This window comes from Streptosporangium carneum (assembly GCF_027922005.1).
In the GTDB taxonomy this organism is placed as follows: Bacteria; Actinomycetota; Actinomycetes; order Streptosporangiales; family Streptosporangiaceae; genus Streptosporangium; species Streptosporangium carneum.
Window position 1 is genome coordinate 25,638 of the sequence record NZ_BSEV01000001.1, and the last position, 112,942, is coordinate 138,579.

Here is a 112,942-nt window from a genome sequence, read left to right on the forward strand (position 1 = left end):
GGCGGCCTGCTGACCGTACCCCTGCTGCTGGCCGTAGCCCGGCTGCGCCGCCTGCTGACCGTAGTCGGCCTGCTGCCCGTAGCCCTGCTGCTGGCCGTACGCCCCGGTGCCGCCCTGCTGGCCGTAACCCTGCTGCTGACCGTAGTCAGACTGGGCGGCCTGCTGACCGTACCCCTGCTGCTGGCCGTAGCCCGGCTGCGCCGCCTGCTGACCGTAGTCGGCCTGCTGCCCGTAGCCCTGCTGCTGGCCGTAACCCTGCTGTCCGTATCCGGGCTGGGTCTGCCCCGGCCCGGTGTGGGACTGTGAGGCCTCCGATCGATATCCCACGACTGTCACATCGGGATCGAGTTCACCAGGGGCTCGACCCGCATTCTGTCCGTATTGCGGATGCCCCGACGGTGTGCGGTCGCGGTCGGGATCATCCTGCGGATACGGTGGCTGTCCGGTGCTCACCGCGTCACCTCACTTCGACTGCGCATGTGGCACATGTCAGACTCACATGCTTGCTGGTGCACAAGGTATCGACATAGGTGTCAACAGTCACCTTTCCGATCAGTCAGCACTCAGGTCAAGTCAGTCGGACCGCGGTGTCAGATGGAGAAGCATCCGGGTGTTTCCCAAGGTGTTCGGCTTGACGTGCTCCAGGTCGAGGAACTCGGCGACGCCCTCGTCATAGGAGGCGAGAAGTTCCGCGTAGACCTCCGGCGAGACAGGCGTTCCCTGGATCTCCCTGAATCCGTGCCTGGCGAAGAAATCGATCTCGAAGGTCAGGCAGAAGACCCGGCGCAGACCGAGGTCGCCCGCGGTGCGAATGAGCGAGGAGACGATCCGGTGCCCGATGCCCAGCCCCCGGCACCCGGGGTCGACGGCGACCGTGCGGATCTCGGCGAGGTCCTCCCAGAGGACGTGCAGCGCCCCGCAGCCCACGACGACCCCGTCCATGTCGGCCACCCAGAACTCCTGGACGTCCTCGTACAGGGTGACCGTGGCCTTCTCCAGCAGGCGCGGGCCGGCTCCGGCGTAGGTGTCGACCAGGCGCCGGATGGCGCGCACGTCCGGAGTCCGGGCGCGGCGGACCGTGATCGCCGCCGGATCCGCCTCGGACCCCTGCCCGCTCACCGGCCGCTTCTCCGCGTCCGCGCCCTCGCCCTCGGCCCGCCGTGCCGCGCCCTCGGCGTCGATTCCGGCATCGCGTACGGCCCGCGCCGAGAACTGCTCCGCAACCTGCTCCATGACCGATCAGCGTACGTCCTCGCCACCGCTTATTTACGGTTCGCCCCTAACCCTCACCCCAGGCTCACCAGATGACACACAGCGCCCCGGTGGCCACTCCGGAGCGCGCCTGACAGGGGCTCGCGGGATCCGATCTTTCACAGAAGCGCAGACCTGCGACGACCCCGCCATATGCGCCCCGGAAAGATCGAGAGCCAGCGTGACGCATATGTCGATCATGAAATGGCGTGACCTTACCGTGACATTTCAGTTGTGAAAGCTCTACCAGCTTTGCAGTTCTGGTTGAGCATGAACCTCCAATTGCACTAATGTCCGTGCTCGATGTCAGCACCGTAAAGTGCTGGACCGCCGAATCCCCGACTGGGGAACCGGGGACCCACCCTCCGCAACGTCCCCCGGGGTGAATCCGAAGTGCCACCGGCGCCTCGGTAGGGCTGCCTCCGGCCCGAACCCGTCAGCTAACCCGGTAGGCGGCCGAGAGAGGAGCCTGTTGGTGAAGCGCATGCGCAACCGTGGGAGAGAGCGCGCGGGCAGACACGCCCGCCATCGAGAACACGCGGCGCGTGGGCTCTCACGCAAGATGGCGGTCATCGGGCTGGCGTTCGCCTCCCTGACCCTCGGCACCCCCCTGGTGGCGACCGCGGATCCGCGGCCCAGCCTGCAGCAGCTCGCCAAGCAGGCCGAGAAGCTGCACACCGAGATCGAGACTCTCAGCGAGCAGTACAACGGTGAGCGGGTCAAGCTCAAGCAGGCGCAGCGCGCCGCGGAGAGCGCCAAGAAGACCCTCTCCGTCAGCCAGTCCGACCTGGCCACCCGGCGCGCCAAGGCCACCCTCCTCGCGCAGAGCACCTACATGGCGGGCGGTCTGGCCTCAGGGCTCGCCTTCACCCAGTCGTCCAACCCCGACACCTTCCTCGACCAGGCGACCGCGAACTACGCGCTCCAGCAGCAGCAGAGCGAGGAGGTCGCCCAGCTCAGCAAGTCGATCGAGGCCGCGGAACGCGCGAAGGAGAGCGCCAACGCCCGCACCGCCGAGGTCAAGGGGCTCCTGACGGAGCTCGGCGACAGGCGCACCAAGATCGAACGCCTGGTGACCAAGGTCGAGAGCAGCCTGTTCAGCGAGGTGCGGTCGCGCGCGGAGCGCAACCGGGGCAGCCGGGTCAAGATCAACGTGCCGATCGTCGGCAGCGGCAAGGCGGCCGAAGCCGCCCGTTGGGCTCTCACCCAGCAGCTCAAGCCATACGTGTGGGGAGCGGAGGGACCCAACTCCTTCGACTGCTCGGGGCTGGTGATGTGGGCCTACCAGAAGGTCGGCATCAGCCTTCCCCACTACACGGGCGACCAGTGGACGGCGGGAACCCGCGTCTCCAGGAACGAGCTCCGTCCCGGAGACCTGGTCTTCTTCTACAGTGACCTGCACCACGTCGGGATCTACATCGGCGCGGGCCTCATGGTCCACGCCCCCCAGACCGGCGACGTCATCCACATCACCACGATCGACAACCGGCCCTTCGTCGGCGGCGTGCGCATCGCCGACTGAGGCGGGCCGGGGAGCCGACCGGAGACGGGCCGAGGTCCCGAACGGCCCGCTCCGGCCCAGCGATGCCCGCCGGCCGCTCCGAGACCGCCTCCGCCGCCCGGGGAAGCGCCCCCTGCGGCCCTCAGAGGGCGCGTGACCGCGCCATGGGCCCGGGAGGGATCCCGGGGCGGGCATGGGCCGGGATCATCGGAGTCAGAGGTTCAGCCCCTCTGGGCCCCAGGAACGAAAACTCGGGACCGGAGCCGTTCGAGGACCAGGAGCCAGAGGTTCAACCGCTCCGGAGTCTGGCCGGGGCCGTTCGGAGGCTCGGGGCCGGGGACTCGGGGCCGGGGTGGTTCGGGGGCTGGTCGTGTTGGCCTGGCAGGCGGGTGACCGTTGCCCTGACAGCCGGGGACCGCGTGCCTCCACCGGGTTCGTGGTGTTCCGGGCGCCGGTACGGCGAGTGCCGGCACGGACGCGCTCGGGGCCTTCGAACGGCGCGCGCCCCGGTGAACGTCGCCGGCCGCCGCAGCGCCAGGAGCTAGATGAGCCGTCTGCGGGCGGCCCAGGCCACGGCCTCGATCGCCGTGGCCACGCCGATGCGGTCGCAGATCCCGCGAAGCCTGCGCCTGACCGTCCTGCCGCTGATGTCGAGGCGACGCCCCACCCTGTCCACGGTGACGCCTTTGGCCAGCTCCGCCAGCAACACGAGGTCCTCGTCGCTGAGACCGATCTCACCCACGCTCAGGAGGCCATCGCCGCGACGGGAATCCACTTCGGGATATGCCATCTGGAGTCGCTCCCCCCGCACCTGACTGAGGCGTGAGTTGTCTGGAATCAATGCCGCCCGTCAGGAACGGTAAACGGCTTGTTCAAAGGTCGTCAAGTTCCACTCTTCACTTAGGGAGCACGTGCCGTTGACATAGCGGGCGCTACGTGAAGTACTCATGATATGTCGGTGCCTTTACGGTTAAGCCGCAGACAAGCCAAGGCACACACCCGCAGGCGCCTGCTGGCCGCCGCGGCCGAAGTCTTCGCAGAACAAGGTTTCGCCGGGGCCTCGGTGGACGAGATCGCCTCCAGGGCCGGCCGCACGGTCGGCGCCCTCTACTCGAGTTTCACCGGAAAAGACGACCTCTTCCGTACGCTCCTCGACGAGCACGTCGCCCACCCCCTTGACGGGGACGGGGGAAACCCCCCGCAATGGGAGGACGGCGTCCCGGGATTTGCGGCATTCGGCGCATCTATGGCGGAACTAGCTGATCAACACACGATATCGAGCACGCTCGAATTGGAGTTTCTGCGCTATGCCCTGACCAGGCCCGAATTACTCGACCGACTGGCCGAACGCTGGCTGGCCCCCCGTACGGCCGTCGCCCGCATGGTGGCCCCGCACTTCGCCTCCCACGACGCGGCGGCGGTGGCGACCGTGGTCGTCGGCCTCTTCGAGGGACTGGCGATCCAGCGTCGCGCCGATCCCTCGGCTGTGCCGTCCGAGTTGTTCGCCACGGCGCTCGGCTGGCTGATGACCGGGATCGAACATGCCTCGGAGGACGGCACGGCCGAAAACCTCTCCCTCGAGAACAGGCCGCCCGAAAACCTCTCCCCCGAGGAGCCCGGCCCGGAGAACGACACACGGAGAGATGACATGTGCGGGCCCCGCGCGCCGAAGAACCGGGCACCCGGGCAGTCCGGTTGAACGGCTGCCGCCGCGTCTCGGAACGTCCGCCGGGAGCGCGCTCGCGACGCCACCCCGGCTCACACCGGAAACGCCCAGGCCCCGCACCGCCCACAGGCACCGCACAGCCCACAGGCCCCGTGCCGCCCACAGGCGCCGACCCGCCCGACGCCACGACCCGCCGCACCGCGCCGTGCACACCCCTGTGCGCGCCGGCGGACCGGTGAGGGCGCGGGCGCCGCCGACAGGTTCAGCCCTCGAGAACAGGCTCACAGACCCGGCCATGGAAAACCGACGGCCCGCGACCCGACCCGCCGAAACGGGTCAAGCCGCGGGCTCGACGGGTGAAACCGGTCAGCTTGTGGGCTTGACCAGGGGGAACAGAATCGTCTCGCGGATGTTCTTGCCAGTGAAGGCCATGATGAGGCGGTCCACGCCGACGCCCACGCCACCGGTGGGCGGCATGGCGTACTCCAGCGCGGTGAGGAAGTCCTCGTCGAGCTGCATGGCCTCGGGGTCGCCGCCCGCGGCGAGCAGGGACTGCTCGGTGAGGCGGCGGCGCTGCTCGATCGGGTCGCTCAGCTCCGAGTAGCCGGTGCCGAGCTCGGTCCCGAAGCCGATCAGGTCCCACTTCTCGGTCAGCAGCGGGTTGTCGCGGTGCGTCCGGGCCAGCGGGGAGGTCTCCAGCGGGTAGTCCATGACGAACGTCGGCTGGATGAGGGTGTGCTCGACGAGCTCCTCGAAGATCTCCTGCACGAGCTTGCCCTGACCCCACTTGGCGTCCCAGTGGATGTCGTGGGCGTCGGCGTGCTTGCGGACCTGCTCCAGCGGCGTCTCGGTGGTGATCTCCTCGCCCAGCGCCTCCGAGACCGACCCGTAGACGGTGACCCTCGGCCACTCGGGCAGGCCCAGGTCGATCTCCTGCCCCTCGTAGGTCACCACGGAGTGACCCAGCGCGGCCACGACCGCCTTCTGGATCATCCGCTGGGTCAGGTCGGCTATCCCGTTGTAGTCGAGATAGGTGCCGTAGGCCTCCATCATCGTGAACTCGGGGTTGTGGGTTGCGTCCGCGCCCTCGTTGCGGAAGTTGCGGTTGATCTCGAAGACCTTCTCGATGCCGCCGACCACGAGCCGCTTGAGGTACAGCTCGATCGCGATGCGGAGATAAAGCTCCATGTCGTAGGCGTTGATGTGGGTCTTGAACGGCCGGGCCGCCGCGCCGCCGTGGATCGGCTGGAGCATCGGCGTCTCGACCTCGAGGTAGCCCTCGTCGTGCCAGAAGTCGCGGATGGCGCGCACGACGGCGCTGCGGGTGTACGCCATCTTGCGGGCCTCGTCGTTGACGACGAGGTCCACGTAGCGCTGGCGGACGCGCGCCTCCGGGTCGGTGAGACCGGCGTGCTTCTCCGGAAGCGGGCGCAGGCACTTGGAGGTGATCGCCCAGCGGTCGGCGAGGATGGACAGCTCGCCCCTGCGGGAGGTGATCACCTCGCCCTCGATGCCGATGTGGTCGCCGAGGTCCACATCACGCTTCCACGCGGCCAGGGACTCCTCCCCCACCCTGTCCAGGGAGATCATGACCTGGAGGTCGGCGGAGCCGTCGCGGATCGTGGCGAAGCAGAGCTTGCCGCCGGTCCGCGACAGCATGACCCGTCCAGCGACGCCCACTTTGTCGCCGGTCGCGATGTCAGCGGCGAGATCGGCGTACTTTTCGCGGATCTCGGCGTTGGTCGCGGTGCGCGGGAAGCTCACCGGGTAGGGGTCGACGCCCTCTGAGCGGAGGCGGTCGAGCTTCTCCCGGCGCACGCGCATCTGCTCGGGCAGATCCTCGGCGGGGCTGGTCACTTCATCGGTCACAGGAACAAGGTTACCGATGTCCGGCTACGGGGTGTTGCGGTTATAGATCAGGCGAAGGCCGATCAGCGTGAGCCACGGCTCGTGCACGTCGATCGAGCGCGCCTCGCTGACGACGAGGGGCGCCGCGCTGCCGGTGGCGACCACGGTGACGTCGTCGGGGTCGTCGGCCAGTTCGGCCGCCATGCGCTCGACGATTCCGTCGACCTGACCGGCGAAGCCGTAGATGATGCCCGCCTGGAGCGCCTCGACGGTGTTCTTGGCGATCACCGAGCGGGGCCGGATCAGCTCGACCTTGTGCAGCTGCGCCCCGGCCGCGGCCAGGGCGTCGACCGAGATCTCGATGCCGGGGGCCGTCACCGCGCCGACGTACTCCCCCTTGGCGGAGACCGCGTCGAAGGAGGTCGCGGTGCCGAAGTCGACGATGACGCACGGCCCGCCGTACAGCTGGATGGCCGCGAGCGCGTTGACGATCCGGTCGCTGCCGACCTCCTTCGGGTTGTCCATCCTGACCGGCACCCCGGTGCGGATGCCCGGCTCGACGATCACCGCGGTGACGTCGCCGTAGTAGCGGCGGCACATCTCGCGCATCTCGTTGAGCACGGAGGGCACGGTCGAGCAGAGGACGATGCCGTCGACGTCGGTGCCCTTGAGCAGCGGCGACTGCCCCAGCAGTCCCTGGAGCACCACGGCGATCTCGTCGGCGGTGCGCCTGGCGTCGGTGGCGATCCGCCAGTGCTCGATGACCTCCTCACCCTCGAACAGGCCGAGAACGGTGTGAGTGTTACCGACATCGATGGCGAGCAGCATCAATTCCCCCGAAGGTCCAAGGCGATGTCAAGGGCGGGCGCGGAGTGGGTGAGCGCGCCCACGGCAAGATAGTCAACCCCGGTCGCGGCTACGTCACGAGCCGATTCCAAGGTCAACCCGCCGCTGGACTCGAGCCGCGCCCTGCCCGCGACCAGCCGTACGGCCTCCGCCAGCTGCTCCACCGTGAAGTTGTCCAGCAGGATCTCCTCCGCGCCCTCGGCGAGCACCGGCTCGATCTGGTCGATGCGGTCGACCTCGACCTCGATCGGCAGGCCGGGGTACGCGTCCCGGACCGCCCGGAACGCCTCGGCCACCCCACCCGCGGCCACCACGTGATTGTCCTTGATCAGCGCGGCGTCCGAAAGCGACATGCGGTGGTTGACCCCGCCGCCGCACCGCACCGCGTACTTCTCCAGGGCTCGCAGGCCGGGCAGCGTCTTGCGGCTGTCCCTGATCCGCGCCCCGGTTCCCTCGACGGCCCGCACCCAGCGGTCGGTGAGGGTGGCGACGCCGGACAGGTGGGTGAGCAGGTTGAGCGCCGTCCGCTCCGCGGTCAGCAGGTCGCGGGTCGGGCCGGTGACGGTCATCAGCACGTCGCCGCGCGCGACGCGCTCGCCGTCCTTGACCCGGCGCTCCGCCGTGAGGCGGCCCTGGCCGAAGAGGGCGAACACGCCCTCCGCCACGGCCAGCCCCGCGACGACGCCGTCCACGCGGGCCACCACGTCCGCGGTCGCGATCTGCTCCGCGGGGATGGTGGCGAGGCTGGTGACGTCACCGGCCTCCTGGACGTCCTCGGCCCTGGCGACCTCCAGCAGCGCCGCCACCTCGGCGGGGACCAGGCCCGCCTCGACCAGGTCCGCCTCCACCTGCGGCGGCAGCGCGTCTGCGCCGCGCCCGTGCGGCACGTATGTCATGGTCGTTCCCTCCGCTGTCAGGGTCACGTCGAGGTGACCGAGCCACCACTCATCGTTTCGTTCGGCGAAGTCCTCGCGCCAGTGCGACCCGCGGGTCTCCTCCCGATCGCGGGCGGCGGCCACCAGCGCGGAGGCGACCGTCAGCAGGTTCGTGGTCTCCCACGACTCCGTGCACGGCTCGACCGCGACCGGGGTCCACCTGACGTTCAGCAGGGCCTTGGCGACCTCGGTCAGGGACTCCCTGCTGCGCAGCACGCTCGCGCCCCTGCTCATGTGCCCCTGGATCCTGGTTCTGGCCCTGGGGTCGAGCAGGCCGGCGGGCCTGTCGTCGGCGACCGGCTCGCCCGGGGCGTGCCGTACGGCGCCGGAGGGCGCGGCCGTCCCCTCCTCGCGAGGCGTGGACCCCGCCGACCAGGCCTGCCGCTCGGCGTGAATGTCCTCGGCGATCCGCCGGGCGAACACCAGGCCCTCGAGGAGCGAGTTCGAGGCCAGCCTGTTGGCGCCGTGCACGCCGGTGCAGGCCACCTCCCCGCAGGCGTACAGGCCCGGCACGCTGGTACGGCCGCGCAGGTCGGTCCTGACGCCTCCGCTGGCGTAGTGGGCGGCCGGGGCGACGGGGATGGGCTGGGTGACCGGGTCGATCCCGTGCTCCAGGCAGACCGCGTGGATCGTCGGGAACCGGGTGCGCCACTTCTCCTCGCCGAAGTGACGGGCGTCGAGGTACATGTGCTCGGCGCCGGTCTCGCGCATCCTCTGCATGATCGCCTTGGCCACGACGTCGCGGGGGGCGAGGTCGGCGAGCTCGTGGACGTCCTTCATGAAGCGGACGCCCTCGGCGTCGACGAGCACCGCGCCCTCTCCCCTGACGGCCTCGGAGATCAACGGCTGCTGGCCCGTCGCGTCCTCGCCGAGCCAGAGCACGGTCGGGTGGAACTGGACGAACTCGAGGTCCCTGACGACGGCTCCCGCCCGCAGCGCGAGCGCGACCCCGTCACCGGTGGAGACGACGGGGTTGGTGGTCGCGGAGTAGACCTGGCCCATGCCGCCGGTGGCCAGCACCACGGCCCCCGCCCTGACCGCGCCGACCCCGTCGCGCTCGCCTTCGCCCATGACGTGCAGGGTCACCCCCGCCGTCCTGCCTTCCGCGTCCTTGAGCAGGTCGAGCACGAGGGCGTGCTCGATCACCTGGATGGCCGACTCGCCGACGGCCTGGACGAGCGCCCGCTGCACCTCGGCCCCCGTGGCGTCGCCGCCCGCGTGCACGATGCGGTTGCGGCGGTGACCGCCCTCCCTGGTGAGCTGGAGTTCGCCGGAGGCGTCGGTGTCGAACCGGGCGCCGGTCGCGATCAGCTCGCGCAACGCCCCCGGCCCCTCGGTGACCAGGACCCGCACCGCCTCCTCGTCACAGAGGCCGACCCCCGCGACGAGGGTGTCGGACAGGTGCTCGGCCGGTGTGTCGGCGGGGTCGAGCACGGCGGCGATGCCGCCCTGCGCCCAGCGCGTCGACCCGGAGGAGAGCACGTCCTTGGTGACGACCAGGATCTTCGCCTCCGGGTCGAGCCCGGCGTACCGCAGCGCCAGGGTCAGACCGGCGACCCCCGAGCCGACCACGACGACGTCGGCCTCGACCGTCCAACCTGGAGGGGGTGCGGTCAACCTCTGGGGAATGGCCGGGATCGTCACTGCCGCCTCCTCAAGGGGATCGTTAGAGGCACTTCAATTTCGTCAATGTGACGATAACGCCCCCGCCGCAGCGACTGTTCCCCGGGGTCCCCATCGTTTCCCCCGGCGCCCATCGCCTTCCTCGCCTCCCGCCCCGGGCATGCCCGCCTGCACCCTCGCGGTCAAAGGAAGATCTGGTCGACGCGGACGGCGCGATCTCCCGGAATGACGATCGGGTCGGCCACTTCGACCACACGTCCTCGGGAGAGCATGCGGCGGGTGATCGCAAACACTGGGACCCCGCTGCCGATGTTGAGGATCGCGCTTTCTTCGGCGTCGGGCATCCGGACAGCCGTCTCCTCGGCGATCTCGTCCACCTCGACGCCCAAGCTTCCGAGCTGTCCTATGTTGCCTCCGGGCCATGGCTCGTTTTTCGGGTCGGCCACGGCGGTGCCTTCGACGTCAGCAGCCAGCAGGCATGATCGCGACATCTGGGACGGGAGGCCTTTGGCGTAGAAAACAAATCTGCGCTCCAGCACCCTGACGCCGAGATCGACGGCGAACAAGGCGGCCAGGCGCGAGTCGGCGATGATCCATTGATAGGCCTTGTCGAGGCGGTATTCCGACCACGTGACGCCCGCATCCCTGGTGAAGGAGGTCTGAGGCACGCTCTGCGGACCGGCGTCGGCACGGTAGCGGTCCATCGAGATCCGACGGACCGGCGGGCGTTCACGAACGGTGGTGCCGCCCCGACCGCGCGTCTCGACGAGTCCTCGGTTCTTCAGGTCGTCGACGGCCTTGCGGATGACGATCTCAGAGACGTCGTACCGCTGAGCGAGGTCGGCATGCTTGGGTAGCCGCGTTCCCGGAGGGTAGTCGCCTCGCAGGATCGCCTCGCGCAGCTCGGCCGCGACGTGCTCGTAGGCATGACCCCGCACCGGCCTCCTCCTTTTCACCAGGGAGATCTTCGCCGAACGGCTTGACAGGCACGATACCGGCCTCCCATTCTCGTATACGTCAATGAATTAGCGTATACTAGAATGGGGGTTGAGTGACAATCCCGCATGATCCGGCACATCTCGCACACCTGACCTTTCGATGGCGCGATAAGCACTGGCACCTCATCGAGGAACCAGAGCCTGTCGTGGTCCTCGTCAGCGATCACCTGTCGAAAGGGGACCGCCACCCGACCAAGGAGAGCGCCGAGACAGCCTTCTGGGTCCCCGTGACGGACGCCCTCCTCTCCCATCCTGAACGTCTGGCCAGCGCGAAGTGGCCGGACACCGAACTCGCCGTAGTGAGCGATCACGATGATCACGTTCACCTGGCGGAGAAAACCCACCGGAGCGGTTCCTCGCCAACATGCCAGGCGTGGACGCTCGCCGACGCGGAGACAGGCGTCACCGCTTTTCTCAACCGGCTGCGCCTGCTGACAGGAGCACCCCCTTCCGACGAAGCCATCCATCCGACGAATCCTTGACCAAGAAGGTGCTCACTCGCTCGGTATCGCCCCAAGCGCGCCACCACACGGGCGGCCATCGCTGGCCAGATGCAGTCACCCGCATCACGCGAAGAGCCCGAACTTTCCCGAACAGAGCGGACCTGCCGGACGCACCATCGCCGGACGGGTTCTCAAACGGACTCAGGAGGTCCGATCCATGGAGAATGCCAGAGCCATCCTGCCTGGTCAGACGATTCCGGGTTGGCGACTGATCATCAGTGACGCCGGGCGCTTCTGGGCGAGGCGGCAGAGCCCGTTCCCGGTCGAGGCACTGTGGGCCGGGGCGGATCCGGCGGTGGACGCCGACACCTTCGCGGAGGTCCAGGTCGCCGTGGAGCGACAGGAAGAGATCGCCCGGCAGGCGGCCTCGTGATCTGGCGGCGTTCCTCGCGCACGGCGGGCCGTCACCGCACCGGCCTGCCTCACACCACCGTCCACCGCCGCCTGTGGGAGGGCCCCGCCCGTGCCGAAGCCGAGCGATTGGAACGTTCCTGGCCTGCCTGGACGGTCCTGTACAGCCTGGGCCGCCGCCGTTTCTACGCCCTGAGCTCCTGGCCGACCCCGCAGCCGGTGATCGTCGAAAGCGACACCGCCGAGGGCCTGGAGGAACGGATGCGCGAAATCGAGAGGACCCTGACCTGGCAGACGCCGTACCTGAGCGCGACGTCCACCGACAAGCACCCGAACCTCCCGGACAGGCACAGCGACCCGGACGGACACAGAGGTTTGGGCGGGTACGGCGACGCCGCTTCCCTGCCGCCCCCGATTTCCTCGGCTTTCGTGGTCCCCCTGGCGTCCACCGCCGGAGCCCGCCATCCGCTCGCCGTCCAGAGGGCCGCGTGATCCCGCGCGCCGACCTCCAGGTCGAGGTCTGACCACCCAGGCCGCTCCCGAGCCACCGCTGCAGGCACCCGGCCGGATCCACATCCGGCCAGGCCCTTCCCGCCCCGGCGCATCCCCCTGTCCCCGGAACGCGTGCCCCCACCACGTACTAACCTGACCTCACCGTCACACCCACACTGACCAACCAAGCCAGAAATGTCCGAATCAGCGATAGTGATGTTTTTCAACCTCTCGCGCCGATAAACCCGCAGGTCAGTAAGGTGCTCCCCGCGCACGCGGGGATGGTTTGGTCGGTGGGGTTGTGTGCGGCTTCTCGTGAACCGTCCCTCTGGGGACGTCCTACTGGAGGACGCTGTGAAGTTCGTCACCCCTCAGGAGGCCGGGAGGGGCGGCGGCGGGGTCGGGGCCGAGGTCGACGATGCGGTTGTCCGCGTCGACGTGCACGACCTTGGGCTCGAAGGTCCGGGCCTCGGCGTCCTCGAGCTGGCCGTACGCGATGATGATCACCAGGTCGCCCGCGTGGACTAGCCGGGCGGCCGCGCCGTTGATGCCGATGACGCCCGAGCCCCTGGGGCCCGCGATCGTGTAGGTCACCAGCCTGGCGCCGTTGTCGATGTCCACCACGTGGACCTGCTCGCCGGGGAGCAGGCCCGCCGCGTCCAGCAGGTCCTCGTCGATGGTCAGCGATCCCACGTAGTGCAGGTCGGCCTGGGTGACGGTGGCACGATGGATCTTGGACGTGAGCATGGTGCGGAGCATGCGTCGATCACCTCTCGCTCGGTCGCGCCGTCCGGTGACGTGCGCGCCTGCGCGGAATATATCCGAGCGTTCGGAGAGGCGGTTGCGAGGTCCCGCTCCCCCGTCCCGGGCGTCACAGCACGTCACACGCGCCCCGGGGAAAGCCCGAAGACGTGTCAGAGGGCGACCGTCACGTTGTCGATCAGCCTGGTCGTCCCGACCTTGGCGGCCAGGGCCAGGATCGCCTCGCCCTCGTGGTCCTCCTCGACCTCGGCGAAGGTCGCCGGGTTCACCAGGACCAGGTAGTCGAGCGCCACCTCGGGCTCGGCGTCGAGCACGGCGCGCGCGGCCCCGAGGACCTCCCCGGGCGTCCGCCGCTCCGCGCCGGCGAACAGCGCCCTGGACAGGGTCAGCGCCACGTGGCGCTCGTGTGAGGACAGGTAGCGGTTCCGGCTGGACAGCGCCAGGCCGTCCGCCTCGCGCATCGTGGGCGCCCCGAGGACGGAGATGGGCAGGTCGAGGTCGGCGACCATCCTGCGGATCATCGCCAGCTGCTGGGCGTCCTTCTGCCCGAACACCGCCATGTCCGGCTGGACCAGGTTGAACAGCTTGAGCACCACGGTCAGCACGCCGTCGAAGTGTCCCGGTCTGAACGCCCCCTCGACGATCGTGCCCATCCTCCCCGAGGAGACCGCGACCTGCCGGTCCGGCGCGTACATGTCCTCGGCGGACGGGGCGAACACCACGCTCACGCCCTCGTCCGCGCAGATCTCCAGGTCGGTGTCGAACGTCCGGGGGTAGCGGGAGAAGTCCTCGTTCGGCCCGAACTGCAGTGGATTGACGAAGATGCTCACCGCCACGTGGTCGGCCTGCTCACGGGCGAGGCGCATGAGCGAGCGGTGCCCCTCGTGCAGCGCGCCCATGGTCGGCACCAGCGCGAGTGTCCCCCCGGAGGGGGCCCCGACCCCCAGGGTCCGCTTCGCCTTGACCAGCCCGGCGCGGTCGCCGGCCACGATCACGTCCATATGTTTCCTCCCAGGGCGTCGAGGAGGCGCTCGGCGGCCTCGGGCTTGAGCAGCCCGGCCGCCAGCGCGCGGTCCGCCGTGAGCCTAGCGAGGGCGACGTAGGCGTCCGCCGCCTCGGGTGCCGCGAGGATCAGCGCGTCCACGTGCTTGCGGACCGTCCCCGCGTCGCCGCGCACCACGGGACCGGTCAGCCCGGCGATGCCCAGACGCAGCACGTTCTCCAGCGCCGCCCCGAGCAGCGGGCCGAGCATTCGCCCTGGATGCTCGACCCCGATCTTCTCCAGCAGTTCGGACGACTCCGCGACGAGCGTCACCATGTGGTTCGCCGCGCCCGCCAGGGCGGCGTGGTAGAGCGGCCGGTCGGCGTCGGCGATCCAGACGGGTTCGCCCTCCATCTCGATGACCAGCGCCTCGGCCACGGGCCTGAGCAGGTCGGGCGCGGTGACGCCGTACGAGATGCCGGTGAGGCGTCTCAGGTCGTCGTCCTTCCCGGTGAAGGTCATCACCGGATGGAGCGCCAGCGGGAGCGCTCCCGCCTTGGTCGCGGGGTTCAGCACCGCCAGGCCGTACGCGCCGCTGGTGTGCGCCACGAGCTTGCCGCGCAGCTCCGCTCCGGTGCCGGCCAGGCCGGAGACCAGGTCGGGCAGCACGTCGTCAGGGACCGTGATGAGGATGAGGTCCGACTTGGCCACCACGTCCTCGGGCCGGGTCGGCGTGACGCGGAGCCGCTCGACGGCTCGCTCCCTGGAGGAGTCGGAGACTCCGCTCGCCGCGACGACCCTGTGTCCCGCCCGCGCCAGCGCGGCGCCGAGCGCCGAGCCGACCCGGCCTGCTCCAACCACTCCGACGGCCAGCCGCGCCGGGCGATCGACTGCGTCCATGACGTCCCGTCCTTTGACCAGATGGGGGCTCCATGCCCAGTTGACCAGCGTAACGGGCACGGCCCTCCGGACCGCGTGAAGCCACGTGTCCGAAAGCGGCGACGCCCGCCCTCCCCGGTGGAGGTCCGGCGGAGGGCGGGACCCCCTGGCGGGGGCCGCCCTCCGCGCGGAGATCCGGTCTCCTCCAAGTGGATCACAGCGGGCCACGGCGGATCCGCCGCCCCCTGTCATGACCGCCTTCATGACCGCCTTGGCGCGATCACGTGTCGCGCGCGCCGCCGCACGTGTAGCGTCGGTTGGCGTGTGGCTCACCTGGCGTGCCGCGACGGAGCGGGCACTCTACGGCGAGAACGGCTTCTACCTGCGCGAGCGCCCCTCCGCCCATTTCAGGACGTCGGTCGGCGCCTCGGCCGTCCTCGCCGGGGCCGTGCTGCGAGAGCTGATCGCCGTCGACGCCGAGCTGAACGGCCGGTACGCGACCGGCCCGGCGGGGACCCTCGCGGACGAGCGGTCCGCCCTTGCCCGCCGGGGAGACACCCGGACCGGCGAACGGCCCGCGCCGCCTGTCCCGGGAGACGTCCGGCCGGGCGAACCGCTCGGGCCGCCTGTCCCGGGAGACGTCCGGCCGGGCGAACCGCTCGGGCCGCTCGACCTGGTCGACGTGGGCGCGGGAGAGGGCGCCCTGGCTGCCGGGGTGCTCGCCGCCGCGCCGCCCGAGCTGCGCTCCCGCCTCAGGGTCACCTGCGTGGACCTGGCCCCCAGACCCGCGGAGCTGCCGGAGGAGATCGTCTGGACGGCCGCGGTGCCCGAGGGCGTCCGCGGGCTGGTGATGGCCAACGAGTGGCTGGACAACGTTCCCGTGGACGTCGCCGAGCAGACACGGGAAGGCCCCCGGCTCGTCATGGTCGACCCCTCGAGCGGCGCGGAACGGCTCGGCGACAGGCCGGAGGAGGCCGACCTGGCCTGGCTGGACCGCTGGTGGCCGATGTCGGCCGTGGGCGGGCGGGCCGAGATCGGCAGGCCGCGCGACGAGGCCTGGGTCTCGGTGATCGCACGGCTGGCACGTGGCCGTGCGATCACCGCCGACTACGCCCACCGGTCGGACGCCCGCCCGCCGTACGGCACGCTGATCGGTTACCGCGACGGAGGGCTCGTCGCGCCCGTGCCCGACGGATCGTGCGACATCACCTCGCACGTCGCCCTGGACGCCTGCGCGGCGGCGGGAGTGCGGGCGGGGGCGACCTCGACGGTCCTGACCACCCAGCGGGACGCCCTACGCGTCCTCGGCGTCACCGGAGCCCGCCCGTCTCTCGACCTGGCCCGCAGCGACCCCGCGGGCTACCTGCGCGCCCTGGCGAGAGCCTCGCAGGAGGCGGAGCTGATCGCTCCCGAGGGGCTGGGCGGCTTCGGCTGGCTGTCCCAGACCCGCGCCTGACCGGGCGGGACCGCCCCGGCCCACGTCCGCACCCACGTCCGCGCCCGCCTCATGCCCGCCTCATGCCCGCCTCATGCCCGACGCGCGTCTGACCGTCGAGGCCCGTACGGCGGGCGTCCGAAACGGGAACGGGCGTCTCGGCCACCCCCCGTGCGGGCGACGACCGTCGGCGCGGCCGGGGAGCGCTCTCTCAGACCCGCGCCTCAAGGGCCGTCAGCCCCCGGATGACATAGCCCGGTTTCCATGAGGGCTCGATGACGAGCTCCAGCTTGGGGGCTCTGCGGAGGAGGGCGCCGAACGACTCCGCCAGTTCGATCCTGGCCAGCGGGGCGCCCAGGCAGAAGTGGATGCCCGCGCCGAAGGAGATGTGCGGGTTGTCGGCCCGGCCCACGTCGAGGCGGTCGGGGTCGGCGAACACCTCGGGATCGCGGTTGGCCGAGCCGAACAGCAGTGCCACCTCGGCGCCGCGCGGGATGTCGACTCCGCGGACCGTGACGTCCTCGAGCACCCAGCGCTCGAACATCTGCAGCGGGGTGTCCCAGCGCATCAGCTCCTCGATCGCCGTGGGCAGCAGGCCGTGGTCGGCGCGGAGCCGTTCCAGCTCGGCCGGGTTGCGGAACAGCGACCACCAGCCGTTGCCGGTGACGTTCACGGTCGCCTCGTGCCCGGCGTTGAGCAGCAGCACGCAGGTGCCCACCAACTCCTCCTCGGTGAGCCTGTCGCCCTCGTCCGCGACCAGGGCCAGCGCGCTGACCAGGTCGTCGCCGGGGTCCGCTCTGCGGGCGCGGGCCAGCCCGACGAGGTAGGCGGAGAACTCCTCCGCGGCCCGTACGGCGGCGCGCTGGACCTCGGCCGACGGGTTGAGCTCGTACATCCCGCAGATGTCGGCCGACCAGGGACGCAGCAGGCGGTGGTCCTCCTCCGGCACGCCGAGCATCTCGGCGATCACGGTCACCGGGAGCGGCTCGGCCACCTCGGCGATGAGATCCCCTCCGCCGCGCTCGACGAAGGCGTCCACGAGCTCCCCGGCGATCCTGGCGACCCTGGGACGGAGCGCCTCGACCATGCGCGGGGTGAACGCCTTGGAGACGAGGCGGCGCAGCCGGGTGTGGACCGGCGGTTCGACGTCCAGCATCCCGGCCCTGATCACCCGCCAGAACGGGTCCTGGAACCCGGGGTCGTCCGGCCTGCCGAACTCGGCGTGCGTGGCCACGTGCAGGTAGGAGCGGCCGAGCCGGCGATCGCGCAGCAGCGCGTTGACGTCGGCGTGCCGGGCGACCAGCCACTGGCCGGTCGGCTCGAAGAGGCTGACCGGCCTGCGCCGTCTCAGCTCGGCGTAGACGTCATAGGGATGGGCGACGAACTGCGGATCCCACGGGTCGAACTCCACCGGGCCATCGTAAGCGCCTACCGCTCCTGCGCCTCGGGCCCGCGCGGCCCGGCCTGCGGCCCGGGTTCCCCCTCCGCCGCCCCGTGCGCCTCCACCGGCTGCCCGCCGGCCGACCCGCGGCGCGCCCGGATGTTCAGCAGCTCGACCACCAGCGAGAACGCCATCGCGAAGTAGATGTAGCCCTTGGAGATGTGCTGCTCGAGGCCCTCCGCGATGAGCACCACGCCGATCAGCACCAGGAAGGACAGCGCGAGCATCTTGATCGACGGGTGCTTGTCCACGAAGCGGCTGATCGGCCCCGAGGCGAAGAGCATCACGACGACCGCGACGATGACCGCGATGACCATGACGGCGAGCTCGTCGACCATGCCGACCGCGGTGATCACCGAGTCGAGGGAGAACACGATGTCCAGCACCATGATCTGGAGGATGACCGACGTGAAGGAGGGGACCACCGTCCTGCCGCCGCCCGAGTGGCCGGAACCGCCCTCGGTGTGGCCGTGGATCTCGTGGACGCTCTTGGCCAGCAGGAACAGGCCGCCGAGGATCAGGATCAGATCTCGCCCCGATATCTCCTGACCGAGGACCTCGAACAGCGGGTCGGTGAGCCGCACCACCCACGACAGCGCCAGCAGCAGCGCGAGGCGGCTGACGAGGGCGGCCAGCAGGCCCAGCCTGCGGGCGTTGTCGCGCTGTTCGGGGGGGAGTTTCCCCGCCAGGATCGAGATGAAGATGATGTTGTCGATGCCCAGCACGATCTCCAGCGCGATCAGGGTGAGCAGCCCTATCCAACTCGCCGGGTCGGTCACCCAGTCCATCGTGCCTCCAGTCCTCGGATCCTCGTCAGGGCGACCGCGCGCCGTCACCGTGCCCGCCGCTCACGGCGACGCCGTCACCGTCTTCACCGTCCACGGCGACTCCTGCACCGCGCCCGCCGCTCAGCCGCCGGTACGGCGAGCGGTGGCACCGGGCCGGCCTGCGCCCGCGAGCGGTGCGTGACCTGGTGAACGTTCCCGGTCACAGCACCAGACGATCCGGCACGGCCGGAAGTTCCTCCGGATCACCACCGAAACCCCTCTTTTCGGCCTGTCCTGACCTCTTCCCGGACCTTCCCCGCCCCCGCCCCCTCTTCCACCCCCTCTTTTGAACCTCTCCTCCGAGCCTCTCGCCCCTTCTCTCCGGTCCTGTTCACCCTGGCTTCTCCGACTCGGTTCGCCGCGTTCTCTCCCGCCCGGCGCACCCGTGGCCCACGTCGCCCTGTCTCTCCCCACACGACCGCCGTGCCGGTTCCCGGGACTTGCCAAGCACGGCCCGAGTGTGGGTATAGTCCGATTCGTAGGTCATGAGTGCCAGTGACAAGCCCCGGCTCGCTGGCCGGCAACCCTCGCGTCCGCGGCGGGGTGCCCCGGGTGAGGACCTGGTCCGGCACGAGGTGTGTCGGGCAAGCGCGGGCTCCATGCACCAACGCCGATGGCTTGGGGTCCGATGACCTCCAAGGAGAGCCGGCGTGTCCGCACTGACGATCTTCACCTCCACCGCTTCCGCCACCGGAGCCCCTCTCGCCTCGGCGGACGCCGCCGCGACCGTGACCGTCCCCGCGAGCCGCGTCTGCGACGACCGGCGGATCCCCTCGGTGCTCGGCGCGGACCTGGAGGTCCCGGTGAAGGGCGGCAGGCTCGTCTCCTACGCCAACCTCGACTACGCCGCCAGCGCCCCCTGTCTCGAGCCGGTGAGCGCCGCCGTCGCCGCCGCGCTCCCGGCATACTCCAGCGTCCACCGCGGCGCCGGGTACGCGTCCCAGCTGACCACCGCCCGTTACGAGCAGGCCAGGCACACCGTGCGCGCCTTCGTCGGGGCACGCGCCGACGACTCGGTGATCTTCACGAGGAACACGACCGACGCCACCAACCTGCTGGCCCGCAGCCTGCCCTCGGGGACCACCACCGTGGTCTTCGACACCGAGCACCACGCCTCGCTGCTGCCGTGGGCCGACGTCGTGCGGCTGCCCGCCCCCGCCTTCCCCGGTGAGGCGGTGCGCGCGGTCGACGACGCGCTGGCCGGGATCGAGGGGCCCAAGCTGCTGGTCGTGACCGCCGCCTCCAACGTGACCGGCGAGCTGTGGCCGATCGCCGCCCTGGCCCACATCGCCCACCGTCACGGCGCCCGCATCCTCGTCGACGCCGCCCAGCTCGTCCCGCACCGCCGCCTCAACCTGACCGCGCTCGACCTGGACTACGTGGTCTTCTCCGGTCACAAGCTCTACGCCCCGTTCGGCACGGGCGCGCTGATCGGCCGTTCCGACTGGCTCTCCGCGGCGGAGCCGTACCTCAGGGGCGGCGGCGCGGTGCGGGCCGTGAACGACGACGAGACCGAGTGGCACTCCGACCCCGAGGCGCGCCACGAGGCGGGCACGCCGAACGTGCTGGGCGCGATCGCGCTGGCCGCCGCCTGCGACGCCCTGAGCGCGACCGGCTGGGACGTGCTGGTGCGTGAGGAGGAGCGGCTCCTCGGCCGTCTGCGCGCCGGAATCGCGGGCATCGAGGGCGTCCACGAGCTGTCCCTGTGGGGTCCCGACCACGCCCGCGTCGGCATCGTCTCCTTCGTGGTCGACGGGTTCACCGCCCGCGAGGTCGCCGAGGCCCTGTCCGGCGAGTACGGCATCGGCGTCCGCGACGGCAAGTTCTGCGCCCACCCCTTCGTCCGCCACCTCCTGGGGGCCAAGGACGGCGGCTGCGAGGACGTCACCGCCTCCGCGGTGCGCGCCTCCATCGGCATCGGGAGCACCACCGAGCACGTCGACCGCCTGATCACGGCTCTGCGGGATCTTGTCTCGCGTCGATGACGTGGCAGCATGGGGCCTATGAGTGAGCCTCGTGCCCAGGGCGCGTCCCGGGAAGTGAACGTCGGGATCGGGGCCGGAGCGGACGCCGTCGCGGGAGCCCGCGGCAAGGAGCTCGCGACCGAGGACATGGTCCTGAACATCGGTCCGCAGCACCCGTCGACCCACGGGGTGCTGCGGCTGCGGCTCACGCTGGACGGGGAGCGGATCAGCTCGGCCGAGCCGGTCGTCGGCTACATGCACCGGGGCGCGGAGAAGCTTTTCGAGGTCAGGGACTACCGGCAGATCATCGTGCTGGCCAACCGGCACGACTGGCTGTCGGCGTTCGCCAACGAGCTGGGGGTGGTGCTCGCGGTCGAGCGGATGCTCGGCATGGAGACGCCGGTCAGGGCGGTCTGGACGCGCACGCTGATGGCCGAGCTCAACCGGGTGCTCAGCCACCTGATGTTCCTCGGCTCCTATCCTCTGGAGCTCGGCGCGATCACCCCGGTCTTCTACGCGTTCCGGGAGCGCGAGACCCTCCAGGCCGTGATGGAGGAGATCTCCGGTGGCCGGATGCACTACATGTTCAACAGGGTCGGCGGCCTCAAGGAGGACCTGCCGCTCGGCTGGCTCGACCGGGTCTCCGTGGCCGTGGCGGACGTGCGGCGACGGCTGCCCGACATCGAGGGCCTGATCGCGGGCAACGAGATCTTCCTGGCCCGCACGGTCGGGGTCGGCGTGCTGGACCGCGAGACGATCATGCAGTACGGCGTGAGCGGCCCCATCGCCCGCGCCTCCGGCGTCGACCTCGACCTGCGCAGGGACGACCCCTACCTCGCCTACGACGAGTTGCCGCTCAGGGTCGTGACCCGCACGGCCGGAGACTGCAACGCCAGGTTCGAGGTGCTGCTCGAACAGGTGAAGGTCTCCCTGGACCTGGCCGACTCCTGTGTGGAACGGCTCCGCGAGCTGCCCCAGGGGCCGATCAACCAGCGCCTGCCGAAGGTCCTCAAGGTCCCCGAGGGGCACACCTACGCCTGGACGGAGAACCCGCTCGGCATCAACGGCTACTACCTGGTCTCCCGGGGTGAGAAGACCCCGTGGCGGCTGAAGCTTCGCTCGGCTTCGTATAACAACGTCCAGGTGTTGCGGGAAATGTTGCCCGGACACCTGGTTTCCGACATGGTGGCCATTCTGGGGTCGATGTTCTTCGTGGTCGGCGACATCGACAAGTGACCGTGGAGACATCGACGGGTGACCGTGGAGGACATCGGCGGGTGACCCGTGAGCGGCGTCGGCGGACGACCAGGAGGACATCGGAGGGCGGGCGTGAGCGGCACGGCGGATGACCGTGGACGACAGCGGCGAGTGAGCCACGGGAGGGCCGCATGAGCGAGCGCGCGGACACCGCGTCCCGTGCCGGAGACGGGCAGCGGGACAAGTACATCGACTGGCTCCGCGCGCTCAGCCTGATCGTCGTGGTGGTCTGGCACTGGGCGTTCACGATCCTGCAGTGGGGCCCCGAAGGTCCCTCGCCGACGAGTCCGCTCGGCTTCACCTCGGGGCTGTGGATCCTCACGTGGCTGCTGCAGGTGCTGCCGCTCTTCTTCTACGTGGGCGGGTACGTCCACCTGCTGTCGTGGAAGCGCGCCCGCGAGCGCGGCGTCGGCATCGGCACCTTCGTCTGGCGGCGCATCCGGGCCCTGGCGATCCCGGCGCTGGTGCTGGCGGGCTCCTGGATCGCGGTCGGCGCGGTCATCAGATGGGTCTTCGGGATCACCTGGATCGACCGGGTGGTGCTGCTCGTGCTGAGCCCGCTGTGGTTCATCGGCGTCTACCTCATGCTGATCGCCCTGCTGCCCGTCATGCTCTGGCTCCACCGGCGCTTCGACGTGCTGGTCCTCATCTGGCTCGGCGGCGCGGCGCTGGCCGTCGACGTGCTGCGGCTGCGCTACGGATTCGAGGCGGCCGGTTGGCTCAACATGGTCATCGTCTGGGGGCTGGCGCACCAGGCGGGCTTCTTCTACGACCGGATGGTGGCCCTGCCCCGCAGGCTGGACGTCGCCACCCTGTGGACGGGGCTGTTCGCCCTCTTCGGCCTGGTCTACTCGGGCATCTACCCTGGCTCGATGGTCGGGGTGCCCGGCGACAAGCTGTCCAACATGGCGCCGCCGACCTTCGTCATCGTGGCCCTGCTGATCTTCCAGGTCGGCCTGGTCGAGGTGCTGCGCCCCGCCATGGAACGCCTGCTCGAACGTCCCAGGTGGCGGTGGACCAACGAGACGATCAACAGGTACGCGCTGCCGCTGTTCCTGTTCCACACCACCGGAATGGCGATCCTGATGGGCCTGTTCTGGGCGCTGACCGGCGAACCGCCCGGTGAGCAGGTCCCGCCCAACCTGCTGTGGTGGCTGGAACGCCCCCTGGCCGTCGCGGGCCCGCTGCTGTGCACGATCCCGTTCCTGCTGCTGTTCGGCCGCAGACGCGCCACGGGCGGGGCCGGCGGGTGACGGGCCGGACGGCCGGACGCGGTCGCCCGTCCGAACTCGTACGTCAGGGGTGACGACTCGGAGACGGACGCGCCGCCGGGGATGGGAGCGTCAGAGTTCCTGGCGTGACCCGGGCCGGCCGGACCGGCGAAAGAACAATCTGGACCAGGGGACGCCGCACACGGAAAGTGCGAACAGGATGCTGACGACGATCAATCCCAGTATCAAAGCGAGCATGCCGAAATACAGCACCAGCACGGGGACGCCGACGCCCGCCTCAAGGCTGAACACGCTCGGCCTGTCCGCGTCATAGACGATCGGAATCTCCGTTCCCGCGGCCTGGTTGCCCGTGAACCACTCAATGTGCCGGTTCGCGTCCCCGCCGGAGCCGGTCTTGGTGAGGTACTCGATGTATCTGTGTTCACGGTCGCCGGAGACCTGTTCCCCGTCCCGCACGACGCCGACGGTCCGGATGCCGTGATCACGCAGTTCGAGCTTCGTCGTGGTCTCCGACAGCATCAGGGGGAACGTGAAGATCAAAACGCCCGCGAAGCCCAGGAATGACACGACGGCCATGGCGGTCGTGAGCTTGTCCGTCAGGGCGTCGGACGGCCTGAGACGCCGGACTGACCACCGGGCCATCAGCCCCGGCCTCCCTGTGCCGCACGGTGACGGGATCGCCTCCGGCGAACCGTCCTCGCTCGCGCCCCCTTCGGGGGAAGGCGGTCGATCAGCATGCACACCAGTCTGCGGCCGGAACAAAAGAAATGCCATGTTCCCGAGCGCCACGGGAAAAGTTTCATTGACCGCACACGGCGCGGACACCGGGCATTTTTTCGGACCGAGAAATTCCATTAAGGACCGCGTCCGCGCCGTCACAATGGCAGCCGTGCCGTGGAATGGAATCCTCGGCCGTCCCCTGCTGAAGGATGCTCTGTGAGACACCGTTTCTCCTTCGTCGCCGCCGCGCTGGCCCTGACGGCGCTCGGCTGCGACGTCGGCCCCGTTTCTCCGAACGGAGCCGGAGGCGCCCGACAGGATTCCGCGGCACACGAAGGGAAAGAAGGCGCGAAGCCGTATCCCGTGGAGCGGCTGCGCCGCCCGTGGGCGGTCGAGCGTCTTCAGCCGGGAGCCCCCTGTCCGGTCACCACCACGACCACGCGCCCCGACCAGGCCCTCGGGCCGGTTCAGGGCGGATGGCTGGCCGGACCGGTGGGGCTCGGGGCCGACGGCCGCCTGGAGTACACCGCCCCCGGCTCCGGAAGCCGGTTGGCGGATCCCACCTGGGCCGCCCAGAAAGTGATGTGGGCGGTGAACCCCACGCTGACCACACCGGTTCTGGTCCGAGGCCGACGACTCGACGGGCCCGGCGTCCTCGGATTCGACGACCCCGCCGTCGAAGAACTCCTGCTCGACCCCGCCGAGGACGCGCTGCCCGGAGGCTGGCGGGACCGTCCGTCTCTCACCCGGTTACGAGCCCCCGGCTGTTACGCCTACCAGGTCGACGCGGCGGCGGGTTCCTTCACGATCGTCTTCCGCGCCGCAGGCCCGGCGATGCGCCTGGCGCATGACTGAACCGCACACCTCCAGCACTCGCCCCCGCCGGCGAGCACCCCGGGCAGCCGCTCCGGCCGGGGCCCGTGTCAGTGGGCGGTGGCGACCCGCTCGTCCGCCTCGGAGGTCGCCGGCAGGTCCACGCTGTCGCGGAGCCTGACCGGCTTGAGGAACAGCGCGGCGACGACGCCGACGACGGCGACCGCGGCGGACACGAGGAAGATGTGCCCGGTGGCGTCACCGTAGGCCGCGCGCACGATCTCCTTGATCGGCTCGGGCAGCGCCTGGATGTTGAGGGTGCTGCGTCCCCCGCCGGTGCCGGAGGCCGGGATGCCCGCCTTGGCCAGGCCTTCGGCGATGCCGGTCGCGACCCGGTTGGCCAGGACCGCGCCGAGGACCGAGACGCCGATGGTGCCGCCGAGAGAGCGGAAGAACGTGATCGCGCCGCTGGCGGCGCCCAGTTCGCGCAGCGGGACGGTGTTCTGGATGGCCAGCACCAGGTTCTGCATCGACATGCCGACCCCCGCGCCGACGAGCAGCATCGCGGCGGCGATGAGGAGCAGCGAGGTCTGGTGGTCGATCGTGGACAGCACGAGGAAACCGACGGTGAGCACGACGGAGCCGGTGACGATGTACGGCTTGACCCTGCCGCTCCTGGAGATCATGCGTCCGGAGACGGTGGAGGAGATCAGCACTCCGAGCATCATGGGGATGGTGAGCAGGCCCGCCTGGGTGGGAGTGTAGCCGCGGCCGATCTGGAAGTACTGGCCGAGGAACACCGAGCCGCCGAACATGGCCATGCCGACCGCGAGGCTGGCCAGGATGGCCAGGGCCGGGGTGCGACGACGGATGATCTTCAACGGCACCACCGGCTCGGCGACCCGCGACTCGACCCAGGTCGCCAGCGCCAGGAGCAGGACGCCGCCGCCGGCCATGGCCGCGGTCTGCCAGGACAGCCAGTCGAAGGAGTTGCCGACGAAGGTGACCCAGATGAGCAGGACGCTGACGCCCGCGGCGATCAGCACGGCGCCCGCGTAGTCGATCCTGACGTCGTCGCGGCGCACGACGGCCACGCGCAACGTCTTGTGCAGCAGGGCGAAGGCGACCACGGTGAAGGGCGCCGCGACGAAGAAGCACCAGCGCCAGCCCAGCCAGGAGGTGTCGGCGATCAGTCCGCCGAGCAGCGGCCCGGCCACCGTCGCCACGGCCATGACGCCGCCGAGGTAGCCGTTGTAGCGCCCGCGTTCCTTGGGGCTGATCATCGCGGCGATGATGACCTGCACCAGGACCTGCAGGGCGCCCATGCCCAGGCCCTGCACCGCCCGGAAGGCGATCAGCTGGGCGGTGTTCTGCGCGAAGCCGCAGGCCAGCGAGCTGACCATGAAGATGACGATGGATATCTGGAGCAGCAGCTTCTTGCTGAACAGGTCCGCCAGCTTGCCCCAGATCGGCGTGGAGGCCGTGGAGGCGAGCAGCGAGGCGGTGATCACCCAGGTGTACTGCGACTGGGTGCCGTTGAGCGCGCCGATGATCTGCGGAAGCGCCACGGACACGATCGTGCTGCTGATCATCGCGACGAACAGGACGAGCAGCAGACCGCTCAGCGCCTCGAGGATCTGACGGTGACTCATCGGCTCGGCTCTGTGAGCCGTGCCTGTGTGGGCGCCCACGCGCAACCTCCAGCTGGGAGAACAGAACGAACCGTGACACCATACATGCCCAATGAGAAAGTTTGCGCACTGGGCATGTTTTCTCGAAGAGTAAGATGCCCGGGTAATGGAGACCACAGTGGGGTTGCGCGAGCGCAAGAAGGCCGAGACTCGGCAGGCGGTCCACGAGGCCGCGCTACGTCTGTGCGTGGAGCACGGCCTGGATCACGTCACCGTCGAGGCCATCGCCGACGCGGCCAACATCTCCCGGCGCACCTTCTCCAACTACTTCGACAGCAAGGAGGACGCGATCCTCTACGGCGACGAGCAGCGCATCCGGCTGCTCGTCGACCGGATCCACGCCCGCCCTGCGAACGAGACGGCGTGGCAGGCGTTGCGCGGGGCCGCACGCGACCTCCACCGCGAACTGGGCGACCCCGAGGTGGCCTGGGCGGTTCGCACGAGGCTCGCGAAGAGGCACCCCTCCCTCCTGGCCCGGCAGCTCGCCAACCACGCCGGCCTGGAACGCGAGCTCATCCAGGCCATCGCCGAACGGAGCGGCGACTCCGTCGGGGCGGTAAGGCCCCGCGTGATGGCGGCCGCCTTCCTGGTCGCGCTGCGCATCGCCACCCACACGTGGACCGACGAGGACGAGCCCCGCCCCCTCCTGGAGGTCGTGGAGGAGGCCCTCGACCAGATGGCCCGCCCCTTCGACGGCGGGTGAGCCACGCCACCCGCCAGCCCCGATCAGCTCCGGCCAACCCTGGTCAGCTCCGATCAGCCCTGGTCAGCTCCGATCAGCCATGGTCAGCCATGGTCAGCCATGGTCAGCCCTGATTCAACCACTGCGCGGACCGTCCGCCGCGCGTCCCGGCGGAACGCTCTCGCGGGCTTCGCGCCAGGCGCGCTGGAGTCCGGCGACCCGCTGGAGCGAACGCTTGAAGTCGGCGTAGACCTCCTCCCCCAGGGCTTCGGCGTGCCGTCGTTCCATGGCGGCCACGATGGCGTCCGACCTGGCCATCTGGTCGAGGCCGAGATCCGTGGGGCAGACGAGCTTGGCCCGGCGGTCCTGGGGGTCGGGGCGGCGCTCCACGTAGCCGAGGGCGACCAGTTCGTCGACGAGGGTGCCGATGACCTGCTTGTGCTGGCCGGACTGCCGGGCCAGCTCCGTCGCCCTGCTGCCTTCCGCGTCCAGGTATGCCATCACCGCCCCGTGCCTCGGCCTGAGCCGGGGGTGCCCCTCTTCGGCGAGGGTCTCGAACAGCTCCCTCTGCACGGCGAACAGCACGTTGCCGGCCAGAATCCCCAGGTCAGGGGCGGCCTCCTTACGTTCGCTACGTCGCACGACCGTCCCTCCGCGAAAAATTAAGTCACTAACTTTGACTATCACCAATCATTACTATATCGTGATCTTCGCCTGATCGCCGCAGCCGCTCACCACGGCCGCCCACCAGGAAGAAGACAGAGATGACGATCACCGTCGAACTCACCCGTTTCCGCGTCGCGCCTGAACACGCCCAGGCGCTTGTCGACGCGCGGCCCGCGATGCTGGAGGACTTCCGCGCCGACCGCACCGGTTTCCTCGGGGCCAGGCTCATCCGCGTGACCGACGACGAATGGCTCGACATCGTCGACTGGCGCTCCCCCGAGGACTTCGCGGCCTCGCGGGCCAAGGGGGCGAACCTGCCGGGGGTCGCCGCCTTCTTCGCCGTGATCGACGAGCTGGTCAGCGCCGAGGAAGGACAGGAGGGATGATGCGCGCCGCCTGACGCGAACGGCGGTGCCCCAGCCGTCTCCTGACCGTCCTCGACCGGATGAGAGGCCCAGAGGTCAGCGGCCTTCTTCCGAGTCCTTGGGAATCTTGCAGCAGTGTTCGAGATACAAGGCCGCGCAGACCAGCACCACACAGGCCACGAACGATCCGCCCGCGATCAGGAAGTCCTCGCGGGGCGCCTCCCGGTCCAGCAGGCTCGCGGTGTAGAGGGTGAATCCGCCGAAGACGCCGGCGAAGACCGCGCCGGCGTAGGCGGAGGCCTTGGCGAGGGCCGCCAGGCGGGCGACGGCCAGGGGCTCGACGGGTTTGGTGTCGAACCTGCGCTCGATCCTGGCCTTGGTCATCCAGCCGCTGTACGCCTCGCCGAGAGCCAGCAGGAGCACCGTCGGGATCGCCGTCCACGGCACCCTCGGCAGCGACGAGTAGAGCGGCTTCAGAAGCGCCCACGACAGGAGTGCGACCACGACGAGAACACCGGCGAGCACGCCGGGACGACTCGGCTTCACTCGGGGTCCTGCAGCGTCAGGTCAGGGCGCGGCCGTACGTAGTCCTGGTCGAGCCCGGCCAGCAGGTCGGCGACCCTGCGGCCGGCCAGGACCGCGTCCGGGTCGGCTCGCACCCAGGGAACCAGCACGAACGCGCGCTCGTGCGCCCTGGGGTGCGGCAGCGTCAGCTCGGGGTCGTCGGCGACGACGTCCCCCACGGTGATCAGGTCGACGTCCAGGGTGCGCGCTCCCCAGCGCTCGGCCCGGACTCTGCCGAAGGCGTTCTCCACACTCTGTGCACGATCGAGGAGCGTCCTGGGTTCCAGGCCGCTGTTCGCGATCACCACCGCGTTGAGGTACGGCCCCTGCTCGGGGCCGCCGACCGGGTCCGTCTCGTAGACCGGCGAGACCGCGACGAACTCCAGCTCCGGGGTGTCGAAGAGCGAGTCGAGCGCGCCCTGCAGCGTCTCGAAACGGTCGCCCAGATTGCTGCCGAGCGCCAGCACGACTCTCATGTCCGGCTCCGGGTGATCGTCACGACCACGTCGTCGAACGGAAGCGGGATGGGAGCCGAGGGCTTGTGCACGCTCACCTCCGCCGAGAACACGAGCTCGCGGGACAGGCAGACGTCCGCCAGGCGCTGGGCCAGGGTCTCGATCAGGTCGACCGGCTCGCCCTCGACGACCTTCACCAGGTCCTGGGCGAGCTCCCCGTAGTCCACGGTCATGGACAGGTCGTCCCGCGCCGCCGCCACCGCGGTGTCCAGGAAGAGGGTGACGTCCACGACGAACTCCTGGCCGAGCTCCCGTTCGGCGGCCAGCACGCCGTGCCGTCCCCGGGCCCGCAGACCCCTGACGCTGATCCGGTCCGTCACGCGGCCTCCTCTTCCTCGTCGTCGTCGCCCTGCAGCACGGGGGAGCCGTGGTGCAGCCAGAGCCGCCACCCCTCGGAGGTCCTGACGAAGGTGTTGCTCGCCACCACCTTGCCCGCGGCGAAGCTGGAATCACCTTCGTCGCCCGCGGTGAGGATGTTCTCCTCACAGGTGAGGATCGCCACGTCGCCCAGCACGCTGACGCGCACGTCGGTCAGCACGAACTGGATGTAGGGGGTGTTGGCCATGATCAGCGCCCAGGAGCGCAGCACCTCCTGGCGGCCGTTGACGATCGGCCATCCCGGGTGCACACAGCTCACCTGCTCGCCGTCGAGATCATCTGCCCAGATCTCGGTCATGCGGTCGAGGTCGGCGTTCTCGATCGCGGTGTAGAACGCCTGGTTGACCGTCTCGACGGCGGTGGTGTCGACGCTCATGATCTCGCTCTCTGGACTGCTGCGGCCACACGGACGGCGTCCGCGTTCGGGCGTACGTCGTGCACTCGCACACACCAGGCCCCCGCGCTCGCGGCGAGGGCGGTCACGGCGAGCGTGGCGTCGTCGCTGCGGCTGAAGGGGCGGGGGGTTCCGTCGGGATCCGCCAGCAGGCGGCCCAGGAAGCGCTTGCGTGAGGCTCCGACGAGCAGGGGGTAGCCCAGCGTGGCGAGCTGGTCGACGCCCGCCAGCAGCGCCCAGTTGTGCTCGGGGTTCTTGGAGAAGCCGAGCCCGGGGTCCAGCACGATCTGGTTCTCCGCGACCCCCTCGGCCAGAACCGAGGCGACCCGCTTCGACAGCTCCTCGCGCACCTCGGTCACGACGTCGCCGTATATCGCCCGGCTGTCCATCGCATGGCTGTGGCCCCGCCAGTGCATCACCACGTACGGCACCCCCGAGGCGGCCACGACCCTCGGCATCTCCGGGTCGGCCAGCCCGCCGCTGACGTCGTTGACCAGCTTCGCCCCCGCGGCCACCGCCGCCTGAGCGACCTCGGCCCGCATGGTGTCGACGCTGACCGCGACGCCCTCCCGGCTCAGCTCCCTGATGACCGGCACGACCCTGGCCAGTTCCTCCTCCAACGACACCCGCGCCGCTCCCGGCCTGGTCGACTCTCCTCCGACGTCGACGATGTCGGCGCCCTGCTCGACCAGGTCGAGGCCGTGCCGTACGGCCGCCGCCGGGTCGAACCACCGGCCTCCGTCGGAGAAGGAGTCGGGGGTGACGTTGACCACGCCCATCACCAGGCAGCGGCCCTCTGCGGGCAGCCCCGGCACACTCCACGTAGTCATGCGGACAAGCCTAGGCGTTGTCCGCCCTTCGCCCATATCGCGGGTCCGGCTTGCGCCATGACGAACGACCCCGTTCGTTGTGAGATCACAGGTCCGGCTCACGCCGTGACGGACGGGCCCGTCCATCACGAGGCGGGCGGCCGTCGATCGACGGACCGCTCGGGACGTCTGCCGGCCATGCCTTCCTCCGCCCGGGGACCCTGACGCTCCACCGGAGCCTCCACCCGGAGGTCCCGGAGCATGCCGGACCTCGGCAAGTGTGGCGATATTAGCCCGAGCGCGGGAGGGCGGGAGGGGTTTCGAGCCGGGCCCGACGCGAAAAAGCCCCGCCCGGCGCCGCAGGGCGGCCGGGCAGGGCTCTGGAGGGGCTCAGGAAGCCCCTGTGAGGCTTCGGAGGGCTTCTTCCGGCGGGGGAGTCGGAATCCCCCGCAGGATCAGCGCAGGATGAGCGACATCGCCTCCGCGCGGGTCTTGTCGCTGTTGCGGAAGTCACCGCGGACGGCCGAGGTGATGGTCTTGGCGCCGGGCTTGCGGACACCGCGCATGGTCATGCACAGGTGCTCGCACTCGATGACGACGATGACTCCCCTGGGTTCCAGCACGTTCATGAGCGCGTCGGCGATCTGGGAGGTCATCCGCTCCTGGACCTGCGGCCGCCTGGCGTAGACGTCGACGAGCCTGGCGAGCTTGGACAGGCCGGTGACCTGCCCCTTCTCGTTCGGGATGTAGCCGACGTGGGCGACGCCGTGGAACGGGACCAGGTGGTGCTCGCAGGTCGAGTAGACCTCGATGTCCCTGACGAGCACCATCTCGTCGTGGTCGACGTCGAAGACCGTGGTCAGGACGTCCTCAGGCGTCTGTCCCAGCCCGGCGAACTGCTCCGCGTAGGCGCGGGCGACGCGGGCCGGGGTGTCCTGCAGGCCGTCCCGGTCGGGATCCTCACCGATGGCGATGAGGATCTCGCGGACGGCCTTCTCCAACCTGTCGGAGTCGACTTTGAGGGGATTGACGCTCACACTCAGTTCCCGTCCCTGGGCACGGAGTCGGTGTGTCCCGCACCCGCGGGAAGCGCACCGTTGCCCGACTGCTCCTTCGGCGTCAGGATCGGCGGCCGGTTGGACGGCAGCCGCTTGCCGTAGCCGGAGTAGGAGGGGCGCTTCTCCTTGACGACGACCGGCGCGAAGATCTGCAGCACCTGCTCGCGGGAGAGCGTCTCCTTCTCCATGAGCTCGAGCACCAGGTTGTCGAGCACGTCGCGGTACTCGACGAGGATCTCCCAGGCCTGGTCGTGCCCGGTCTCGATGAGGCGACGCACCTCCTCGTCGATCGTGGAGGCGATCTTCTCGGAGTAGTCGCGTTCGTGACCCATCTCACGGCCGAGGAAGACCTCGGCGTTGCCGGTGCCGAACTTGCGGGCGCCGAGCTGCTCGCTCATGCCGTACTCGGTGACCATGCGGCGGGCGATGGAGGTGGCCTTCTCGATGTCGTTGGAGGCGCCGGTGGTCGGCTCGTGGAAGACGAGCTCCTCCGCCGTGCGGCCGCCGAGCAGCATCGCCAGCTGGTCCATCATCTCGGAGCGGGTCGCGAGGAACTTGTCCTCCATCGGCAGCGTCATCGTGTAACCGAGGGCGCGACCGCGGGACAGGATCGTGATCTTGTGGACCGGGTCGGAGTTGGGCAGCGCGTGCGCGACCAGGGCGTGACCGCCCTCGTGGTACGCGATGATCTTCTTCTCCTGGTCCGACATGACGCGGGTCTTGCGCTCGGGACCGGCCATCACGCGGTCGATGGACTCCTCGAGCATCTCCATCGTGATCAGCTTCTGGTCGGCGCGCGCGGTGAGCAGCGCCGCCTCGTTGATCACATTGGCCAGGTCGGCGCCGGTGAACCCGGGCGTCCTGCGGGCGATGACGTCGAGGTCGACCCCCTCGGCGAAGGGCTTGCCCCTGCCGTGCACCCTGAGGATGCCCTTGCGGCCCTCGAGGTCGGGGCGGTCGACGGTGACCTGGCGGTCGAAGCGTCCGGGACGCAGCAGCGCCGGGTCCAGGATGTCGGGCCGGTTGGTCGCCGCGATCAGGATCACGCCGCCCTTGACGTCGAAGCCGTCCATCTCGACGAGGAGCTGGTTCAGCGTCTGCTCGCGCTCGTCGTGACCGCCGCCGAGACCGGCGCCGCGGTGACGGCCGACCGCGTCGATCTCGTCGATGAAGATGATCGCCGGGGCGTTCGCCTTGGCCTGCTCGAACAGGTCGCGCACTCGCGAGGCGCCGACGCCGACGAACATCTCGACGAAGTCGGAGCCGGAGATGGAGTAGAACGGGACCCCCGCCTCACCGGCGACCGCCCTGGCGAGCAGGGTCTTGCCGGTTCCCGGCGGGCCGTACAGCAGGACGCCCTTGGGGATCTTCGCGCCGATCGCCTGGAACTTGGCCGGGGCCTGCAGGAACTCCTTGATCTCCTGGAGCTCCTCGATGGCCTCGTCGGCGCCCGCGACGTCGGCGAAGGTGGTCTTGGGGGTGTCCTTGGTGATGAGCTTGGCCTTCGACTTGCCGAAGTTCATCACCCGGGAGCCGCCGCCCTGCATCTGGTTCATGATGAACAGGAAGATCAGCACGATGATGACGATCGGCAGGAAGCTCACCAGGAGGCCGAGGAGGAAGTTCTCCTTCGGCACGTCGACGGTGTAACCGCCCGCGAGCTTGCCGTTCTTCGAGGCGGTTTCGAGCTGGTCTGCGAGCTGGACACCCTGGCCGGTCACCCACGAGGAGTAGTAGCGCTTCTTGTCGGTCAGCGTGACCTCGATGCGCTGGTCCTTGTCGATGATCTTCGCGTTCGAGATCTTGCCCTCGTCGATCCAGGTAATGATCTTCGAGGTGTCGGCCTTCTCGTAGTTGCCCTCGCTGTTCCACATCGTGGTGACGAGCAGGAGCAGCACGACGATGCCCAGGATCCACAGCAGTGGCCCACGTGTAAATCGCTTGAGATCCATCCGATGCGGAACCCCGGCGGGCCCGTCCCTTCCTGACCATGGCCTGGCAACCCCGGGCGAGCCCGGGGTTCGCGGTCTCCCTAACCGCTCCAACTGACGAACCAAGGAGGACGCGTGAGGCCATCCCCTCGGTCGTCCGAAGGTACACCGGCGTGCCGCGCAGAGTAACTGCCCGGGCAGCACCGGCTTTGCCCTACCAACGTACGTCAGGTGGGCGCGTGTTCCCCTCCCCTATGGCCAATGTCGCATGGGTGGAGGGCGCACTTCGCCCAGGGCGTACTTTTTCAGCTTGCTCCATACACATGCGGCGCAAGAGTCCCGATGAAGGGAAGATTGCGATATCGCTCTGCGTAGTCGAGGCCATAACCGATCACGAACTCGTTCGGAATGTCGAAACCGATGTATTTCACATCGAGCGGCACCTTGACCGCGTCCGGCTTGCGCAGCGCCGCGCAGATCTCCACCGAGGCGGGATTGCGCGACTTCAGGTTGTGCACCAGCCACGACAGGGTCAGGCCCGAGTCGATGATGTCCTCGACGACCAGCACGTGACGTCCGGCGATGTCGGTGTCCAGGTCCTTGAGCACCCGGACGACGCCGGAGGACTTGGTGCCCGCCCCGTAGGAGGAGACGGCCATCCAGTCCATCTGGACCGGCACGTGGAGCGCTCTCGCCAGGTCCGCCATGACCATGACCGCGCCCTTCAGCACGCCCACGATCAGCAGGTCCTTGCCCGCGTAGTCCTCGTCGATCCGGCCCGCGAGCTCCTTGATCTTGGCCTGGAGCTCTTCTTCCGCAATCAGGACCCTCGCGAGGTCCTTGCCCATGTCGGCTGCGTCCACCTGGGATTTTCCTTACGAGACGGGGCTTGCTGGCTGTCTGGCGAACACCAGGGTGCCATACCGCCGGACCACCCCCACCCCCCCGGGGACCTCCACGCGCCGCTGCCCGCGCCACCCCGTGACCAGACGGTCCGCCTGCAGGACGTGCGCGGCGGAGAGCGCTCCCGGCGGGGCCCCCGCCGCGATCGCCGCCCGGCGCAGCACCCGCAGGCGAACCGCCCTCGGCAGCTCCGCCAGCCCCTGTACGGCCAGCGTCACCGCCCCCGCGCCACCGCCGATATCGCTAAGAGCTGAATCGCCGGCCGAGTCACGATCCGAGTCGCGATCCGGGTCGTGAGCCGGGTCCCGGACCACGGCCTCCGCGTAGGCCGCGTCGGCCCAGCCGTCGAGGGCGTCCGCGTCGTCCCTGCACAGGTCGGCGGTCCTGGCGAGCGCCTCCGCGACGCCGGGACCGAGCTCCTCCTCCAGGGCCGGCAGCAGCCGCTCACGGACCCTGACCCTGGTGTAGCGGGGGTCGAGGTTGTGCGGGTCGTCCCACGGGCTCAGCCCGAGCCCCTCGCACGCCGCCACGGTCGTCCGCCTGCCGAGGCCGAGCAGGGGCCGCCGGTAGAGCCCCGCCCTCGCAGGCATCCCCGCCAGCGAGCGCGTCCCGCTCCCCCTGGCCAGCCTCAGCAGCACGGTCTCCGCCTGGTCGTCCCTGGTGTGCCCGAGGAGCACGGCCGCCGCCCCGAGCCGCCCCGCGGCCTCCGACAGCGCGGCGTATCTGGCGTCCCTCGCCGCCGCCTCAGGGCCTCCGCCGCCGCCCACGCGGACGCGCAGCGCCTCGGCGGGGACGAGGCCGAGGGCGGGCGCGAGCCGTACGACCTCGGCGGCCCGCTCGTCCGAGCCCTCCTGCAGGCCGTGGTCGACGGTGAGCAGTCCCGCGTCGAGTCCCGCCCGGGAGGCGACGAAGCCGGTGGCGGCGGCCAACGCCAGGGAGTCGGCCCCGCCGCTGCAGGCGACCAGCACGAGGGAGCCCGGCGCCAGGTCGTCCAGCGCGAGCCGTACGGCGCGGCGGACGTCGGCGACGGCGGGAGGCGGACCCATGCCCGCCATTGTCGGGCCTCGGACGGCCCGCTCGCGTGCCCGCCCCTCGGGGAGGGGCGGACTCCCCCCGGATTCCCCTCGGATTTTCCGAGGGCGCCCCGGCGGGACCCGCCCCCTCAGGGAGCGGGCCAGGCCGTCGGAAGGGGGCGGCCCGCCGGGGTCAGCCGGCCGTGCCGTCGGCCTCGGGGAGGGCGGGCGCGCCGACCACCCTGGCGATCCAGCGCTCGGGACGACTGATCTCCTCCTGGGTCGGAAGGGTCTCCGGGGAGGTCCAGACCTTGTTGAAGCCGTCCATGCCCACCTGGTCGACGACCGTGCGGACGAAGGTCGACCCCTCGGCGTACTGCTTCATCTTGAGGTCGACGCCGAGCAGCTTGCGGACTGTGCGGTCGACGCGTGAGCCGCCCTCGCGGCGGCGGTGGAACTTCGCGCGGATGTCGGCGACGGAGGGGACGACCGAGGGGCCGACCGCGTCCATCACGTAGTCGCCGTGGCCCTCGACCAGGGTCATCACCGCGGTGAGGCGGTCGAGGATCTCCTTCTGCTCCGGAGTCTGGATCGCGTCGATCAGGTTGCCCTCGCCTCCCCTGACGGCGTCCGCGACCGCGTCGGCGGCCGAGCGGAGCCGGTCGAGGAGCGTGCTCAGGTCCATGTCGGAGACGAGCAGGAACTCCGTCATCTGGGCGCGGACGTACTCCCTGAGCCAGGGGACGCCGGTGAACTGCACCCGGTGGGTCTCCTCGTGCAGGCAGACCCACAGGCGGAAGTCGCGCGGGTCGACCTCGAGCTCCTGCTCGGCGTGCACGATGTTGGGCGCGACCAGCGTCAGACGCCCCGTGGCCGCCCTGCCCGAGGGGTCGGGGGGCAGGAACAGCTCGTACTGGCCGAGGACGCGGGAGGCGAGGAAGGCCAGCACCGCGCCGACCTCGACCCCGGTGACCCGCGAGCCGACGGCGCTCACGATCGCGGGCGTCTGGTCCTTGCGCGCCGCCATCCGCTGGGTCAGCGGCTCCAGCACCACCCGGAAGCCCTCGACGTTGGCCTTGATCCAGCCCGGTCTGTCGACGATGGTCGCGGGCTCGGGCGCGGTGTCGGTGTCGATCCGGGTGAACTCACGGACGTGCCCCTCGGCCACCCGGGACAACCGCCGAAGCTCGGCGACCGCCCTGCGGGCCTCCTCTCGGCTCACTTGCGGTCCGGGGCGCACCAGGCGCGTTCCGGTCGCGACGGCAAGGTCCCAGTCGATCACCTGCATACCGTCCACCGTACGTGGTATCCGTCCCGCCCGCGCGGTTCGCGCCCCGAATCAGCTGGCCGCGACGATCGCGGCGAGCCTGTCGAGGGCCGCCTCCGCCTTGCCCCAGCCGGGCGGGACCTTGTCCGCCATGAAGGCGAAGGTGACCAGCCGCCCGCTTCGCGTGGTGGTCAGGCCCGCCAGCGTGTTCACCCCGTCGAGCGTCCCGGTCTTGGCGCGGACCAGCCCGTGGACGGAGCCGTTCTTGACGAACCTGTGGCCCAGGGTGCCGGTGAAACCGGCGACGGGCATGCCGCTGACGATCGGGTGCAGGCGGGGGTTCGCCGGGGAGGCCGCCGCCGCGACGAGCCTGGCCAGGGCCACGGGCGCGATGCGGTTCTTCGGCGAGAGGCCGCAGCCGTCGAAGACGCGCACGCCCTCGGCCGCCTTCAGCCGGGCCAGCACCCGCACGACGGCCGCCGCCGCGCCCTCGAAGGAGGCGGGTTCGCCCTCCTTGATCGCCACCTGCCTGGCCAGGGCCTCGGTCAGGTCGTTGTCGCTGAGCGTGAGAGCCCGCTCGACCAGCGCGTACATCGGCGCGGAGTCGACCCTGGCGATCTCCTGGGCCCCCGCGGAGGCCTTCGCGCGGACGGCCTTGGCGGCGGGCTTGGCGACCGCGACGCCGTACTTCGGCAGCAGCGAGACGAACGCGGTGTACGCCGCGCGGGAGGGGTCGGGAACCCGCTGGTGGCTGCCGGGGGCGACCTTCCCCTCGTCGACCATGAGCGCGGTGACCGGGGCGACGCTGCCCTCGGGGACGTAGCCCGGCTTCCACGTCGAGGCGGTGCGCGACCCGCTGTAGAGGCTGTCGTCGTAGGCGACCGTCACCCTGGTCGCCCCCGCCGCCTTGAGCGCCTTCGCGGTGCGCATGGCGAGCGCGGCGAGCGAGGCGGGCCGCGGGTAGACGGGCACGGAGGACGACCTGGCCGTCAGCGTGGGGTCGCCCCCGCCGACCAGGACGATCGAGTTCGGCGCGGAGCCGCGCACCACGCGGGTGCTGATCCTGGCGTCGGGCCCCAGGGAGGCCAGCGCGGCGACCGAGGTGGCGACCTTGGTGGTCGAGGCCGGGGTGATGCCCCTCTCCGCGCCGCTGCCGTACAGGACGGCGCCCGTCTCGGCGTCGACGACCGCGGCGCCGACGCTGTCGCCCAGCGCGGGGTCCCCCAGCGCCTCGGTGAGCCGCCCGGCCAAAGTACCCTTGGCAGGGAGAGGTCCGTTCCCCCCCGCGGCCAGCACCGGACCCGCGGTGATGACCGGGACGGGAGGCGGCTCAGCCGAAGCGACCGGTGCGGGCGCCTTCTCGGTCAGCACATCGCTGGTGAGCAGGTGGGCGCCGGCCGCGACGACGAACAGTTGCAGCAAGACGAGAGTGACCAAGGCCACCCCCCGCTCGCGCCGCATTATGTCGCCGACCTTTCATGAATCTGTACCCAACAGCCATTACGCCTACGAGACACTAACGCCCATCCGGGGGTGCCCGGGGGCTTGAGCGGAGGAACAGCGGTGGAGTTCGACGTTCTCGTTGAGATTCCCAAGGGGCAACGGAACAAGTACGAGGTGGACCACGAGTCCGGGCGGATCAGGCTCGACAGAATGCTCTTCACCTCCACGCAGTACCCCGCCGACTACGGCTTCATCGAGGACACCCTCGGCGAGGACGGAGACCCCCTCGACGCTCTGGTGCTGCTTCAGGAGCCGACTTTCCCCGGTTGTCTGATCAAGTGCCGTGCGGTCGGGATGTTCCGCATGACGGACGAGAAGGGCGGCGACGACAAGGTCCTGTGCGTCCCGGCGACCGACCCGCGGATGGAGCACATCCGCGACATCCACCACGTGGCCGAGTTCGACCGCCTGGAGATCCAGCACTTCTTCGAGGTCTACAAGGACCTGGAGCCCGGCAAGTCCGTCGAGGGCGCCAACTGGGTCGGGCGCGTCGAGGCCGAGGAGGAGATCAGCCGCTCCATCAAGCGCGCCGAGGAGGCCGAGGGCCACGGGCACTGATCCTGCCGTCACGCGGGACTGAGCCCCGGTCACCGGGCGGGGCCGCGCCCTGACCGTCACACCGGGCGGGGCCGTGGCCGTCAGGCGGGACGGGTCGCGCCGATGAGGTCCTTGCGCCACATCGGCGCGACCCGGACGACGTCCCCGGTCTGCGGGGCGTGCACCATCATGCCCCTGCCGATGTAGATCCCCACGTGCCGGATGTCGGCGGGCTTGCGGGTGCGGCGGCCGAAGAACAGCAGGTCGCCCCGGTGCAGCTGGTCGAGTGGCACGTGCTGGCCCGAGGTCCACTGGGTGCCCGTCCAGTGGTCCATCTTGACCCCGACCCGCGCCCACGCCTGCATGGTCAGCCCCGAGCAGTCGTAACCCGCGGGCCCCGCGCTGGCCCACACGTACGGCTTGTCGATCTGGGTCAGCGCCCAGTCCGCGACGATGTCGCCTCGCGCCGCCGTCGAGGGGCTCGTGACCGTCTGGGGCAGGCTCGGCTCCTGCCCGTCGCGGGCCGCGGCGTCACGCGCGCCGGGCCGCGCCGTCGCGGCGGCCTTGCGTTTTCCGTGCCTCGCGCGCGCCCTGACGCCCCTGGTCTTCCCACTGACCGCCTCCCGCTCCCGGGCCAGCCGGTCCGCGGTGGCCCTCGCCGCGTCCGCCTCCTGCCTGAGCTGGGCGTGCTCCCTTTCGAGCCGCCGGACCTCGGCGACCTGCCTGACCACGACCCGGTCCGCCCTCGCCGCGACCGCCCCTCTCAGGTCGCCGTAAGCGCTCAGGTCGGCGTAGGGGCCGGGGACGCGGTGGGCGTCCGCGGAGTCGTACGGCCTCGGGTCGTCGTACGGGCTCAGGACGTCGTAGGTGTTCAGGGCGTCGTAGGTGTCCAGATCCGCGTACGGGCCGGGGGCGTCGTACGCGCCCGGATCCGCGTACGGGTTCGGGGCCTCGTAAGGGTCCAGGTCCGCGTACGAGCTCGAATCCCCGTAGGGCCCCGGGTCGCCGTAGAGGCTCGAATCGCCGTAGGGGCTCGGGTCGCCGTACGAGACGGTCCTCGTCGTGACGCCGTCCGCCTGCCCGGAGGTCAGTCCCCGCAGCTGGATCCGCGCCATGGTGAGCAGGGTCGCCACGACGCCCAGCTGTTTACTTCGTTCCACGGCTTTGGAACGCGCCTCCGCGACCTCACGGGCCGACGGCCCGTTGCGGGGCTGGGCCTGGGCGGGAAGGCCGACGCCCACGACCAGACAACAGGCCAGCCCCGACACCAGGGCGACGGCGCGGCCGTGCTTTCCGTTCACGAAGTGCATATGTCCACCTCTTCAATCAGTGCGTACTGAATCGGCGCGTATCACTATGTGTCACTGCATGACAACCCGCTTAGCCCAAGATTCCCACTAGTCACTCTTCGCACACATGAACCTCACATAATGTGATCAGGGCTGTTCGGGGTGGGTTTCAGGGCGCGGGCGACCGCGACGGGGCCCGCGAGGAGCCCAACAAAGGGAAAAGGTGTTTTCGGGTCGGGTGCGCCTGGAGTTTCCCGGGGGAAGCATTCGTCCGCACGCCGGACCGCGGCCGTCGACACGCCTCGGCCCACCGGTCGACCGCGCTTCGAATCGCGCGCGCCCACGTCACGGAAAAGCCTGGAAAAGGCATGGAGAAATTCAGGTAAAAGGTCGTTCGAAACGCCGGAGTCGATCTCGAAGAATGGCCGTCCGCCGCCCTGTCGCATCGGACGGTTCGCCGTCGGACTCCGGGGGAAACCGGCCGGGTGAATGCCGGACGGACGCGACCCCGCGGGAGGGGCGGGGCTCCCGCGAAGAGCGCGGCTCGCCGGAGAGCGAGGGGTCAGGTCACGGCCGGGCGTCCCCCGCGGTCATCCCCTGCCTGCCCCTGTCCTTGGCGAACGAGGCCGTCGTCGGCTTGACCGTGTGCGTCGGGACGCTGCCGCCCATGGCCAGCTGCTCGTAGGGGCGGCTGCTGGAACCCCAGGTGCGCGCCGCCAGCTCGGTCTTCGCGATCTTCCTGGTGTCCGCGACGCTCTCGATGTGCATGACGAAACGGCGGGCGGCGGCCGGGCCGACGTCGTCGACGAACGTGCTGCTGCCGCCGAGCAGCCTGCCGTCCTTGTCGCGCAGGAGCGCGGTGACCGCCAGGCTGCCCGCGGGCAGCCGGTAGGGCGTGCCGACGTACCCGACGACCAGGTAGCCGTCCTCCCTGCGCGCGGTCATCACGTCGGAGATGGGGAACGGCTTGAAGGCCGAGACGATCCGGCCCGCCAGCCGCCACTCGGCCGGACGGTAGTCGATGCTCACCCGGGAGGGCTTCTCCGCGGCGACCACCTCACCGCTGAAGGGCAGCGAGCCCGCGGGCGGCACGGCGTCCAGCGGCTGTTCGAGGCGGACGACCTCCTTGCCCGCGGCGTCCTTGGCGATCACTGTGGCCACCACGTTCTCGCCGAAGTGCCACGGGTTGCTGTTGGTGAGCACCCCGGCCCAGTTCACCACGTACCCCCCGTCCTTCTTGACGACGGACGAGACCTGCTCCTTGACCGTGAGCGGCCGGAGCGAAGTTGCCTGCGGCTCCTCGGAGGAGGAGCATCCGGCCAGGAGCAGCAGGGCGAGAGCGCCGACGATTCGGGTACTGTGCGTCACCTAGTCGTCATAACCCGTGAAGATGTCGTTCTCCACCAGACGCGCGCCACTTGGGCGAATTCTTTAACTCCATGCTCCACGGCGGGTTCCGCACTCCGCTTCCCCCGCCGCTCCTTCACCGCCTGCGGACCACCCGCGTCTCGTCCCACACGGGTTCGGGCGACTCGTACACCATGCCGTCGGAACCGAAGACCAGGTAGCGGTCGAAGTCGTCGGCGAACCAGCGGTCGTGGGTGACCGCGACCACGGTCCCGTCGAAGGCGTTCAGTCCCTCCTGGAGCGCCTCCGCGCTGGCCAGGTCGAGGTTGTCCGTCGGCTCGTCCAGCAGGAGCAGGGTGGTGCCGGACAGTTCGAGCAGCAGGATCTGCAGGCGCGCCTGCTGCCCGCCGGACAGCGTCTCGAACCGCTGCTCGGCGATGCTCCCGGCCAGCTCGTAGCGCGACAGCGCCTTCATCGCCTCGTTCTTCAGCCTGGCGTGCTCGGTCATGACGATCTCGCAGGGCGTCCTGCCGACGAGTTCGGGGCGCGCGTGGGTCTGCGCGAAGTGGCCGGGGACGACGCGGGAGCCGAGCCTGGCCACGCCGGTGTGCCGGACGTCCTCCCCGGCGACCAGGCGCAGGAAGTGTGACTTTCCCGAGCCGTTCGAGCCGAGCACCGCGATCCGCTCGCCGTACCAGATCTCCAGGTCGAACGGCTTCATCAGCCCGGTCAGCTCCAGCCCCTCGCAGATCACCGCGCGTTTGGCGGTCCTGCCGCCGCGCAGGCGCATGCTGATGAGCTGGTCCCTCGGCGCCGCCTCCGGCGGCCCCGCCTCCTCGAACCTGCGCAGTCGTGTCTGGGCCGAGTGGTAGGCGGCGGCCATGGTGTCCATGTACTTCGCCTTCTGGCCGAGCATGACGACCAGGCGCTTGAGCTTGGCGTGCTCCTCGTCCCAGCGTTTCCTCAGCTCGTCGAGGCGCTCGTTGCGTTCCTTGCGGGCCTGGGCGTAGGTGCCGAACCCGCCGCCGTGGACCCAGACGTTGCCGGACTCGACGGTGACGATCCGGTCGGCCGCGTTGGCCAGGAGCCGCCGGTCGTGGCTGACCAGCACCACCGTCTTCGGCGTCTCGCGGAGCGCCTGCTCGAGCCAGATCTTGCCGGGCACGTCCAGGTAGTTGTCCGGCTCGTCGAGCAGCAGCGTCTGGTCGGGGCCGCGCAGCAGCGCCTCGAGCACCAGCCGTTTCTGCTCGCCGCCCGACAGCGTGTTGACCTCGCGGTACTTGCACCTGTCGTACGGCACGCCGAGGGCCGCCATCGTGCAGGTGTCCCAGAGGACCTCGATGTCGTAGCCGCCCGCGTCGCTGTAGTCCGTGATGGCCTGCGCGTAGCGCATCTGGGCCTTCTCGTCCTCGCGCTCCATCATCACGAGCTCGGCCGTCTCCAGCCGCTCCGCCGCCTCCCGCACCCGCTGGGGGGCGACGCTGACCAGCAGGTCGTGCACGGTCCGCCCGTCACGGATGCTGCCGATGAACTGGCGCATGATCCCCAGGCCGCCGGAGCTGGCGACGCTTCCCTCGACCGGCTGCAGGTCTCCCGCGATCAGCCGCATCAGCGTCGTCTTGCCCGCGCCGTTCGGGCCGACGAGCGCCGCCTTGACCCCTTCGCCGACGCGGAAGGAGACGTCGTCCAGCAACGGCCGTCCGTCCGGCAGAACGTACGTCAGATGGCCGACCTCGACGTGCCCCACGCAAACCCCTCCTCAGGTACTCGCGCAGGGTATCCGCAGGGGCGAGCCGGGCGCATGTCATTAACCGGCCGGCCGGCCCGCACGGGCGGTCGGGCGATCGGCGGATCAGGCCCTCAGAGGTCCTCGTCCCGGATGACGTCGAGGTCCATGAACCGGGGAGGTCCGTCGCACAGGTCCCGCATGCGCCGGGCCAGCGCGTCGGTCTCCGGCATGCTGCTGTTGCGCATCGCCTCCTCGTACGACGGGAACTCGACAATGGCGACGTAGTGGTTGGGGCGTGTGTGGTCGCGAGTGAGGGTGGTGTGCGTGACCGTGCGGTCGTTCTCGGTCGAGTCACGCCAGTCGTCCATCACTCGCTGGATGTCCTGCTCGTGGGTGGTGTCGAACTCGATGACCTGTACGAAGCTCATGGGATCCTCCCCTCCTCGTACTCGCTACTCATCGACTCCATCTCCCGTCCGCGGGCCCGGGCAAGCACGGTTGGGTCAAAACGCATCCGTCTTTCCATGACCCGCCCTCGCGGCGCCCGGCTCGGCCCCCGCGGTGACGATCGACCCGCCGAGCCGGACGCCCGCCGCCCCGGGCGGTCAGGGTCCGGCCGGCGCGGTGCCCGGCGGACGCCGGCGGTCACCCCACCGGCGGTTCGCGACGGGACCGGCGACCGGCGGCGGGTTCAGTAACCGGTGGTGAAGCGCTCCCTGACGAAGGAGCCGTTCTCCAGGACGTCGATCAGCGCGGCGGCGTAGTCCGGGACGCTGATGCGGGTCTCGATGCCGTTGATCGGGCTGTTGCCGCCCTTGACCTGGTAGACGCCGGTGCGCTCGCCGTCGACCAGGTAGGCGGGAGGCGGGCTGGCGTAGGACCACTCCAGCGCGTCGCCTTCGGCCCTGAGCAGGTCGAGGGCCCGCGCCTGCGACTGGGCGTCGGCGAGATACTCCTTCGGGAAGTCGGGGCCGTCGACGAAACGCTGCCCGGGGGCGTACTCCAGGCTGCCGCCGCCGCCCACGACCAGCACCCGCGTCACCCCGATCCCCGGCAGCACGTCGATCAGGTTTCGCACGGCGCGCGGCACGTCGCCCTTCACCGAGACGATCACCGCGTCGTGACCGGGCAGCGCCCGCGCGATCGACTCGGGGTCGAGCACGTCGGCGGTGACGCCGTTCTCCAGCGAGGAGGTGTTCCTGGCGACGCCGGTGACCTCGTGGCCGCGCTCGCGGGCCTCACGGACGACCGTCGCGCCGATGTGGCCGGTCGCGCCGATGACTGCGATCTTCATTTGCTGTCCTTTCCAACACGTTCGAGGAAGTCGACGATAAGCGGGGCGATCTGCGGAAGTTTCTCTTCGAGTGCGAAGTGCCCGGTGTCGAACAGGTGCAGCTCGGCCTCGGGAACGTCCCCGAGGAAGGCCTTGGCGCCCTCCTCGACGAAGAAGGGGTCGTTGCGCCCCCAGACGATCAGAGTCGGCGGGCGGTGCTCGCGAAGCCACGCCTGCCAGGCGGGGTAGAGCGCGACGTTGCTCTTGTAGTCGAACGCCAGGGCCACCTGGCTCTCCTTGCGGCCCGGCAGGTCGAGGAAGTGCTGGTCGAGGGTCCAGCCGTCCGGGGCGATAGCCTCGGGATCGGACGCCCCGCCCTCGTACTGTCCCCTGGTCGCCTCCAGGGTGAGCAGGCCGAGCACCTGCTCCTCCTCGCCGGGCCCGAGGGCGATGAACCCCCGCGCCAGGTCGCTCAGCCCCTCCTCGTAGGCATTGCCGTTCTGCACGATCAGGCCCGCGATCGCCTCGGGACGCCGCGTGGCCAGGCGGAACCCGACGGGAGCCCCGAAGTCGAACGCGTAGAGCACGAACCGCTCGAGCCCGAGCCCGTCCACGAACCCCTCGACCACGTCGGCGAGGGCGTCGAACGAGTAGCCGAACCCGTCGGGAGCCTCGGTGTGCCCGAACCCCGGGTAGTCGGGGGCGACGAGGTGGTAACGGTCCCCGAGCGCGTCGATCAGTCTCCTGAACTGGTGCGACGCCGAGGGGAAGCCGTGCAGAAGGAGCAGTGTCGGCGCGTCGACGGGACCGGCCTCCCGGTAGAAGACCCGCACCCCGGCCACGTCGACAAACCGGTGGGCAACGTTCGGCACGTTCATCACATGCTTCTTTCGCTCGAAGACGCATTAGTTATAGCGGGTGTTCCGCTAATGTGTCAACGCGACGAAGTACCATTAGAGACATGGACCTCCCACTGACCGGCGAACCCCTGGCACTCGACCTGATCAACACTCTGGGCGGCTCCCCCGACGGCCCCGTCGACCACCTGGCGACGGTCGAGGGACTGCTGAAGTGGCTGCGGACGCAGTCACACCGGCTTCCCCAGCCCGACACGCCCCTGACCGAGGCCGACCTGGCGGCCGTCGTGGACCTGCGCGAGGTCGTCACCGCCGTGGTCGACCGGGCACGGCGGGGCGTCGAACCCCCGGGCCACGCGCTGCTCGCGCTGAGCGAGGCGGACCGGCTGGCCTCGCCGTACCGGACGCTGGGCTGGGAGGAGGGCAGGGTGGTCGTCGGCGCGGAACGCGGGGGCGACTACCGATCGGCGCTGCTCTCGCTGCTCGCGGGCGCGACGATCGACCTGCTGGCCGGGCCGATCGGCACGGTGCGCGACTGCGAGGGCCCCGGCTGCTGCATGCTGTTCCTGCCCGCGCACCCCCGACGTCGCTGGTGCTCCCCGGAGCTGTGCGGCAACCGGGTCAGGGTCGCCCGCTACTACCGGCGCCACAAGCCGTGATCTACCGGGGCCGCCTGCCGTGACGGGGAGCCCGGAGACCTGCGCGCCCCACCTGGCCGGAGATCCGGTCGAACATCACGCCGTCAGGAGCGGAGGCCAGGTCTATGATCGCCGACATGTCCGAAGTGATCGTCCGTCCGTCGGCGCGGATCCTGCTGGTCGACGACCGGGACCGGATCCTGCTCTACCGCGGGCTGGGGCTGATGAAGGACCCCGGCTACGCCTGGTTCACCCCGGGCGGCGGCGTCGACGACGGCGAGGAGCTGAACCAGGCGGCGGCCCGCGAGCTCCGCGAGGAGACCGGGCACACCGTCACGCCGGAGGAACTGGGCCGTGTCGTGGCCACCAGCTCGGGCCACTGGCGGCACGGCGACGGCCGTCTGTTCCTCTCCCTGGACTCCTTCTTCTTCCTGCGCGTCGGCAGGGTGGAGGTCGACGTCTCCAGCATGGAGGACCTCGAACGGTCGATGATGGACCGCTTCCACTGGTGGTCGACGCCCGAGCTTCGCGCCACCGGCGAGCGGGTCGTCCCCCTCGGCCTGACCGGCCTGCTGGAACGCCTCCTCGCCGGCGACGTCCCCGACGAACCCGTGGTCTTCCCCTGGCACCACCCCGAGCCCTCCTGAGGGCCCGGCCCGGGCGCGTCGTCAGGCGTCGCGGCGTCTCAGCAGGACGGCCGCGACGACGAAGGGGACGGCGACCCAGAGCAGGTAGACGGCGAGGCCGGTCCAGGGGGCGAGACCGGTGGGGTGGACCTTGGTGATCTGGCTGCCCGCGTTGGAGGTGACGTACTCCTGGATACGCCTGCCCGTCTCACCCGTCAGGACCGCGGCCAGGACCGGCAGCACCATGATCAGCGCGATGACCGTCACGATCGCGCCCGGCGTGTGCCTGATCAGCGCGCCGCACGCCAGGCCGAGCAGCCCGCTGGCCGTCAGGTAGAGCCCGCCGCCGAAGACGGCCCGCAGCACCTCCGGGTCGGCCAGCGAGGCCGCCGCCCCCTCCCCGGCGAACACGGCCTGCCCCGCCAGGAAGGCGGCGAACGAGGCGGCGGTGCCGACCACCAGCGCGACGACGGTGAACACGACGGTCTTGGCGGCCAGGAACCTGAGCCGGTCGGGCACGGCGGCCAGGGTGACGCGGATCGCGCCCGTGCGGTACTCGCCGCTGATCACGATCACCCCCAGGGTGGCCAGCGCCAACGCCCCGAAGGGCAGGCCCGCCAGGCTGACGGAGACCTGGTCGTACGAGCCGCTGCCACCCTGCATGCTGACAACGGCCAGCGACCCCAGCACGCCGACGACGAGCATCAGCCCGCCCGCCGCGCCCAGGGTCCACACGGTGGAGCGCACGGAACGCATCTTGGTCCACTCGGACCTCATCACGTCGATCATGAGGAGTACTCCAGGCTGTCCTTGGTCAGTTCCATGTAGGCGGCCTCCAGCGTCGGCTGGACGAAGGTCAGCTCCTCCAGGGCCAGCCCCCGTTCGGCCGTGAGGACGCCGATCTCGAGCGGGGAGCGGCTGGTGACCCGCAGGTGGTCGTGGTGCAGTTCGGCGTCCGGCAGCAGCGAGGCCACCTCGGTCAGGTGGGGCGAGCGCACCCGCACGTATCCCTGGGAACTCCGCCCGATGAACTCCGCCACGCTGGTGTCGGCGATCAGCGCGCCCCTGCCGATGACGATGAGGTGGTCGGCGGTCTGCGCCATCTCGCTCATGAGGTGGCTGGAGACGAAGACGGTGCGGCCCTCGGCGGCCAGGCCGCGCATCAGCGTGCGGATCCACAGGATCCCGTCGGGGTCGAGCCCGTTGACCGGCTCGTCGAACAGCAGGATCTCCGGGTCCCCCAGCAGCGCGGCGGCGATCCCGAGCCGCTGCGACATGCCGAGCGAGAACCCCCCGATCCGCCGCCCGGCCACCTCGCCGAGTCCGACCATCTCCAACACCTCCTTCACACGGGAGGAGGGGATCGCGTTGCTCTGGGCGATGGCCAGCAGGTGGTTGCGCGCGCTGCGCCCGCCGTGGACGGCCCTGGCGTCCAGCAGCGCGCCGATCTTGCGCAGCGGATGTTCGAGCTTCGAGTACGGCCGGCCGTCCACCGTCACCGTCCCCGAGGTCGGCCGGTCGAGCCCGAGGATCATCCGCATGCTGGTCGACTTGCCCGCGCCGTTCGGCCCGAGGAACCCGGTCACCTGACCGGCCTTGACGTCGAAGGAGAGTCCTGCGACAGCCGTGGTCCGGCCGTACCTTTTGGTGAGGTTGGTAGCCCTGATCGCTGTCATGTCTCAAGGGTCCCGGCCGGCGGCGGAAGGCGCTTCCTCCTGGAGAACCGTTCACGGACGCCCCGTCCTGGGAGCCTGGTCCTACTCCTCGGATCCCCTGTTCTCCGGGAGACCCCCCGCGTCAGGGGCAGACCTGCTGGAAGGGCTGTCCGGGGACATACCTCTGCCACTCCTGCGGAGTGAGGGAGCGTCCCACGACGGCGCAGACCGTCGAGAACGGATCGGAGGGCATTCCCAGCCTCCACAGCCGGACGCCCCTGTCCTCGCCGGCGCTGGCCAGCGTGGCCCCGTCCGGGCTGAAGGCCACCGCGCGGACGGCACGGCCGTACCCGGCCAGCGGGACGCCGATCGGACGGCGCATGGCGACGTCCCACAGCCTGATGGTCCTGTCCTCGCCCGTGGTGGCCAGGATGGAGCCGTCCGAGCTGAACGCCGCCGAACTCACGGGAGCGGTGTGGCCGGCCAGGGGAGCGCCGATCAGATGGTGGGCGGCGACGTCCCACAGCCTGACGGTCCTCTCCTCGCCCGTGGTGGCCAGGATGGAGCCGTCCGGGCTGAAGGCGACCGCGGAGACAGAGGCCTTCCTCATGAACGCGATCTGGTCGGTCAGCGGGGCGCCGACCTGACGGTGGGTGGCGACGTCCCACAGCCGGACGGTGCCGTCCCAGCTCCCCGTCGCCAGCCTCGAACCGTCAGGACTGAAGGCCACCGCGTTGACACCGTCGCCGTGACCGCTCAGCGGGACACCGACCAGGCGACGGGTGGCGACGTCCCACAGCCGGACGGTACCGTCCCAGCTCCCCGTCGCCAGCCTCGAACCGTCAGGACTGAAGGCCACCGCGTTGACGCCGCCGCCGTGACCGCTCAGCGGGACACCGACCTGACGGTGGGTGGCGACGTCCCACAGCCGGATGTCCCTGTCGTCACCGGCGGTCGCCAGCGTCGCGCCGTCGGGACTGAAGGCCACCGCGTTGACGCCGCTGTCGTGACCGCTCAGCGGAACGCCGACCAGGCGACGGGTGGCGACGTCCCACAGCCGGATGTCCCTGTCGTCACCGGCGGTCGCCAGCGTCGCGCCGTCGGGACTGAAGGCCACCACGTTGACGCCGAAGGCGTGGCCGGTCAGCGGAGCGCCGTCCGGCCGGTGGATGGTGGTGTCCCACAGCCGGGTGGTGCCGTCGGCGCCCGCGGTGGCCAGTGTTCCGCCGTCCGGGCTGAACACGATGTCGTTGACGAAGTCGGTGTGGCCGATCAACGGACCGCCGACGAGCCTGCGGGTCGCGGTGTCCCACAGCCGGACGGCGCCCTCGTCTCCCTCGGTGGCCACCATGGCGCCGTCCGGGCTGAAGGCCAGGTTGTTCGTCCGGCCCGCGGGCAGGCCGCCGATCACACGACGGGTGGCGACGTCCCACAGCCGCACCGTTTCGCTCGCGCCGAAGACGGCCAGCCTCGCGCCGTCCGGGCTGAACCTGACGTAGGGGAAGAAGCCGTGGTCGCTCACGGGCAGCGCGCCGATCACGCGACGGGTCGCGAGATCCCACAGCCGCACGCGCCTGCCGTCGTTGTCGACGGTGGCGTAGACGGCGCCGTCCGGGCTGAGCGCCACCGTGGTGACGTCGTGGGCGGAGGTGGTGATCGGGGAGGCGATCGGGCGGCGGGCGGCGATGTCCCACAGCTGGATGTTCCCGTTGTCGCCGACGATTCTGAGGGTGGTGCCGTCCTGGCCGAAGACCAGGCTGTTCGTCTGGCCTGCGGGCAGGATCGCGACCACCCGACGGGTGGCGACGCCCCACAGCCGCACGCCGACGCCCGCGACGGCGAGTGTCCCGCCGTCCGGGCTGAACGCCAGCGCGCGGACGCCGCTCAGGATGGGAGTAGCGGGCAGCACGCCGATGAGACGGTGTGCGGCGGTGTTCCACAGCCGCACGCCTCCGGCCTCGTCCGCGGTGGCCAGGACCGCGCCGTCCGGACTGAACGCCACGGTGTCGACGGCGCCGGTGTGGCTGTCGAGAACGCCGCGCAGGGAGCTGGCCAGGGTGGTGAACATGCCGTGGCGGGCCTCGGCCGTGGGGGCGAAATGCCAGGAGGTGACAGCCAGCAACCCCGAGAGGACGGGGTCGGTGGCGGCCAGTTCGCCGCTGTCCTTCATGATCATACGGGCCAGGACCTGCTTGGCCTGGGCGTCGGCGCGGCGGGCCGCGCTGACGGCCACCACGGCGGCCGCCGAGGCCAGGAGCATCAAGACGGCCAGCGCGGCCACCGCGAGCCTCGCCCATCTCCCGCGCCGTACGGCCGCGCGCTCAGCCTGCGCGGCCGCCCGGCCTGAGGCCTCGAGAAAAGCCCCCTCAAGCGGAGTCAGCTCCCGCGGCCTGGCCAGCAGGGGCCGCGCGGCCTCCAGCCGAACCCCCCGGTACAGGGCTCCGGGGTCCCGGCCGAGCTCCTGCCAGGCCGCGGCGGCCTCGGTCAGCCTCCGCTGCACCCGCAGCGTCTCACGCTCCTGATCGATCCACTCCCGCAGCCGCGGCCAGGAGGAGATGAGCGCCTCGTGCGCCAGCTCGACGCCGTCCTGGTGCACCGTCACCAGCCGGGCCGCCGCCAGGCGCTCCAGCACTTCCGCCACTTCGGCGGAGGCGTCGGGGTTCAGTTCGGCGTGCGAGGCGGGGCGGCGGGTGTCGGCCGCCCGCTCACCCGGGCTGACCAGCCGCAGCAGGATCCGCCGCGCCTGGTCGGCCTGGTCGGCCGACAGCCGGGCGTAGAGCCTCTCGGCGGTCGCGGCGATCGCCCCGCGCACCCCTCCCGCCCGCTCGTAGCCCTCCAGGGTGAGGAGCCTGCCGCGCCGCCGCCGCCAGGTCTCCAGCAGGGCGTGCGACATCAACGGCAGCCCCGCCGCCTCCCCGGCCACCTCCTCCACCACCCGCTCCGTCAGCGCCCGCTCCACGAACAGGCCCGCGGCCGTGGCCGGTCCCACGATCGCCTCACGCAGCTCCTGCCTGTCCATCGGCCCGACCAGCACGCTGGCCTCCCCCAGAGCCTCGGCGAGCGCCCGGTGCTCGGCGCAGCGACCGTAGAAGTCGGCCCGCACCGCCACCACCACCCTCCCCTGCCCGGCCGTCGCGAGCAGCAGGTCGACGAACGCCCCGCGCTCAGCCACGTCCTGGCACAGGGTGAAGACCTCCTCGAACTGGTCGACCACCACCAGCCCGGCCCCGTCGGCGAGAGCGGCGGCGTGCTCGCGCATCGGGTGCTCGCCGGGGGTGAGCACCGTGACCGCCTCCACCGGCCCGCCCAGGACGCCGTCGCGGGCGGCCGGGACGAGACCGGCGCGCAGCAGGGAGGACTTGCCGCTGCCCGACGGGCCGAACACCGCGGCGAAGCGCCGCCGCCCCAGCAGCTCCGCCAGCTGCCCCAGCAGCCGCCCCCGCCCGAAGAACCGGTTGTGATCGCCGATGTCGTACGGCGCCAGCCCCGGGTACGGCGCGGCCGCCGCGCCTTCGTCGGCCGCCTCGGCGGGCGGCGGGGCGGCCTGCTCGTCGGCCGCCTGCCGCCAGCGCGCCTGCCAGTCGGCCACGTCCCCGCCGCAGGCCAGCACATAGGCCCGCACCACCGGCCAGGACGGCAGCTGCTGTCCGGCTGCGGCCCGCGACAGCGCGGTGACCGAATAGCCCGCGTGGCGCGCCATCTCCCGGTAGGTGATTCCGTCGGCTTCCTGGCGCAGCTTTCGCAGTTCGAAGGCGAAACGCTGTACCGGCCCCGCGGTGGGATCCAGTGGAACCTCGCTGCGGCCCACCCGGGTGCTCCCTCACTCGACGACGAAAGACCTCCGCGCGCCGCCCAAACTACCCATGCCGATGAATGTCTACAAGAGAAGTCAAACGCCCTCCGGAAGGGAAGGAATTTTCGGCCACATCAGACATCGGGCTGTGACCTGCGAAAACCGGACGGGGCCCCGCGGGTGGCCTTCCGCCTCACCCGGACAGGGCCCCGTGTGGCCTTTCCGCCTCACCCGGACAGGGCCCTGCGCGCGTAGGCGCGGACGTCGGCGTCGCTGTCGGACAGGCCGTCGCGCAGTGTGGCCGCGGCCTCGGGCCTGTCGGCCCACGGGGTCAGGGCGAGCACGACCGCCTTGCGCACGTCGAGGTTGTGGTCGCCCATGGCGGTGGCGAGCGGACCCGCCGCGACCTCGGGATCGGATGCCCCGAGACACCGGGCCGCGCCGACCCGTACCTGCCAGGCGGAATCTCCCAGCGCCCGTACGGCCCGCGCCGTCAGCGGCGAGCCGGTCGCGCCGGAGGACTCCAGGGCTGCCGCCCTGACGAGCGGGTCGGAGTCGCCCGCGAGCTCCGCCAACGCCGTGGACGGCTTGCCGATCGTGCCCAGCCCCCTGGCCACCCGGACGCGGACCTCCCTGGAGGCGTCGCCCGCCGCGGCGGCCACCAGATCGGACTCGTCCAGGGAGACCAGGCCCCGGATGGCCTCGATGCGCACCCGGTGGTCGGTGTCCCGCGTCCCCTCGGCGAAGACGTCCCGCGTCCCCAGGCGCAGGGCGCGCAGGACGTCCAGCACGGTGCTCCGGACCACGGCGTCATGGCTCCGCGCCCGTGCGACGAGGCTCGCGCCGAGCCCGGGGGTCGCGCGCAGCACCTCGACCAGTTCCCTCAGGCCCGCGGCCGCGGCCCGCCGCACCATGCCGTGGTCGTCGGCCAGCGCGGCGACCAGCGCCTCTCCCGTGCCCTCCGGCAGCGTCTCGGTGAGCACCGCGATCGCCGCCCTGCGCACCTTGGGGTCGGGGTCGGCGAGGTAGGGGGCGAGCCGGTCCGCCGACGGCTGCTCCTCGGCGAGCCGGTGCAGTTCCAGGATCCGGGGCGAACGCCCGACGGCGGCCTGGCCGCCCCTGTCCTCGACGGCCCGGCGGACCGGTGCGCTCGTGTGGACGCCGACGAGCACGGGCTCCGCCTGGACCGGCTGGAACTCCTCGACGGGCACCAGGTAGGGCTCGACGGGACGCTTGAGGAACTCCATCGCGCCGTCGGAGCGCCTGCGCAGGTTCAGGTGGAACAGCCAGCCGTCGTCGTCGCGCCGGGGCAGGTCGGCCCGTTCGTGGTACAGGCCCCAGCGGCTCTCGGTCCGCACCAACGAGGAGCGGGCGGCCATCTCCGCGCAGTCCCGGATGAAGTCCACCTCGACACAGCGCATCAGCTCGTGCGGGGTGCGCGCGCCCATCCCCGCGATCTCCTCGCGCATGCGCTCGAAGGACTCCAGCGCGATCTCCAGTTTGGCGCCGGTCTTGGGCGGGGCGACGTAGTCGTTGACGAAGCGGCGCAACTTGTACTCGACCTGCGACTGCGGCGGCCCGTCGGGGGTGCGCAGCGGGCGGTAGACGAGTTCGTGGGCGGCGGCGACCTGGTCCTCGGGGACCGTCGGCGGGACCGCGTGGTGCGCGGCGGCGTGCGCTCCGGCGAGGTCGCCGAAGACGAAGGCCCCGATCATGTAGTTGTGCGGGACGCACGCCAGGTCGCCCGCCGCGTACAGGCCGGGGACGGTCGTGGCCCCGTGCTCGTCCACCCACACGCCCGAGGCCGAGTGGCCGCCGCACAGGCCGATCTCGGAGATGTGCATCTCCACGTCGTGGGTGCGGTAGTCGTGGCCGCGCCCCGCGTGGAAGGTGCCGCGGGTCGGCCGCTCGGTGGAGTGCAGGATGCCCTCCACCGCGGAGACGGTCTCGTCGGGCAGGTGGGAGAGCTTGAGGTAGATCGGGCCGCGCGCCGAGGCGATCTCCGCGGCGACCTCGGCCATCATCTGGCCCGACCAGTAGTCGGAGTCGACGAACCGCTCCCCCTGGTTGTTGACCTGGTAGCCGCCGAACGGGTTGGCGACGTAGGCGCAGGCCGGCCCGTTGTAGTCCTTGATCAGCGGATTGATCTGGAAGCACTCGATGCCGCTGAGCTCGGCCCCGGCGTGGTAGGCCATGGCGTAGCCGTCCCCGGCGTTGGCCGGGTTCTCGTAGGTGCCGTAGAGGTAGCCGCTGGCGGGCAGACCGAGCCGCCCGCAGGCTCCGGTGGCCAGGATCACCGCTCCCGCCCGCACGACGACGAACCGCCCGCTGCGCGTGTCGAATCCCGCCACGCCCACCGCCCTGCCGCCGTCGGTCAGGACGCGGACCGGCATGACCCGGTTCTCGATCCTGACCTTCTCCCTGATGTCGCGGCGGCGCAGCACCCGGTAGAGGACCTTCTTGACGTCCTTGCCCTCGGGCATGGGCAGCACGTAGCTGCCCGAACGGTGCACGCGGCGGACCGCGTACTCGCCGTACTCGTCCTTCTCGAACTTCACGCCGTAGCGTTCGAGCCTGCGGACCATGTCGTGCCCTCGGGTGGCGGTCTGGTGGACCGTCCTCTGGTTGACGATCCCGTCGTTCGCCCGGGTGATCTCGGCGACGTAGTCCTCGGGGGTGGCCTTGCCGGGGATGACGGCGTTGTTGACCCCGTCCATCCCCATGGCCAGGGCTCCGCTGTGCCGTACGTGGGCCTTCTCCAGCAGCAGCACCCGCGCGCCGTGCTCGGCGGCGGTGATCGCGGCCATCGTGCCGGCGGTCCCTCCGCCGACGACGAGCACCTCACACTCCAGCTCGAGGCGGTCCTCGATCGGGGGGATCTCCATCACAACTCCTCCAGGATGCGTTCGCGCAGGTTCGCGCGGGCGGCGGCGTCGGTCCCCTTCTCGCCGTCCGGGGTCTCCAGGACGGCCCTGACACCGGTACGGCCCAGCACCGCGACGCGGTCGGCCAGTAGCAGCGCCTCGTCCACGTCATGGGTGACGAACACGACCGTCGCGGAGGTGTCGCGCAGCACGTCCAGCAGCAGGCGCTGCATGTCGGCGCGGGTCTGGGCGTCCAGGGCTCCGAACGGCTCGTCCATCAGCACCGCGCGCGGCACGCCGACCAGGGCCCGGGCCAGCTGCACCCGCTGGCGCATGCCGCCGGACAACTCCCTGGGCAGGCGGTCCGCGGCGTCGGCCAGCCCCACCCTCTCGATCCACTCCTCGGCGGCCCGTTCGCGTTCGCGCCGGGGAACGCCGCGGATGCTCAGCGGCAGCTCGACGTTGCGCCGGACCGAACGCCACGGCAGCAGGCCGTCGTCCTGGAAGACCATGGCTCGGTCCGCCGAGGGGCCGGTGACCTGCTCGCCTCCGGCGAGGATGCGCCCCTCGCGCGACGGGAGCAGCCCCGCCAGGGCGCGCAGCAGCGTGGACTTGCCGGACCCCGAGGCGCCCACGACCACCATGACCTCGCCCGGCGCGACGTCCAGTTCGACGTCCCGCAGCACCGCGTCCCGCCCGTAGCCGAGACCGGCCCCTTCCAGACGGAACGCCAGGCCCGCGCCGCCCGCCCCGGGGAGGCCGCCCGCCGTGGCCCGTCTCATGACCCGCCTCGCGGGCCGCCCCGGGGTGAGGGCGTCCCTCTGACTGAGCGACGTCATCTCCTGCTTCCTTCCGCGCGGGGGAGCCAGCGGGTGACCCGCCGGCCGATCAGCTCGATGACGGCCGAGGTCAGCCAGCCGAGGACGCCGATGGTGACCATGCCGACGATCACTCCCGGGTAGTCGACGACCGTGTAGGCGTGCCAGGTCCGGTAGCCGACCCCGAACTCGCCGGAGATCATCTCGGCGGAGATCACGCAGATCCACGCGACTCCCATGCCGACCGAGAGCCCGCCGAAGACGCCCGGCAGGGTGCCGGGCAGGACGACGTTCCACAGGACATGCCTGCGGCTGCCGCCGAGTGTCCTGACCGCGTCCTCCCACAGCGTCGGCAACGCCCGTACGGCGTGCCGCGTGCTGACCATGACGGGGAAGAAGGCGGCGGTGAAGGTGATGAACACGATCCCCTGCTCGTCGGCGGGGAACAGGAGGATCGCGATCGGCACCAGGGCGATGGCGGGGATCGGCCGGACCGCCTCGAGCAGCGGAAGCAGCACGTCGCCCGCGCGCCGGGACCGCGCGATCAGGACGCCCACGGTGACCCCCGCGACCGCCGCGAGCGTGAACCCGGTGAGGATGCGGATGAGGCTCTGGACCAGGTCGAGGTAGTAGACGGGGGTCGTCAGCTGCCCGGCGAACCGCTCGGCGATCTCGCCGAGGGTGGGCAGGCGGTCGAAGCGCAGCCAGAGACGGGCGTCCGCGGCGGTGAGCGCCTGCCACAGCCCCGCCGCCGCCAGCAGGGAGGCGGCGCGGGTGCCCCATCTCACGGCTGCGCCGCGGCGGCCCGCCGTACCGCCGGTCGCGGCCCCCCGGCGGGCGCCGGGACCGGCGTCCTCGGCGTCCCCGGCGTCCTCGGCGGTACCGAGAGCGGCGTCCTCGGCGGTGCCGGGAGCCGCGTCCTCGGGGACGCCGGACGCCGGAGGACGGCGGGTGGTCGGAGCGCCGGCCATCAGGAGTCGTCCTCCGCGCCCGCGGTCTTGAGAGCGTCGGCGTAGGAGACGGCCTCGGCCCTGGGGTGGGCGTCGAGGTAGGCCTCGGCCCCGTCCTGTGTGGTGAAGGGCAGGAACCGGGAGTTCCTCGCCACGGTGGGGTCCTTCACCCAGACGGACCGGTCGGCGAACCAGCGGGTGCCGGTCGCGGCGTCGGGGACGTACGCGGCACGGACCGCCGGCGCGCTCCCTGCCTTCCCCGCCTTGGCGATCTGCCGGAGAAGGCAGGTGGGCGTCGCCGCGGGCCGGGTGGCGCTCTCGCCGGAGAGCCACAGCTCGGAGGCCGTCGCGGGGTCGTTCACGGGGACCGAGCAGACCGGGTCGACGCCGGAGATCCTGGCGGGGTTGGCGGTGGAGGCGACGGCGGAGTCGTAGCCGGGGCCGTACGCCTTGCGCAGGTAGACGTCGTTGACGAACGCCCCGACGTCCACCCCGGAGAACCCGTCGCCGATGCGCTTGAGGTAGGGCACGTCGTGCTCGTGGGCGGCCCTGAGCTGCGGCTTGAGGGTGACGTCGAAGGTGGAGACGCCACCGGGGCCGTTGTAGAGGTAGACCACCTCGGAGGGCAGGCCGGTCGCCTTCGCCACGTTCTCCGCGGCCTGGAGCGGATGCTCGTGCAGGTAGCGCGTGGCGTCGATCTGCGCTTTCAGGAACGCGTCGACCACCTCGGGATGCTCCTTCGCGTAGACCTGGCGGAGCACGACGCCGTGGAAGGTCGGCACGTTCAGGGCCGCTCCGTCGTAGAGCAGGCGCGCCTTGTCCTGGAAGACCAGCAGGCCCGGCCAGGCGACGAACTGCGCGTACGCCTGGACGCCGCCCGACTCCAGCGCGGAGGCGCCGACCGGTGGCTGCTGGTTGACGGTCTCGACGCCGGCGGCCGGGTCGATCCCCGCCTTCTCCAGTGCCTGGACCAGGGTGCCGTGCCCCGCCGAGCCGACGCTCGCGGAGATCCTGGCCCCCTTGAGGTCGGTCAGCGTCTTCGCGCCGGAGTCCTTGGGGACCACGACCATGTTGAGCGCGCCGCGCAGGTTGTAGCCGGTGATGGAGACCAGTTCGGTGCGGGCCGTCTCGATCCCCTGGGTGCGGGAGGCGTTGATCAGCAGGGGGTAGTCGCCCATCGAGCCGATGTCGATCTTTCCGGCCACCATCTTGGCGGTGATCGGAGCGCCGGTGTCGTGGTCCTGCCACTCGACGGCGTACCTGTCGCCGAGCCGCTTCTCCAGATAGCCGAGCGAGCGCAGCAGCGTCCCCGCCGTCACGGTGTTGATCGTCTTCGACTGGTAACCGACGACGAGGCGGATCCTGTCGCCGCCGAGGTCTTCGGAGCCGTCACCGGCGGCCCCGGCGACCGAGCAGCCGGGAACGGCGAGCATCAGGGCGGCCAGCGCCGCCGCACGGAGAGGTCTCATCTCCTTGGAGCCCTTCATCGCAGCAGGTAGGGGATGTTGATGGTGACCGCGTCCACGGGGCAGCGAGCGGCGCAGGGACCGCAGTACCAGCACTCGTCGACGTGCATGTAGGCCTTGCCGGTCTCGTCGTTGATGGCGAGGGAGTCGAGCGGACAGGCCTCGACGCAGAGCGTGCAGCCATCGATGCACAGCGCCTCGTCGATGGTCACCGGAACCTCGACACGCTGGTTGATCAGGGGCATGTGTCCTCCTCGGGGTCGCGGTGCAGGTGACCGCGCATGGTCAGGCGATCTCCCCGGAACCGGACGAACTCCAGGTCGACCGGGCGTCCGTCCGACAGGTGGGTGAGCCTCTCGATCATGAGCAGGGCGGCCCCGCGGGGGGCGTCGAGCACGGCGGCGGTGTGGGCGTCGGCGTTGACGGCCTCCATGGTCAGCTCCGCCGTGCCGAGCGGCTGCCCGGTGACCTGTTCCAGCAGGACGAAGATGTCGTTGCGTTCGAGGTCGGCGTCGAACAGCGGCTCGCCGACGTCACGGACGAGATAGGTCAGGTCGAGCGAGAGCGGCAGGCCGTTCAGGCGGCGCAGCCGTTCGAGGTAGACGACCGGCTCCCCCGCCGCCAGCCCGAGCCGCCGCCCGACCGCGGCGGGCGGCTCGATGAGACCCATGGTGCGGACCTCGTTGCTCACCCGGCCGTGTTCGTGGAGGGTCTCGGCCAGACCGAGCAGCCGGTGCAGGTCGTGGGGGTACTTCTCACCCGCGACCGTGGTGCCCACGCCGGGGCAGCGCTCGACGAGCCCCTCCCCGCGCAGCAGGTCGAGCGCCTCCCGCATGGTGTTGCGCGAGGTCCCGAACTCACGGGCCAGCGCGGCCTCGAGCGGCAGCCGCCCTTCGCCGAACCCGCCCTGCACGATCTCCCGCCGGAGCAGGTCGGCGACCTGCCTGGCCCGGTCGGCCCTGCTTCGCCGCGTGTCGGTCATGACGGGTACGGCCGTCGCCTTCTCCATTCCCGCCTCCAGGGGGCCGTCAGACTGGCTCACGCAAAAAGCCTACTAAATGAGTAGGGAAAATGGCATAACGAGGAGATTGCGCCACCCGCCCCCCTCCTCGAACCCCTCCCACCTGTGCTTTCTTCATGAACTCAGCAAGATCTGCCACCACCGGGAGCGGGACACCGGGAGAGCACGACACCAGGCGCCGGACGCCCAGCACCGTCGTCCGGCACCGTCCTCCCGACCGGACGGGCGGCCGTGCGGGCGGGCCGGGCGGACCGGGCGGGGCCCTCAGGCCCGGGACCGCTCGAAGCCGCCCAGGCCTGTCGAGGGCGGCCAGGCCGGCCCACGCCCGCCTTCCGCCATCACATCTGTGATCTTTCTGCCCGATACTGATCCCGCGCGCAGGACACGGACAGCCATGGAGGAGCCAGATGGAGGCCAAGGGGCGTACGGCCGAAATCATGATCGCCGAGGCCCGCAAGGCGTTCTGGGTGATGGTCGGATTCCTGGCCGTCATCTGGGCGACGCAGATCGTCAACTGGGCGTCGGGCTACGCGCTGAGCCATCAGCACGGCATCCAGGCGTGGAACCCCGCGAGCCTGCCCGACATCGTCTCGGCGCCGTTCCTGCACTGGAGCTGGGAGCACATAGAGGCCAACTCGGGACCGCTGTTCATCTTCGGCTTCCTGTCCGCCTACCGGGGCGTCGCCAGGTTCTTCGGCGTGACGGGGTTCATCATCCTGATCAGCGGCCTCGGCGCCTGGTTCACCTCCAACCCGCAGAGCACGGGCGCGGGCGCGAGCGGCGTCGTCTTCGGCTACTTCGGCTACGTACTGGTGCGCGGCGCGTTCGACCGGCATCTGATCGACGTCGTGGTGGGCGTGGTCATGGCCCTGTGCTTCGCCTACCAGTTCACCGGACTGCTGCCCCAGGAGGGCGTCGGCTGGCAGGCTCACCTGTTCGGCTTCCTCGCCGGCCTGCTGGGCGGCTGGCTGTTCCGCGACCGCGTCCGCGACGGCCGTTCCCGCCCCTCCCCGGCCGCGGCGCCGCAGGACTCCAGGGCCGCCCTGCTGAAGGAACTGGACGACCTCGGGCTCTGAGGGTCACGCGAGAGACCTCCACCGTGTGAGCGGTCCCGGCGTGGACGCCGTCTGCCGATTCGTCACAGGGAGACCACGGTCCCGTCCGGCCCCGGGTCTTTGAGGCCATCCCTCCGAGCGTGACAGTTCCGGCGCTCTCCCGCTCCAGGTCTGCCTCCACCGAGTCATTGACCGAACAGAAGAACAGCTGTCACGGTCAGGCGTAAACCCCCTTGAGGAGGTGGCTCCCTTCCATGTCCATACGTCGAGGCAGACGCGCCATCGGAGCCGCCGCCATGGCGGCGGCGCTGCTGACACCGCTCGTGCCGCAGGCGGCCCACGCCTCGGGCTTCCAGGGATGCCCGCCCGGGTCCATCTGCGGCTGGAGCGGTGAGTACTACAGCGGCACGATGGTTCGGTTCCGGCTGGGCGCGGGCTGCGTCCAGCCCGCGTTCCCGATCAGATCGGCGGTCAACACCGTGGGGTCGCCCGGCATACCCGCGGTCGCGTCGTTCTACGCCGCCACCGGCTGTACGGGACAGGGCGTCGGCGGAGTCGGCCCGACACAGTCGGCGCCGGTCATCTCACCGCCCGCCCTCAGCGTCATGCTCGTGTGGTGAGGCGGCACGGCCGGCCAGGACACCGTTCCTGAGGGGCGGGCGGCGCGACCCCGCCGGGACGGCGCACCCCGCCCCTGTGACGGCCGCCGGCCCTGTGACGGCCGCCAGGCCGCCTGACCTGGCCGGGCCGTGTCCGCGCCCTCCGACCTTTCCCGGCCGACGACGGTCGGCGGGCACACGCCCCCTGTCAGCCGGTGTGTTCTCACCGGTGCGCCCGCGACACGAGACGGCGATCCTCCGCTCGTTCGAGGTGAGCCGGAAGGTTCCGCTCCGCCGGTCTGCCGACCGACGCGGAACCGGCTCCGGCGGCCCTCCGGCGTCCGTAGGCCAGCGTCGTCAGGGCGAGCAGCGGCCCCCAGGCCAGCATCGGGATGTAGGCGACGCTCATGACCACGGCTGAGACGCCCTCGGGGAAGTTGGGGTCGGAGTCGGCGCCGGCGAGCACCAGGGCGATCTTGACACCGAAGACGAGGCCGAACACGGTCAGGAGCACCGAGGCGAGCGTGGCCGGCACGATGGCCGCGTACGGGTGGACCGTCCTGCCCCCGATGAACGGGAGCCACCGGGGCGCCCGCTCTCCCCACGGGCGGACCAGCCCCAGCGCCAGGAGGGCGCAGCCCTCGGTCACCAGGCTCAACACGATCGGCCATACCGATCCTCTGCCGGGGATGTCGGCCCGTTCGAGCCATGCCTGGTCGAATCCCACAGGCAGACCGATCGCCATGGCGATTCGCCACAGTCCGGCGGGCAGCGGCGCCACCGCTGCCGCGTGGGCCGTCCATGTGGCCCAGCGGGGTGTGATGGTGTTCATGGCGTCCACCTTCGAGGGATGCGGGCGCCTGCCACCAGATGGCGTTCGGCATCCTCCCGCGGCCGAAAGGGGTGCCGTTCGGCACGGGTGCGACCGGTCGGCGACGCCTAGGATCAAGCCCATGCGAGCTGGATCGCGCCACCCGTGGCATCTGGTCGCGGCCGTGGCGGTGATGGTGGCCGGTCTCGCCGCCACCCCGTACCACGGGGTGGCGGCCGTGGTCGCCGCCGCGACGGGAGCCGCCGCCGCGCTCACTCTCCGCCCGGAGTTCCGGCCCGGCGCCCTGTGGGGCGCGGGCACGGCCACGGTCGTCTCCCTGTGCGCCAGCGCGGCCTTCCTGCGTTCCGGCGTGCCGGAGCCCGTGACCGCACTCGGGTACGCGGAGATGGCGGCGCTGACGGTCATGGCCGGCGGGCTGGCCCGGTGGGCGCCGCCGCGGCCGGCGGTCACGCTCTCCGTGGCGGCCGGCGTCGCGGTCGTCGCGCTGGTGCTCAGGCTCATCGTGGCGAGCATGAGCGTCTCGGCGGTGACGGCGGCGACCGCGTGTGCGATCTTCTCCGCCGGACCGGTCGGAGCGGTGGCGTGCGGAGCGTATCTACGCCTGCTGGAGGGACGACGGTCGCGCGCGGTGGCCGAGGCACGGCGTGACCAACGCCTGGAGCTGGCTCAGGACCTGCACGACTTCGTCGCCCACGACGTCAGCGCCATCGTCGCCCAGGCCCAGGCCGGGCAGCTGGTCGCCGCCGGCGACCCGCAGCGGGCCGTCGCCCTGTTCGCCGGGGTCGAGCAGGCCGGTCTTCGGGCTCTGGCGTCGATGGACGAGGCCGTCGACGCCCTGCATCCCGACCGCCGTGGAGATCGCGCACCGCTGCCCGGCCTCGGCGAGTTGCCTGAGCTGACCGTACGGTATTCGGCCGCCGGACCGGCCCAGGTGCGCCTGAGCCTTGAGCCTGACCTGGAAGTCTCCCGGGAGGCGGCCACCACGGCCTACCGTGTCGTCATGGAGGCCCTCACCAACGTGCGGCGGCACGCGCCCGCCGCCACCACGGTCGACGTGGAGGTCCGCCGCGTCCGCGACACCGCGCTCGAGGTCGTCGTCACCAACGACCTCGGCCACGACGGCTCCGGCGGCTTCCTCGCGCGTCCCGGCTCGCGGACGGGCGGGCTGGGACTGCAGGGCCTGGCCGAGCGCGTGCGCGCGCTGGGCGGCTCGTTGACCGCGGGCCCGCACGAGCACGGCTGGCGGGTCCAGGCGGTCCTGCCCCATCGGACGGGGAGCTCATGATCAGCGTTTTGATCGCCGACGACCAGGAGGAGATCCGCGGCGCGTTCCGCCTCATCCTGGAGGCGCAACCGGACATGCGGGTGGTGGCAGAGGCCGCCGACGGCGCCACGGCCGTCGCGCTGGCCCGCCGGCACCGGCCCGACGTGGTCCTCGCCGACATCCGGATGCCCGCGCTCGACGGCCTGGCGGTGACCCGCGCGTTGAGCGGACCGGGTGTCGCCGACCCGATCCGGGTCGTCGTGGTCACCACCTTCGACCTGGACGAGTACGTCGACGCCGCACTCCGCGACGGCGCCTGCGGCTTCCTGCTCAAACGATCCGGTCCGACTCTGCTGGTCGAGGCCGTGCGCGCGGCCGTCGCCGGTGACGCGCTCATCAGTCCGCAGATCACCGTCCGGCTCCTGCACCGCCTCGCCCGCCCGCGGGCGGTGACGACGTCCCGCGCCGTGACCGAGCCGCTCACCCCGCGCGAGACCGACGTGGCCCGAGGAGTCGCCGCGGGCAGGACCAACGCCGAGATCGCCGCCGACCTCTATCTGTCCCCCGGCACCGTGAAGAACCACATCGCCACCGTCCAGCGCAAGCTGGGCGTGCGCAACCGGGTGGGCATAGCCACGTGGGCCTGGGACAACGAGATCCTCACCGGCGACCCGCCTCCCGCCCCCTGACCGCGGGGAGCCCTCGGCCGCGGTGAGGGCGGTTCCACGGGACGACGCCCACCGGAGCCGCGGGTGGGACAGTCGGTGATCAGCCGTGCCGGCCGCCGTACGAACATGAACCCGGATCACCCCGGAGGGTCTCCGGCCTGGAGCCGCCCCGGGGAATCGAACAGCTCCACTGAGGCGTCCGCGGTCGGGCAGGATGTCCGCGCCGCGTTGACGTTCCGGGGAGGCAGGGCGGCGGACCCTTTCCAGGGCGTGAAGGTGTCCGAAACCGGTTGTTGACCGGGGGCGGCCCCGTGCATACGTTCCGCTTGGGCCGCCTGTGCGGCGCCCGGACCGAAAAGGGGTGCGATGACCGCCGAAGTCAGCCCGAACAAGGACATCGTCCCTGGACCGCTGGGCACGCCGCCGCCGGAGTTCGCGCGACGCCACGAGGAGGGGCCGCTTGACCTGGCCGCCATGCCGAGCGGGGATCTGGTGCCGGTGGCCGTCAGATACGAGGACGTGCGGACCCTGCTGGGCTCGGCGGCCTCCAGCCGCAACCTGCGCCTTCCAGGCCTGCCGCGGCTGGTGAGCGGCACGGGCATCGACGACGACCCCGACGCGCTGATCAACCAGGACCCTCCGGAGCACACCCGCTACCGGCGGATCATGCACGGGGCCTTCACACCCCGCCGGACCGAGCCGTGGCGCCCCTGGATCGCGACGATCGCCGGTGAGCTGCTCGACGGGCTGGGGGAGGAGTTCGACCTGGTGGACGCGTTCGCGGTGCGGCTGCCCGGCCAGGTCATCTGCCGCCTGCTCGGCGTCCCGTACGACGACTACGACCGGTTCATGGCCTGGACGGACATGTTCCTCACCACCTCCACCGCGACCGAGCAGGTCCGCTACCAGGGCTACACCGAGTTCATGGCCTACGCCCGCGACCTGGTGGCCCGCCACCGCGCGCGACCCGGCGACGACCTCATCGACCTGCTCGTGCAGGCCCGCGACGACGAGGACCGGCTGAGCGAGGGCGAGCTGGTCAACACCGTGTTCTCGCTGATCACCGCAGGGCACGAGACGACCGCCTCGATGGTGTCCAAGGGAGTCTTCCGCCTCATGCTCCACCGTGGGCAGTGGGACGAGCTGGTCGCTCAGCCGGATCTGGCGCCCATCGCGGCCGAGGAGATCCTGCGCTACGACGGGCCGCCGGCCAGTGCGTTCATGCGCCGGATGACCGAGGACGTCGAGCTGTCAGGCGGCACCCTGAAGGCCGGGACGGTCGTGATGCCCAACCTCAACGCCGCCAACCACGACCCCCGCGCCTTCCCCGAGCCGGAGCGCTTCGACATCCACCGCTTCGGCGCGCAGCCGCCGCACCCGCACCTGGCCTTCGGGTACGGCGCGCACCGCTGCCTGGCCGCCGCGCTGGCCAGGGTGGAGCTCACCGAGGCCGTCAGGGCGCTGGCGGTCAGAAGGCCCGGGCTGCGGCTGGCCGTTCCGGCCGAGGACGTCGAGTGGAGCGACGGCCTGACCTACCGCCCCGTCGCCCTGCCGGTCACCTCGGCCGGCCCCGGCTCCTGACACGAGGAGCCGGGACCGACCCGTGTTCCCGCCATCCCTTCCCCCACCCCCGAGGCGGGGAAGAGCATGGCCTGGCGGGAAACGCGCGGGTGGCTAGTTCTCCTCGTACGGCGCGGGCGGCGCCAGGGGGGCGCACTTCTCGTGGACCCGCAGCCATGCGGGCGACTTGGGCTTGAGCTCCTTGAAGTCGGCGGGCTTCTCCTCATCCGGGGTGATGGCCTGCCAGGCGCCCCCCTCACGCAGGCACTTGGCCCACACGGCGAACTTGGCGTCCTCGTCGGGCGAGGACGGCTCACTGCCGCCCAGGATCACCGAGTTCCACTCCTTGCACGCCTTCATGGCGGCGTCGAGCTTGGCCTGGGTGACCTTGGTGACGGCGCTGGTGTCGAGGTCCTTGCCCTTGACCGGGTCCGGGACGTCGATTCCGTTCTCCCGCATGCACCCGGCGAACTTCACCGCGGTCTCATGCCAGCTGGGCTTGGCCGAGGCCGAAGCGCTCGTGGAAGGGCTCGCGGCAGGACTCGACGCGCTGGCGAAGCTCTGGGCTCCGCACGCCGCGCTCAGCGCCAGGGCGGGAAGGGCAGCCAGGACGGCGAGACGCCGCTTAGTGATCAACACGGTTTCCTCCGATGGGTCGGCTGACTGCCCATCACCCTGATCCACCCCTGTGAGCGCCCCGTCCGCACCATGTCATGAACGTGTAATAGCTTCCAGGTCCGGACAAATCGCAACTAGGAGCCGCCGATACTGGACGCATGGCTCGCGTGTTGCTGATCGAGGACGACATGAACGTCAGGGACGCCCTGACACTCGCCCTCAAAGGCAGGGATCACGAGGTCGAATCGGCGGCATCCGGGGAGGAAGGGCTGGAACTGCTGGCACGCTTCGCCGCCGACGTGGTCGTGCTCGACCTCATGCTGCCCGGCATCGACGGGTTCGAGGTCTGCCGGCGCATCCGCGCCACCGCCTCCACCTCGATCGTGATGCTGAGCGCGCGGGGCGACGACTTCGACGTGGTCGGCGGTCTGGAGGCCGGCGCGGACGACTACGTGGTCAAGCCGGTGCGGTCGCAGGTGCTGGAGGCCCGGATCAGGGCGGTGCTGCGCCGTACCGACAGTGTGCCCTCGCCCGTGGAGACCTACGGCGAGCTGCGCGTGGACCGCGCCTCCCTGACCGTGAGCAGGGGCGGGCGGCGGATCGCGCTGCCGCCGATGGAGCTGCGGCTGCTGCTGTACCTGTCGGCCGCGCCCGGGCAGGTCTTCAGCAGGCAGCAGTTGCTGGAGTCGGTGTGGGAGCACGACTACCTGGGCGACTCGCGGCTGGTGGACGCGTGTGTGCAGCGGCTGCGATCCAAGATCGAGAACGTGTCGGCCGAGCCGAGGTACGTGCAGACCGTGCGCGGATTCGGTTATCGCTTCGGGCCGGTATGACCTGGCTGCGGGGACTGCGGGCCCGGCTGGTGATCACGTTCGTGCTGGTGGGCGGGCTGAGCGTGGTGGGGGCCGCCGGGCTGACCTACTACAAGGCGCAGCTCAACCTGCTGACCGGAGTGCAGAACCGGTTGCTGAAAGACTTCAGGAACCGGGTTCTGCTGCTGTCGCGCGACGTCGCGCTGCCCGCAGGCGACGCGGAGCTCGCCCTGCTGGCCGAGGACCTCGAGGTGGGCGACCGCAAGGTGTACGTGGTCAAGGACGGCGCCATCCCCGGCGACGCCCGTGTCACCGCCGAACTGCGCGCGCGCGTTCTGCGGCGGCCTGAGCTGGCCTGGCAGCGGGTGACCCGCGACGGCGTGCCGTACCTCGTGGGCGGCAGCAGGGTCATGCTCAGCGCGGGCGGCACGCCGTCGGGGATCACCATCTACCTCGTCGAGTCGCTCGAGCAGGCCGCCTCCGACCAGGCGGCCGTGCTGAGCGCCGCGCAGACGGCGGCCCTGCCCGCCGTGCTGCTGGCGGTGCTGGCCGGGCTGCTGGCCGCGCGCGGCGTGCTGCGCCCGGTCGCCGACCTGGACCGCGCGGCCCGGCGGCTGGGCGAAGGACGGCTGGAGACCCGCCTGCCCGTACGCGGCGGCGACGAGCTGGCACGGCTGGCGGGACGGTTCAACGAGACCGCCGCCGCGCTGGAACGCTCGGTCGGCGAACTGCGCGAGATGGAGGCCAGGTCGCGGCGGTTCGTCGCCGACGTCTCCCACGAGCTGCGCACCCCACTGGCCGCCGCCACCGCCGTCACCGACGTCCTCGAAGCCGGCGCCGACCGGCTGGACGCCGACGCCGGGACCGCCGCCCGGCTGGTCACCGCCGAGATCACCCGCCTCACCAAGCTCGTCGACGACCTGATGGAGATCTCCCGCTTCGACGCCGGAGCCGCCGTGCTCAACCTCAACGAGGTGGACGTCGGCCCCGCCGTCGCCGCCTGCCTGCGCTCACGCGGCTGGAGTTCCGACGTCACCGTGGACCTGCCGCCGGACATCCGTGTTCCCCTCGACCCGCGCCGCCTTGACGTCATCGTCGCCAACCTCGTCGGCAACGCGCTGCGGCACGGCGCGCCGCCCGTCACGGTCCGGGTGCGCGTCACCGGCCAGGCCGTCGCCGTCGAGGTCGCCGACCACGGGCCGGGCCTGCCCGCCGACGTCCTCCCCCACGTCTTCGAACGCTTCTATAAGGCCGACGCCGCCCGCGCCCGCTCGGAGGGCAGCGGCCTGGGCCTGGCCATCGCCCGCGAGAACGCCCTCCTGCACGGCGGCGACCTGACCGTCGCCCCCGGCCCCGGAGCCGTCTTCACCCTCACCCTGCCGAGGACCCGCCCTGCCGGGAAAGCGCCTGCCAGACCGGGGAGGCGCCCGTGAGAACCTGGCCCCTCGCCCTGCTCCTGGCAGCCTGCGCGGCCTGCGGAGTCGGCCCCAGTAAGGTGATCGGCGCCGGGGAACCCGCCCGCGGCTTCGTCCTGGGCACCCCCCTGTACTTCGTGCGGCTCGACCGCCTCGTCTCCATCAGCCGCCCCGTGGGCCCGCTGGAGGCCGCCGAAGCCGTCGAACTGCTGGCCGAGGGGCCCACCTCGAAGGAATACGACCGCAACTTCGACACCCGTCTGCCCAAGAACATGGCCGTCCGGGTGAACGACGACGGGTTCACCCTGGAAAAGAGCGCCCCGATGCTGGTGAACGGCCGATGGCTGTCGCCGGTCTCCCGCCTGTCACGGATGGCGACCGGGCAGCTCGTCTGCACGATCGCCGCCGCCACCGCCGCCAAGCGCGGCATGGACGTGGACGACGTGCGGGTGACCGTACCAGACAAGAGGCAGGTGCGCTGCAAGGACTTCAGCTGAGATGCGGGCCGGGGCTCCCGGGCGTCGTGCCGACGCGTGCGAACGCGGCCGGCCCCCACCAGGCGATGTATAGAAATCTTGACATGATGTCGGCTCTGTTTTACCTTCCTTCATGTCGGCTATTTTTTACACGGGAGCGACATGTCGTACGAGGAGAAGGGCAAGTGGATCTACCTCCTGGTGATCCTCGGCACCTACGGGGCGTACGTCGCCGTCATTCTCAGTCGCACGCGGGGCGTCCCCCTCGCCGAAGTGGCCTACGTGTCGCCGATGCTGTGGTCCATCGGCGTCTCCATCGTCCTGTCGATCGTCGGCCGCATCGTGGTCGAGATCGCCAAGCCCAGCGAGTCCTACAAGATCGACGTCCGTGACCGGGACATCAACCGGTTCGGCGAGTACGTCGGCGGCACCGTCCTCGGCGTCGCCATGGTGGTGCCGTTCGGCCTGGTCATGCTGGAGACCGACTACTTCTGGATCGCCAACGCGATCTACGCGGCATTCGTCGTGTCGGCGCTCACCAGCACCTGCCTGAAGCTTGTCGCCTATCGGCGGGGCCTGTAGCCATGGGCAAGCCCACCAAGGTCACCAATTCCATCCGCGCCCTGCGGTTCGCCCACGGCGAGATGACCCAGTCCGATCTCGCCAAACGCGTCGGCGTCACCCGGCAGACCATCATCGCCATCGAACAAGGACGCTACTCGCCCTCTCTCGAAATGGCCTTCCAGATCGCCCGCGTGTTCAAGGCGCCGCTCGACCACGTCTTCCAGTATCCGGACACCGAGGACTAGACCCCCGCACCGACACCCCGGGGCCACAAGGGGATTGCCCACGGCCCTCCACAGCACGCCCAAAATCAGGGAGAAACCATGAGTTCGCCCAAGCGCGTGGCCAGAATCGCCGGAGTCCTCTACCTCATCGTCGCCCTCTGCGGGTTCTTCGCCCACTTCTATGCCCGCGCCGCCGTACGTGTGCCGGGCGACGCCGCCGCCACCACCGAGAACATCGTGGCGCACGCGACCCTCTTCCGGCTCGGCTTCGTGGCCGACCTGCTGACCGCCACCAGTTCCATCCTGGTGGCGATGACGCTCTACCGGCTCTTCAAGCACGTCAACAAGGACGTCGCAGCCGCGCTGGTGGTCTTCATGGCCATCGGCACGGGGATGATCCTGGTCAACCTGATCTTCCATTTCGCCGCGCTGCTGGTCGCCACCGACGCCTCCTACGCCGCCGCCCCGGGCACCGGCGGGTCCGACGCCCTGGTCCTGCTCCTGGTGGACATGCACTGGTACGGGTACGCGATCGGCGGGATCATGTTCGGCCTGTGGCTGCTGCCGATGGGGTACCTCGTCTACACCTCGGGCATGTTCCCGCGTGCCCTGGGCGTCGTGCTGATGATCGCGTGCTTCGGCTACCTGCTCGACACCCTGACGAGATTCCTCCTGCCGGATCTCGGGGAGACCCTCTCCGCGATCCTCACCACGCCGGCCGCCGTCGCCGAACTCTGGATGGTCGGGTACCTGCTCGTGATCGGCGTGAGAACGCCCAAGGCGACGCGCCCCGCACCGGTCACCCCGTGAACCCGAGGTCTCCCGGAAGGCGGGCCGCGTCCCCCAGCCGGCGACCGGCTCTCGGCGGAGGAGCCCTCGGCACCGCATCAGACGAATGACGGCCCCCCGGCCGTCGTCGAACTCACCGGACGAACAGGGGAGACATGACCCGGCCAGACGAGGAGGGCGCGCGGATGAAGGCGATGGTGTTCACCCGGTACGGCTCTCCGGATGTTCTCGCGCTCCAGGAGGTGACGAAGCCGGCTCCGGGTGACGACGATGTGCTGATAAAGGTGCGGGCGACGTCGGTGACGTCGGCGGAGTGCACGATGCGGAGGGGAAAGCCGTTATGGGGCCGAGTCATTCTTGGTCTCAGCAGACCGCGAAAGCGGATGCGGACCCTTGGCCTCGAAGTGGCCGGGGAGATCGAGTCGGTGGGCAGGAACGTACGGCGGTTCAGAAGGGGCGACCAGGTTTTCGGGTTCACCGGTTTCACCCTGGGCGCCTGCGCCGAGTACGCACGCCTGCCCGAGAAGGGGTCGCTGGCGCTGAAGCCCGTCAACCTGACCTACGAGGAGGCCGCCGCCGTCGTCGACGGGGCGTCGACGGCGCTGTTCTTCCTCCGGGACAAGGCAAACGTCCAACGCGGCCAGAAAGTCCTCGTCAACGGCGCCTCGGGGAGCATCGGCACGTACGCGGTACAGCTCGCCAAGCACTTCGGGGCGGAGGTGACCGGGGTGTGCGGCACCGGGAACCTGGAACTGGTCAGGTCTCTGGGGGCTGACAAGGTGATCGACTACACCAGGGAGGACTTCACCCTGGGCGGCGAGACGTACGACGTCATCTTCGACACCGTGACCAAGAGTTCGTTCTTCCGGTGCAGGGGGGCCTTGAAGGACGACGGGTGCTACCTTCCGACGGCCGGGCTGATGAACAACGTCCTGATGCTGTGGACGTCGATGACGGGAGGCCGGCGGGTGATGACCGGCATGTCCGTCGAGAAGAACGAAGCACTGAGCTTCCTCAGAGAGCTTGTCGAAGCCGGCAGCCTCAAAGTCGTCATAGACCGGCGCTATCGACTGGAACAGGCCGCCGACGCCCACCGCTACGTCGAAGCAGGCCACAAAATCGGAAATGTCGTAATAACTCTGGAGTAAGGCCCGCACGCCGCCAGCAGGAGGTCAGAGCCGAGGCCCGCTGACCGCGGCTTTAGACCGCCGAAGCCACACTGGACGCGTATAAGGACGCCGCGGGACTCCCCGCAGGCCCATGCGCGGCGGAGACCCGGTCCCGGTGCGACGGTAGCGCTGGCTGTACCGTCACGACTCCAGCGAGCGGGATTGATCATGACTCACCCCCGACGCCATGCTTGACAGCACCGCAAGCAGGCCATCAAGCAGGGAGTCCCCATGTCGCACGCCGCTGTCTCCTGTCCGGCCGAACCCGGCTCCACCGGACGGCGCGGCCTGCGGGCCCTGGCAGCCGCGGCCGCCCTCACGCTGACCGGTCTCGGCCTGACCAGCGCCCCGGCCGTCGCGGAAACCCCCGCGGGAGCCGACGGGCCGGCCCGCTTCCACCACCAGAGGCTCGACTGGCACGGCTGCAGGACAGGACCGGACGACAAGGCCGGCGAGACCCTGGACGCGGCGGGCGCCCAGTGCGCCGAGGTCGTCGTCCCGCTGGACTACCGCAGGCCCGGCGGGCGGACCATCAAGGTGGCGATCTCCCGGATCAAGGCCACCGACCCCGCCAAACGCCGGGGCGTCCTGCTGACCAACCCCGGCGGCCCCGGAGCGTCCGGACTGGACCTGGTGGTGGCCCTCGCTCAGGGGTCGCCCGCCCTCAGGTCCCACTACGACCTGATCGGGATGGACCCGCGCTTCGTGGGCCGTAGCACGCCGATCCACTGCGGGTGGAAGACCGGCACCTTCCTGCGCTCGGCCGGCCCGAACCGCCGCACCTTCGACGAGAGCGCGGCCCTGATGAAGGAGCTGGCGGCCGGGTGCGCCCGGGGCAACCGCGACGTGCTGCCGTACGCCTCCACCCGTAACACCGCCCGCGACATGGACGTGATCCGCGCCGCCCTCGGCGAGCAGAAACTGTCCTACCTCGGATACTCCTACGGCACCTACCTGGGGGCGGTCTACACACAGATGTTCGGCGCGAACGCCGGCCGGATCGTGCTGGACAGCGCGGTCGACCCCGACGTCTACGGGCCCAGGCTGCTGTCGAGGAACGCCCCGGCCATCACCGCCGCCCTGAAACACTGGGCCGCCTGGGCCGCCGAGCATGACAAGGAGCACGGCCTGGGCGACACCACCGCCGAGGTCCTGGCCACCGTGAACCGCGTCAACCAGGCCGCCGCCCGGCGCCCGCTGCGGATCGGTGAGTACCGGGTCGACTCCCACCATGTCCCCTACCTGCTCTTCGGGAGCCTCTACAACGACAGCGCGGAGGCCTACGCCGACTTCGCCACCCAGGTACGGACGCTGGCCGACGCCGCCCGCGGCACCGTGGTCACTGCCCCGCCGTCGCTGAAGGCGACCCTCGACAGCCTGTTCACCGGAGCGGGCGCGCTCGAAGCCCAGGCCCCGATCATCTGCGCCGACCGGGCCGCCTCGCGCGACCCGGAGACCTACTTCCGCGACATCCAGGCGCACCGCGCCGACGAGCCGCTGTTCGGACCGCTGATCCGCAACATCACCCCGTGCGCGTTCTGGCCGACCGCGCCGGTGGAGCCGACCACCACGATCCGCAACGACGTCCCGGTGCTGATCGCGGGCAACGACGGCGACCCCGCCTCCCATTACCTCGGCCAGCAGGTCATGCACCGGGCGCTGACCGGCTCCCGCATGGTCACCCTGCGCGGCGCCTACCGCCACGCCGCCTACCTCGGAGCCGGCAACTCCTGCGTCAACGCCACCGTCGAGCGGTACCTGGTGGACGGCGTCCTGCCCGACGGCGACGTCACCTGCGACAGGGACGGCGCCCCGGCGGGGTGAGGGGTGCGCCGTGCCCCACGGTGGTGGCCTTTCGCCGAAGCTCTCGAACGAGGCGGTCCGGGCTCTCGCAAGGGCCCCTGATCCGCTGTGCACCTCCACCTCGACGACTGATGGACAAAGGATCATGACATCTGGGTGGCCCGTTGCTTCGGCCGAGACACCACGACCCTGAACCGGATCAAGGAATCGTTGCTCGACGAGGCGACCGAGCCGCTGAGGCCAAGGGAGATTCGGTGCTCACTGTGCGAGCGGCGCACCATCGTGGGCAGACCATGTTCATGAACGCCGTGATCTCCGTGTTTGAGACCGACCATTCCCGAGCACTCGTCCTGCCGCAGGTGGAGCCGCCGGATCCGCGGACTGTCAGCAGGGTGTCCGCCCAAAAGGGCGGAGTAGTGGTGGGCCGTGCTGGATGAGTTCATTATTCAGGTCCACTTCGCCCTCAAATCGACGCAAATTTCGCTTTTTAGCCTTAGAAACTTCTACCGCACGGTAGAAAATCTTGACACCAGGTTGGATGATCCATCACACAATCTCAATAAAACCGCCTCCCAGCACCGACCCCTAGCTAGAGTTAGAGCATGGGAAATCCGCGAATGACGTTGGCGACCCAGCTCGTTCTGCGTGCACTGCTCAGCGATCTTGCTCGCGAGATGTACGGACTGGAAATATGTGCCATGGCAGGATTGCCCAGCGGCACCATTCATCCCATTCTTGCCCGTCTGGAGGCTGTCGGCTGGCTTGAGTCCCGTTTCGAAGACACCCCTCCGCAGGAAGTCGGACGCCCCCGTCGTCGCTACTATCGGTTCACTCAGGATGGGGCAGAGGATGCTCGTGTTGCGCTCGCGCGGTCTTCCAGCAAGGCGAAGATACTGCCCGCCACGCTACGCAGGATCGCCGACGGTAACGCATGAACAATCAATCCTTCCCCCCGGACGAGTCATCGCGAAAGAATGAGGACAGCTTCAGCTTCGATAATTCTGTCGCCCTCATCCGTAAGCTCGAAAACATAGGAGAGGCCGAGCCCGCTTATGGCTTGATCCGCAACCTCAGCTACGCCCACGAGATCACTCGAGATATCATCAAGGCCCTCCGGAGAAAGGCCGCTCAAGGCGTTGACATCAATGTGGGAAATGATATCAAGAAATCACTTCGGCAAGCTCTGGTCAGCGCACGGAACCTGGACGGCGGCCTTCGGCGAGTACGAAAAATCATCAAGAGTATCGACGAGCAGCGCGACCTCGGCCACATCGGCAGCCTTGCAGACGCCCTCTCCTCGGTTCTCGACCATGTTCGCAGACTCGACCAAGTCGTCGCTTACACCCTCGGCAAGCTCGTCACCCTCCACAATGATCACAACCTCCGTTACAACCAAAACCATTTTCGAGACTTTGGCCGCCTGGCAAGCCTTGTCAAGGAGATCACCCTTACTGTCATCCAGGCCTACGATCAGTCCCGTAAACTTGAAGCACTGTATCTAGAGCTTCAGCAAGGAGACGAAACCGTTGAAACGGATCTGATCGAGATACCCTCCTGGGTGGCGATCTCATCACCGGTTCGCCGCCTGGTGGATCTCACGATTTGGTTTCTCCCTAAAGAACAAAAAGCGCGTTACACAGAGGAGTTTCGCGCCGAAATCTGGGATCTGATCGCAGCGAAAGCAACCAGACCCGTGCAAGTTCGGTACGCAGTGCTGCAGTTGAGCCGAGCCTGGCAGCTACGACGAGGGCTGAGCGGCGGTTCCAAGCGGCCCCGGAACGAGGCCTTCCGGCGCGCCGCACATTGGATACTGGCCTCGAACCTGCGCACTTGGCCCGTTCTGATAGTCACGCTCCTGTGGGTCGGAGCAGACACATATCACGATACGGACCCCCGCGTAGCGATCCTGGTCGCAGTAGGCAGCGGAGCGGTTTTTCACATTATTATAAAGAACTTCCGCAGACACCTCCGCGTTGAAATTCGGCGGCGCAGGAAGCGCGTGAAATGATTGTTCTCTTTCAGCCGGCCTGCGAACCAACAGGCCGGCTGAAAAGCTCCGGCCGAACCACATCTGTTCGACATTCGAACAACCCGGGCTGTCCGACGGCCACCGGCCCCGGAGCGCAGGGCCGCCGGGCCCGAGCACCGGAAGCGGGGCGGCGGCCCTTGCGGACAGCTCACTCAAACCGGTGGAAACCTTCCCCTGATCGTGGGTTCGCCTGGTGGACGTCGGCGCGTAAGCAGTGCCGCCGTGACCGGGCCGAAGAGCCGCAGCGCGGTCGGCGACCGCCCGACGCGCGGCGAGACGCCGAAAGCCGCTCACCTTTGAAGACGTACAGAAAGGGCTGATAAGACTGTCGCCGCCCCCAGGACTCGACGATGAGCGTCCAAGGGCCTCCTGCGGCCGGTACGGCGCCGCCGCCCGATCCCGGTCCCGCTCGAACACTCCCATCAACTCTCGCCTGAACTCCTCCCGCCCCCTCCCGTCGACCTCACAGGATCCCGGCCGGTCTCCTCTCCTCGGGGTTCGGGAAGCTGTGAGACGCCGGTTGTGTTGACCCGACCATGGAGGATCGTTTCGCCGACGAGCGTGTCATCAAGCGCCTGCTCGACCACGCGCACACCTGGGTGTTCGTCGGGCTCGGCGACAACCCTGAGCGCACGGCCTACGACCAGGCCCGCCGGATCCAGTCCAGAGGAAAGCGGGTCATCCCGGTCCACCCGGACGGCAGGGCGGTGCTGGGTGAGCCCGGACACCGGTCGCTGTCCGAGGTGCCGGACAGGGCGGACGTGGTGGCCGTCTACCGTCGTTCCGAGCACGCCGGCCAGGTGGTGGACGAGGCCATCGCGGCGGGCGCGGGAGCGGTCTGGCTGCCGCTCGGGGTGATCGACGAGGCCGCCGCCCGGCGGGCGCTCGACGCCGGGCTTGACGTTGTCATGAACCGCTGCCCGGCGGTCGAGTGGGCACTGCGCGGCGGCGTCTGAGCGCCTGTTCGAAAGTTCCGCGCGCAACCGGGGTACCGGGTCAGGTCTGCGGCTGTCCGCATGCAACCGGGGGCCTGGTCAGGTCTGCGGCTGTCCGCATGCAACCGGGGGCCTGGTCAGGTCTGCGGCTGAGCGTCCCGTACCCGGTCGCGCACCACCGCGGCGCCCAGCCAGCGGTCATGAAGAACACGGCCTTCGGGATCGAAGAGCACCCACAGCCCGTCCGCGAGGAGACACCACAGCCCGACGTCGGGGACGAAGGCGAGGAGGGGGAAGACCAGCGCGCGGAGCGCGGCCCTGCCCACGCCCGGCCGTCCGCCCGTGTGCGCGGCGATGACGCGAACGCCCAGCAGTCGCTTGCCGAGCGTCCGCCCCCACAGGGCGTGCTGCACCCAGAAGTAGAGGAACACCCCGGCCAGGACGGCCAGTTCCGCGGGCCTCACCCTGCCCCGGAACACGTACGCGTCGGCCCGCTCCAGAAGTCCGGCTCCCATATGGACTTTGAAACCGACGTCGACCAAGGGCCAGGCCGCCCCCACGACAGCGCTGAAGGCCGCGACAACGATCAGATAGTCGACCAGGGCCGCCGTCGCCTGCCGCCACACCGTGTCGGCCTGTGGCTCGTCCGGCTCGTCCGTGGTGACGGACCGCGTCGCCCGCGACGCGGCGAACACCAGCGCCGCGGCCCCCAGGAGACACAGCTGGGTGATCCCCCAGCCATCGGCCACCCCTTTGAACCAGTCGGCGCTGAACAGCGGCGTCTCGTCGCAGCCTTTCCGATCGCTGTGCAACGAGGCGAGAGGTTCGACGACCGCGCTCAGGACGAGGAGCCCCGCCACCCGCCGACCTGTCACCCCCGGATCTCCGCGGCCCAGACACGCGAGAAGGCCGAGAAGGACCACCAGGGCCGGAACCGCCCAGCCCTCCGTGATCTCCATGACCTCTTCGAGATCACGGCGCAGCGGGGCAAGCGGTGACAGCGTCGTTCCACCGCTGTGCCGGCATATGAGCTCGTAGATGTTCCCGGAGGTCTGGGTGAACTCCTCAGGCTCGGGTCGCTCACGCCACAGCCCCCAGGTCGGGAAGGCGGCGATGGCCGCAGCCGCCACCCACGCCGCCGTCGCTGACCGTGACAGTCGGGAGAACTGCGGCAAGGTGCTCCTTTCCGTCTGGGAGCGACTTTCCCTCTGGGAGCGACACTTTCCCTCTGGGAGCGACACCTTACCGACACGCCGACGAACCGGCAGACATGCGACGGCCGGGTCTGGCGCCGCAGTGCTGACGAGCAGGCCCAGGGCTCGTGATTCCGCGAGGGCCGGCAGCAGGACGGGACCGAGGGGCGCGCGGGCCGCGCGGCAGGTGGCGGTGGAGACGTTCCTGCTCGGCAGCCGGCCCAGGGCTCGCCAAGCTCGTCATCGCCTCCTTCTCCGTACCACATACACTGTATTCAGTACGGCATTAGGAGTCAGAAAGGTGTGCGATGCGCGATCTCCCGACGGTCGTCGCCCGGATGTGGGGACGGGAGCTCGTGTCTCGCCGCGGACCTCGCCGCGGCCTGACACTCCAGCAGATCACCGACGCCGCGATCGCGATCGCGGACGCGGAAGGTCTGGCCGGCGTGCGGATGAGCAGCGTGGCCGCCGGTCTCGGCGTCTCCACGATGGCGCTGTACGGCTACGTCACCAGCAAGGACGACCTGCTCACCGCGATGGTGGACGCGGCGGCGCCGGAACCGCCGGAGCAGGGCGACCTCTCCTGGCGCGGGTATCTGTCCGCCTGGACCCGCGCCAACCGCGACTTCCTGGCGAGCCGCCCGTGGCTGCTACAGGTCGCGCCGCTCACCCCGCCCGTCGGCCCGTGCACCTTGCGCTGGCTGGATCGGTCGCTGACCGCGCTGACCGGCACCGGCCTGACGGCGGCGGAGGCCGTCAACATCACCGCCACCCTGTCCGCCTACGCCGTCAGTGCCGCCACCCTCGCCACCGCCATGAGCGGGACGGTCGACGAGGCGGGAGGCGAGGGCCTGGACGGCTACACCGCGATGCTCACCCGACTGGTCGACGCCGACGGCTACCCGGGGCTGACGGCGGCGCTCGAGTCCGGCGCGTTCGGCGTCGCACCGGAGTGGGTCGAGGACGCCGACTTCGCCTTCGGCCTCACCCTGCTCCTCGACGGCATCGAGGCACTCGTCGCCCGGCGGAAGGAAGGCTGAGGCGTGATCGAGGTCAAGGGTGCCGGCGCCCTGGGCGAGAGAGGCGGCCGTGGACGCGGAGGCGGCACGTCAGCGCGGACGCCTGCGGGACTTGGGCTTGCCGGTGTGGTCCGTGCGTTCCAGCCACCATTCCACGATCAGCAGGTTGACGACCCAGCTGAGCCATACGCCTGCGGAGCCGATCGCCTCGATCATCGCCTGCTGGTCGCCACCGTAGACGCTGTCGAGCCGCGGAAGCTGGACGGCGAACAGCACCCCGGCCCACAGCCGGCTGGCCACGATGGACGTGGTCAGCGCGAAACTGCGGATCATCCACCTGCGGTGCTCGGGAAACCGGCGCTGCCGAGCCATCCGCCACCCTGCGAACCCGGTCAGCAGCCACACCACGCCCAGCACGGTGTTCCCGGTGTTCCCTCCGAAACCCGTGTGGCCGAACGGGGCGACCCCGAGAACGGCGACGCCTGCGGGGAACACACCGAGGAAGAAGTACGCCCGCCCCGTCCAGCGGTGCGCCCTGGGGTAGGAGCGGCGGAACCAGGGCCACACCTGGAAGCACCCTGCCACCAGGGCCACCGTGCCGAAGATGATGTGCGCCACGAGCAGGGGGTAGAAAAATGGCGGTGAACCGGACAGCGCAACCCGTGATCGCGCCGGGTCGAAGGTGAGGTACGGCGGCACCGAGTACACCGCGAACGCGAGCATCACAATGAACAGCGGAATGATCCAGCCCAGCTGGCGTCGACGCCGTGAACGCGGCGCCGAGTGCGAAGGCGGCGTCCCCGTCCCGTCCTCGCCGGGCACCGGACCCGATCCCGTCAACGTCCTGGTCACAACAGGCCTCCTCACCGAAGTCGCGGCAGGCTCGCACCGCCCGCCCGTTGCGGCCAGCCTCGCGGGGGACACGAATCCGGAGCCAGAGTCGAACCGACTGCAGTCATCCGGGACACCTCCGGCGGAGAAGTGGAAGCCGCCCGTGATGCACGGCCGACACCGGGAACGAGAGGCCATCGCCCGGCTTCTCGCCGACGCGCGAGGCGGACGCAGCGGGGCGCTGGTCCTGCGCGGCGAAGCGGGCATCGGCAAGAGCGCACTGCTGCGCCATGCCGCCGAGAGCGCGGCGGCCCCCGAGCCCATGCGTGTGCTCACGTGCGCCGGCGTCGAGTCCGAGGTCGAACACGCGTTCAGCGGGCTGCTCGGGCTGTTGCGGCCGGTACTCCATCACCTTGACGCGCTGCGCGGCGTCCAGGCAGAGGCGCTGCGCGGCGCGCTCGGCCTCACCGACTCCGCGGCCCCGGACTTCCCGGTCTCGGACTTCCCGGTCTCGGACTTCCTGGTCTCGGCGGCGGTGCTCACGCTGCTCGCGGAGGCGGCGGCGAACCGCCCCCTGTTGGTCGTCGTCGACGACGTGCAGTGGCTGGACCACGCCTCCGCGGCCGCCCTGCTGTTCGCCGCTCGCCGGCTGGCCGACGAGCCTCTCGCGATGCTGCTCGCCGTACGCGAACCCGAACCGCTGCCGGTCAACACGGCCGGACTGACCGAACTCGTGCTGCACGGGCTGCCTCCGGAAGACGCCGCGCCGCTGCTCGAGGAGCACGGCTGGACGCTGCCTGCCCGCCAACGCGACGCCCTCTTCACGGCCACCGGCGGCAACCCGCTCGCCCTGATCGAACTGGCCCGGCTCGACGATCCCGATCGCGCCGTGCCCGACCTCGCCATGACCGGAACCCTGCCCGTGAGCACCAGAGTGCGCGCGGCGTTCCTGCGCCAGGTCGAAGCCCTGTCGGCGGACGGCCGTGCGGCACTGCTGGTGGCGTCCGCCGAGGAGACCGGGGACGCCGGCACCGTTCTCGGGGCCGCCGCCCGGCTGGGCCTGCCCGCCGACGCCCTTGGCCCGGCCGAGCGGTCGGGACTGGTACGGCTCAACGGGATCAGGGTCGGCTTCCGGCACCCGCTGATCCGCTCCGCCGTTTACGCGGACGCGCCTTTCGACCACCGCCGCGCCGCGCATCTGGCCATCGCCGCGCACCTGAGCGCGACCGGACGGGACGACCAGGCGATCTGGCACCGCGCCGTGGCCACGACCGCACCGGACGAGAAAATCGCCACCGCGCTGGAGCACAGCGCCGACGCCGTCCGGCGGCGCGGCGGCGCGGCGGCGGCGATCTCCGTCCTGCGGCATGCCGCGCGGCTCAGCGAGTCGCCCGCCGACCGCCGCCAGAGGACGGTGACCGCCGCCTTCGTGGCGCTGGACGCGGGCCGGCCAGGCCTGGCCAGGACACTCGTCGACCAGGTCATGGCCGAGCCCGTGCCCGCCGTGACACTGGCCCAGCTCAACGGGATCATCGAGTTGTACGACGGGGACCCCGCGATCGCCTACTCACACCTGATGCGGTGCGCCGAGCTCATGGCGTCCACCGAGCCCGAGGAGGCCGCCTGGACCCTCCTGCTCGCGGCCGGATCGGCGTTGCACGCCGGTGACATGGAGGCGTCGCTGCTGGCGACCCGGCGCATCACCGACCTGGACTGCTCACCCGCGACGCTCCGCGCCGCCGAAGGTCTCCTCGGCGGCTTCGAGGGCGTCGTCACCGGGGCCGAGCTGTGGGAGCTGCCAGGCGCCATGCCTCGGGGCCGAGGCGGGGGCGATGAGCGGCAGTGGATGTGGGCGACCGTGATCGGCTGGATGGGGCCCGACGACCACCAGGCCCTCCGGCTCGTCGAAGCCACCGGCCGCCGGGTCCGCGCCGAGGGCTCTGCCGCGCTGCTGACCGAGGTGCTGTTCTACCATGCCGACATCGAGTTCCGGCTCGGGCGCTGGGCGGAGGGGACCGCGCATGCCGAGGAAGGTCTCCGCTTCAGCTACGAGACCGGCCAGCGGGGCTGGACGGCCAACTTCCTCGCCCAGTCGGCGCGGTTCGCCGCCGTGCGCGGCGAGGCCGCGGCCTGCCGCAGGTATGCCCGACGGGCACTGGAGATCGCGTTCCCGCTGCGCGAGCGCGTGGCCGCTGCGACGGCGACCGGCGCGCTGGGGCTGCTGGCACTGGGGGAAGGCGCGTCGGCGGAGGCGTTCGCAGAGCTGACGCGCCTGTTCGAGCGGGGTTCGCCTCAATCCAATGACTTCGTCGCTCTCGCGATGCTCCCCGACCTGGTCGAGGCCGCCGTACACGCCGGGACCCCGGAGCCGGCCCGGCTGATCGTCGAGGCCATGGCGCCTCGGACCGCCGGTGTCCGCGGGCCGGTGGCCCTGAGCAGGAGTCATCTCTCCCACGCGATGCTCTCGGACGACGCCCACGCCGAGTCGCACTACCGGAGCGCGCTGGCGAGCGGCGGGCTCGATCAGCGCCTTTTCGACCGAGCCCGGACCGAACTCCTGTACGGCGAGTGGCTGCACCGCAACCACCGCGGGAGCGAGGCCCGGGCGATGCTCAGGGCTGCGAGCGAGACCTTCGAGGCGCTCGGGGCGGAACCTTGGGCACGGCGTGCCCTCGCCCGGTTCCGTGCGGCCGGCGGCGCCCGGCCCCGCCCGGGCCGGGCGGTCGCAGCCCTGCTCAGCCCACAGGAACTGGAAGTGTCCAGGCTCGCCGCGAGAGGGCTGAGCAACCGCGAGATCGGTGACCGGATGCACCTCAGCCCGCGGACGGTGGGCTCGCACCTGTACCGGACGTTTCCCAAACTCGGGATCTCCACGCGCGCCGAACTCCGCGACCTCGACCTCGACTGACGAAGGCGTGCCCGCTCGTACGGGATCCGTGAACGCTCGACGGGGCCCTCTGAGCACCTCCCGGCAAGGCCGGGCATCCGGCTACCGGCGGGGCAGCGTGCGGGTGAAGTAGGCCGCTGCGGCGTCCGCCGCCGTCGTGACCTGCGGTTCCTGGTCATAGAAGGCGAACTGGTCGCCCTCGGTCCAGACGAACTCCCTGGGCCCGGCCAGCGCGGCGTGGAAGCGCCGTGCCCCGTCCGGGATGGCGGCGTCCTCGCTGTGCACGAGCAGGGTGGGCTGGGTGATCTGCGGGGCCAACGCGATGGAGTCGTAGGCGAGCCAGCCCGGCCAGGCCATGACGGCGAAGCGGTTGGGCCAGGCGGGGATGCCGCCGCGATCGGGGTTGAGGTAGAAGTCGATGTCGAACGGCATGGCGGCGCGTGGATCGGAGCCGCTGACGACCGGCACGTACTCGACCTCGCCGGTCGCCTCGTACCTCGCGCGTGCCCGTGCGGCCTCGGCGAGCTTGCCCGCGACGCCCTCCTCACCGCCGTACACCTCCCGGCAGATCTCGGGGTCGTGCAGCCAGGGCGCGACGAGCGCCAGCGACCGGACGCGGGGATCGCCGACGGCGTTCCCGCTCATGTACATCGCGGCCGCGCAGACGCCGAGCGCGCCGAGACGGGCGGCGTTCACCGCAGGGTGTCCGGCGAGGAAGGTGACCGCGTGGTTGATGTCGCGGACCTTCCGTTCCGGCGCCTCGTAGTCGCGAGGCTCGCCCTCGGATTCGCCGTAGCCGGTGAAGTCGAAGGACAGGGCGGCGAACCCGCGGTCGGCGAGCCGTTCGGCGTACCGGTCGGCCATCAGCTCCTTGACGCTCGTCCAGGTGCCCGCCACCACGATGCCCGGTGCCGGGCCGGTGTCGCCGGGCAGGAACAGGTTCCCGGTCAGCGTCACGTCGCCGGCGGAGAACGTCACCTTCTGCACAGTGGTCATGAACGTTCGCTCCTTCGATCAGTTCGCACAGGTCAGTTCGGCTTTGGTGATGGACGAGCCGTCGACGGTGAATGCTCCCGCCAGCGCGTCGAGGTTCCGGCCGTTGACCGCGGTGACGTAGGCGCTCACCGGCGCGAGCAGCCCGTCCGTCCCTTCGTGGGGGGTGTCCGCGCAGGCGGCAGGCGTCTTCGCGGGGTCCTCGGCGGACAGCTCCCGCGCGACGGCCTTGATGTTCTCCTGCACGATGGTCGGAAGGTCCGCGACCGGTGGACGGCCGGGGTAGGCGCGGTCCAGCTCGGCGATGATCGACTTCTGCTCGCCCGGGCCGACCGTCCTGCCCTCGGGCGAGTCCGGGGCGACGGCCGGCCGGACCAGGCCGCGGAACACCTGGAGATACCGGCGCTGCTCGTCGATCAACGCGCGGGCCGGGCCTGCGGCACCGTGTCCCGGGTACATCGTCCTGGCCCCGGAGAAGCGCCCACCGAGCTGATCGAGGATCTGGAGCCAGCCACAGCTGGCCCCCTCGATCAGCGCGGGCGTGACCTTGCCGGTCGCCAGGTCGCCGGAGAAGAGGTCACCGGTTTCGGGACGGTAGTAGACGTTCGCGATGTCGGACTCGCCGTGGGCGAACGTGGCGGTCTCGAAGCGGAGGCCCCCGACCTGTAACGGTGCGCCGTCCTCGAAGGTCCGGTCGGCGTAGGTGAGCGTGGCGGGGAAGTCCGCGTTCGCCGAACGGGCCAGCGGGTAGAAGCCCCGATCGTCCTCCCGCATCGTCTTGTCGGTCGCCTTGGACGCGTAGACGGGGGCCTCGGGGAACGCCTCGTGAAAGGCGCTCGCCCCGCCCACATGGTCGGGATGGGAGTGGGTGAGCAGGACGGCGGCGACCGGCTGGCCGGTCTTCTTGATCTCCGCCACCGCTTTCCGAGCGTCGGTCGGCGTGCGCAGGGTGTCGACGAGGACCAGGCCCTCCGGCGCCTGGATCCAGTAGGTGTTGACCGAACCCGGGTTGGACGAGGCGAAGCGTCCCGGCTCCGCCTTTCGCGCGGGCGGCGCCACGGTCCGGTCGTCGTTCGAACAGCCCGCCACCGACGCGATCGCGCATGCGGCGGCGGAGCTTGCGGCGAGAAGGCGCCGCAGTCTCTGGTTCATCTGGAGCCTTCGTGGAATGGGGATGCGAGCGGGTTCAGCGGAAGTCGTCCGCGTGGGCCTGTGCCCACTGCTCGAAGGTGCGGGGCTCGCGGCCGGTGACCTCGCGGACGGTCGGGCGGACGACCGACTCGTCGAGCGAGCCGTTCACGGAGAAGTCGAAGAACGCGTCCACGTACTCGACGGGCATGGTGGCGAGCAGGTCGGTGCGCGCCTCCTCGTTCGTCAGGCCCACGAACTCCAGATCACGGCCGAGGACCTCGGCCAGCACAGCGACCTGGTCGGCGGGCGGCATCGCGACCGGACCCGTCGGCCGGAGGATCTCGCCCCGGTACTCCTCCGACAGCAGCGCGCGGGCGGCGACGGCCCCGATGTCGTGCGGGTCGACGCTCGCCGTGCGGACGTCCGGGAACGGCACCCGCACCCGGTCTCCGGACCGGAGCTGCGGCAGCCAGCGCAGAGCATTGGACATGAACGCGCTCGGCCGCAGGAACGTCCACGGCAGCCCGGACTCCCGCACGGCGGACTCGGACGCGGCCATGAAACGGGTCACCGCGTTGGTCATGTCGCGGCTCCCGGCCGAGCCGCCGGACAGCAGCACGACCTGTTCCACTCCCGCACGCCGAGCCTCGGCCACCAGGCCCGGCATGTCCTCGTACCCGGGGAGCAGGAACACCGCGCGGGCCCCGTCCAGTGCTTCGGTCATGCTCTCCGGCCGGTTGAGGTCGCCCGTCACCGCCTCGACGCCGTCCGGCAGCGGTGTGGTGTCCGGCTTCCGCACCAGCGCCCGGACGGGTTCACCGGCTGCCGCCAGGGCCCGGACCACTTCGGAGCCGACGTTTCCTGTCGCACCCGTCACCAAGATCATTTCATTGTCCTTCGCAGGGTGTTCACCAGGGGAGGGGACGGCCGTCGCGGAAGAACCCGCCGGTCGGGCCGTCGTCGGGCAGTGTGGCCGCCCAGACGACGCCGGCCGCGCCCTCGGAGACGGGACGGCCGCCCGGGCCTCCCATGTCCGTCGCGACCCAGCCCGGGCAGATCGCGTTCACGAGGACGCCGTCACCGCGAAGCTCCGCCGCCAGCATGCGGGTCAGGGCGTTGAGGGCCACCTTGGTGGTGCCGTACGCCGGGGTGCCGCCGCCCATGTTGGTCAGCGAGGCCGCCTCGCTGGACACGTTGACGATCCTGGGGTGCGCGCTCTCACGCAGGAGCGGCAGCAGCTCCTGGATCAGCCGCCAGGGACCGTACAGGTTCGTCTCGGCGGCCTCGCGGACAACGTCCAGGTCGGCGGACGCACCGCTCTGCCAGGTGTCGTAGGTGATGGCGGCGTTGTTGACCAGAACGTCCAGCCGCCCGTACCGCTCGGCGACAGCGGCCGCCACCCCCGCGATGTCCTCCTCGGAGGTGACGTCGAGCCGTAGTGGGACGACGTCGCCTCCGAGCTCCCTGGCCGTGGTCTCGGCCGCCTCCGGCGATCGGGCGGTGAGGAGGACGGTGTGGCCGAGTGCCGCCAGCTCGCGGCAGACCTCCCGGCCGATCCCCCGGTTGGCGCCGGTCACGAGGACGATCATCCGTTTCCCACCGCCAGGGACATCAGGTTCCGGTTGCCGTCGGCCCAGGTGGCGGTCATCACCACAGCGCCGATCTTCCACGCGTCGTCCGACCGGACCAGGTCGAAGCGGTAGGTGCCGCCCAGCGTCCACAGCGACGAGCCGAACGGATCGGTGAGGCGGTGCGTGGCCTGGAACGACGCCGTGCAGACCGCGGTGTCGCCGTCGACGGTCACCAGGTGGTTCGTGATCAGGTGCTGCGTGGCGTCGAACGCGCCGAGCAGGCCCGACCACGCCTCGACGATCTGCGCCGGCGTCAGCACGGCGGGCTCGCCGCCGTTCAGGCTGGTGTAGTCCAGGGTCACCGAGTCCGCGAACACCTCGCCCAGACGGTCCCACTCGCGCTGGTCGGCGTGCCATGCCATGCGGGTGCAGGTCTCGATGATCGCCAGGCGATCCTCCGTAGTGCTCATGCCGCAATCGTGGCGTCACCCTTTTCGGCACGTCCAATATCTGTTGTAATAGCCAATAGCTATGGATGCTCATCTGCGTGACATGAGGTATTTCGTGACCGTCGCGGAGGAGCTCAGCTTCACCCGCGCGGCCGAGCGCCTGTTCATCTCGCAGCCGACGCTCAGCAAGCAGATACGCCAGCTCGAAGAGCTGATGCGGGTGAGGCTGTTCGAACGCGACCGGCGCACGGTGCGGCTCACCGCGCCGGGCGAGGCGCTGCTGCCGGCCGCCCGCGAGCTGCTCCAGCAGTGGAACGAGGTCCAGCGGGTCGTCGGCGACGCCGCCGCCGCCGAATCCTCACGGCTGACCGTGGGCATGTCGACCAGTGTCGGACGCGGCCTCCTGGGAACGCTGCGGGAACGGTTCACCGAACGCCGTCCGGGCTGCGACCTGCGGCTGCGTCAGGTCAACTGGACCGACCCCACGGCGGGCCTGGCCGAGGGCGAGGTCGACGTGGCGTTCGTCTGGCTGCCGTTCCCCGGCCAGGACGATCTCAACGTCCGCGTCGTGGCCCGAGAGCCGCGCTGGGTCGCGTTCCGGCACGACCACTGGCTGGCCGAACGGGACAAGGTCGACTTCGCCGAGCTCCTGGACGAGAGCTTCCTGGCACTCCCCGAAAGCGCCGGCCCGCTCCGCGACCACTGGCTCGCGACCGACGAGCGCGGCGGGCGGCCACCGGTGGTCTGCACGACCGTGACGAACGCCGAGGAGACCTTCGCGGCGCTTGAGAGCGGCGACACCGTCGTCCTGCTCGCCGCCGGCAACGCCGAGATCTACCGACGGCCGGGGATCATGACCATCCCGGTCACGGGTCTGTCCCCGAGCGTGCTCGCCCTCGCATGGCGCCCCGGCGATCATCGCAGCGCCATCCGCGACCTGGTCGAGGCCCTGTCGCCCGAAAGAACGCCTGGGTGAGGCGGCAGGACTCCGCCCTCGACGGCTGACGCCGTTGCTGTGTTTCACCGCCGTACGGACACGTCAGAGGCCCTCCGGGATCACCCCAGAGGGCCTCTGACCTGCGGAGCCGCCTTGGGGAATCGAACCCCAGCCCCCTTCACTACGATTTAGAACACGATCGTCCAGAACCGTCCACGGCTGTCTTCTTGGCCCGGTCGAGCGGGCTCCACGGGATCCCTCAGTCCATGGTTGTCCAGGACTGTTGTTGGCATCCGCGGTCGCCTCGATGTTGCCTGTCTCTTCAGGAGAGTGTCTTCTCGCAGCGAGCGAGCCGTTTCTCCAGGCGTTCTCGGACCGTTTCCCCCGGGGGCCGCCCACCACCGACCAAGAGGCTTGTCACCAGGCCTCCTCCCACGTTCCCTCGGGGATGCGGTAAAGGGTTCGGGTCGACGCGAACCATTCCCGGTCGAGGAAGCGTCCTGTGATTCGGCCCACCATGCACAACATGAGATGCAGGTGCTGCCTGTGGCTTCCATCCTCACTGAGCGCGAGCCCGTTCGCATACGGCCTGTGGTCAGGGAGGTCCATGTGTCCCTCCTCGTCCGGCGGACCGGCGTATCCGAGCTGTGCGCCGTCGTAGTAGAGGTACAGCCCCTCAAGGAGACAGCGGTCGTCGTCGTAACGGATCTGGAAGACGCGTCGTTTTCCCAGGTTGCGGATGGCGGGGTGGTACGGATAAAGGCCGAAGGCGAGAACGTGCGTCCAGCCAGGCGCGTGCGGGCCGATCCAGACGGTGTCCGCCGGCCGCCCCTGGTACATCTCGATCAGCGTTTCGAGATCGCAATTCAGCTTCGTGTCCAGATCCACCCGGAGTAGCTGGGACACTTCTTCCGGATCGTCGCTCTCGACCCAGAGTCCATGGAAGTAATAGTAAAGACTGTGCTCGACCAGCAGGTCCCACTGGTTTTCCTCGGGAAGCGCCAGCTCCGGATTCTTCATCTTCTCACTCTCGCACCGTGGCCCTGCCGGACAAATGGAGTACGGGGTCACCAGGCGGTCACCCGGCAACCCCGCTGTCTACAGATAAAGCTGACTACGACCCGATCACCCGACCCTCATTCTACGATCTTCACCCCAGAAAGGGCTCTCGCTGATCTCGGTGGAGGTTTTCTCGGGGTCGCACGCGAGGAGTCGGCGTTCGCCGTAAAACGCCTGGAGAGCGTCTCCGTGCTTTTGGTCGCAGCTGGCGTAGACCGCTCGAACGGAATAGTTGTTCTTGTCCTTGGCCGCTCCTCGCTCAGTGGAGGCGAGGTCCGACAGCAAGCGGGAACCCGGCCCGGCGATCCGGCCTCGCCGTACAGCGTCAGCAGGAGGGATGACAAAAGGCCCCCACCGGAACCCGGTGGGGGCCTCTGACCTGGAGCCGCCCTGGGGAATCGAACCCCAGACCCCTTCATTACGAGTCAACTGTGGGGTCCAGGTCGGAGGACTCACATCCTGGTCAGGCGGTAGATGCGGTGCGGTGGAATGTGATCGCGTAAGACGGTGTTGTCGTACAGCGCTGCTGTACACAACAGGAGCAGAGGCCCGACCTTCAGCGTTTCAACGCCAGCGCCGAGACGTGGCAACGTCTTCGCCCCAGCTTCGAGTCAGCTGGAACCTCCTGGGAAGTGCCTGGCCTATCCTTGTCCTACACGGCCGACGCCTTCGTTGACCTGGGTCGACCTGTCGATAGGCTTGTTGACGTTCTTTTCGTACGCCAGAGGCGCTTCAGGCCCCACGAAGGATCTCGTCCGCACGAGCAGACGCCTTGGTGTTCATGCTGCGCAGGGCTGCAATCTCCGTCTTGTACTTCACAAGAACCTTACGGTAGTAATCATCTTCAATCGCCCGCCTTTTCGACCCGTAACCGATCTTTGCATCGCATTCGGCATCGGCAGCTGCGATGCGAATCTCCTTGTCTCGGGCCTCTGAGGAGCCGATCCCCAGAGTGGCATGGATCTTTCTTGCCTCCGCCCGTGCATCATCAGGGCTTCCGATACCCTTATGTCCCTTTTCGACCATGCAAGTCGACCATGAACTGTTGAGCTCTGAGACCCTGGAGTCCGCCCGAGCACTCCTCTGCGCCTGCAGAAGGATATTTCCGGAGAGGAAATCCAGCTTCAACCACTGTTCGATCGAGCCGTAGAGGGTTCGCCGCGCCTCCGTCAGACAGCCTTCTGCCGGAGTGCCCACCTCGCCGAACGTCGGTATGTCCACGGTGATCTCCGGCGCGTCGCCCGGACCCAGGAGAGCGTCACCCCACTTCTGCTGCTGGTCCTTTGGAAGCTTCTGCACCCCAGAACGGTCGATGTCCGCCGGCGAGTCTCCGACGATCTCAGCGGAACGATATCCCGTGGCACTTGCCGCCTGGAGCGACTGTCCATAGTTGTCCTCGCCCACGGTGGGAACAACATCGCTCTGGGGTGTGGGGTTCTTGACGTACGTGAAGCCCTTGCCCTCCATACAACGCCTGACAAGCTCCTCCTGCGCGGCGTACTGTCTACTCGCCCCTGAGAAAAGCGTTGTTATCTCCGAGCGGAGAGCAGGGTCATGGCCGGCCAGCGGGGTAGGGGCCAGGTCGCCCTGTGCACTGGAATCGGCTGCGAACGCGTTAGCCAGAAGCCCTCCGCCCGCCAATGTCGCTGAAACCGCCAGCGCGGCTACCGCAGTGACCGTGGGCCGCTTCTTCACCCTTGAAACAAACGACATTTCCAATGATCCTATTCTTTATAGAGGGGGCCCTGACCTAGCAGGTCTGAGTTGAGCTTCGCCCGCGATGACTGTCGCCGGAATTATCCTGCATACCAGATTGAACACTAGAGAAGCTCTGATTCTGTCGGAGCCAAACAGTGGGCCCCACATAGAACCCGGTATCGTAAACACACACCCAGTAGAGTGTGGTGAAGCGGTTCTTCCAGGAGGCATCGTCTGTTACCAGAACCTTCCAGGCGGAGAGACTTCCGGCCGCCTGGTGCCACTCTTCGACAGCCACCGTCGCAGACGCTTTGGATCCGTAGTACGAGATGTCTGTCCATGCGCAGAAATTGGAGCTCGCGCAAGTACTGTCGGCTTGTGCGGGAGCGACGGTTGACGCACCGACCAGGCCTCCTGCAATCGCTACTGCAGCCACGCTTCTAAAGATGGCGCCTTTAAGCATGAAGTTCCTTTCTGAATCGCCGCCAAAATTTGCCCCGTCCGCTAATTTTGTCACCTTGACACCAAGGTGGGCGGCGTGCCCATAGCGCCATACTGCAATACCTAAAGGCCTATTTCAAGATCTTGATCGGATCGTTTTTGCGTGATATTTGACATCGAAGACTAGATTCGTCACTATCCGCAGTTTATCAATTTCTTTAAGTGATAATAATTGAAGCATCGGACTCTGCTGCGATCGAGACTCTCGCCCCACCTGAGCCCTGTGCGCCCTCACCAAACCCGGCATCGGCGACCTCCCCCACCGGCCCTGACCAGCACCGCGCCACCATAGGCGCTGATCGCCATGTCATAGGGCGACAGCTCATGGGATACGCTCACCCATCCTATTTATGTCTATTTAGCCATACCCGTTTATGTCCATTTAGTCATACCTGCCTGGTCTCTCCCGAGACGAAACAATGCCCCGGCGATGGACTCACAGCATCCCGTGCGATGAAGACTCTAATCACCAAACCCCAGCCAACACGCGCAAAGCGTCAATTTTGATCCACCCTGCGTCATTCGATGGCAAGACCCACCGAAGGAGGGCCGCGGCAGCCGATCGCCCCGACTGGCTACGGTCAGTGCCGAAGTGAGCGATCATCATGGCCGTCACCTCGACAACACCGGAAAAGAGCCTTCTCGTCTCGCAGGACTCGCCAGCTGGTAATCCAAGCGCGTGGGCGGTGCCGGCCGCGACCGGCCGAAGAGCCGCAGCGCGGCCGGCGACCGCCCGACGCGCGGCAAGACGCCGAAGGCGGATCGCCTTCAGAGACGTGGAGAAAGTTCTCATCCAGAGCTGGCGCAGTCTGATGATCTTGAACGCATAACGTCTGGCTTGGCGTTCCCACCTGGGGCTTTATGGGTTACCGGCTGGCGGGACATCATGATCACTAGACAGGCCGGCGAACACCAGAGCCGATTTCGAGCGCTACTGCGAGAAGGCCGACGTCCCCCGGATACGCGTTCACGACACCCGGCACACCTGCGCCTCGCTCCTGGCCGCGCTCGATGTTCACCCCCGTGTCGCGATGCGCATCCTCCGGCACTCGCAGATTTCAATGACAATGGACGTCTATACACAGGTACTGACGCCAGAGACACGGAAGGCTCTGGATCGCCTGAACCGAGGCCTCGGCGAACACCTTCCGTAGGTTTACCCTGCCGTCACAGGCATGTCACCTTAAGCTCAAAAGCCCTCCGGTTTACCGGAGGGCCTTGATGCGTACGGGCTACCAGGGAATTCTAGCTCCGGCGGGAACGCCACAGAGCGAAGATCGAGAGGGCAGTGACCGCCGGGATCGCCATGACAACGATCGTCAGATGTGCAGGGAGCATCGCCAGATCCTTCGCATTCAGAAGCGGAACGATCGTAGCTGCGGCCATCGCGGCAACGGTGATCACAGCATCCCAGAAGCGGCCCAGGTGAGGGCCACGCATCTCGCTCGAAGCAGTCACGTCCAACCCGTCAGGGGACTGAAGGGAAATCTTAAGATTCGCGGCGTCGCTAGGGGCTTCGTCAGTGGAGTGGATGGAGGCGGGGTTGGTGGGCATGTCGCTCCTCTCTCAGGGCACAGCTCCGCCCAGTGCGGAACATATTCGCGCCCTCTGAAGCGACTCCCGGCGCAAGCTAATCCGGAGTAAGGGGCTCGGCCGAGAATCGGTCCGGAACTAGCTCCATGCCTCTACCTCCTCAACGTTTGAGCCTCAGTCACATGTCGAGGCCCACTCGAAGTAGGGTATCAAGGTAACCACATATATGCATCAAATTGCTGCAAGTCTGCTGCTCCTACATGGTTGATCGCCTGCCGATGTGCGACTATCAGCTGAGTGACCCCGAGCCGCCAGACGGGTCAGCTACTTGTGCGAGGTATGCCATGCCTTCGGAGTCGACTCCCCCTCAAGCTCGACAGATAGTGAGCGAGCGGATAACAGTGGGGCTGGTCCCGCGAGTCTCTGAACAACTCCAGAGACTCCAAGAACGCACCGGCTTCTCGAAGACCGACCTAGTGAACAGAGCCATCACGCTCTACGAGTACGTGGAAGCCGAGGCTTCCAAAGGCAACGACCTGCTGGTCCGCCAGAAAGACAACGGCGAGTTGTTCATCGTCAAGATCCTTTGATCGAGGGCGACGCCAACGCCTCTTCGACGTTTCGCGCCTTCCAACCGGCCGTCACCGCGCGGCTAATAGATCACTGACCTGCTTGAACGTAGAGGTAGCTGTACGCATTGCTGTACGGCTACGCAAAAGGCCCCCACCGGAACCCGGTGGGGGCCTCTGATCTGGAGCCGCCTTGGGGAATCGAACCCCAGACCCCTTCATTACGAGTGAAGTGCTCTGGCCGACTGAGCTAAGGCGGCGTGCCGTGATGTTTCGCACGGCCTACGGCAGTCTACAGGCTTCTTGGGGCTTCTCGCGCCCCCGAATCAGCTGATCTTCGGGCAGCGGACTCCGTCCTTGGGGACGACCAGGTTGATCAGATAGTCGTCGACCAGGCGGTCCACGCATGTCGAGCCGGAACGGTAGGCGGTGTGGCCGTCGCCGTCGAAGTCGACCAGGATGCCCGAGGAGAGCTGGTCTGCCAGGGACTTCGCCCATTCGTACGGCGTGGCCGGGTCGCGTTCGGTTCCCACGACCATGATGGGGGCGGCGCCGGGAGCGTCGATCTTGGGGCGGGGGACCTGCTTGACGGGCCAGTAGGCGCAGGGCAGCGATCCCCACATGATGTACGGCCCGAACATCGGCGCGTCCTTGAGGGAGTCGCGGGCCGCGGCGGCGAAGTCCGAGGAGGACTGGGGGAAGGAGGAGTCGACGCAGTTGACGGCGCTGTTGGCCTCGGTCTGGTTGGAGTAGCTGCCGTCCCGGTTGCGGTCGACCAGCAGGTCGGCCATGCGCAGCAGCGTGGTCCCGTCGCCCTTCAGCGCCTCGCCGAGCGCCTTGCGCAGGATCGGCCAGGCCTGCCGGTCGTAGAGCGGGGTGACCAGGCCCAGCACCGTCCATGACTCGCTGACCTGGCGGCGGTCGGCGGTCCTGTTGGTGAGGGGGGCCTGGTCCGTCTTGCGGAGCAGGTCGGCGATCTGGCCCCGGGCGGACTCCACCGTGCCGTCGAAGGGGCAGCCGGCGGCCGTGAGGCAGTCTTCCAGGAACGCGTCGAGGGCCACCTCGAAGCCGCGGGCCTGGGTGGCGTTCATCTCCAACGGGGAGAGCGAGGGGTCGACGGCGCCGTCGAGGACGAGGGCGCGGACGCGCTCGGGGAACAGGTCGGCGTAGACCGCGCCGAGCTGCGTGCCGTACGACTTGCCGAGGTAGGTGAGGCGCTCGTCGCCGAGGGCGGCGCGCAGCAGGTCCATGTCCTTCGCCGCGTCGACGGTTCCGACGTGCGGCAGGAGCTTGCCCGAGCGGGCCTGGCATCCGGCGACGTAGTGGCGCGCCCCCTCCTCCAGCGCGGCGATCTCCTGCGGCGAGTCGGGCGAGCTGTCCAGGGCGTTGAAGGCGTCCAGCTCGTTCGACGGCAGGCATCGGACGGGCGAGGAGCCGCCGACTCCGCGCGGGTCGAATCCCACCACGTCGAAACGGGCTCGTACGGCGTCGCTCAGCACCGAGCTCGCGTTGCGCGCGTAGTCGACGCCGGAGGCGCCGGGCCCTCCGGGGTTGATGAGGATCGAGCCGATCCGGTCACCCGTGGCGGGCAACCGGATCAGGCTGATCTCGATCTTCTCGCCGTCCGGCTTGCCGTGGTCGAGGGGGACGCCGAGCCTGGCGCACTCGAAATCGTCGCCGCAGCCGGTCCACGCGAGCGTGGAGCTCGGCTTCCCCGAGGCCTTGCCCGCCTCCGCCCCTCCGTTCGCGGCCCCGGTTCCCGTTGCCCCGGCCCCGCTGCAGGCCGTCGTGAACAGGGCCAGCGCCGCGAGGGCGGCGGCCGTACGGGGGAGTCTCACGCCTCATCCGCTCCATAGATCAGGCCACACGACGGCGCGGCACGGGAGCCGGGATGCGCGAAGTGACTGGCGGGTCGTCTACCGCTGGCATCGTACGCCCACGAAACCACCGGCGCGGAGGGAGCGGATCAGGGATGCTGAGGTATGTCTTTCCCCTCACTCCACAGGAACATGACGATCAATGTGGATGAGACGCGTGCGCCAGGCGAGGAGGTCGCGTGTTCGACGGAGCATCCCATCGTGAGCCGGGGTCGCCCTGGCCCGCCGGCACCCTCATGGCCGCTCTTGACGAGAGCGCCCGCGGAGAGCTTCTCGCCCTGGGCACGCCGGACTCCCACGAGCCGGGAGCGGTCGTGATCCGGCAGGGCGATCGCCGGCGCGACCATGTCTTCCTGCTGCGTTCGGTCAGGCCGGGGCTGCCCGCCTGCGCCAAGGTCACGGCGATGCTGGACAACGGCGTCGAGGTGCTGCTCGGCGTGCGGGTGAGCGGTGACCTGGTCGGCGAGATGGCGGTGCTCAGGGGGGTCAGCCGCGCGGCGACGGTCACGGCGTGCACGCCGATGCTGACCTTCAGGATCCCGGCCACCGCCTTCCTGGCGTATCTGAACAACCGTCCGGAGTCGTGGCCCGTGCTGGCCTCCATGATCGCGCAACGGCTGGACTGGGCCAACCGCCGCAGGCTCGACTTCGCCGCCTTCGAGGTCCCGGTACGGCTGGCACGGGTGCTCGGCGAGCTGGTCGAACGTCACGGGTTCGCGGTCGAGGACGGCGTGGACATCGGCGTCCAGCTGTCCCAGCCCGAGCTGGGACGGCTGATCGGGGCCAGGGAGGCGGCGGTGGGGAAGGCGGTCAGGCTGCTCAAGGAGAACAAGCTCCTGAAGACCCGCTACCGGCGGGTGGTCGTCACGGATCTGGCGGGGCTCAACGCCTTCGCCGCCGAGGAGTGAGCCCGCCCGCGTGCTGGGGGTGCCCCTTGAACGACGCCGATGTCGCCGGCACGTCACCCAAGTCATCTTTTGTCGCTGCGTAAGGCTTTTGTCGGAACCTACGTAACGTTTCACTCTCACCCCCCACGGTCGCCTCCAGAGAAAGGGGCGGAGCGTGATACGAGTATGAATCAATGCACTCCGAGATTCATTCTCCGCATTTTGGGGGCGCACATCCCATACCAGTAGGGGATGTGCGCCGATCCGCTGCCTCATACTGATGCCCCAGCAGGCATCGACCACAGAAGGCAAGAAACCGGGAACTCATGGAAAGCGTCTCCTTCAAACGCGCCCTCGTCATGTCGAGCGACCTGAGGGGTTACGGGCAGGGCAACGACAGGCGGCACGAGACGATGCAGCGGAACTTCGTCGACCTGCACACGGCCGCCGCCGTACAGGCGGGGCTCAACCGCGAGGACTGGGCGATCCAGCCGGGCGGCGACGGCGAGCTGGCGGTCCTGCCGGCGAGCGAGCCCGACCCCCTCGTCGCCGACCAGTACATCCGGGCACTTCACCGGGGGCTCGTCCAGCGCAACGACGCCCTGCCTCCGGACGAGCGGTTCCGGCTCAGGGTGGCGCTCGCCTTCGGCACCGCCTATCCGTCGGCGAACGGATACGCCGGTCAGGCGGTGGTCGAGGCCTGCCGCCTGGCCGACTGGGGGCCGCTCAAGCGGGTCTTCAACGAGAGACCGGAGGCGAACATCGTTCTCGTCCTTTCCCAGCGGGTTTTCGAGGACGTGGTGCTCCAGGGCCACACCTCCTATTCGGAAGACGACTTCCACCGGGTCACGGTCCAGGAGAAGGAGTTCTCCGGCCCCGCCTGGGTCTGGGCTCCGGAACTCGACGCGGGGAGCTTGAGCCACCTGCGCGATTCGCCAAAAGACACAGAAAGCCCAAAGGGCATGAAACCCAACATCTCCCAGCGAGCAGAAGTGATCAACAATGTGAACGGACCTCTCAAAGCGCGCGAGGTGAACTTCGGGATCGTCCGTAAATGACAGTTCAGGAAGCCCCTCAGGACGAGGGAACCCCTCCCCCCGAGCCCTCTCAGGACGAGCGCCCGCCGCAGGACCAGGACGGGCAGCAGGCCCAGGAGGGGCGGTCGGCGAAGAACACGGACGACGACTTCGACGAGGACGCCCTCGGCCAGACCGCCAATGTGATCAACAACTTCTTCGCCGAGGTCAGCGCGCAGAAGGCGACCTTCGGCATCACGGGCGGGCCCGCGGTGCGATCGGTCTCCGGGCGGCTCGACCGCGGAGACGTCGAACGGGCGCTCGCGCGCTTCGTCAGACCACGGGGCTTCGACAGGGCCCTGACGGCCCTGCGCGAGCGGCACGTGGTCGTCCTCGTCGGCGACGAGGGGATCGGCAAGTGGACGAGCGGGGTCGCGCTCCTCGCCGAGGCCGGGCTCTCCCCGGAGAGGATCACCGTCTTCTCCCCCGGCCTCGACCTGGACGGCCTGCTGGCCGTCTCCTTCAAGAAGGACCGGGTCTACCTCGTCCACGACTGGATCGAGGGAAAGGTCGAGAACAACGTCCGGCGGTTCGGCCTCGACACGCTCAGCACCAGGCTGACGCGGGCGGGGGCGCACCTGGTGATCACTCTCAACCGCGCGGAGACACGCCAGGGGTTCGAGGCGTTCGAGATCGGATGGGAGCCGCCCAACCCGCTGGAGGTGCTCGGGGCGCGCCTGGGCCGTGCCCGTCTCTCCCACGACGAGGCGGGCCTCCCGGAGGAGGTCGCCACGCTGCGCTCACCGCGCCAGGTCGTCGAACTGGCGGAGCAGATGCTCTCCGGCTCCCAGTCACCCCAGGAGATCATGGCCGACCTCTGCGGCGGCACCGTCACCACGTGGTTCGACACCAGGCCGAAACGCTCGGAGGTGCTGGCCGTCGCCGCTCTCGCCTTCGTGTACGGCCTGCCGGAACGCGTCTTCGAGCGCCTCCTGGTACGGCTGACGACCATCGCGGACGAGGTCGAACGGCAGGGCGCGGAACGCGAGCGGCGTTCCGTCGGAGAGAACCTGCCCCAGAGCCGGAGGCTGTGGAACGACGGCAACCCCCTGATCGGCCTGTCGGCCGACGCCGGAGAGCCCAGGGTCGTCTTCCGCAGCCCGCACCACCGCGAGCAGGTGATCCTGCAGCTCTACCGCGTCTACGGATACGGCGTGCTGGAGCCCCTGCGGCAGTGGGTCCGCGAACTGGCCGACGACCTGCCCGAGGTGCAGGTCCAGGTGGCGGCGGGTCTGGCCCTCCTGGCCAGGAAACGCCCCGAGGAGGTCAGGGAGTCGTTCCTCATCCCCTGGGCCGGGGGTCTGGTCCAGGAACGCATGGCGGCGGCCAGCACCCTGTCCATGATGTGCGCGGACGACACCACCGCGGCCGTCGCCTTCACCACCGCGCTGAGCTGGGTCGAGAACGCCGGGCAACCTCAGGCGATGACCGCGGCGCTCGCCTTCGCCGGAGGCCTGTCGATCCGCTACCCGGCCGAGACGGTCGACTGGCTCTGGTACCTGTCCCTGCGCGGCGTCCGGGTGAGCAACGTCGCCCAGAGAGCGCTGACGCTCATGTTCCAGACGGCGGCGGAGCGGGACGACGAGGCGCTGACCGGCCTCCGACTGCTCGTCAGGCATCTCGACCGTGATCTCAGCGAGGGCATGGAGCCGCAGCGGGCCCGGCGGGCCCTGCAGGCCGTGCTCGGCGTGCTGGCAGCCGACCGGCTGGAGCGCGAGGAGTCGCTCATGGCGTGGCTGCTGCTGTCCCAGCCCGCCAGCGCCAAGGCGATCGGCACGCTGTGGGCCTGGACGCTGTACAACGCCCACCACCGTTCGGACGCCGTACGCGCGCTGTGCCGCACTCTCCGCCACCTGGGAGAGCAGGCCGGGGCCACCGGGGCCACGGCCGCGGCGGAGGCGCTCGGCGTGGCGGTGTGGTCGGCCCTGCCCGAGGCCGCCGCGGTGCTGGTCAGGCGCGCGATCAACCACGCATGCGCCGGTGGACACGTGCGCCGGGACTCCCCTCCCGCCAAGCACGTCGTCCTCGCCCTGCTCAACGCGGGCTCCCGGCAGATCCCCTCTTGACACCAAGGAGACACCGATGCCCGCTCTCAGCGGCTACCCGATCGTCGAGGAGCGCTCTCTTCGACCGCCCCAGCGTCGGCTGGGGCTCTTCACGCGGCGAGACCTCCACGAGCTCCCCGAGACGCCGGTGGGGACCGTCCTCGTCTTCGCCGTGAACGGCGGTTACAAGGCGTACACGGAAGGCGAGCACCTCAGGGGGTCGGAGGAGGCCGTCGTGAGGGCGAGGTCGGTGAGCGTCGTCTACCTGCGCAGCCGCCAGGTCGTGCTCACCGTCGAGATCCCCTCCCAGGACATGGGCTACCACTTCCAGGTGAAGGCGACCTTCACCTGCAAGGTGACCGACCCCGAGGCGGTCGTCGCCGCCGGGGTCGAGGACGCGGCGACGATCCTGGGCAACCACCTCCGCGACGACGCGGGACTCATGCGGCTCGGCATGAGCCGGCCCGTCGAGGACGTGCACCTTCTGTCCATCGAGGTCACCAGCCGGGTCCGGGCCTACCTGGAGTTCTGCCCGCCCCGGATGGACGGGCTGGAGGTCGCCCTGGTCAACGTCGCGCTCCTGCCGCCGAACGACATCCTCGCCCACGGCCAGCGGCTCAAGCAGCTCAAGTGGAGCGGGGAGAGCAAGGAGCTGGAGTGGGCGATCGAGAACCGGGACGTCTCCAGGATCGAGGAGATCTTCAAGCGGGGAGTCGAGGCCACCACGGCGTTCGGCGTCAGCCGCGACCAGTTGCTGATGCCGGACGCCGTGGGCATCACCCGCGAGGCGCAGGAGACCCGGATGAAGGCCCTGTCCGAGCTGATCAACCGCCTGCCCGACGGGTCGCTGGACTTCCTCCCCATCGACACGCAGAGGCTCATCGACAGGGTCATGACCTCGATCGTCGGCGAGGCCCCCTTCGTCGAGGCACCGGAGAACGCCGGCCGTCTCGGGATCGGCGAGGGCGGAGCCTTCGAGGACAGGACGTCCGGCGACAGGGACGCGGGGCCGCGCAGGATCGGCCTGGAGGACCTCGATGACTGAGAGCGCCGCCCGCGGCGGACGCCCACGGTCCCGACCCGCCGTACGGCTCGACCTGGGCAGGCGGCTGCGGGTCCTCGCGGGGGTCGACGAGGGGATCCTCGACCAGGTGCCGCTCGAGCGGACCCGCTACGTCGGCCTCGGCGGGGTGGTGCTGGGCACCGCGATCGTCGCCGGGGTCTCGATGTGGTTCGCGCTGGGTCAGGTCCTGGGCGGCGTCCACCTGGCGATGGCCGTTCCCTCGGTGATCTGGCTGCTCATCGTGCTCAACCTCGACCGGTGGCTCGTCTCGACGGTGGCCGGCATGTGGCAGCACAGGCTCATGATGCTGATCCCCCGCCTGCTCGTCGCCGTGGTGCTGGGCTCCATCATCGCCGAGCCGCTGGTCCTGAGGGTGTTCGAGACCGCCGTGGTCCAGCACGTCATCGACGAGCGGGAGGCCGCCCGGGTCAGGGAACGGGCGCTGCTGGTCGCGTGCAATCCGGTGACGGCCGCGCCGCCGCCGGGACGCGGGTGCGAGAACGCCAGGATCCTGGCCTCCGGGGCGGAGGCGGACGAGGCCAAGATCTCCGAGCTGGAGAAGGACGCGGCGAAGCTGCGGGAGCAGGTCAGAGTCGACGGCGCGGAGTACGACCGGCTGTTCAAGCAGGCGACCGCCGAGTGCATGGGCGAGAAGATCAAGGGGGTGACGAGCGGCAAGAGAGGCGTCGGCCCGCTCTGCAGACGCCTCGAGAACGCCGCGAGGAAGGCGAAGGCCGGCAGCGACCTGGACGGCAACAGGAGGAGGCTCGGGGAGCTGCAGAGCCGGATCTCCGAGCTGCGCGGCCCCCTCGCCGACAAGCGGAGCGACTTCGGGAACGAGGTCAGGGCCAAGATCGATGAGCGGCTGTCCGCGATGCCCGACAAGGAGGACCCCGTCGGAATCCTGGAACGGATGCGGGCCCTGCACGCGATCTCGTCGGAGAACACCTACCTGTTCGCGGCGAGCTGGCTGTTCCGGCTCTTCCTGGTCCTCATCGACTGCCTGCCGGTCCTCGTCAAGCTCATGGGGGGCACGACCACCTACGACCGCATGGTGGAGCACGCCAACCGCATGCAGGAGAGGATCCACGACAAGCGCGTCCAGCTCAGCGCGGACGCGCAGGTCGGCGAGCTCGAACTCCAGGCCCACCGCGAGGCGGAGGAGCGCAGAAGGCGGCGGCAGCTCATCGACATCGAGGGCAAGGCCGCCGACGCCGAGGCGCGGGCCCTCAGGGAGGAGCTGATGAACAAGCGGGCCGAGGAGCTGAAGCGCCAGAGCAGGCAGGAGGGCCGGATCAACGGCAACCACCCGCGTGTCGACCTGGCGGGCTCGTTCCGGTGACCCCGCTTGCGGGGAAACCTCTCACTGAGTCCTCCGCGGAACGGTGAACCCGCGGGGCCTCTGCCGGTCCGGTCCCTTCTTCGGGGCCGGACCTCCCTCGGGTTCTCCGGGACGGAACCTCCCTCCGGGGCCGGACCTCCCCCGGGTTCTCCGGGACGGAACCTCCCTCCATGGCCGGACCTCCCCCGGGTTCTCCGGGACGGAACCTCCCTCCATGGCCGGACCTCCTCCCGGGGGCGACGCGCCCGCCTCCCTGAACCGGCCCGCCTCACCGGATCGAGCCGCTCCCCGGGGAGCGGCTCACTCTCCTGATTCGCCGCTCTCGGCGACCTTCACGGCTCCGCCGTACATCGTGTCGTGCTGTTTGCGCGGGGAGCAGACCGAGGCGGAGGGGCACGCGCAGCGGCGTCCGCCGTCGTCCAGGCGGACCACCACCGAGTCCGAGGGGACGTTGCGTCCGACCACGGTCCCCGGCCCCTCGGGGCTGTCCACCTTCGCCCCCATCTTGGGCATCCTGCTGTGCGCGTCGACGTAGAGGGGGTGCTCGTACTTGAGGCAGCACATCAGCCGTCCGCACGCCCCGGCGATGCGCATCGGGTTGACCGGCAGGTCCTGGTCCTTGGCCATGCGCACCGAGACCGGCTCGAAGTCCTTGAGGAAGGTCGCGCAGCACAGGTCACGGCCGCACGGACCGATTCCCCCCTGCAGGCGCGCCTCGTCCCGGGGGCCCACCTGGCGCAACTCGACCCGGGCGCGCAGGTTCCTGGCCAGGTCGCGGACGAGCGCGCGGAAGTCGACGCGGTGGGGGGCGGAGAAGTAGACCGTGTAGACGTTCTCCGAGTCGAGGTAGTCGACCCCGATGACCTTCATGGGGAGCGTGTGCCGCCTGATCAGACGCTTGGAGACGCTGCGGGCCTCCGCGCGCCGCCGTTTGTTGGCCTCGTCACGGGTCAGGTGCTCCTCGCCCGCCAGACCCGCGCACACCGGCAGCCCGTCGATCTCCTCGCTCGTCCACTGCGGCGCCCACACGCACTCGGCCACCTCGGGTCCCGCGTCGGTGGGGACGAGCACCTTGTCGCCGATCTTCGGGCTGTGACCGCCTGGATCGAGGTAGTACAACCGGCCGTAACGGGTGAAGCTCACGGCCATGATCATGCTCATGTGGCTCCAAGGCTGCTGGGGGTACGGCTAAGCGCCCACTCCGCCACCCTACGCGTCGAGATCTCTCCTGTGGACTCCCGAGAGGGCCGGGGCCGTGCGAAATCGCCCCCGGCCCTCCCGACTGCGGGCCCCCGGGCCCGGCTCAGTGTGTGAGCTCGGCGAAGGCCTTCTCCCACCGGTTCGCGATCATGGAGATGTCGTAGTTCTCCGCCGTCACGAGGGCGTTCTCCGCCATCCTGCGCCTGCCCTCGTCGTCGTCGATCATCTTCAGCAGCCCCGCGGCGAGGGCGTCGACGTCGTCGGGCGGGACCAGCAGCCCGTCGTGGCCCGAGGTGATGATCTCCCTCGGTCCCCGGGGACAGTCGAAGCTGACCACCGGGACACCGCAGGCGAACGCCTCGATGATGGTCATGCCGAAGCCCTCGAAGCGGGAGCTGACCGCGTGGATGGACGCCTTGGCGAGCTCGCCCTCGATGTCGCCGGTCGGTCCCATGAACGTGACGTTGTTGTGCAGACGCAGCTTGACGGACAGCCTGACCAGCTTGTCCGCGATCCTGCCCTCGCCGTAGACCCGCAGCTTCCAGTCAGGACGCTTCTGGACCACCTGGGCGAACGCCTTCAGCAGCCTGTCGTATCCCTTGACCGGCACCAGCCGCCCGGCGGCCAGCACGATCCGGTTCTCCTGCCTGGAACGGGGGCGCGGGCCTCCGGCCAGTCCGTTGCCGATGGTGTACACCCGCGTCCGCGCCTGCCCGAGCATGGCCCGGTAGTCCCGCTCGTCGGCCTCCGTGAGGGTGACGACGGCGTCGAGTCTGGGATACCACTGCCGGATCTCCTCGAAGATGCCGGGCTGGTGCGCCTCGAAGTGCAGGTGCTCCTGGGCGATCGTCACGACCTTCCTGCGGGCGAACCTGGCGGCCATGATGTTCAGCCCGGCCCTGGTGGTGATGAGCACGTCGGTGCGCAGCCGCTGCAGCTCGCGCCTGAGCACGTCGTCGCTCCAGGCGGTGAAGGAGGAGTAGGCGCGCTCCTCCGGGTGGATCAGCGCGCTCTCCTGCGCGCTCAACCGCTCCGCCTTCTTCGTGTACGGCCAGCGGACCCTGGCCCCCGGACGCAGGTCGACCAGCGAGCGCAGCCTGACCTTCGGCCCCAGCGGCAGGAAGGGCAGATCGGCGTGCTGGAAGACGCTGATCACCTCGACGTCGTGCCGCTGCGACATCTCGGTGGCGAGGTCGAAGGTCGCGCGGATCGTGCCCCCCATGCCGTAGGCGTTGAGGATCAGGTAGGAGATCCTCATGAGCTCTCCTCCTCGACGGTGAGCGCGACGGCCAGGCTGTCGATCTCGGTGTAGTAGGGCCGGACCCTGATCCGCCCCACATGCTGGGCGGGGAAGCGCACCTTGGTCTTCTTGTCGATGACGTCGTCGAGCCGGGTGGCCAGCGGCAGCCGTACTCCGGCGACCTCCGCGTGGAGGTCCCAGAAGACGCGCCGCCTGGTCTGTCCCTCGGCCATCGGCGCGATCAGGACGCTTCCCTCGAAGCGCCGTCCCCCGAAGGTCGCGGGCCCGCTCACCGGCTCCGGCCCCTTCCTGGGCGTGGCCACGAGCCTGGCGGGTCCTTCGATCGGCTCGCCGTACGCGATCAGGCCCTCGACCTCGATCACGCCGTCGTCGGAGAGGACGCCGGTCACCTCGACGTACGGCTGGACCTCCCGGACCGACAGACCGAGGTTTCCGCCCGAGGTCCTGAAGGCCTTGATCTCCCGGTCACGTGGTGTCGCGGCGTAGGCGAGCAGTCCGTCGAGCGAGAACCCTGGATCGTCCGTCGCGAGGGGCTCTCCCCGGTGGGAGGCGAGCCAGACTCCCGCCTGCAGGCCGGTGAGGTCGGCGTCGGAGCGCTCCTCTCCTGTCGCGGCGTTCCGCAGGACGATCTCCCCCTCCTGCGGAACAGGCCACTCGACCCGCAACGTGTCGTCGTTGTTCACACGGCTGGTGACAGCTCGCCTTCCCCCAGGCGCTGTCACTCCGCGACGTGCTCCCATGCTGACCAAGAGTCCCCCGGTCCTTCGCTGCCCATCCCCGTAAAGCAGGACATTGTTCGGTAGGTTTATAACGAATGCATCGAAATTTGCTGTGAATTCTAACGATGCACACCTAAGCTTTGAGGGGAATTAGCCGGGAATGGTTCCCTTGGATCTAGGATCTATAGGAAGATGCGGCCTGGCCAGGGCAGTCCTGCCTTTTCACCAGGCGATACGCCTCACATACGGCTCCCGCACCTTCAACAGCACCCGATACCGGCCCGCGCTGATCGTCCCGAGCTCCGGCCCTCGCTGGACGAGAAGGTGCTCGCCGGAACCGTCCGCGCCGACCAGCCGGAAGCCGCCCAGCCCGTCCCGGTAGAGCACGCCGGTCTGCTCACCGTTCCCCGCGTCGAACGTCGCGATCTCGGTGGAACCGGGCACGGCCTCCGGCAGGCTCCCCTCGCCGCGCGAGGCGACCCTGCCCAGCGCCGCCGTGAACCGCAGGCCGTCCGCGCTGATCCGGACTCCGTGCAGCCCCTCGGGCGCGGCCGGGGAAAGACGAAGCTCGATCTTCCTGGCCGTGTCGAGGAGGTCCTCGCCCTCGGCCTCGGTGTCGAGCACCCACATCTCCGGCGCGTCGGACGCCAACTCCGCGGACGCTCCGGACCCAGAACCCGTCTCCCACCACAGCGGCGTGCGGGCGGCCTCGGCGGACCGCCGATCCTCCGGTGCCGACGTGGTGGACGGCCGCGCATCGGGCTCGGCCGCCTTCGGGTGCGGGACGGGTACCGGGGTGGCCGTCACCGTCGTCCCCGGACGCGGGCTGGCCTCCGTCTCTCCCCCGGCGTCCTTCGAGCTCCCGGGAAGGGGCGCCGGGGACACCGTCACGGTCACTATCGGCCTCGGCTCGGCCGTGACGCCCACGCTGGGCGCCGGCGCGGCCGCACCGTCCTTCGCGGGCGTCGGTTCGACGTGCACAGTGTCCGTCGGCGTCACCCGGGGAAGCGGGGCCCGCCTCCTGTCGATGTCCGTCGTGGGCAGGCGCTGGAAGGCGACCGAACGGCCGTCCGCGGTGAGCGAGACGCCCACCACCTCGCCGTCGCGAGGGGAGGCGAGCGTCCGGCTCCTGCCGGTCACCAGATCGGTCACCCCGAGCCGTCCGGCGAAGGGGCCGCTGATCTCGCACGACGCCAGGCCGTAGGCCAGCTTCGCGCCGTCCGCGCTGACCGCGAGTGAGGTGGGCGCGGTGCCCTTGGGCAGCGTGATCGGAAGCGTGTCGGCTCCCGCGACCTCACCCGTCCGGCTGAGCCTCACACGGAAGAACCGGGTCTCGCAGGCGCCGAAGCCCACCGAGGTGTAGAACGCGTCCCGTGCGGCCTCCACCGGGCCGAAGCTCCCTCCTGCGACCGGTACGGAGAACCTGCCGGTCTCCTCACCCGTGTCCGAACGGTGGAAGACGATCCCCGCGCCCTCACTCGTGGCGAAATACGCGGGACCGACCCCCGCGACCGGCCCGGCGACGCCGCCCTCTCCCCCCTGGGTGACGACCGCCGCCCCGGCGATCACACCGGCCACCGTCGCCGCCGCCACCAGCGGCACGACCCACGGCCTTCTCGTACGGCGCGCACCCCACCGGGCCCCGTCCGCACGACCCGCGCCCGGCGCGAAGGGAGGGACGTCGTCGACGGTCTCCCCCACGGCCCTGGCCGCGTCCCGCAGCCTGTCGACGATCTCGTTCACCGGTTCTCCCCCAGCAGACGGCCGAGCGCGTTCAGCGCCCGGTGGGTGGTGGACTTGACCGTCCCCCGGCCGATGCCCATGGCCTGGGCGGTCTCCTCCTCTGACAGGTCGGCGTAGAAGCGCAGCAGCAGCACCTCGCGCTGCCGTACGGGCAACCGTCGCAGGGCCTCCATGACGGCCCTGCGCTCGTCGCCGAGCATCGCCGCGGACTCCGCGGACCACACAGGCGGCTCGTAGGTCGCGGCGAACCAGGAGGGCAGCCGCCTGCGCCGCAGTACGCTGCGCGCGTTGTTCAACACGGCGCTGCGCAGGTAGACGAGGGCCTTCCCCGGATCCCGCAACCCGCCGAACCTGCGGTGGAGGCCGAGGAAGGCCTCCTGGACCACGTCCTCCGCGGACTCGCGGTCCCCGACCATGACCAGGGCCAGCCGGGTCAGCCCGAGCGCGTGCTCGGCGTAGAGCCCGCTGATCGTCTCAGCGGGCTCGGGTCTGCCTAGGTCCAACGTTTCGGCCTGCATGACCAAGAGACGCGAAAAGCGCCGCCGGGTTGCTCACGGCGGGAGTGATTTCGCGAAAAGCGACTTTCCCGAAAAGCGAATAAAAAGGGTCAGAGTCCCGGCTGCCGCAGCGAGATGGTCATCGCCTCCACGGCCATCTGCGGGTTGACGTTGGCGGCCAGCCTCTCCCGGCAGCGCATGATCGCGTCGATCCTGCGCAGGGTGTCCTCGGGGGTCGAGGATCCGGCGAGCCCTTCCAGCTCCGCCCTGCGGTCCTCGTTGGCCAGCTCCACGTAAGCCCCGAACTGCACGGCCAGCACGTCGCGGTAGAACGCCACCAGGTCGAGCAGCGCCGCGTCGATGACGTCGCGTTTGGTGCGGGTCGCCCGGGACTTCTGCCGGTCCTCCAGCTCCTTGAGCGCTCCCGCCCCACCCCGGATGAGCCCCTTGTTGAGCCCCTTGCCCGAGGATCCCTCACCGTAGATCTTCCGCAGCTCGGAGACCTCGGACTCGTTGAGCACCGAGGTGACCGCGGCCGCCTCCTCCTCCGCGGTCTTCACCAGCCGCTCGGCGGCGATGACGCACTCCGCGACGCCGGTGAGCGACCTGGGGATGGACAGCACCGCGTCACGGCGCTTGCGCGCCTCCTCGTCCAGCGCCAGCCTGCGGGCCCGGTCGATGTGTCCCTGGGCGGCCCTGGCGGCGAACTCCGCCATCGCGTGGGGCACGTTCTCCCGGGTGGCCAGCACGTGGGCGACCGCGGCGGTCGGCGGCGTGACGAGCGTGACCTGGCGGCAGCGGGACCTGATGGTGATCATCATGTCGTCGGGCGCGGGCGCGCAGAGCAGCCAGACGGTCCTCGGCGGCGGCTCCTCGATCGCCTTGAGCAACGCGTTCGACGCGCCCTCGGTGGCGCGGTCGGCGTCCTCGAACAGCACGACGCGCCAGCGTCCCAGCGTCGGGGCCCCGGCGGCGCGGAGGATGAGCTGACGGGTGTCCTTGATCCCGTAGGAGAGCCCCTGCGGGCGGACGATCTCCAGGTCGGGATGGGATCCGACGGCCACCTGGTGGCACATGTCGCAGTGACCGCACCCCTGGTTCTCGCAGAACAGCGCGGCGGCGAACGCCCTGGCCGCCTCTTCCCTGCCGGAGCCCGGAGGCCCGGTGAACAGCCACGCGTGGGTCATCCCCGCCCCGCGACCGCCCGCCAGGAGCTCGGCTCCCGCGACCGCCGCCCGGCGGAGCGTCGCAGCCGCCCGCTCCTGCCCCACAAGGTCATCGAAGACTCCCACGTCATCAACCTACCGCCGGGATCAGTCCCGGATGACGGGGATGGTCCCGGTGGCGTCCTCGGACTCCTCCGGCACCGGATCAGGCAGGATCTCGCGCACCCGGTCGTAGATGAGCAGCGAGATCTGCTCCTGGGCGAGCGTCCCGTCGACGACCAGGTAACGGTCGGGCTCCGCGGCGGCCAGCGCGCGGAACTCGCGGCGCACCCGTTCGTGGAACTCCAGCGGCTCCGACTCGATCCGATCGGCGGCGCCGCCCAGACGGGCGAGCCCGACGGACGGCGGAGTGTCGATGAGCACGGTCAGGTCGGGGACGAGCCCGCCGGTCGCCCACCTGTTGATCCTCACCACGTCCGCGGGGTCGAGCGCCCGCCCCGCGCCCTGGTAGGCCAGCGAGGAGTCGACATAGCGGTCGGAGATCACCAGGGATCCCCGGTGCAGGGCGGGGCGGATGACCTTCTCCACATGCTCGGCCCGGTCCGCGGCGTACAACAGCGCCTCGGACCTGGCGGACAGGCCCTGGTGCACGGCGTCGAGCAGGATCGCGCGCAGCCGCATGCCCACCTTGGTCGAGCCAGGCTCCCTGGTCTGCACGACGTCGAAGCCCTGGTCCCTGAGCCAGATCGCCAGCAGCCTGGACTGGGTGGTCTTGCCCGACCCCTCACCGCCCTCGAACGCGATGAACATCCCCCTCGACTGCTCGGCGCTCTCCTGCGTGGGGCTCTGGCCCCGCACCGCCGCGACCAGGTCGGCGAGGATCGACATCCCCCTGCGGTCGTCCATCTGCCGCAACGCGACGAACCCGACGACGGCGGCGAGCACCCCGCCGACCAGCAGCACCAGGCTGGAGCCGTCGAAGACGTAGACCGCCTCCCGCCTGAAGACGACCTCGTGCCTGCCGAACAGGCCCGCCAGCGTCGGCGTGACCGCGACGACCAGCAGCAGCGTGACCCGCGCGAGCGACTGCAGGAAGGAGAACGTACGGCCCCGCAGCCGGTCCTCGACCTCCAGACCGATCATGGTGTAACCGATGATCCAGGCGGTTCCCGCACACGCCCCGAGAAGCACGGTGAGCATGACGACGATCGCCAGGTTGTGGACGAGCGCGACCGCCGCCAGCACCACCCCGGCCGTGATGATCGACAACCCGAACAGCCTGCGCCTGGACAGCTCCCGCAGCAGCCTGGGCCCGAAGAACATGCCGGAGGCCATTCCGGCGAAGACCGCCGCGAACACCACGCCGTAGGCCGGGTCGCCGCCCCCGAGCTGCTGCACGTAGATCTTGGCCACGCCGACCACCGCGCCACCGGCCGCGAACGCGCCGAGCATGCCGATGATCAGACCCCGGACCAGCCTGTCGCCGCCGACGAACCGCCAGCCGTCGACGATCTGCTTCAGCACCGACGGCGTGGAGATCTCGGTGGCCTTCACCGTGGCCTTCGAGATGTCCTTGAGGGTGAAGATGATGACGGCGGACGCCAGGTAGGCGAAGGCGTTGACGAACAGCGCCAGGTAGGTGTCACCGGCCCCGAGGAACGGCACGAAGCCGCTCAGGAGCTCGTCGGCGACCGACAGCACCGCGAACAGCAGCGCGGCGACCGGGGCCGTGCCGTAGGTGACCAGGAGGTTGAGCTGGTTCGCCTCCTCCAGGCGCTCCCGGGGCACCAGGTTCGGCACCGTGGCGTCCTTGGCCGGAACCCAGAACAGGTTGACGCACTCGACGAGGAAGGTGGCGACGATGATCCACTGGTAGGCGCCGACCAGCGGGATCGACAGGACCAGCGCGAAGCGCGCCAGGTCGGCGAAGAACATCGTCAGCCTGCGGTCGAACCGGTCGGCGAACGCGCCCGCGAGCGGGCCGAGCAGGACGGCCGGGAGCATCTTCGCGACGAAGACGCCGCCGATCGCGAAGCTCTGGACCTTGTAGCCCGACCCCGCGGTGAGGTTACCCGCCAGGGCGGTCAACGCGATGATGTTGAGCCAGTCTCCGAGACTGCACACCGACATGGCCGTCCACAACTTGCGGAACGGCGCGTTGGCCAGCACGTGGGGAGGCTTGCGGCGCGTGGTGTTCCGGCCAGGGGTGGTCATGGTGTCAGCGTATCCAGGTGCTCGCTGGGCTGGGGAGAACACGGGGCCAGGCGGACATGCCCGGTCGCTCGTCGCACGAGGGTAGTACGTGGGAGCGGCTTCCCGCAGCGGACACCGGCGGAAAACCGGTCACCGCGCCGACGCCACCGGGCCCCGCCGCTCTCGCCGGGTCTCGCCGGACCTCACCGGGGCGCCACCGGGGTCACGGAGCCCGTCGGGGCGTCACCGGGGTCACGGAGCCCGTCGGGGCGCCACCGGGGTCACGGAGCCCGTCGGGGCGTCACCGGAGTCACCCGGACCTCCCGGCGCGGAGCTCCAGAAGGGTGATCTCCGGCGGAGCCCCCACCCGGACCGGCGGTCCCCAGAAGCCCGCGCCCCTGGTGACGTAGACCTGGGTGCCGTCCACCTCGCCGAGACCGGAGACCACCGGCTGCTGCATCGGGACGACCAGGTTGAAGGGAACCATCTGGCCGCCGTGGGTGTGGCCGGACAGCTGGAGGTCGACGCCGTACTCGGCCGCCCTGGAGGCCTGGACCGGCTGGTGGGCGAGCAGGACGGTCGACCGGGAGCGGTCCCGGCCGCCCAGCGTCCGCTCGAAGTCGGGGCCGTGGCCGGTCGCGGCGCCCGCGACGTCGTCGACCCCCGCCAGATCGAGCGTGGCTCCCGCGTGGGCGATCTCGACGCGTTCGTTCCTGAGCGGGCGGACGCCGAGCCCGCGAAGCTCCTCGACCCACTCGTCCGGACCGTTCGCGGTGTAGTACTCGTGGTTGCCGGTGACGAAGTAGGCGCCGTAACGCGACTCGAGGCTCCTGAGCGGTCTGGCCAGCGGGCCCAGCTCGGCCACCGTGCCGTCGACCAGGTCGCCCACGACGGCGACCACGTCGGCCTGGAGCGCGTTCACCATGCGGACGATGCGCTCGGCGTGTCCGACGCCGGTGAGGGGGCCGAGGTGGATGTCGCTCACCACGGCGAACCGCAGGCCGCCGAGGCGCGGGTCGAGCCTGGGCAGCGCCACGCTCACCCGCTCGACCACCGGGTCGCCGAGGGCGGTGCGGACGCCGGAGCCGACCGTGACGAGGGCTCCCGCCCCGGCGGCCGCGGCCGCCGTACGGGCGATGAAGAGCCTGCGCCCCATGACGCTCCGCCCACCCGCCGGCCCCGCCGCGGAGTCGTCGGAGCGTCCGGAGCCGCCGGGCCCCTCGCCGCCGGGCCCCTCGAAGACGTCGGCGTCGGCGGGGCCCTCGGAGGCGGGGGCTCCGGAGGCGGGGGGCCGGGAGGAGTCGGAGCCGCCAGGCCGGGAGGGGTCGACGGGGACGGAGGCGGAGGACGGGGAGGAGTCGGCGGGGACGGGCACTCGCGCGCCGGACAGGACGGACGCCCCCTCGACCGCCGGGGCCGACGGCGCGGCGCGTTCCCGGCGTTCCGAACGACGCAGGGCGAGCAGCGCCAGGGCCCGTGGGATCTCCAGAACCACCAGGAACACGAACAGGTAGAACATCACCGCGATCCAGAAGAACCCGGCCAGGCCAGGAAGTGGCCCCATCCGGCGCGGGATCCGATGAGCGTCGCGGGGACGAGCACCGCCAGCCCCGCCACGACCCAGGTGAGCACCCTGCGGGTCCTGCCGGGCAGCGTGGTGGCCCGGACGAGACGCCGCCACAGGTAGTAGTGGATCAAGGTGACCACCGAGACGACCAGCGTCACGAAACCCGTCGCCGCCACGGCTCGCCTTCCCACGCATCCGCTCGCCGTACCCGGCTCGCTCCGAAGAACGCCCGGAACCGCGAATGCGTTCCCCGCCTCGCCTTCTGAGCCTCGAACGCGCTTCCCGCCCGGACCCTGGAACGCGTTCGCGTGTTCCAGGGCCCGGGCGGGAGCGTCAGGCCTTGGCCTTCGCCCGCGGGGCGGGACGCTTCTTGGGCGCCGGGCCGCGGGCGCGGCGTTCGGCGAGAAGCTCGGCGGCGCGCTCGGTGGTGATGTGCTCGACCTCGTCACCCTTGCGCAGGGAGGCGTTGGTCTCGCCGTCGGTTACGTACGGACCGAAACGCCCCTCCTTGACCACGATCGGCTTCTTGGAGACGGGGTCCTCACCGAGCTCGCGCAGCGGGGGCGCCGCGGCGGCACGACCCCTGCCGCGGGCCTTCGGCTGCGCGAACAGCTCCTTGGCCTGCTCCAGGGTGACCGTGAACATCTCCTCCTCCGACCCCAGCGAACGGGAGTCGGTGCCCTTCTTCAGGTAGGGGCCGAACTTGCCGTTCTGCACCGTGACGACCTGCCCCTCGAGCTCGCCCAGGGTCCTGGGCAGCGAAAGCAGGCGCAGGGCGTCGTCCAGGGTGACGGTGTCCAGGGACATCGACTTCAGCAGCGAACCGGTGCGCGGCTTGGGGGCGTCGGCCTTCTTCGTCCGCTTCTTCCCCTCGACCGGTGGCTCCTCGGGGAGGATCTCGGTCACGTAGGGGCCGTAACGGCCGTCCTTGGCCACGATCAGGTTGCCGGTGACCGGATCCTTGCCCAGCTCCCTGTCGCCCGTCGGACGGGAGAACAGCTCCTCGGCCATCTCGGCGGTGAGCTCGTCGGGCGCCAGATCCTCGGGGACGTTCACCCGGGCGCCGTCGCGATCCAGGTAGGGCCCGTAACGGCCGACCCGGATCATGATGTCGGTGCCCCGGATCGGGAACGAGCTGATCTCCTTGGCGTCGATCTCGCCGAGCTCGGTGACCAGGACCTTCAGGCCCTCGTCGCCCTGCTCTCCGTAGTAGAAACGCCGCAGCTCCGGCACCCGCTCGGCGCGGTCGTTGGCGATGTCGTCGAGGACCTTCTCCATGTCGGCGGTGAAGTCGTAGTCGACGAGATGCCCGAAGTGCTGCTCCAGCAGGTTGACCACCGCGAACGCCAGGAAGGACGGCACCAGCGCCGTGCCCTTCTTGAACACGTAGCCGCGGTCGAGGATCGTGCCGATGATCGACGCGTACGTCGAGGGACGGCCGATCTCCCGGTCCTCCAGCTCCTTGATGAGCGAGGCCTCGGTGTATCGCGCGGGCGGCTTGGTCGCGTGCGCCAGCACGTTGAGCTCGGCCGCGGTGAGGCGGTCGCCCTCGGCCAGGTTGGGCAGGCGCTTCTCGGAGTCGTCACGGTCGGTCGACGGGTCGTCCGCGCCCTCGACGTAGGCCTTCAGGAAGCCGTGGAAGGTGATCGTCCGTCCGGTGGCGGAGAACTCGACCTGCTCACCCGAGCTGGAGACGCCCGCCACCTTGACGCTGATCGACTCACCGACCGCGTCCTTCATCTGGGAGGAGACGGTCCGCTGCCAGATCAGTTCGTACAGCCGGAACATGTCGCCGGTCAGCCCGGTCTCACCGGGCGTGCGGAACTCCTCACCCGAGGGGCGGATCGCCTCGTGCGCCTCCTGGGCGTTCTTCACCTTGCTGGCGTACGCCCTGGGCTTGTCGGGCACGTAGGCCGCGCCGTACAGCTTGATGGCCTGGCTGCGGGCGGCGGCGACGGCCGTCTCCGACAGCGTGATGCTGTCGGTTCGCATGTAGGTGATGTAGCCGTTCTCGTACAGACGCTGGGCGACCTGCATGGTGGACTTCGCGGAGAAGCCGAGCTTCCTGCTGGCCTCCTGCTGCAGGGTGGTCGTCCTGAACGGCGCGTAGGGCTTACGGGTGTACGGCTTGCGCTCGACCGAGGCGACCCGGTAGGCCGTGCCGGCGAGCCTGCCCGCCAGCGCCCGCGCCGCCT

General features: G+C 70.0%; 105 protein-coding genes, 1 tRNA gene, 1 pseudogene and 2 riboswitches (1 of these 109 running past the window's edge). Of the genes and pseudogenes, 42 read left to right on the forward strand and 65 right to left on the reverse strand.

Going from position 1 to position 112,942, the window contains the following annotated elements; genetic code table 11:
- Positions 1–306, forward strand: a 306-nt coding sequence (locus PKF00_RS00120; protein ID WP_271215228.1) for a hypothetical protein, incomplete at its 5' end; no start/stop codon positions are given.
- Positions 307–573: 267 nt separating this feature from the next.
- Here PKF00_RS00120 and PKF00_RS00125 read toward each other — a convergent pair.
- Positions 574–1,119, reverse strand: coding sequence for an amino-acid N-acetyltransferase (locus PKF00_RS00125; protein ID WP_271216324.1), 546 nt, complete (start codon positions 1,117–1,119; stop codon positions 574–576).
- A gap of 450 nt (positions 1,120–1,569) precedes the next feature.
- Positions 1,570–1,721: riboswitch (cyclic di-AMP (ydaO/yuaA leader) on the forward strand.
- A 14-nt stretch (positions 1,722–1,735) separates the two neighbouring features.
- Here PKF00_RS00125 and PKF00_RS00130 point away from each other — a divergent pair.
- The gene (locus tag PKF00_RS00130; protein ID WP_271216325.1) at positions 1,736–2,773 is read left to right on the forward strand and encodes a C40 family peptidase; all 1,038 of its coding nucleotides are present in this window, start codon (positions 1,736–1,738) and stop codon (positions 2,771–2,773) included.
- A 520-nt stretch (positions 2,774–3,293) separates the two neighbouring features.
- Here PKF00_RS00130 and PKF00_RS00135 read toward each other — a convergent pair.
- On the reverse strand, positions 3,294–3,494 hold the full coding sequence (locus PKF00_RS00135; protein ID WP_031157992.1) for a LuxR C-terminal-related transcriptional regulator: 201 nt from the start codon (positions 3,492–3,494) through the stop codon (positions 3,294–3,296).
- 210 nt (positions 3,495–3,704) lie between these two features.
- Here PKF00_RS00135 and PKF00_RS00140 point away from each other — a divergent pair, with 210 nt between their 5' ends.
- A complete protein-coding gene (locus PKF00_RS00140; RefSeq protein WP_271215230.1) occupies positions 3,705–4,451 on the forward strand; it encodes a TetR/AcrR family transcriptional regulator in 747 nt (248 codons plus the stop codon).
- 333 nt (positions 4,452–4,784) lie between these two features.
- Here the strand turns inward: PKF00_RS00140 and lysX are convergent, their stop codons facing one another.
- From lysX to PKF00_RS00160, 4 genes are all read right to left on the reverse strand, one after another.
- A complete protein-coding gene (lysX, locus tag PKF00_RS00145) occupies positions 4,785–6,287 on the reverse strand; it encodes a bifunctional lysylphosphatidylglycerol synthetase/lysine--tRNA ligase LysX (protein WP_271215231.1) in 1,503 nt (500 codons plus the stop codon).
- Between the two features lie 24 nt (positions 6,288–6,311).
- Entirely contained in the window at positions 6,312–7,094 is a 783-nt protein-coding gene (locus tag PKF00_RS00150; protein WP_271215232.1) for a type III pantothenate kinase, read from the reverse strand.
- Positions 7,094–9,691: an L-aspartate oxidase gene (locus PKF00_RS00155; protein WP_271215233.1), complete on the reverse strand. Its 2,598-nt coding sequence runs from the start codon at positions 9,689–9,691 to the stop codon at positions 7,094–7,096. The genes PKF00_RS00150 and PKF00_RS00155 overlap by 1 nt, the downstream gene beginning before the upstream one ends.
- Positions 9,692–9,852: 161 nt before the next feature.
- A complete protein-coding gene (locus PKF00_RS00160) occupies positions 9,853–10,608 on the reverse strand; it encodes a GntR family transcriptional regulator (RefSeq protein WP_271215234.1) in 756 nt (251 codons plus the stop codon).
- Positions 10,609–10,721: 113 nt separating this feature from the next.
- On the opposite strand from PKF00_RS00160, the gene PKF00_RS00165 reads away from it, so the two are divergent.
- The 3 genes from PKF00_RS00165 (at position 10,722) to PKF00_RS00175 (ending at position 12,014) form a co-directional block, all read left to right on the forward strand.
- Complete coding sequence (locus PKF00_RS00165; protein WP_271215235.1) at positions 10,722–11,150, forward strand: hypothetical protein; 429 nt, start codon at positions 10,722–10,724, stop codon at positions 11,148–11,150.
- 178 nt (positions 11,151–11,328) lie between these two features.
- Complete coding sequence (locus PKF00_RS00170; protein ID WP_271215236.1) at positions 11,329–11,544, forward strand: hypothetical protein; 216 nt, start codon at positions 11,329–11,331, stop codon at positions 11,542–11,544.
- Entirely contained in the window at positions 11,541–12,014 is a 474-nt protein-coding gene (locus PKF00_RS00175) for a hypothetical protein (protein WP_271215237.1), read from the forward strand. Before PKF00_RS00170 ends, PKF00_RS00175 begins: the two co-directional genes overlap by 4 nt.
- Positions 12,015–12,353: 339 nt before the next feature.
- Here the strand turns inward: PKF00_RS00175 and panD are convergent, their stop codons facing one another.
- The 3 genes from panD to PKF00_RS00190 all read right to left on the reverse strand — a co-directional run bounded on the left by panD (position 12,354) and on the right by PKF00_RS00190 (position 14,658).
- Positions 12,354–12,773: an aspartate 1-decarboxylase gene (panD, locus tag PKF00_RS00180; RefSeq protein WP_271215238.1), complete on the reverse strand. Its 420-nt coding sequence runs from the start codon at positions 12,771–12,773 to the stop codon at positions 12,354–12,356.
- 155 nt (positions 12,774–12,928) lie between these two features.
- Positions 12,929–13,777, reverse strand: coding sequence for a pantoate--beta-alanine ligase (gene panC / locus PKF00_RS00185; protein ID WP_271215239.1), 849 nt, complete (start codon positions 13,775–13,777; stop codon positions 12,929–12,931).
- Positions 13,768–14,658, reverse strand: coding sequence for a Rossmann-like and DUF2520 domain-containing protein (locus PKF00_RS00190; RefSeq protein ID WP_271215240.1), 891 nt, complete (start codon positions 14,656–14,658; stop codon positions 13,768–13,770). Before PKF00_RS00190 ends, panC begins: the two co-directional genes overlap by 10 nt.
- 301 nt (positions 14,659–14,959) lie before the next feature.
- Here PKF00_RS00190 and PKF00_RS00195 point away from each other — a divergent pair, with 301 nt between their 5' ends.
- Complete coding sequence (locus PKF00_RS00195; protein ID WP_271215241.1) at positions 14,960–16,093, forward strand: SAM-dependent methyltransferase; 1,134 nt, start codon at positions 14,960–14,962, stop codon at positions 16,091–16,093.
- A gap of 190 nt (positions 16,094–16,283) precedes the next feature.
- On the opposite strand, the gene PKF00_RS00200 is transcribed toward PKF00_RS00195, so the two are convergent.
- Together PKF00_RS00200 and PKF00_RS00205 are read right to left on the reverse strand one after the other, a co-directional pair.
- Positions 16,284–17,483, reverse strand: coding sequence for a cytochrome P450 (locus PKF00_RS00200; RefSeq protein WP_271215242.1), 1,200 nt, complete (start codon positions 17,481–17,483; stop codon positions 16,284–16,286).
- Positions 17,484–17,500: 17 nt separating this feature from the next.
- Positions 17,501–18,301, reverse strand: a complete 801-nt coding sequence (locus tag PKF00_RS00205) for a TerC family protein (protein WP_271215243.1) — start codon at positions 18,299–18,301, stop codon at positions 17,501–17,503.
- Between the two features lie 520 nt (positions 18,302–18,821).
- A riboswitch (SAM riboswitch) is annotated at positions 18,822–18,937 on the forward strand.
- A 53-nt stretch (positions 18,938–18,990) separates the two neighbouring features.
- Between PKF00_RS00205 and PKF00_RS00210 the strand changes: the two genes are divergently transcribed.
- The 3 genes from PKF00_RS00210 (at position 18,991) to PKF00_RS00220 (ending at position 22,814) form a co-directional block, all read left to right on the forward strand.
- Positions 18,991–20,325, forward strand: a complete 1,335-nt coding sequence (locus PKF00_RS00210) for an aminotransferase class V-fold PLP-dependent enzyme (protein ID WP_425582204.1) — start codon at positions 18,991–18,993, stop codon at positions 20,323–20,325.
- Positions 20,326–20,343: 18 nt separating this feature from the next.
- Complete coding sequence (locus PKF00_RS00215; protein WP_271215244.1) at positions 20,344–21,540, forward strand: NADH-quinone oxidoreductase subunit D; 1,197 nt, start codon at positions 20,344–20,346, stop codon at positions 21,538–21,540.
- A 152-nt stretch (positions 21,541–21,692) separates the two neighbouring features.
- The gene (locus PKF00_RS00220; RefSeq protein WP_271215245.1) at positions 21,693–22,814 is read left to right on the forward strand and encodes an acyltransferase family protein; all 1,122 of its coding nucleotides are present in this window, start codon (positions 21,693–21,695) and stop codon (positions 22,812–22,814) included.
- A 90-nt stretch (positions 22,815–22,904) separates the two neighbouring features.
- Here PKF00_RS00220 and PKF00_RS00225 read toward each other — a convergent pair whose 3' ends face one another.
- The gene (locus tag PKF00_RS00225; protein WP_271215246.1) at positions 22,905–23,648 is read right to left on the reverse strand and encodes a DUF3592 domain-containing protein; all 744 of its coding nucleotides are present in this window, start codon (positions 23,646–23,648) and stop codon (positions 22,905–22,907) included.
- Positions 23,649–23,729: 81 nt separating this feature from the next.
- On the opposite strand from PKF00_RS00225, the gene PKF00_RS00230 reads away from it, so the two are divergent.
- A complete protein-coding gene (locus PKF00_RS00230; RefSeq protein WP_271215247.1) occupies positions 23,730–24,368 on the forward strand; it encodes a hypothetical protein in 639 nt (212 codons plus the stop codon).
- 68 nt (positions 24,369–24,436) lie between these two features.
- Here the strand turns inward: PKF00_RS00230 and PKF00_RS00235 are convergent, their stop codons facing one another.
- Positions 24,437–25,978, reverse strand: coding sequence for an MDR family MFS transporter (locus PKF00_RS00235; protein WP_271215248.1), 1,542 nt, complete (start codon positions 25,976–25,978; stop codon positions 24,437–24,439).
- 145 nt (positions 25,979–26,123) lie between these two features.
- Between PKF00_RS00235 and PKF00_RS00240 the strand changes: the two genes are divergently transcribed.
- On the forward strand, positions 26,124–26,720 hold the full coding sequence (locus PKF00_RS00240) for a TetR/AcrR family transcriptional regulator (RefSeq protein ID WP_271215249.1): 597 nt from the start codon (positions 26,124–26,126) through the stop codon (positions 26,718–26,720).
- A gap of 114 nt (positions 26,721–26,834) precedes the next feature.
- Here PKF00_RS00240 and PKF00_RS00245 read toward each other — a convergent pair whose 3' ends face one another.
- Positions 26,835–27,341: a MarR family winged helix-turn-helix transcriptional regulator gene (locus PKF00_RS00245; RefSeq protein ID WP_271215250.1), complete on the reverse strand. Its 507-nt coding sequence runs from the start codon at positions 27,339–27,341 to the stop codon at positions 26,835–26,837.
- A gap of 122 nt (positions 27,342–27,463) precedes the next feature.
- Between PKF00_RS00245 and PKF00_RS00250 the strand changes: the two genes are divergently transcribed.
- Complete coding sequence (locus PKF00_RS00250; protein ID WP_271215251.1) at positions 27,464–27,751, forward strand: antibiotic biosynthesis monooxygenase family protein; 288 nt, start codon at positions 27,464–27,466, stop codon at positions 27,749–27,751.
- 75 nt (positions 27,752–27,826) lie between these two features.
- On the opposite strand, the gene PKF00_RS00255 is transcribed toward PKF00_RS00250, so the two are convergent.
- From PKF00_RS00255 to dacB, 11 genes are all read right to left on the reverse strand, one after another.
- The gene (locus tag PKF00_RS00255) at positions 27,827–28,276 is read right to left on the reverse strand and encodes a DUF3180 domain-containing protein (protein WP_271215252.1); all 450 of its coding nucleotides are present in this window, start codon (positions 28,274–28,276) and stop codon (positions 27,827–27,829) included.
- Complete coding sequence (folK, locus tag PKF00_RS00260; protein WP_271215253.1) at positions 28,273–28,770, reverse strand: 2-amino-4-hydroxy-6-hydroxymethyldihydropteridine diphosphokinase; 498 nt, start codon at positions 28,768–28,770, stop codon at positions 28,273–28,275. The genes PKF00_RS00255 and folK overlap by 4 nt, the downstream gene beginning before the upstream one ends.
- Positions 28,767–29,129, reverse strand: coding sequence for a dihydroneopterin aldolase (gene folB, locus PKF00_RS00265; RefSeq protein WP_271215254.1), 363 nt, complete (start codon positions 29,127–29,129; stop codon positions 28,767–28,769). The genes folK and folB overlap by 4 nt, the downstream gene beginning before the upstream one ends.
- Entirely contained in the window at positions 29,126–29,563 is a 438-nt protein-coding gene (locus PKF00_RS00270; RefSeq protein WP_271215255.1) for a nuclear transport factor 2 family protein, read from the reverse strand. Before PKF00_RS00270 ends, folB begins: the two co-directional genes overlap by 4 nt.
- Positions 29,560–30,411, reverse strand: coding sequence for a dihydropteroate synthase (gene folP, locus PKF00_RS00275; protein ID WP_271215256.1), 852 nt, complete (start codon positions 30,409–30,411; stop codon positions 29,560–29,562). The genes PKF00_RS00270 and folP overlap by 4 nt, the downstream gene beginning before the upstream one ends.
- A gap of 434 nt (positions 30,412–30,845) precedes the next feature.
- Positions 30,846–31,427, reverse strand: coding sequence for a GTP cyclohydrolase I FolE (folE, locus tag PKF00_RS00280; RefSeq protein ID WP_271215257.1), 582 nt, complete (start codon positions 31,425–31,427; stop codon positions 30,846–30,848).
- A 2-nt stretch (positions 31,428–31,429) separates the two neighbouring features.
- Positions 31,430–33,400, reverse strand: coding sequence for an ATP-dependent zinc metalloprotease FtsH (gene ftsH / locus PKF00_RS00285; RefSeq protein WP_271215258.1), 1,971 nt, complete (start codon positions 33,398–33,400; stop codon positions 31,430–31,432).
- Between the two features lie 284 nt (positions 33,401–33,684).
- Entirely contained in the window at positions 33,685–34,242 is a 558-nt protein-coding gene (gene hpt, locus PKF00_RS00290) for a hypoxanthine phosphoribosyltransferase (RefSeq protein ID WP_271215259.1), read from the reverse strand.
- A gap of 12 nt (positions 34,243–34,254) precedes the next feature.
- A complete protein-coding gene (gene tilS, locus PKF00_RS00295; RefSeq protein WP_438827835.1) occupies positions 34,255–35,337 on the reverse strand; it encodes a tRNA lysidine(34) synthetase TilS in 1,083 nt (360 codons plus the stop codon).
- Positions 35,338–35,488: 151 nt separating this feature from the next.
- Positions 35,489–36,583 carry a zinc-dependent metalloprotease gene (locus PKF00_RS00300; RefSeq protein ID WP_271215261.1) on the reverse strand — a complete coding sequence of 365 codons (1,095 nt, stop codon included), beginning with the start codon at positions 36,581–36,583 and terminating at the stop codon, positions 35,489–35,491.
- A gap of 51 nt (positions 36,584–36,634) precedes the next feature.
- The gene (gene dacB / locus PKF00_RS00305) at positions 36,635–38,005 is read right to left on the reverse strand and encodes a D-alanyl-D-alanine carboxypeptidase/D-alanyl-D-alanine endopeptidase (protein ID WP_271216327.1); all 1,371 of its coding nucleotides are present in this window, start codon (positions 38,003–38,005) and stop codon (positions 36,635–36,637) included.
- A 120-nt stretch (positions 38,006–38,125) separates the two neighbouring features.
- Here dacB and PKF00_RS00310 point away from each other — a divergent pair, with 120 nt between their 5' ends.
- Positions 38,126–38,623 (forward strand): inorganic diphosphatase, encoded by a 498-nt coding sequence (locus PKF00_RS00310; RefSeq protein WP_271215262.1) that lies wholly within the window; start codon positions 38,126–38,128, stop codon positions 38,621–38,623.
- Positions 38,624–38,703: 80 nt separating this feature from the next.
- On the opposite strand, the gene PKF00_RS00315 is transcribed toward PKF00_RS00310, so the two are convergent.
- The 6 genes from PKF00_RS00315 to PKF00_RS00340 form a co-directional block, all read right to left on the reverse strand.
- Positions 38,704–39,912 (reverse strand): C40 family peptidase, encoded by a 1,209-nt coding sequence (locus tag PKF00_RS00315; protein ID WP_271215263.1) that lies wholly within the window; start codon positions 39,910–39,912, stop codon positions 38,704–38,706.
- 546 nt (positions 39,913–40,458) lie between these two features.
- Positions 40,459–41,259 carry a hypothetical protein gene (locus tag PKF00_RS00320; RefSeq protein ID WP_271215264.1) on the reverse strand — a complete coding sequence of 267 codons (801 nt, stop codon included), beginning with the start codon at positions 41,257–41,259 and terminating at the stop codon, positions 40,459–40,461.
- Between the two features lie 115 nt (positions 41,260–41,374).
- Positions 41,375–42,985, reverse strand: a complete 1,611-nt coding sequence (locus PKF00_RS00325) for an ABC-F family ATP-binding cassette domain-containing protein (RefSeq protein WP_271215265.1) — start codon at positions 42,983–42,985, stop codon at positions 41,375–41,377.
- Positions 42,986–43,098: 113 nt separating this feature from the next.
- A complete protein-coding gene (locus PKF00_RS00330) occupies positions 43,099–43,395 on the reverse strand; it encodes a hypothetical protein (RefSeq protein WP_271215266.1) in 297 nt (98 codons plus the stop codon).
- Positions 43,396–43,658: 263 nt separating this feature from the next.
- On the reverse strand, positions 43,659–44,261 hold the full coding sequence (locus tag PKF00_RS00335; RefSeq protein ID WP_271215267.1) for an NAD(P)-dependent oxidoreductase: 603 nt from the start codon (positions 44,259–44,261) through the stop codon (positions 43,659–43,661).
- Positions 44,258–45,118, reverse strand: coding sequence for an alpha/beta fold hydrolase (locus PKF00_RS00340; RefSeq protein ID WP_271215268.1), 861 nt, complete (start codon positions 45,116–45,118; stop codon positions 44,258–44,260). The genes PKF00_RS00335 and PKF00_RS00340 overlap by 4 nt, the downstream gene beginning before the upstream one ends.
- An 83-nt stretch (positions 45,119–45,201) precedes the next feature.
- Between PKF00_RS00340 and PKF00_RS00345 the strand changes: the two genes are divergently transcribed.
- A complete protein-coding gene (locus PKF00_RS00345) occupies positions 45,202–45,756 on the forward strand; it encodes a CGNR zinc finger domain-containing protein (RefSeq protein WP_271215269.1) in 555 nt (184 codons plus the stop codon).
- 116 nt (positions 45,757–45,872) lie between these two features.
- Positions 45,873–46,382 carry an NUDIX hydrolase gene (locus PKF00_RS00350; RefSeq protein WP_271215270.1) on the forward strand — a complete coding sequence of 170 codons (510 nt, stop codon included), beginning with the start codon at positions 45,873–45,875 and terminating at the stop codon, positions 46,380–46,382.
- Between the two features lie 21 nt (positions 46,383–46,403).
- On the opposite strand, the gene PKF00_RS00355 is transcribed toward PKF00_RS00350, so the two are convergent.
- The 9 genes from PKF00_RS00355 to PKF00_RS00395 all read right to left on the reverse strand — a co-directional run bounded on the left by PKF00_RS00355 (position 46,404) and on the right by PKF00_RS00395 (position 58,949).
- Positions 46,404–47,150: an ABC transporter permease gene (locus tag PKF00_RS00355; protein ID WP_271215271.1), complete on the reverse strand. Its 747-nt coding sequence runs from the start codon at positions 47,148–47,150 to the stop codon at positions 46,404–46,406.
- On the reverse strand, positions 47,147–48,037 hold the full coding sequence (locus PKF00_RS00360; RefSeq protein WP_271215272.1) for an ABC transporter ATP-binding protein: 891 nt from the start codon (positions 48,035–48,037) through the stop codon (positions 47,147–47,149). Before PKF00_RS00360 ends, PKF00_RS00355 begins: the two co-directional genes overlap by 4 nt.
- Positions 48,038–48,158: 121 nt before the next feature.
- A complete protein-coding gene (locus PKF00_RS00365) occupies positions 48,159–51,824 on the reverse strand; it encodes an nSTAND1 domain-containing NTPase (RefSeq protein ID WP_271215273.1) in 3,666 nt (1,221 codons plus the stop codon).
- Between the two features lie 212 nt (positions 51,825–52,036).
- Positions 52,037–54,694: a fumarate reductase/succinate dehydrogenase flavoprotein subunit gene (locus tag PKF00_RS00370; protein ID WP_271215274.1), complete on the reverse strand. Its 2,658-nt coding sequence runs from the start codon at positions 54,692–54,694 to the stop codon at positions 52,037–52,039.
- On the reverse strand, positions 54,694–55,512 hold the full coding sequence (locus PKF00_RS00375) for an ABC transporter ATP-binding protein (RefSeq protein WP_271215275.1): 819 nt from the start codon (positions 55,510–55,512) through the stop codon (positions 54,694–54,696). The genes PKF00_RS00370 and PKF00_RS00375 overlap by 1 nt, the downstream gene beginning before the upstream one ends.
- Positions 55,509–56,462 (reverse strand): ABC transporter permease, encoded by a 954-nt coding sequence (locus PKF00_RS00380; RefSeq protein WP_271215276.1) that lies wholly within the window; start codon positions 56,460–56,462, stop codon positions 55,509–55,511. The genes PKF00_RS00375 and PKF00_RS00380 overlap by 4 nt, the downstream gene beginning before the upstream one ends.
- Positions 56,462–57,910: an ABC transporter substrate-binding protein gene (locus PKF00_RS00385; protein WP_271215277.1), complete on the reverse strand. Its 1,449-nt coding sequence runs from the start codon at positions 57,908–57,910 to the stop codon at positions 56,462–56,464. Before PKF00_RS00385 ends, PKF00_RS00380 begins: the two co-directional genes overlap by 1 nt.
- Positions 57,911–57,924: 14 nt before the next feature.
- Positions 57,925–58,152 carry a 4Fe-4S dicluster domain-containing protein gene (locus PKF00_RS00390; protein WP_271215278.1) on the reverse strand — a complete coding sequence of 76 codons (228 nt, stop codon included), beginning with the start codon at positions 58,150–58,152 and terminating at the stop codon, positions 57,925–57,927.
- Entirely contained in the window at positions 58,143–58,949 is an 807-nt protein-coding gene (locus PKF00_RS00395; protein ID WP_271215279.1) for a GntR family transcriptional regulator, read from the reverse strand. Before PKF00_RS00395 ends, PKF00_RS00390 begins: the two co-directional genes overlap by 10 nt.
- 386 nt (positions 58,950–59,335) lie before the next feature.
- Here PKF00_RS00395 and PKF00_RS00400 point away from each other — a divergent pair, with 386 nt between their 5' ends.
- Together PKF00_RS00400 and PKF00_RS00405 are read left to right on the forward strand one after the other, a co-directional pair.
- Positions 59,336–60,004: a rhomboid family intramembrane serine protease gene (locus PKF00_RS00400; protein WP_271215280.1), complete on the forward strand. Its 669-nt coding sequence runs from the start codon at positions 59,336–59,338 to the stop codon at positions 60,002–60,004.
- Positions 60,005–60,237: 233 nt separating this feature from the next.
- Positions 60,238–60,603, forward strand: a complete 366-nt coding sequence (locus tag PKF00_RS00405) for a peptidase inhibitor family I36 protein (protein WP_271215281.1) — start codon at positions 60,238–60,240, stop codon at positions 60,601–60,603.
- Between the two features lie 202 nt (positions 60,604–60,805).
- Here PKF00_RS00405 and PKF00_RS00410 read toward each other — a convergent pair whose 3' ends face one another.
- Positions 60,806–61,414 carry a hypothetical protein gene (locus PKF00_RS00410; RefSeq protein ID WP_271215282.1) on the reverse strand — a complete coding sequence of 203 codons (609 nt, stop codon included), beginning with the start codon at positions 61,412–61,414 and terminating at the stop codon, positions 60,806–60,808.
- Positions 61,415–61,535: 121 nt separating this feature from the next.
- On the opposite strand from PKF00_RS00410, the gene PKF00_RS00415 reads away from it, so the two are divergent.
- The 3 genes from PKF00_RS00415 to PKF00_RS00425 all read left to right on the forward strand — a co-directional run bounded on the left by PKF00_RS00415 (position 61,536) and on the right by PKF00_RS00425 (position 64,927).
- Positions 61,536–62,699, forward strand: coding sequence for a sensor histidine kinase (locus tag PKF00_RS00415; protein WP_271215283.1), 1,164 nt, complete (start codon positions 61,536–61,538; stop codon positions 62,697–62,699).
- Positions 62,696–63,367 (forward strand): response regulator, encoded by a 672-nt coding sequence (locus PKF00_RS00420; protein ID WP_271215284.1) that lies wholly within the window; start codon positions 62,696–62,698, stop codon positions 63,365–63,367. Before PKF00_RS00415 ends, PKF00_RS00420 begins: the two co-directional genes overlap by 4 nt.
- Before the next feature lie 345 nt (positions 63,368–63,712).
- Positions 63,713–64,927, forward strand: a complete 1,215-nt coding sequence (locus PKF00_RS00425; RefSeq protein ID WP_271215285.1) for a cytochrome P450 — start codon at positions 63,713–63,715, stop codon at positions 64,925–64,927.
- Positions 64,928–65,020: 93 nt separating this feature from the next.
- Here PKF00_RS00425 and PKF00_RS00430 read toward each other — a convergent pair whose 3' ends face one another.
- Positions 65,021–65,545 carry a hypothetical protein gene (locus PKF00_RS00430; RefSeq protein ID WP_271215286.1) on the reverse strand — a complete coding sequence of 175 codons (525 nt, stop codon included), beginning with the start codon at positions 65,543–65,545 and terminating at the stop codon, positions 65,021–65,023.
- A gap of 137 nt (positions 65,546–65,682) precedes the next feature.
- On the opposite strand from PKF00_RS00430, the gene PKF00_RS00435 reads away from it, so the two are divergent.
- The 11 genes from PKF00_RS00435 (at position 65,683) to PKF00_RS00485 (ending at position 75,761) form a co-directional block, all read left to right on the forward strand.
- On the forward strand, positions 65,683–66,357 hold the full coding sequence (locus PKF00_RS00435; RefSeq protein WP_271215287.1) for a response regulator: 675 nt from the start codon (positions 65,683–65,685) through the stop codon (positions 66,355–66,357).
- Positions 66,354–67,769, forward strand: a complete 1,416-nt coding sequence (locus PKF00_RS00440) for an ATP-binding protein (RefSeq protein ID WP_271215288.1) — start codon at positions 66,354–66,356, stop codon at positions 67,767–67,769. Before PKF00_RS00435 ends, PKF00_RS00440 begins: the two co-directional genes overlap by 4 nt.
- The gene (locus PKF00_RS00445; protein ID WP_271215289.1) at positions 67,766–68,248 is read left to right on the forward strand and encodes a hypothetical protein; all 483 of its coding nucleotides are present in this window, start codon (positions 67,766–67,768) and stop codon (positions 68,246–68,248) included. Before PKF00_RS00440 ends, PKF00_RS00445 begins: the two co-directional genes overlap by 4 nt.
- Before the next feature lie 141 nt (positions 68,249–68,389).
- Positions 68,390–68,809 carry a hypothetical protein gene (locus PKF00_RS00450; protein WP_271215290.1) on the forward strand — a complete coding sequence of 140 codons (420 nt, stop codon included), beginning with the start codon at positions 68,390–68,392 and terminating at the stop codon, positions 68,807–68,809.
- 2 nt (positions 68,810–68,811) lie between these two features.
- The gene (locus tag PKF00_RS00455) at positions 68,812–69,036 is read left to right on the forward strand and encodes a helix-turn-helix transcriptional regulator (protein WP_271215291.1); all 225 of its coding nucleotides are present in this window, start codon (positions 68,812–68,814) and stop codon (positions 69,034–69,036) included.
- A gap of 78 nt (positions 69,037–69,114) precedes the next feature.
- Entirely contained in the window at positions 69,115–69,825 is a 711-nt protein-coding gene (locus PKF00_RS00460) for a DUF4386 domain-containing protein (protein WP_271215292.1), read from the forward strand.
- A gap of 164 nt (positions 69,826–69,989) precedes the next feature.
- Positions 69,990–70,952 (forward strand): NAD(P)-dependent alcohol dehydrogenase, encoded by a 963-nt coding sequence (locus PKF00_RS00465; protein WP_271215293.1) that lies wholly within the window; start codon positions 69,990–69,992, stop codon positions 70,950–70,952.
- A gap of 252 nt (positions 70,953–71,204) precedes the next feature.
- The gene (locus PKF00_RS00470) at positions 71,205–72,797 is read left to right on the forward strand and encodes an alpha/beta hydrolase (protein ID WP_271215294.1); all 1,593 of its coding nucleotides are present in this window, start codon (positions 71,205–71,207) and stop codon (positions 72,795–72,797) included.
- Between the two features lie 581 nt (positions 72,798–73,378).
- Entirely contained in the window at positions 73,379–73,711 is a 333-nt protein-coding gene (locus PKF00_RS00475; protein WP_271215295.1) for a PadR family transcriptional regulator, read from the forward strand.
- Positions 73,708–74,784 (forward strand): hypothetical protein, encoded by a 1,077-nt coding sequence (locus PKF00_RS00480; RefSeq protein ID WP_271215296.1) that lies wholly within the window; start codon positions 73,708–73,710, stop codon positions 74,782–74,784. The genes PKF00_RS00475 and PKF00_RS00480 overlap by 4 nt, the downstream gene beginning before the upstream one ends.
- Before the next feature lie 557 nt (positions 74,785–75,341).
- Entirely contained in the window at positions 75,342–75,761 is a 420-nt protein-coding gene (locus PKF00_RS00485; RefSeq protein ID WP_271215297.1) for a CoA-binding protein, read from the forward strand.
- A gap of 116 nt (positions 75,762–75,877) precedes the next feature.
- Here PKF00_RS00485 and PKF00_RS00490 read toward each other — a convergent pair whose 3' ends face one another.
- Entirely contained in the window at positions 75,878–76,915 is a 1,038-nt protein-coding gene (locus PKF00_RS00490) for an RDD family protein (RefSeq protein ID WP_271215298.1), read from the reverse strand.
- A gap of 326 nt (positions 76,916–77,241) precedes the next feature.
- Between PKF00_RS00490 and PKF00_RS00495 the strand changes: the two genes are divergently transcribed.
- Positions 77,242–77,973: a TetR/AcrR family transcriptional regulator C-terminal domain-containing protein gene (locus PKF00_RS00495; protein ID WP_271215299.1), complete on the forward strand. Its 732-nt coding sequence runs from the start codon at positions 77,242–77,244 to the stop codon at positions 77,971–77,973.
- Between the two features lie 69 nt (positions 77,974–78,042).
- Here the strand turns inward: PKF00_RS00495 and PKF00_RS00500 are convergent, their stop codons facing one another.
- Positions 78,043–78,804: a DUF2306 domain-containing protein gene (locus PKF00_RS00500; RefSeq protein WP_271215300.1), complete on the reverse strand. Its 762-nt coding sequence runs from the start codon at positions 78,802–78,804 to the stop codon at positions 78,043–78,045.
- A gap of 145 nt (positions 78,805–78,949) precedes the next feature.
- Between PKF00_RS00500 and PKF00_RS00505 the strand changes: the two genes are divergently transcribed.
- Entirely contained in the window at positions 78,950–81,691 is a 2,742-nt protein-coding gene (locus PKF00_RS00505; RefSeq protein ID WP_271216328.1) for a helix-turn-helix transcriptional regulator, read from the forward strand.
- Positions 81,692–81,772: 81 nt separating this feature from the next.
- On the opposite strand, the gene PKF00_RS00510 is transcribed toward PKF00_RS00505, so the two are convergent.
- From PKF00_RS00510 to PKF00_RS00530, 5 genes are read right to left on the reverse strand one after another with little or no spacing between them, the layout of a single operon-like run.
- Positions 81,773–82,666: an alpha/beta hydrolase gene (locus PKF00_RS00510; RefSeq protein WP_271215301.1), complete on the reverse strand. Its 894-nt coding sequence runs from the start codon at positions 82,664–82,666 to the stop codon at positions 81,773–81,775.
- 18 nt (positions 82,667–82,684) lie between these two features.
- Complete coding sequence (locus PKF00_RS00515) at positions 82,685–83,815, reverse strand: MBL fold metallo-hydrolase (RefSeq protein WP_271215302.1); 1,131 nt, start codon at positions 83,813–83,815, stop codon at positions 82,685–82,687.
- Between the two features lie 34 nt (positions 83,816–83,849).
- Positions 83,850–84,680, reverse strand: a complete 831-nt coding sequence (locus PKF00_RS00520) for an NAD(P)H-binding protein (protein ID WP_271215303.1) — start codon at positions 84,678–84,680, stop codon at positions 83,850–83,852.
- A 22-nt stretch (positions 84,681–84,702) separates the two neighbouring features.
- Positions 84,703–85,383, reverse strand: a complete 681-nt coding sequence (locus PKF00_RS00525) for an SDR family oxidoreductase (protein ID WP_271215304.1) — start codon at positions 85,381–85,383, stop codon at positions 84,703–84,705.
- Positions 85,380–85,835: a nuclear transport factor 2 family protein gene (locus tag PKF00_RS00530; protein ID WP_271215305.1), complete on the reverse strand. Its 456-nt coding sequence runs from the start codon at positions 85,833–85,835 to the stop codon at positions 85,380–85,382. The genes PKF00_RS00525 and PKF00_RS00530 overlap by 4 nt, the downstream gene beginning before the upstream one ends.
- Before the next feature lie 82 nt (positions 85,836–85,917).
- On the opposite strand from PKF00_RS00530, the gene PKF00_RS00535 reads away from it, so the two are divergent.
- A complete protein-coding gene (locus PKF00_RS00535; protein WP_271215306.1) occupies positions 85,918–86,790 on the forward strand; it encodes a LysR family transcriptional regulator in 873 nt (290 codons plus the stop codon).
- A 378-nt stretch (positions 86,791–87,168) separates the two neighbouring features.
- Here PKF00_RS00535 and PKF00_RS00540 read toward each other — a convergent pair whose 3' ends face one another.
- The 3 genes from PKF00_RS00540 to PKF00_RS44560 all read right to left on the reverse strand — a co-directional run bounded on the left by PKF00_RS00540 (position 87,169) and on the right by PKF00_RS44560 (position 89,971).
- Entirely contained in the window at positions 87,169–87,771 is a 603-nt protein-coding gene (locus tag PKF00_RS00540; protein WP_271215307.1) for a hypothetical protein, read from the reverse strand.
- A 771-nt stretch (positions 87,772–88,542) separates the two neighbouring features.
- Positions 88,543–89,523 carry a hypothetical protein gene (locus tag PKF00_RS00545; RefSeq protein WP_271215308.1) on the reverse strand — a complete coding sequence of 327 codons (981 nt, stop codon included), beginning with the start codon at positions 89,521–89,523 and terminating at the stop codon, positions 88,543–88,545.
- Between the two features lie 37 nt (positions 89,524–89,560).
- Positions 89,561–89,971: a peptidase inhibitor family I36 protein gene (locus PKF00_RS44560; RefSeq protein ID WP_369011153.1), complete on the reverse strand. Its 411-nt coding sequence runs from the start codon at positions 89,969–89,971 to the stop codon at positions 89,561–89,563.
- 961 nt (positions 89,972–90,932) lie between these two features.
- Here PKF00_RS44560 and PKF00_RS00550 point away from each other — a divergent pair.
- Positions 90,933–91,163: pseudogene (locus tag PKF00_RS00550) on the forward strand (tyrosine-type recombinase/integrase); the annotation flags it as partial.
- A 91-nt stretch (positions 91,164–91,254) separates the two neighbouring features.
- On the opposite strand, the gene PKF00_RS00555 reads toward PKF00_RS00550, so the two are convergent.
- Positions 91,255–91,563, reverse strand: coding sequence for a hypothetical protein (locus tag PKF00_RS00555; protein WP_271215309.1), 309 nt, complete (start codon positions 91,561–91,563; stop codon positions 91,255–91,257).
- Between the two features lie 239 nt (positions 91,564–91,802).
- Between PKF00_RS00555 and PKF00_RS00560 the strand changes: the two genes are divergently transcribed.
- Positions 91,803–92,132: a hypothetical protein gene (locus PKF00_RS00560; protein WP_271215310.1), complete on the forward strand. Its 330-nt coding sequence runs from the start codon at positions 91,803–91,805 to the stop codon at positions 92,130–92,132.
- 162 nt (positions 92,133–92,294) lie between these two features.
- Here PKF00_RS00560 and PKF00_RS00565 read toward each other — a convergent pair.
- Together PKF00_RS00565 and PKF00_RS00570 are read right to left on the reverse strand one after the other, a co-directional pair.
- Positions 92,295–92,371 (reverse strand) — tRNA-Thr (locus PKF00_RS00565).
- A 66-nt stretch (positions 92,372–92,437) separates the two neighbouring features.
- The gene (locus PKF00_RS00570; protein ID WP_271215311.1) at positions 92,438–93,949 is read right to left on the reverse strand and encodes an alpha/beta hydrolase; all 1,512 of its coding nucleotides are present in this window, start codon (positions 93,947–93,949) and stop codon (positions 92,438–92,440) included.
- Between the two features lie 218 nt (positions 93,950–94,167).
- On the opposite strand from PKF00_RS00570, the gene PKF00_RS00575 reads away from it, so the two are divergent.
- The 5 genes from PKF00_RS00575 to PKF00_RS00595 all read left to right on the forward strand — a co-directional run bounded on the left by PKF00_RS00575 (position 94,168) and on the right by PKF00_RS00595 (position 100,401).
- Complete coding sequence (locus tag PKF00_RS00575; RefSeq protein WP_271215312.1) at positions 94,168–94,896, forward strand: Crp/Fnr family transcriptional regulator; 729 nt, start codon at positions 94,168–94,170, stop codon at positions 94,894–94,896.
- A 305-nt stretch (positions 94,897–95,201) separates the two neighbouring features.
- Positions 95,202–95,933 (forward strand): hypothetical protein, encoded by a 732-nt coding sequence (locus tag PKF00_RS00580; RefSeq protein WP_271215313.1) that lies wholly within the window; start codon positions 95,202–95,204, stop codon positions 95,931–95,933.
- The gene (locus PKF00_RS00585) at positions 95,930–98,017 is read left to right on the forward strand and encodes a hypothetical protein (RefSeq protein ID WP_271215314.1); all 2,088 of its coding nucleotides are present in this window, start codon (positions 95,930–95,932) and stop codon (positions 98,015–98,017) included. The genes PKF00_RS00580 and PKF00_RS00585 overlap by 4 nt, the downstream gene beginning before the upstream one ends.
- Before the next feature lie 16 nt (positions 98,018–98,033).
- On the forward strand, positions 98,034–99,041 hold the full coding sequence (locus PKF00_RS00590; protein ID WP_271215315.1) for a hypothetical protein: 1,008 nt from the start codon (positions 98,034–98,036) through the stop codon (positions 99,039–99,041).
- Positions 99,034–100,401, forward strand: coding sequence for a DUF4407 domain-containing protein (locus tag PKF00_RS00595; protein WP_271215316.1), 1,368 nt, complete (start codon positions 99,034–99,036; stop codon positions 100,399–100,401). The genes PKF00_RS00590 and PKF00_RS00595 overlap by 8 nt, the downstream gene beginning before the upstream one ends.
- Before the next feature lie 300 nt (positions 100,402–100,701).
- Here PKF00_RS00595 and PKF00_RS00600 read toward each other — a convergent pair whose 3' ends face one another.
- From PKF00_RS00600 to topA, 10 genes are all read right to left on the reverse strand, one after another.
- Positions 100,702–101,556: a PSP1 domain-containing protein gene (locus PKF00_RS00600; RefSeq protein WP_271216329.1), complete on the reverse strand. Its 855-nt coding sequence runs from the start codon at positions 101,554–101,556 to the stop codon at positions 100,702–100,704.
- Positions 101,557–101,704: 148 nt separating this feature from the next.
- A complete protein-coding gene (locus PKF00_RS00605) occupies positions 101,705–102,859 on the reverse strand; it encodes a glycosyltransferase family 4 protein (protein ID WP_271215317.1) in 1,155 nt (384 codons plus the stop codon).
- The gene (locus PKF00_RS00610) at positions 102,856–103,545 is read right to left on the reverse strand and encodes a hypothetical protein (RefSeq protein WP_271215318.1); all 690 of its coding nucleotides are present in this window, start codon (positions 103,543–103,545) and stop codon (positions 102,856–102,858) included. The genes PKF00_RS00605 and PKF00_RS00610 overlap by 4 nt, the downstream gene beginning before the upstream one ends.
- Positions 103,546–103,803: 258 nt before the next feature.
- The gene (locus tag PKF00_RS00615; protein ID WP_271215319.1) at positions 103,804–105,324 is read right to left on the reverse strand and encodes a hypothetical protein; all 1,521 of its coding nucleotides are present in this window, start codon (positions 105,322–105,324) and stop codon (positions 103,804–103,806) included.
- Positions 105,321–105,842 carry a SigE family RNA polymerase sigma factor gene (locus tag PKF00_RS00620; protein WP_425582206.1) on the reverse strand — a complete coding sequence of 174 codons (522 nt, stop codon included), beginning with the start codon at positions 105,840–105,842 and terminating at the stop codon, positions 105,321–105,323. The genes PKF00_RS00615 and PKF00_RS00620 overlap by 4 nt, the downstream gene beginning before the upstream one ends.
- 89 nt (positions 105,843–105,931) lie before the next feature.
- Complete coding sequence (locus PKF00_RS00625; RefSeq protein ID WP_271215321.1) at positions 105,932–107,113, reverse strand: DNA polymerase III subunit delta'; 1,182 nt, start codon at positions 107,111–107,113, stop codon at positions 105,932–105,934.
- Positions 107,114–107,134: 21 nt separating this feature from the next.
- Positions 107,135–109,201: a dTMP kinase gene (gene tmk / locus PKF00_RS00630; RefSeq protein ID WP_271215322.1), complete on the reverse strand. Its 2,067-nt coding sequence runs from the start codon at positions 109,199–109,201 to the stop codon at positions 107,135–107,137.
- 289 nt (positions 109,202–109,490) lie between these two features.
- Positions 109,491–110,744 carry a metallophosphoesterase gene (locus tag PKF00_RS00635; RefSeq protein ID WP_271215323.1) on the reverse strand — a complete coding sequence of 418 codons (1,254 nt, stop codon included), beginning with the start codon at positions 110,742–110,744 and terminating at the stop codon, positions 109,491–109,493.
- Positions 110,699–110,923, reverse strand: coding sequence for a hypothetical protein (locus PKF00_RS00640; protein ID WP_271215324.1), 225 nt, complete (start codon positions 110,921–110,923; stop codon positions 110,699–110,701). The genes PKF00_RS00635 and PKF00_RS00640 overlap by 46 nt, the downstream gene beginning before the upstream one ends.
- A gap of 157 nt (positions 110,924–111,080) precedes the next feature.
- Positions 111,081–112,942 carry the 3' portion of a type I DNA topoisomerase gene (gene topA / locus PKF00_RS00645; protein WP_271215325.1) on the reverse strand. Its footprint extends 790 nt past the window's final position, so 1,862 of the gene's 2,652 nt are visible here — the last part of the coding sequence; its start codon lies off the right edge, out of view — the gene reads right to left on this strand; the stop codon is at positions 111,081–111,083.

Bases quoted from the DNA above. Each gene is read 5' to 3' on its own strand.
- PKF00_RS00130 (WP_271216325.1), top strand. From the start codon at position 1,736: ATGCGCAACCGTGGGAGAGAGCGCGCGGGCAGACACGCCCGCCATCGA.
- PKF00_RS00140 (WP_271215230.1), top strand. From the start codon at position 3,705: ATGTCGGTGCCTTTACGGTTAAGCCGCAGACAAGCCAAGGCACACACC.
- PKF00_RS00150 (WP_271215232.1), bottom strand. From the start codon at position 7,094: ATGCTGCTCGCCATCGATGTCGGTAACACTCACACCGTTCTCGGCCTG.
- PKF00_RS00170 (WP_271215236.1), top strand. From the start codon at position 11,329: ATGGAGAATGCCAGAGCCATCCTGCCTGGTCAGACGATTCCGGGTTGG.
- panD (WP_271215238.1), bottom strand. From the start codon at position 12,773: ATGCTCCGCACCATGCTCACGTCCAAGATCCATCGTGCCACCGTCACC.
- panC (WP_271215239.1), bottom strand. From the start codon at position 13,777: ATGGACGTGATCGTGGCCGGCGACCGCGCCGGGCTGGTCAAGGCGAAG.
- PKF00_RS00190 (WP_271215240.1), bottom strand. From the start codon at position 14,658: ATGGACGCAGTCGATCGCCCGGCGCGGCTGGCCGTCGGAGTGGTTGGA.
- PKF00_RS00205 (WP_271215243.1), bottom strand. From the start codon at position 18,301: ATGGACTGGGTGACCGACCCGGCGAGTTGGATAGGGCTGCTCACCCTG.
- PKF00_RS00215 (WP_271215244.1), top strand. From the start codon at position 20,344: ATGAGTGAGCCTCGTGCCCAGGGCGCGTCCCGGGAAGTGAACGTCGGG.
- PKF00_RS00220 (WP_271215245.1), top strand. From the start codon at position 21,693: ATGAGCGAGCGCGCGGACACCGCGTCCCGTGCCGGAGACGGGCAGCGG.
- PKF00_RS00225 (WP_271215246.1), bottom strand. From the start codon at position 23,648: ATGGAATTTCTCGGTCCGAAAAAATGCCCGGTGTCCGCGCCGTGTGCG.
- PKF00_RS00235 (WP_271215248.1), bottom strand. From the start codon at position 25,978: ATGAGTCACCGTCAGATCCTCGAGGCGCTGAGCGGTCTGCTGCTCGTC.
- PKF00_RS00240 (WP_271215249.1), top strand. From the start codon at position 26,124: ATGGAGACCACAGTGGGGTTGCGCGAGCGCAAGAAGGCCGAGACTCGG.
- PKF00_RS00250 (WP_271215251.1), top strand. From the start codon at position 27,464: ATGACGATCACCGTCGAACTCACCCGTTTCCGCGTCGCGCCTGAACAC.
- folK (WP_271215253.1), bottom strand. From the start codon at position 28,770: ATGAGAGTCGTGCTGGCGCTCGGCAGCAATCTGGGCGACCGTTTCGAG.
- PKF00_RS00270 (WP_271215255.1), bottom strand. From the start codon at position 29,563: ATGAGCGTCGACACCACCGCCGTCGAGACGGTCAACCAGGCGTTCTAC.
- folP (WP_271215256.1), bottom strand. From the start codon at position 30,411: ATGACTACGTGGAGTGTGCCGGGGCTGCCCGCAGAGGGCCGCTGCCTG.
- ftsH (WP_271215258.1), bottom strand. From the start codon at position 33,400: ATGGATCTCAAGCGATTTACACGTGGGCCACTGCTGTGGATCCTGGGC.
- tilS (WP_438827835.1), bottom strand. From the start codon at position 35,337: ATGGCGGGCATGGGTCCGCCTCCCGCCGTCGCCGACGTCCGCCGCGCC.
- PKF00_RS00300 (WP_271215261.1), bottom strand. From the start codon at position 36,583: ATGCAGGTGATCGACTGGGACCTTGCCGTCGCGACCGGAACGCGCCTG.
- PKF00_RS00315 (WP_271215263.1), bottom strand. From the start codon at position 39,912: ATGCACTTCGTGAACGGAAAGCACGGCCGCGCCGTCGCCCTGGTGTCG.
- PKF00_RS00330 (WP_271215266.1), bottom strand. From the start codon at position 43,395: ATGAGCTTCGTACAGGTCATCGAGTTCGACACCACCCACGAGCAGGAC.
- PKF00_RS00335 (WP_271215267.1), bottom strand. From the start codon at position 44,261: ATGAAGATCGCAGTCATCGGCGCGACCGGCCACATCGGCGCGACGGTC.
- PKF00_RS00340 (WP_271215268.1), bottom strand. From the start codon at position 45,118: ATGAACGTGCCGAACGTTGCCCACCGGTTTGTCGACGTGGCCGGGGTG.
- PKF00_RS00345 (WP_271215269.1), top strand. From the start codon at position 45,202: ATGGACCTCCCACTGACCGGCGAACCCCTGGCACTCGACCTGATCAAC.
- PKF00_RS00350 (WP_271215270.1), top strand. From the start codon at position 45,873: ATGTCCGAAGTGATCGTCCGTCCGTCGGCGCGGATCCTGCTGGTCGAC.
- PKF00_RS00355 (WP_271215271.1), bottom strand. From the start codon at position 47,150: ATGATCGACGTGATGAGGTCCGAGTGGACCAAGATGCGTTCCGTGCGC.
- PKF00_RS00360 (WP_271215272.1), bottom strand. From the start codon at position 48,037: ATGACAGCGATCAGGGCTACCAACCTCACCAAAAGGTACGGCCGGACC.
- PKF00_RS00370 (WP_271215274.1), bottom strand. From the start codon at position 54,694: ATGGAGATCCCCCCGATCGAGGACCGCCTCGAGCTGGAGTGTGAGGTG.
- PKF00_RS00375 (WP_271215275.1), bottom strand. From the start codon at position 55,512: ATGACGTCGCTCAGTCAGAGGGACGCCCTCACCCCGGGGCGGCCCGCG.
- PKF00_RS00380 (WP_271215276.1), bottom strand. From the start codon at position 56,462: ATGGCCGGCGCTCCGACCACCCGCCGTCCTCCGGCGTCCGGCGTCCCC.
- PKF00_RS00385 (WP_271215277.1), bottom strand. From the start codon at position 57,910: ATGAGACCTCTCCGTGCGGCGGCGCTGGCCGCCCTGATGCTCGCCGTT.
- PKF00_RS00390 (WP_271215278.1), bottom strand. From the start codon at position 58,152: ATGCCCCTGATCAACCAGCGTGTCGAGGTTCCGGTGACCATCGACGAG.
- PKF00_RS00400 (WP_271215280.1), top strand. From the start codon at position 59,336: ATGGAGGCCAAGGGGCGTACGGCCGAAATCATGATCGCCGAGGCCCGC.
- PKF00_RS00405 (WP_271215281.1), top strand. From the start codon at position 60,238: ATGTCCATACGTCGAGGCAGACGCGCCATCGGAGCCGCCGCCATGGCG.
- PKF00_RS00410 (WP_271215282.1), bottom strand. From the start codon at position 61,414: ATGAACACCATCACACCCCGCTGGGCCACATGGACGGCCCACGCGGCA.
- PKF00_RS00415 (WP_271215283.1), top strand. From the start codon at position 61,536: ATGCGAGCTGGATCGCGCCACCCGTGGCATCTGGTCGCGGCCGTGGCG.
- PKF00_RS00420 (WP_271215284.1), top strand. From the start codon at position 62,696: ATGATCAGCGTTTTGATCGCCGACGACCAGGAGGAGATCCGCGGCGCG.
- PKF00_RS00425 (WP_271215285.1), top strand. From the start codon at position 63,713: ATGACCGCCGAAGTCAGCCCGAACAAGGACATCGTCCCTGGACCGCTG.
- PKF00_RS00435 (WP_271215287.1), top strand. From the start codon at position 65,683: ATGGCTCGCGTGTTGCTGATCGAGGACGACATGAACGTCAGGGACGCC.
- PKF00_RS00440 (WP_271215288.1), top strand. From the start codon at position 66,354: ATGACCTGGCTGCGGGGACTGCGGGCCCGGCTGGTGATCACGTTCGTG.
- PKF00_RS00450 (WP_271215290.1), top strand. From the start codon at position 68,390: ATGTCGTACGAGGAGAAGGGCAAGTGGATCTACCTCCTGGTGATCCTC.
- PKF00_RS00455 (WP_271215291.1), top strand. From the start codon at position 68,812: ATGGGCAAGCCCACCAAGGTCACCAATTCCATCCGCGCCCTGCGGTTC.
- PKF00_RS00460 (WP_271215292.1), top strand. From the start codon at position 69,115: ATGAGTTCGCCCAAGCGCGTGGCCAGAATCGCCGGAGTCCTCTACCTC.
- PKF00_RS00465 (WP_271215293.1), top strand. From the start codon at position 69,990: ATGAAGGCGATGGTGTTCACCCGGTACGGCTCTCCGGATGTTCTCGCG.
- PKF00_RS00470 (WP_271215294.1), top strand. From the start codon at position 71,205: ATGTCGCACGCCGCTGTCTCCTGTCCGGCCGAACCCGGCTCCACCGGA.
- PKF00_RS00475 (WP_271215295.1), top strand. From the start codon at position 73,379: ATGGGAAATCCGCGAATGACGTTGGCGACCCAGCTCGTTCTGCGTGCA.
- PKF00_RS00480 (WP_271215296.1), top strand. From the start codon at position 73,708: ATGAACAATCAATCCTTCCCCCCGGACGAGTCATCGCGAAAGAATGAG.
- PKF00_RS00485 (WP_271215297.1), top strand. From the start codon at position 75,342: ATGGAGGATCGTTTCGCCGACGAGCGTGTCATCAAGCGCCTGCTCGAC.
- PKF00_RS00495 (WP_271215299.1), top strand. From the start codon at position 77,242: ATGCGCGATCTCCCGACGGTCGTCGCCCGGATGTGGGGACGGGAGCTC.
- PKF00_RS00505 (WP_271216328.1), top strand. From the start codon at position 78,950: ATGCACGGCCGACACCGGGAACGAGAGGCCATCGCCCGGCTTCTCGCC.
- PKF00_RS00510 (WP_271215301.1), bottom strand. From the start codon at position 82,666: ATGACCACTGTGCAGAAGGTGACGTTCTCCGCCGGCGACGTGACGCTG.
- PKF00_RS00515 (WP_271215302.1), bottom strand. From the start codon at position 83,815: ATGAACCAGAGACTGCGGCGCCTTCTCGCCGCAAGCTCCGCCGCCGCA.
- PKF00_RS00520 (WP_271215303.1), bottom strand. From the start codon at position 84,680: ATGATCTTGGTGACGGGTGCGACAGGAAACGTCGGCTCCGAAGTGGTC.
- PKF00_RS00525 (WP_271215304.1), bottom strand. From the start codon at position 85,383: ATGATCGTCCTCGTGACCGGCGCCAACCGGGGGATCGGCCGGGAGGTC.
- PKF00_RS00530 (WP_271215305.1), bottom strand. From the start codon at position 85,835: ATGAGCACTACGGAGGATCGCCTGGCGATCATCGAGACCTGCACCCGC.
- PKF00_RS00535 (WP_271215306.1), top strand. From the start codon at position 85,918: ATGAGGTATTTCGTGACCGTCGCGGAGGAGCTCAGCTTCACCCGCGCG.
- PKF00_RS00540 (WP_271215307.1), bottom strand. From the start codon at position 87,771: ATGAAGAATCCGGAGCTGGCGCTTCCCGAGGAAAACCAGTGGGACCTG.
- PKF00_RS00545 (WP_271215308.1), bottom strand. From the start codon at position 89,523: ATGTCGTTTGTTTCAAGGGTGAAGAAGCGGCCCACGGTCACTGCGGTA.
- PKF00_RS44560 (WP_369011153.1), bottom strand. From the start codon at position 89,971: ATGCTTAAAGGCGCCATCTTTAGAAGCGTGGCTGCAGTAGCGATTGCA.
- PKF00_RS00555 (WP_271215309.1), bottom strand. From the start codon at position 91,563: ATGCCCACCAACCCCGCCTCCATCCACTCCACTGACGAAGCCCCTAGC.
- PKF00_RS00560 (WP_271215310.1), top strand. From the start codon at position 91,803: ATGGTTGATCGCCTGCCGATGTGCGACTATCAGCTGAGTGACCCCGAG.
- PKF00_RS00580 (WP_271215313.1), top strand. From the start codon at position 95,202: ATGGAAAGCGTCTCCTTCAAACGCGCCCTCGTCATGTCGAGCGACCTG.
- PKF00_RS00585 (WP_271215314.1), top strand. From the start codon at position 95,930: ATGACAGTTCAGGAAGCCCCTCAGGACGAGGGAACCCCTCCCCCCGAG.
- PKF00_RS00590 (WP_271215315.1), top strand. From the start codon at position 98,034: ATGCCCGCTCTCAGCGGCTACCCGATCGTCGAGGAGCGCTCTCTTCGA.
- PKF00_RS00595 (WP_271215316.1), top strand. From the start codon at position 99,034: ATGACTGAGAGCGCCGCCCGCGGCGGACGCCCACGGTCCCGACCCGCC.
- PKF00_RS00600 (WP_271216329.1), bottom strand. From the start codon at position 101,556: ATGATCATGGCCGTGAGCTTCACCCGTTACGGCCGGTTGTACTACCTC.
- PKF00_RS00605 (WP_271215317.1), bottom strand. From the start codon at position 102,859: ATGAGGATCTCCTACCTGATCCTCAACGCCTACGGCATGGGGGGCACG.
- PKF00_RS00620 (WP_425582206.1), bottom strand. From the start codon at position 105,842: ATGCAGGCCGAAACGTTGGACCTAGGCAGACCCGAGCCCGCTGAGACG.
- tmk (WP_271215322.1), bottom strand. From the start codon at position 109,201: ATGACCACCCCTGGCCGGAACACCACGCGCCGCAAGCCTCCCCACGTG.
- PKF00_RS00635 (WP_271215323.1), bottom strand. From the start codon at position 110,744: ATGGGGCCACTTCCTGGCCTGGCCGGGTTCTTCTGGATCGCGGTGATG.